Annotated in this window: 96 protein-coding genes (1 of these 96 cut by a window edge); 63 read left to right on the forward strand and 33 right to left on the reverse strand. The window is 59.9% G+C overall.

Annotated features, from left to right (window positions below):
• The first annotated feature begins 32 nt into the window (after window positions 1–32).
• The 5 genes from HU724_RS05770 to HU724_RS05790 all read left to right on the forward strand — a co-directional run bounded on the left by HU724_RS05770 (window position 33) and on the right by HU724_RS05790 (window position 4,010).
• Window positions 33–692, forward strand: coding sequence for a FadR/GntR family transcriptional regulator (locus tag HU724_RS05770; RefSeq protein WP_186569413.1), 660 nt, complete (start codon window positions 33–35; stop codon window positions 690–692).
• Window positions 682–1,986, forward strand: a complete 1,305-nt coding sequence (locus HU724_RS05775) for a CynX/NimT family MFS transporter (RefSeq protein WP_186569414.1) — start codon at window positions 682–684, stop codon at window positions 1,984–1,986. The genes HU724_RS05770 and HU724_RS05775 overlap by 11 nt, the downstream gene beginning before the upstream one ends.
• A gap of 189 nt (window positions 1,987–2,175) precedes the next feature.
• A complete protein-coding gene (locus HU724_RS05780; RefSeq protein ID WP_133334853.1) occupies window positions 2,176–2,646 on the forward strand; it encodes a nuclear transport factor 2 family protein in 471 nt (156 codons plus the stop codon).
• A 41-nt stretch (window positions 2,647–2,687) separates the two neighbouring features.
• Window positions 2,688–2,990 (forward strand): GIY-YIG nuclease family protein, encoded by a 303-nt coding sequence (locus HU724_RS05785; protein ID WP_186569415.1) that lies wholly within the window; start codon window positions 2,688–2,690, stop codon window positions 2,988–2,990.
• An 84-nt stretch (window positions 2,991–3,074) separates the two neighbouring features.
• Complete coding sequence (locus tag HU724_RS05790; protein ID WP_186569416.1) at window positions 3,075–4,010, forward strand: glutathione S-transferase family protein; 936 nt, start codon at window positions 3,075–3,077, stop codon at window positions 4,008–4,010.
• Window positions 4,011–4,127: 117 nt separating this feature from the next.
• Here the strand turns inward: HU724_RS05790 and HU724_RS05795 are convergent, their stop codons facing one another.
• Entirely contained in the window at window positions 4,128–4,478 is a 351-nt protein-coding gene (locus tag HU724_RS05795) for a glutaredoxin family protein (RefSeq protein ID WP_186569417.1), read from the reverse strand.
• Window positions 4,478–5,482, reverse strand: coding sequence for a nucleoid-associated protein YejK (yejK, locus tag HU724_RS05800; RefSeq protein ID WP_186569418.1), 1,005 nt, complete (start codon window positions 5,480–5,482; stop codon window positions 4,478–4,480). Before yejK ends, HU724_RS05795 begins: the two co-directional genes overlap by 1 nt.
• A 395-nt stretch (window positions 5,483–5,877) precedes the next feature.
• On the opposite strand from yejK, the gene HU724_RS05805 reads away from it, so the two are divergent.
• Window positions 5,878–6,159 carry an HU family DNA-binding protein gene (locus HU724_RS05805; protein WP_003221909.1) on the forward strand — a complete coding sequence of 94 codons (282 nt, stop codon included), beginning with the start codon at window positions 5,878–5,880 and terminating at the stop codon, window positions 6,157–6,159.
• Between the two features lie 195 nt (window positions 6,160–6,354).
• Here the strand turns inward: HU724_RS05805 and rlmF are convergent, their stop codons facing one another.
• The gene (rlmF, locus tag HU724_RS05810; protein ID WP_186569419.1) at window positions 6,355–7,374 is read right to left on the reverse strand and encodes a 23S rRNA (adenine(1618)-N(6))-methyltransferase RlmF; all 1,020 of its coding nucleotides are present in this window, start codon (window positions 7,372–7,374) and stop codon (window positions 6,355–6,357) included.
• A 202-nt stretch (window positions 7,375–7,576) separates the two neighbouring features.
• Between rlmF and HU724_RS05815 the strand changes: the two genes are divergently transcribed.
• Window positions 7,577–7,969: a hypothetical protein gene (locus HU724_RS05815; protein ID WP_186569420.1), complete on the forward strand. Its 393-nt coding sequence runs from the start codon at window positions 7,577–7,579 to the stop codon at window positions 7,967–7,969.
• A 66-nt stretch (window positions 7,970–8,035) separates the two neighbouring features.
• Here the strand turns inward: HU724_RS05815 and HU724_RS05820 are convergent, their stop codons facing one another.
• From HU724_RS05820 to HU724_RS05835, 4 genes are all read right to left on the reverse strand, one after another.
• Window positions 8,036–10,882 carry a valine--tRNA ligase gene (locus tag HU724_RS05820; protein WP_186569421.1) on the reverse strand — a complete coding sequence of 949 codons (2,847 nt, stop codon included), beginning with the start codon at window positions 10,880–10,882 and terminating at the stop codon, window positions 8,036–8,038.
• 194 nt (window positions 10,883–11,076) lie between these two features.
• The gene (locus HU724_RS05825; protein ID WP_186569422.1) at window positions 11,077–11,463 is read right to left on the reverse strand and encodes a DNA polymerase III subunit chi; all 387 of its coding nucleotides are present in this window, start codon (window positions 11,461–11,463) and stop codon (window positions 11,077–11,079) included.
• 8 nt (window positions 11,464–11,471) lie between these two features.
• Window positions 11,472–11,900, reverse strand: coding sequence for a DNA polymerase III subunit chi (locus HU724_RS05830; RefSeq protein ID WP_130901540.1), 429 nt, complete (start codon window positions 11,898–11,900; stop codon window positions 11,472–11,474).
• A 57-nt stretch (window positions 11,901–11,957) separates the two neighbouring features.
• Window positions 11,958–13,448, reverse strand: a complete 1,491-nt coding sequence (locus HU724_RS05835) for a leucyl aminopeptidase (protein ID WP_039759172.1) — start codon at window positions 13,446–13,448, stop codon at window positions 11,958–11,960.
• A 296-nt stretch (window positions 13,449–13,744) separates the two neighbouring features.
• On the opposite strand from HU724_RS05835, the gene lptF (HU724_RS05840) reads away from it, so the two are divergent.
• The 8 genes from lptF (HU724_RS05840) (at window position 13,745) to pdxJ (ending at window position 22,150) form a co-directional block, all read left to right on the forward strand.
• On the forward strand, window positions 13,745–14,866 hold the full coding sequence (lptF, locus tag HU724_RS05840) for an LPS export ABC transporter permease LptF (RefSeq protein ID WP_016771566.1): 1,122 nt from the start codon (window positions 13,745–13,747) through the stop codon (window positions 14,864–14,866).
• Entirely contained in the window at window positions 14,859–15,920 is a 1,062-nt protein-coding gene (gene lptG, locus HU724_RS05845) for an LPS export ABC transporter permease LptG (protein WP_016771565.1), read from the forward strand. The genes lptF (HU724_RS05840) and lptG overlap by 8 nt, the downstream gene beginning before the upstream one ends.
• 173 nt (window positions 15,921–16,093) lie before the next feature.
• Window positions 16,094–17,890 (forward strand): translation elongation factor 4, encoded by a 1,797-nt coding sequence (gene lepA, locus HU724_RS05850; protein ID WP_016771564.1) that lies wholly within the window; start codon window positions 16,094–16,096, stop codon window positions 17,888–17,890.
• Between the two features lie 9 nt (window positions 17,891–17,899).
• On the forward strand, window positions 17,900–18,754 hold the full coding sequence (lepB, locus tag HU724_RS05855; RefSeq protein WP_016771563.1) for a signal peptidase I: 855 nt from the start codon (window positions 17,900–17,902) through the stop codon (window positions 18,752–18,754).
• A 169-nt stretch (window positions 18,755–18,923) separates the two neighbouring features.
• Window positions 18,924–19,613, forward strand: coding sequence for a ribonuclease III (gene rnc / locus HU724_RS05860; protein WP_024011703.1), 690 nt, complete (start codon window positions 18,924–18,926; stop codon window positions 19,611–19,613).
• Entirely contained in the window at window positions 19,606–20,508 is a 903-nt protein-coding gene (gene era / locus HU724_RS05865; RefSeq protein ID WP_016771562.1) for a GTPase Era, read from the forward strand. The genes rnc and era overlap by 8 nt, the downstream gene beginning before the upstream one ends.
• Window positions 20,509–20,674: 166 nt before the next feature.
• On the forward strand, window positions 20,675–21,364 hold the full coding sequence (gene recO / locus HU724_RS05870; protein ID WP_041479514.1) for a DNA repair protein RecO: 690 nt from the start codon (window positions 20,675–20,677) through the stop codon (window positions 21,362–21,364).
• A gap of 39 nt (window positions 21,365–21,403) precedes the next feature.
• A complete protein-coding gene (pdxJ, locus tag HU724_RS05875; protein WP_122707172.1) occupies window positions 21,404–22,150 on the forward strand; it encodes a pyridoxine 5'-phosphate synthase in 747 nt (248 codons plus the stop codon).
• An 82-nt stretch (window positions 22,151–22,232) separates the two neighbouring features.
• On the opposite strand, the gene mltF is transcribed toward pdxJ, so the two are convergent.
• Window positions 22,233–23,693, reverse strand: coding sequence for a membrane-bound lytic murein transglycosylase MltF (gene mltF, locus HU724_RS05880; RefSeq protein WP_024011704.1), 1,461 nt, complete (start codon window positions 23,691–23,693; stop codon window positions 22,233–22,235).
• Between the two features lie 285 nt (window positions 23,694–23,978).
• On the opposite strand from mltF, the gene purL reads away from it, so the two are divergent.
• The 3 genes from purL (at window position 23,979) to HU724_RS05895 (ending at window position 29,534) form a co-directional block, all read left to right on the forward strand.
• Window positions 23,979–27,875, forward strand: a complete 3,897-nt coding sequence (gene purL, locus HU724_RS05885; protein WP_186569423.1) for a phosphoribosylformylglycinamidine synthase — start codon at window positions 23,979–23,981, stop codon at window positions 27,873–27,875.
• Window positions 27,876–27,880: 5 nt separating this feature from the next.
• Window positions 27,881–28,192 carry a YqfO family protein gene (locus tag HU724_RS05890; RefSeq protein ID WP_095050948.1) on the forward strand — a complete coding sequence of 104 codons (312 nt, stop codon included), beginning with the start codon at window positions 27,881–27,883 and terminating at the stop codon, window positions 28,190–28,192.
• Between the two features lie 982 nt (window positions 28,193–29,174).
• Complete coding sequence (locus tag HU724_RS05895) at window positions 29,175–29,534, forward strand: DUF6124 family protein (protein WP_186569424.1); 360 nt, start codon at window positions 29,175–29,177, stop codon at window positions 29,532–29,534.
• 83 nt (window positions 29,535–29,617) lie between these two features.
• On the opposite strand, the gene HU724_RS05900 is transcribed toward HU724_RS05895, so the two are convergent.
• The 8 genes from HU724_RS05900 to HU724_RS05935 all read right to left on the reverse strand — a co-directional run bounded on the left by HU724_RS05900 (window position 29,618) and on the right by HU724_RS05935 (window position 44,459).
• Window positions 29,618–35,338 carry a membrane-targeted effector domain-containing toxin gene (locus HU724_RS05900; protein WP_186569425.1) on the reverse strand — a complete coding sequence of 1,907 codons (5,721 nt, stop codon included), beginning with the start codon at window positions 35,336–35,338 and terminating at the stop codon, window positions 29,618–29,620.
• A gap of 543 nt (window positions 35,339–35,881) precedes the next feature.
• Entirely contained in the window at window positions 35,882–37,597 is a 1,716-nt protein-coding gene (nagE, locus tag HU724_RS05905; RefSeq protein ID WP_186569426.1) for an N-acetylglucosamine-specific PTS transporter subunit IIBC, read from the reverse strand.
• A gap of 23 nt (window positions 37,598–37,620) precedes the next feature.
• Window positions 37,621–40,134 (reverse strand): phosphoenolpyruvate--protein phosphotransferase, encoded by a 2,514-nt coding sequence (gene ptsP / locus HU724_RS05910; protein WP_186569427.1) that lies wholly within the window; start codon window positions 40,132–40,134, stop codon window positions 37,621–37,623.
• A gap of 34 nt (window positions 40,135–40,168) precedes the next feature.
• The gene (locus HU724_RS05915) at window positions 40,169–41,191 is read right to left on the reverse strand and encodes an SIS domain-containing protein (protein WP_125927636.1); all 1,023 of its coding nucleotides are present in this window, start codon (window positions 41,189–41,191) and stop codon (window positions 40,169–40,171) included.
• A complete protein-coding gene (gene nagA / locus HU724_RS05920; protein ID WP_130888429.1) occupies window positions 41,172–42,278 on the reverse strand; it encodes an N-acetylglucosamine-6-phosphate deacetylase in 1,107 nt (368 codons plus the stop codon). Before nagA ends, HU724_RS05915 begins: the two co-directional genes overlap by 20 nt.
• Window positions 42,279–42,302: 24 nt before the next feature.
• Window positions 42,303–43,034: a GntR family transcriptional regulator gene (locus HU724_RS05925; protein ID WP_122508289.1), complete on the reverse strand. Its 732-nt coding sequence runs from the start codon at window positions 43,032–43,034 to the stop codon at window positions 42,303–42,305.
• A gap of 281 nt (window positions 43,035–43,315) precedes the next feature.
• Window positions 43,316–43,831: a L,D-transpeptidase family protein gene (locus HU724_RS05930; RefSeq protein WP_024011712.1), complete on the reverse strand. Its 516-nt coding sequence runs from the start codon at window positions 43,829–43,831 to the stop codon at window positions 43,316–43,318.
• 76 nt (window positions 43,832–43,907) lie between these two features.
• Window positions 43,908–44,459 carry an NUDIX hydrolase gene (locus tag HU724_RS05935; protein ID WP_186569428.1) on the reverse strand — a complete coding sequence of 184 codons (552 nt, stop codon included), beginning with the start codon at window positions 44,457–44,459 and terminating at the stop codon, window positions 43,908–43,910.
• Window positions 44,460–44,606: 147 nt separating this feature from the next.
• On the opposite strand from HU724_RS05935, the gene HU724_RS05940 reads away from it, so the two are divergent.
• The 5 genes from HU724_RS05940 (at window position 44,607) to purT (ending at window position 47,886) form a co-directional block, all read left to right on the forward strand.
• Window positions 44,607–45,206, forward strand: a complete 600-nt coding sequence (locus HU724_RS05940; RefSeq protein ID WP_016771547.1) for a CoA pyrophosphatase — start codon at window positions 44,607–44,609, stop codon at window positions 45,204–45,206.
• Window positions 45,207–45,245: 39 nt separating this feature from the next.
• Window positions 45,246–45,770, forward strand: a complete 525-nt coding sequence (locus HU724_RS05945) for a gamma carbonic anhydrase family protein (protein WP_071174483.1) — start codon at window positions 45,246–45,248, stop codon at window positions 45,768–45,770.
• Window positions 45,767–45,982 (forward strand): DUF1289 domain-containing protein, encoded by a 216-nt coding sequence (locus HU724_RS05950; RefSeq protein WP_186569429.1) that lies wholly within the window; start codon window positions 45,767–45,769, stop codon window positions 45,980–45,982. The genes HU724_RS05945 and HU724_RS05950 overlap by 4 nt, the downstream gene beginning before the upstream one ends.
• Window positions 45,983–46,136: 154 nt before the next feature.
• Window positions 46,137–46,604 carry a VUT family protein gene (locus HU724_RS05955; protein ID WP_016771544.1) on the forward strand — a complete coding sequence of 156 codons (468 nt, stop codon included), beginning with the start codon at window positions 46,137–46,139 and terminating at the stop codon, window positions 46,602–46,604.
• Between the two features lie 100 nt (window positions 46,605–46,704).
• Window positions 46,705–47,886, forward strand: coding sequence for a formate-dependent phosphoribosylglycinamide formyltransferase (purT, locus tag HU724_RS05960; RefSeq protein WP_186569430.1), 1,182 nt, complete (start codon window positions 46,705–46,707; stop codon window positions 47,884–47,886).
• A 98-nt stretch (window positions 47,887–47,984) separates the two neighbouring features.
• Here purT and HU724_RS05965 read toward each other — a convergent pair whose 3' ends face one another.
• The 3 genes from HU724_RS05965 to HU724_RS05975 all read right to left on the reverse strand — a co-directional run bounded on the left by HU724_RS05965 (window position 47,985) and on the right by HU724_RS05975 (window position 51,670).
• Window positions 47,985–49,301 (reverse strand): MFS transporter, encoded by a 1,317-nt coding sequence (locus HU724_RS05965; protein WP_186569431.1) that lies wholly within the window; start codon window positions 49,299–49,301, stop codon window positions 47,985–47,987.
• A gap of 302 nt (window positions 49,302–49,603) precedes the next feature.
• Window positions 49,604–50,845 carry a CNNM domain-containing protein gene (locus tag HU724_RS05970; protein ID WP_186569432.1) on the reverse strand — a complete coding sequence of 414 codons (1,242 nt, stop codon included), beginning with the start codon at window positions 50,843–50,845 and terminating at the stop codon, window positions 49,604–49,606.
• 12 nt (window positions 50,846–50,857) lie between these two features.
• Window positions 50,858–51,670, reverse strand: a complete 813-nt coding sequence (locus HU724_RS05975) for a cytochrome C assembly family protein (RefSeq protein WP_016771539.1) — start codon at window positions 51,668–51,670, stop codon at window positions 50,858–50,860.
• A gap of 210 nt (window positions 51,671–51,880) precedes the next feature.
• On the opposite strand from HU724_RS05975, the gene ffh reads away from it, so the two are divergent.
• The 5 genes from ffh to rplS all read left to right on the forward strand — a co-directional run bounded on the left by ffh (window position 51,881) and on the right by rplS (window position 55,463).
• A complete protein-coding gene (ffh, locus tag HU724_RS05980) occupies window positions 51,881–53,257 on the forward strand; it encodes a signal recognition particle protein (protein WP_186569433.1) in 1,377 nt (458 codons plus the stop codon).
• A 261-nt stretch (window positions 53,258–53,518) separates the two neighbouring features.
• Window positions 53,519–53,770 carry a 30S ribosomal protein S16 gene (gene rpsP, locus HU724_RS05985; protein WP_003185073.1) on the forward strand — a complete coding sequence of 84 codons (252 nt, stop codon included), beginning with the start codon at window positions 53,519–53,521 and terminating at the stop codon, window positions 53,768–53,770.
• A 5-nt stretch (window positions 53,771–53,775) separates the two neighbouring features.
• Window positions 53,776–54,312 (forward strand): ribosome maturation factor RimM, encoded by a 537-nt coding sequence (rimM, locus tag HU724_RS05990; protein ID WP_016771538.1) that lies wholly within the window; start codon window positions 53,776–53,778, stop codon window positions 54,310–54,312.
• A 2-nt stretch (window positions 54,313–54,314) separates the two neighbouring features.
• Window positions 54,315–55,067 (forward strand): tRNA (guanosine(37)-N1)-methyltransferase TrmD, encoded by a 753-nt coding sequence (gene trmD, locus HU724_RS05995; RefSeq protein WP_038860625.1) that lies wholly within the window; start codon window positions 54,315–54,317, stop codon window positions 55,065–55,067.
• A gap of 45 nt (window positions 55,068–55,112) precedes the next feature.
• Complete coding sequence (gene rplS, locus HU724_RS06000) at window positions 55,113–55,463, forward strand: 50S ribosomal protein L19 (protein ID WP_003175895.1); 351 nt, start codon at window positions 55,113–55,115, stop codon at window positions 55,461–55,463.
• Between the two features lie 164 nt (window positions 55,464–55,627).
• Here the strand turns inward: rplS and HU724_RS06005 are convergent, their stop codons facing one another.
• On the reverse strand, window positions 55,628–57,436 hold the full coding sequence (locus HU724_RS06005; RefSeq protein WP_186569434.1) for a cation:proton antiporter: 1,809 nt from the start codon (window positions 57,434–57,436) through the stop codon (window positions 55,628–55,630).
• Between the two features lie 108 nt (window positions 57,437–57,544).
• On the opposite strand from HU724_RS06005, the gene xerD reads away from it, so the two are divergent.
• From xerD to HU724_RS06040, 7 genes are all read left to right on the forward strand, one after another.
• Window positions 57,545–58,441: a site-specific tyrosine recombinase XerD gene (gene xerD / locus HU724_RS06010; RefSeq protein ID WP_186569435.1), complete on the forward strand. Its 897-nt coding sequence runs from the start codon at window positions 57,545–57,547 to the stop codon at window positions 58,439–58,441.
• Between the two features lie 320 nt (window positions 58,442–58,761).
• A complete protein-coding gene (gene dsbC / locus HU724_RS06015) occupies window positions 58,762–59,493 on the forward strand; it encodes a bifunctional protein-disulfide isomerase/oxidoreductase DsbC (RefSeq protein WP_016771534.1) in 732 nt (243 codons plus the stop codon).
• Between the two features lie 131 nt (window positions 59,494–59,624).
• Window positions 59,625–60,929: a homoserine dehydrogenase gene (locus HU724_RS06020; RefSeq protein WP_024011722.1), complete on the forward strand. Its 1,305-nt coding sequence runs from the start codon at window positions 59,625–59,627 to the stop codon at window positions 60,927–60,929.
• 107 nt (window positions 60,930–61,036) lie between these two features.
• The gene (gene thrC, locus HU724_RS06025) at window positions 61,037–62,446 is read left to right on the forward strand and encodes a threonine synthase (RefSeq protein ID WP_133334902.1); all 1,410 of its coding nucleotides are present in this window, start codon (window positions 61,037–61,039) and stop codon (window positions 62,444–62,446) included.
• 120 nt (window positions 62,447–62,566) lie between these two features.
• Window positions 62,567–63,940, forward strand: a complete 1,374-nt coding sequence (locus HU724_RS06030) for a transporter substrate-binding domain-containing protein (protein ID WP_133334904.1) — start codon at window positions 62,567–62,569, stop codon at window positions 63,938–63,940.
• 116 nt (window positions 63,941–64,056) lie between these two features.
• Entirely contained in the window at window positions 64,057–64,464 is a 408-nt protein-coding gene (locus HU724_RS06035) for a response regulator (protein WP_133334906.1), read from the forward strand.
• Between the two features lie 162 nt (window positions 64,465–64,626).
• Window positions 64,627–64,908 (forward strand): DUF3509 domain-containing protein, encoded by a 282-nt coding sequence (locus HU724_RS06040; protein WP_016771530.1) that lies wholly within the window; start codon window positions 64,627–64,629, stop codon window positions 64,906–64,908.
• Window positions 64,909–65,130: 222 nt separating this feature from the next.
• Here HU724_RS06040 and HU724_RS06045 read toward each other — a convergent pair whose 3' ends face one another.
• Window positions 65,131–66,330 carry a CaiB/BaiF CoA transferase family protein gene (locus HU724_RS06045; protein ID WP_186569436.1) on the reverse strand — a complete coding sequence of 400 codons (1,200 nt, stop codon included), beginning with the start codon at window positions 66,328–66,330 and terminating at the stop codon, window positions 65,131–65,133.
• A 146-nt stretch (window positions 66,331–66,476) separates the two neighbouring features.
• Here HU724_RS06045 and HU724_RS06050 point away from each other — a divergent pair, with 146 nt between their 5' ends.
• The 3 genes from HU724_RS06050 to HU724_RS06060 all read left to right on the forward strand — a co-directional run bounded on the left by HU724_RS06050 (window position 66,477) and on the right by HU724_RS06060 (window position 70,157).
• A complete protein-coding gene (locus HU724_RS06050) occupies window positions 66,477–67,019 on the forward strand; it encodes a YaeQ family protein (protein ID WP_186569437.1) in 543 nt (180 codons plus the stop codon).
• Window positions 67,020–67,073: 54 nt separating this feature from the next.
• A complete protein-coding gene (gene recJ, locus HU724_RS06055) occupies window positions 67,074–68,783 on the forward strand; it encodes a single-stranded-DNA-specific exonuclease RecJ (protein ID WP_016771527.1) in 1,710 nt (569 codons plus the stop codon).
• A 267-nt stretch (window positions 68,784–69,050) separates the two neighbouring features.
• Window positions 69,051–70,157 (forward strand): NADH:flavin oxidoreductase/NADH oxidase, encoded by a 1,107-nt coding sequence (locus HU724_RS06060; RefSeq protein ID WP_039759093.1) that lies wholly within the window; start codon window positions 69,051–69,053, stop codon window positions 70,155–70,157.
• Window positions 70,158–70,335: 178 nt separating this feature from the next.
• Here HU724_RS06060 and HU724_RS06065 read toward each other — a convergent pair whose 3' ends face one another.
• Entirely contained in the window at window positions 70,336–71,964 is a 1,629-nt protein-coding gene (locus HU724_RS06065; protein ID WP_064364377.1) for a glucan biosynthesis protein D, read from the reverse strand.
• Window positions 71,965–72,367: 403 nt separating this feature from the next.
• On the opposite strand from HU724_RS06065, the gene HU724_RS06070 reads away from it, so the two are divergent.
• Together HU724_RS06070 and HU724_RS06075 are read left to right on the forward strand one after the other, a co-directional pair.
• Entirely contained in the window at window positions 72,368–72,553 is a 186-nt protein-coding gene (locus HU724_RS06070) for a hypothetical protein (RefSeq protein ID WP_016771524.1), read from the forward strand.
• Window positions 72,554–72,730: 177 nt separating this feature from the next.
• Entirely contained in the window at window positions 72,731–73,462 is a 732-nt protein-coding gene (locus tag HU724_RS06075; protein WP_073473601.1) for a tellurite resistance TerB family protein, read from the forward strand.
• A gap of 975 nt (window positions 73,463–74,437) precedes the next feature.
• On the opposite strand, the gene HU724_RS06080 is transcribed toward HU724_RS06075, so the two are convergent.
• The 6 genes from HU724_RS06080 to HU724_RS06105 form a co-directional block, all read right to left on the reverse strand.
• Window positions 74,438–74,743 (reverse strand): hypothetical protein, encoded by a 306-nt coding sequence (locus tag HU724_RS06080; protein WP_186569438.1) that lies wholly within the window; start codon window positions 74,741–74,743, stop codon window positions 74,438–74,440.
• 1,012 nt (window positions 74,744–75,755) lie between these two features.
• Complete coding sequence (locus HU724_RS06085; protein ID WP_186569439.1) at window positions 75,756–76,169, reverse strand: hypothetical protein; 414 nt, start codon at window positions 76,167–76,169, stop codon at window positions 75,756–75,758.
• Between the two features lie 608 nt (window positions 76,170–76,777).
• Entirely contained in the window at window positions 76,778–81,559 is a 4,782-nt protein-coding gene (locus HU724_RS06090; protein WP_186569440.1) for an RHS repeat-associated core domain-containing protein, read from the reverse strand.
• Window positions 81,556–82,299 carry a DUF4123 domain-containing protein gene (locus HU724_RS06095; protein WP_186569442.1) on the reverse strand — a complete coding sequence of 248 codons (744 nt, stop codon included), beginning with the start codon at window positions 82,297–82,299 and terminating at the stop codon, window positions 81,556–81,558. The genes HU724_RS06090 and HU724_RS06095 overlap by 4 nt, the downstream gene beginning before the upstream one ends.
• Entirely contained in the window at window positions 82,289–84,331 is a 2,043-nt protein-coding gene (locus HU724_RS06100; RefSeq protein ID WP_217847182.1) for a type VI secretion system Vgr family protein, read from the reverse strand. Before HU724_RS06100 ends, HU724_RS06095 begins: the two co-directional genes overlap by 11 nt.
• Window positions 84,332–84,464: 133 nt before the next feature.
• A complete protein-coding gene (locus tag HU724_RS06105; RefSeq protein WP_007949952.1) occupies window positions 84,465–84,980 on the reverse strand; it encodes an Hcp family type VI secretion system effector in 516 nt (171 codons plus the stop codon).
• 438 nt (window positions 84,981–85,418) lie between these two features.
• On the opposite strand from HU724_RS06105, the gene HU724_RS06110 reads away from it, so the two are divergent.
• From HU724_RS06110 to HU724_RS06170, 13 genes are all read left to right on the forward strand, one after another.
• Window positions 85,419–87,041: a methyl-accepting chemotaxis protein gene (locus HU724_RS06110; protein ID WP_056783144.1), complete on the forward strand. Its 1,623-nt coding sequence runs from the start codon at window positions 85,419–85,421 to the stop codon at window positions 87,039–87,041.
• Window positions 87,041–87,577 carry a chemotaxis protein CheW gene (locus tag HU724_RS06115; RefSeq protein ID WP_186569521.1) on the forward strand — a complete coding sequence of 179 codons (537 nt, stop codon included), beginning with the start codon at window positions 87,041–87,043 and terminating at the stop codon, window positions 87,575–87,577. The genes HU724_RS06110 and HU724_RS06115 overlap by 1 nt, the downstream gene beginning before the upstream one ends.
• Window positions 87,574–88,845: a CheR family methyltransferase gene (locus tag HU724_RS06120; protein ID WP_186569522.1), complete on the forward strand. Its 1,272-nt coding sequence runs from the start codon at window positions 87,574–87,576 to the stop codon at window positions 88,843–88,845. The genes HU724_RS06115 and HU724_RS06120 overlap by 4 nt, the downstream gene beginning before the upstream one ends.
• Entirely contained in the window at window positions 88,842–89,525 is a 684-nt protein-coding gene (locus HU724_RS06125; protein WP_122699373.1) for a chemotaxis protein CheW, read from the forward strand. The genes HU724_RS06120 and HU724_RS06125 overlap by 4 nt, the downstream gene beginning before the upstream one ends.
• The gene (locus tag HU724_RS06130) at window positions 89,522–91,792 is read left to right on the forward strand and encodes a hybrid sensor histidine kinase/response regulator (RefSeq protein WP_186569523.1); all 2,271 of its coding nucleotides are present in this window, start codon (window positions 89,522–89,524) and stop codon (window positions 91,790–91,792) included. The genes HU724_RS06125 and HU724_RS06130 overlap by 4 nt, the downstream gene beginning before the upstream one ends.
• Complete coding sequence (locus HU724_RS06135; RefSeq protein ID WP_186569524.1) at window positions 91,789–92,799, forward strand: chemotaxis response regulator protein-glutamate methylesterase; 1,011 nt, start codon at window positions 91,789–91,791, stop codon at window positions 92,797–92,799. Before HU724_RS06130 ends, HU724_RS06135 begins: the two co-directional genes overlap by 4 nt.
• Before the next feature lie 48 nt (window positions 92,800–92,847).
• The gene (locus HU724_RS06140) at window positions 92,848–93,849 is read left to right on the forward strand and encodes a response regulator (RefSeq protein WP_122699371.1); all 1,002 of its coding nucleotides are present in this window, start codon (window positions 92,848–92,850) and stop codon (window positions 93,847–93,849) included.
• Window positions 93,850–94,158: 309 nt separating this feature from the next.
• A protein-coding gene (gene prfB, locus HU724_RS06145; protein ID WP_099758102.1) for a peptide chain release factor 2 occupies window positions 94,159–95,254 on the forward strand; the annotation gives its coding sequence in 2 pieces (ribosomal slippage) (window positions 94,159–94,230 and window positions 94,232–95,254; 1,095 coding nt in all).
• 79 nt (window positions 95,255–95,333) lie between these two features.
• Entirely contained in the window at window positions 95,334–96,836 is a 1,503-nt protein-coding gene (lysS, locus tag HU724_RS06150) for a lysine--tRNA ligase (protein ID WP_024011743.1), read from the forward strand.
• Window positions 96,837–96,941: 105 nt separating this feature from the next.
• Entirely contained in the window at window positions 96,942–97,655 is a 714-nt protein-coding gene (locus HU724_RS06155; protein ID WP_016771505.1) for a TetR/AcrR family transcriptional regulator, read from the forward strand.
• A gap of 187 nt (window positions 97,656–97,842) precedes the next feature.
• Window positions 97,843–99,093 carry a flavohemoglobin expression-modulating QEGLA motif protein gene (locus HU724_RS06160; protein ID WP_166554750.1) on the forward strand — a complete coding sequence of 417 codons (1,251 nt, stop codon included), beginning with the start codon at window positions 97,843–97,845 and terminating at the stop codon, window positions 99,091–99,093.
• Between the two features lie 149 nt (window positions 99,094–99,242).
• A complete protein-coding gene (locus HU724_RS06165; protein WP_186569525.1) occupies window positions 99,243–100,148 on the forward strand; it encodes an alpha/beta hydrolase in 906 nt (301 codons plus the stop codon).
• Complete coding sequence (locus tag HU724_RS06170) at window positions 100,145–100,474, forward strand: PA3694 family proteiin (RefSeq protein ID WP_186569526.1); 330 nt, start codon at window positions 100,145–100,147, stop codon at window positions 100,472–100,474. Before HU724_RS06165 ends, HU724_RS06170 begins: the two co-directional genes overlap by 4 nt.
• Window positions 100,475–100,710: 236 nt before the next feature.
• Here the strand turns inward: HU724_RS06170 and lptF (HU724_RS06175) are convergent, their stop codons facing one another.
• The 3 genes from lptF (HU724_RS06175) to HU724_RS06185 all read right to left on the reverse strand — a co-directional run bounded on the left by lptF (HU724_RS06175) (window position 100,711) and on the right by HU724_RS06185 (window position 102,682).
• On the reverse strand, window positions 100,711–101,499 hold the full coding sequence (gene lptF, locus HU724_RS06175) for a lipotoxin F family OmpA-related lipoprotein LptF (RefSeq protein ID WP_024011746.1): 789 nt from the start codon (window positions 101,497–101,499) through the stop codon (window positions 100,711–100,713).
• A 55-nt stretch (window positions 101,500–101,554) separates the two neighbouring features.
• A complete protein-coding gene (locus HU724_RS06180) occupies window positions 101,555–101,959 on the reverse strand; it encodes a DUF4398 domain-containing protein (protein ID WP_024011747.1) in 405 nt (134 codons plus the stop codon).
• Window positions 101,960–102,337: 378 nt separating this feature from the next.
• Window positions 102,338–102,682, reverse strand: a complete 345-nt coding sequence (locus HU724_RS06185; protein ID WP_042606952.1) for a hypothetical protein — start codon at window positions 102,680–102,682, stop codon at window positions 102,338–102,340.
• 212 nt (window positions 102,683–102,894) lie between these two features.
• Here HU724_RS06185 and ppc point away from each other — a divergent pair, with 212 nt between their 5' ends.
• From ppc to HU724_RS06220, 7 genes are all read left to right on the forward strand, one after another.
• A complete protein-coding gene (gene ppc, locus HU724_RS06190; RefSeq protein WP_186569527.1) occupies window positions 102,895–105,525 on the forward strand; it encodes a phosphoenolpyruvate carboxylase in 2,631 nt (876 codons plus the stop codon).
• A 300-nt stretch (window positions 105,526–105,825) separates the two neighbouring features.
• Window positions 105,826–106,476 (forward strand): adenylate kinase, encoded by a 651-nt coding sequence (gene adk / locus HU724_RS06195; protein ID WP_024011750.1) that lies wholly within the window; start codon window positions 105,826–105,828, stop codon window positions 106,474–106,476.
• A 95-nt stretch (window positions 106,477–106,571) separates the two neighbouring features.
• Window positions 106,572–107,246 (forward strand): tRNA (adenosine(37)-N6)-threonylcarbamoyltransferase complex dimerization subunit type 1 TsaB, encoded by a 675-nt coding sequence (gene tsaB, locus HU724_RS06200; RefSeq protein WP_186569528.1) that lies wholly within the window; start codon window positions 106,572–106,574, stop codon window positions 107,244–107,246.
• A gap of 258 nt (window positions 107,247–107,504) precedes the next feature.
• Window positions 107,505–107,813, forward strand: a complete 309-nt coding sequence (locus tag HU724_RS06205; protein ID WP_042606956.1) for a hypothetical protein — start codon at window positions 107,505–107,507, stop codon at window positions 107,811–107,813.
• Window positions 107,813–108,673 carry a DUF72 domain-containing protein gene (locus HU724_RS06210; protein ID WP_024011753.1) on the forward strand — a complete coding sequence of 287 codons (861 nt, stop codon included), beginning with the start codon at window positions 107,813–107,815 and terminating at the stop codon, window positions 108,671–108,673. Before HU724_RS06205 ends, HU724_RS06210 begins: the two co-directional genes overlap by 1 nt.
• 30 nt (window positions 108,674–108,703) lie before the next feature.
• Window positions 108,704–109,540, forward strand: a complete 837-nt coding sequence (locus HU724_RS06215) for an isocitrate lyase/PEP mutase family protein (protein WP_186569529.1) — start codon at window positions 108,704–108,706, stop codon at window positions 109,538–109,540.
• Window positions 109,541–109,542: 2 nt separating this feature from the next.
• The gene (locus HU724_RS06220) at window positions 109,543–110,235 is read left to right on the forward strand and encodes an extensin-like domain-containing protein (RefSeq protein WP_186569530.1); all 693 of its coding nucleotides are present in this window, start codon (window positions 109,543–109,545) and stop codon (window positions 110,233–110,235) included.
• A 3-nt stretch (window positions 110,236–110,238) separates the two neighbouring features.
• On the opposite strand, the gene HU724_RS06225 is transcribed toward HU724_RS06220, so the two are convergent.
• Window positions 110,239–110,859 carry a hypothetical protein gene (locus tag HU724_RS06225; RefSeq protein ID WP_016770666.1) on the reverse strand — a complete coding sequence of 207 codons (621 nt, stop codon included), beginning with the start codon at window positions 110,857–110,859 and terminating at the stop codon, window positions 110,239–110,241.
• 92 nt (window positions 110,860–110,951) lie between these two features.
• Between HU724_RS06225 and HU724_RS06230 the strand changes: the two genes are divergently transcribed.
• A complete protein-coding gene (locus HU724_RS06230) occupies window positions 110,952–111,734 on the forward strand; it encodes a class I SAM-dependent methyltransferase (protein ID WP_123443106.1) in 783 nt (260 codons plus the stop codon).
• Between the two features lie 107 nt (window positions 111,735–111,841).
• Here the strand turns inward: HU724_RS06230 and HU724_RS06235 are convergent, their stop codons facing one another.
• Complete coding sequence (locus HU724_RS06235) at window positions 111,842–112,477, reverse strand: TetR/AcrR family transcriptional regulator (RefSeq protein WP_186569531.1); 636 nt, start codon at window positions 112,475–112,477, stop codon at window positions 111,842–111,844.
• 94 nt (window positions 112,478–112,571) lie between these two features.
• Here HU724_RS06235 and HU724_RS06240 point away from each other — a divergent pair, with 94 nt between their 5' ends.
• Both HU724_RS06240 and HU724_RS06245 read left to right on the forward strand, forming a co-directional pair.
• Entirely contained in the window at window positions 112,572–113,672 is a 1,101-nt protein-coding gene (locus tag HU724_RS06240; protein ID WP_024011758.1) for an efflux RND transporter periplasmic adaptor subunit, read from the forward strand.
• A 6-nt stretch (window positions 113,673–113,678) separates the two neighbouring features.
• Window positions 113,679–115,343: the 5' portion of an efflux RND transporter permease subunit gene (locus HU724_RS06245; RefSeq protein WP_186569532.1), read on the forward strand. 1,404 nt of this gene lie beyond the right edge of the window; only the first 1,665 of its 3,069 coding nucleotides appear in the window; the start codon lies at window positions 113,679–113,681; its stop codon lies beyond the right edge, outside the window.

Consider the following 115,343-nt stretch of genomic DNA (forward strand, 5'->3'; position numbering starts at 1 on the left):
TCATCCTATGATTGGATGAAAAGGCGAGGCTCATGTCCGAAATTTCCCCTTTGATCAAGCGATCCCTGGTCGATCAGGCTTTGGATCTACTGCGTCAGCGCATCAACAGCGGTGCGTGGCAGGTCGGCGAGCGTCTGCCGACCGAGCCTGAGCTGTGCGCCGAGCTGGGCATCAGCCGCAACACGGTGCGTGAGGCGATGCGTGTTCTGGCGTTCTCGGGGTTGATCGAAATTCGCCAAGGCGACGGCAGTTATCTTCGTGCGGTGGTCGACCCGCTCGACACACTTAAAGCGCTATCGCGTTGTTCGTTGGAGCAGGCCCGGGAGACCCGACACATCCTTGAAGTCGAGGCCATCGGCCTGGCGGCGTTGCGCCGTACCGATGAGGATCTGGCGGCGCTGCGTGAAGCGCTCGGCACCAGCGGCAGCCACTACCACGGCGATCTCGACACCTACATCGCCTGCGATCTGGTGTTCCATCGCCGACTGGTCGACGCCGCGCACAACCCGACCCTCAGCGAGTTGTATCGCTACTTCTCCAGCATCGTCGGCGCGCAATTGCGCCAGACCCTGAATATCTCCCCGCGCCGTCAGGAAGTGTTCGATCTGCACATCGACTTGCTCGATGCGGTCGAGCAACGCGACCCGGAACGGGCCAAAGCCTTGTCGAGGCAGTTGATCAATGAACCTTGAAACCGAGAAAGCCATGTCCCGCAGTGAGTTATCCACAGCGTCGAAACGCACCCCCGAACTTGAAGAGCTGCTGATCGATGCCGAGGCTGATGACGAGCAGGTGCAGCAAAGCCATCCGTTGGTGAAACGTCCCTGGTTGCTGCTGCTCGGGCTGATTCTGGTAGCGCTCAACCTGCGCCCGGCGTTGTCGAGCATGGCGCCATTGCTCAGCGAGGTCTCCAGAAGCCTCGGGCTGTCTGCGGCGCAGGCGGGATTGCTGACCACGTTGCCGGTGCTGTGCCTGGGCTTGTTCGCACCGCTGGCGCCGATTCTGGCGCGGCGTTTCGGTGCTGAGCGCGTGGTGCTGGGGATTCTGCTGACACTGGCCGGCGGCATCATCCTGCGCAGCAATTTCGGCGAGATCGGCCTGTTCGCCGGCAGCGTCCTTGGCGGCGCCAGCATCGGCATCGTCGGCGTGCTGTTGCCGGGCATCGTCAAGCGCGACTTCGCCAAACACGCCGGGACGATGACCGGCGTATACACCATGGCGCTGTGCCTGGGCGCAGCGATGGCGGCGGGTTCGACCGTGCCGCTGAGTGAACACTTCGGCAACAGCTGGGCGATGGGCCTGGGCTTCTGGGTGATTCCGGCATTGGTGGCGGCGGTTTTCTGGCTGCCACAAGTCGGCTCCAAACATGGCGCACACAACGTCGCCTATCGCGTGCGCGGGTTGCTGCGTGATCCGCTGGCCTGGCAGGTGACCTTGTACATGGGCCTGCAATCGTCGCTGGCCTACATTGTGTTTGGCTGGTTGCCGTCAATCCTCATCGGTCGCGGGCTGACACCGACTCAGGCCGGATTGGTGCTGTCCGGTTCGGTGATCATTCAACTGGCCAGTTCGCTGGCCGCGCCGTGGCTGGCGACCCGTGGCAAGGATCAGCGTCTGGCGATCGTCGTGGTGATGGCGCTGACCCTGGCCGGCCTGTTTGGCTGCCTGTACGCACCGATCGAAGGTCTATGGGGCTGGGCGATTCTGCTCGGGCTGGGGCAGGGCGGTACGTTCAGTCTGGCCCTGACCCTGATCGTCCTGCGCTCGCGTGATTCCCATGTCGCGGCGAATCTGTCGAGCATGTCCCAGGGTTTTGGCTACACCCTGGCGTCCATGGGGCCGTTTGCCGTGGGCGTGGTGCATGACTGGACCGGCGGCTGGAATGCTCTGGGCTGGATTTTCGGCATTATCGGCGCCGGTGCAATCCTCGCCGGGCTGGGTGCCGGGCGTGCGCTCTATGTGCAGGTGCAAAGCGAAAAGATCTGAATGCACTGGCTGCAAATGTGGGAGCGAGCCTGCTCGCGAAAGCGGTGTTCGGTCAACAAAGATGTTGAATGTTGAATTGCCTTCGCGAGCAGGCTCGCTCCCACAAGGGTTTTGCGTATTGCCGATAGTGTTTCCGCGCGCGGCAGATTATGGTGCTGGCAATCTGTACCTATTTCTTTGGAGACTGCCTTGAGCGAAGCCCATAGCGCCCTGATCACCCGCTTCTACCAAGCTTTTCAGCGCCTCGACGCCGATGCCATGGCCGCCTGCTACACCGATGACGTGGTCTTCAGCGATCCGGCCTTTGGTGAACTGCGCGGGCGCGATGCCGGCGACATGTGGCGCATGCTGACTACCCGCGCCAAGGATTTCTCCCTGACCTTCGACGACGTCCGCGCCGACGAACGTAGCGGCGGCGCACACTGGGTCGCGACCTACCTGTTCAGCCAGACCGGCAACATCGTCATCAACGATATCCAGGCGCGCTTCGTCTTCCGTGACGGCAAGATCTGCGAGCATCACGACCACTTCGATCTGTGGCGCTGGTCGCGGCAGGCGCTCGGTTTCAAAGGCCTGCTGCTGGGCTGGACGCCGCTGGTGCGCAACGCCGTACGTGCCCAGGCGCGCAAGGGACTGAAGGCATTTCAGGCCGGGCGCTGATAAGATCGCAGCCTGTTTTCCTACACGTTCAGATCACCCAAGTGACCAGCCTTAGCGAAAAAACCGTCGATGTTGCCGAACCAGTGAGCAAATCCTGGTTCGTCTACCTCGTGCGTGCCGCCAACGGCTCGTTGTACTGCGGAATCAGCGACGACCCGGTGCGGCGTTTCGCCAAGCATCAGAGCGGCAAGGGCGCGCGGTTCTTTCTTTCCAGCCCGGCGATGGCGCTGGTCTACACCGAACTGTGCCGCGACAAAAGTGATGCTTTGCGCCAGGAACGGCTGATCAAGAAGCTCAAGAAGAGCGCCAAGGAATGCCTGGTGGCGTCTTATCAATTTGACTGATTGGTTCCCATCAGGCAGATCTGTAGGCTGCTAAGCAAATGCACGCTAAGCTGCCAGCTCACTATCTGAGCGGCGGAGCCGAGCATGTCCGAGTTGATTCTGCACCATTACCCGACCTCTCCATTCGCCGAGAAGGCCCGCCTGCTGCTGGGTTTCAAAGGCCTGTCCTGGCGTTCGGTGCATATTTCCCCGGTGATGCCAAAGCCGGATCTGACGGCGTTGACCGGTGGCTATCGCAAGACTCCAGTGTTGCAGATCGGTGCTGACATCTATTGCGACACCGCACTGATCGCTCGACGCCTGGAACAGGAAAAAGCCCTGCCGGCGTTCTTCCCCGAAGGTCAGGAAATGACCAGCGCCAGTTTTGCGGCGTGGGCCGATTCGGTGGTGTTCCAGCACGCGGTGAGCCTGGTGTTCCAGCCGGAATCGGTGGCGGTGCGTTTCGGCAAATTGCCGCCGGAAGCGATCAAGGCATTCCTGGCCGACCGCGCCGGTTTGTTCAGCGGTGGCAGCGCCACGCGTCTGTCCGCCGAGCAGGCCAAACATCAGTGGCCGACGATCATGGCGCGACTGGAACAGCAGTTGCAGCGCGAGCAGGGCGACTTCCTCTTCGGCGAGCCATCGATTGCCGACTTCGCCCTGGCGCATCCGCTGTGGTTCCTCAAGGCGACCCACGTCACGGCGCCGCTGGTGGATGAATATCCGGCGGTCGCGGCGTGGCTGGGTCGGGTGCTGGGGTTCGGCCATGGCGCGGCGAGCGAGATGTCTTCCGCCGAGGCACTGGAGGTCGCGCACAACGCGACGCCAGCCGCATTGCCGGATGAGCGGTTCGTTGATCCGAACGGCTTCAAGGCGGGCCAGCAAGTGGCGATTGCCGCCATCGATTACGGCGTCGACCCGGTGGTCGGTGAGTTGCTGTTTGCCGGTAGCGAAGAGTTGATCATTCGTCGTGAAGACGAGCGTGGCGGCGTGGTGCACGTGCACTTCCCGCGCTTTGGTTTCCGCATCGAAGCACACTGATCGCTGGAATCGCCAGCTAAACCTGTGGGAGCGAGCCTGCTCGCGAAAGCGCTGTGTCAGTCGCTGAAAAGTTGACTGATCCGCCGCATTCGCGAGCAGGCTCGCTCCAACAGTTGATTATTTCAGGGCTGCGAGGATTTCTTCCGGATCGAACCCGCGAATCAAGGTGCCGTTCACATCAATCAGCGGAATCCCGCGTCCACCCAATGCCTCATACGCCTTGCGCGCATCGGCATCCTTCTCGATGTCGTACTCCTTGAACGGTATGCCCTTGCTGTCGAGAAAGCGTTTGGTCTGTTTGCAGTAGCCGCACCAGTCGGTGGCATAGAGCACGACATTGGCTTGCGCCCGGGTCTGCTGCGTGACCATCTGCGAGGGATTGAACACTCGCTCGATCTTGCCCCAGTTCTGATAGACCACGACCACCAGCAGTACCAGGGCGACCTTTTTCAGCACATTGCCAAGCATCAGTTACGCCGCTTCAGCTGATCGGTCAGCGAAGTCGGCAGGCCTTTGATGATCAGGGTGCCGTTCTCTTCGTCGTACTCGATCTTCGAACCCAGCAGGTGCGCTTCGAAGCTGATCGACAGGCCTTCGGCGCGGCCGGTGAAGCGGCGGAATTGGTTGAGGGTACGTTTGTCCGCCGGGATCTCCGGCGACAGGCCATAGTCCTTGTTGCGGATGTGATCGTAGAAGGCTTTCGGGCGTTCTTCGTCGATCAGCTCCGACAGCTCCTCAAGGCCCATCGGTTCGCCGAGCTTGGCCTGGCTGCTGGCATAGTCGACAAGAGTCTTGGTTTTCTCGCGGGCCGAGTCTTCCGGCAGGTCTTCGCTCTCGACAAAGTCACTGAAGGCTTTGAGCAGGGTGCGGGTCTCGCCGGGGCCGTCGACGCCTTCCTGGCAGCCGATGAAGTCGCGGAAATATTCCGAGACCTTCTTGCCATTCTTGCCCTTAATGAACGAAATGTACTGTTTGGACTGCTTGTTGTTCTGCCACTCGGAAACGTTGATCCGCGCTGCCAGATGCAACTGGCCAAGGTCGAGATGGCGCGAAGGCGTCACGTCGAGCTCATCGGTCACCGCCACACCTTCGCTGTGGTGCAGCAGGGCGATCGCCAGATAGTCGGTCATCCCTTGCTGATAGTGGGCGAACAACACGTGGCCGCCCACCGACAGGTTGGATTCTTCCATCAGCTTCTGCAGATGCTCGACCGCCACTTTACTGAACGCGGTGAAGTCACGGCTGCCGTCCATGTACTCCTTCAGCCAGCCGCTGAAGGGGAACGCGCCGGATTCCGGATGGAACAGGCCCCAGGCTTTGCCCTGTTTGGCGTTGTAGCTTTCGTTGAGGTCGGCGAGCATGTTTTCGATGGCTGCGGACTCGGCCAGTTCAGAGTCACGGGCGTGCAGAACTGCGGGCGTGCCGTCGGGTTTTTTGTCGATCAGGTGGACGATGCAATGGCGGATCGGCATGGGCTTCTCGGCTGTTGGAAGGGAGGAGGGCAGGCTCCCCCGAAAAAGCGCTCAGTGTACCGCAACCACTGGTTTTGGCGCGGGTTGCAGGGCAAAACCGGGGCGCGCGCCCGGCCTTAAGCGGTTTTTTACCGATTTAGCGCAATAAAGCTGACCAAATGGGTAGCTAGAGGCGGATATTTCCTTGTCGCTGTGCTAGTTTTGCCCGGTCTTACGCGAAGTCACTGCGTTAAGCGTGCATTCAGCATTTGTCAGGTCGAACCAAACCCTGATTTCGGCATCTATAACCCGACTCGTCGTGGTTATCGCCGAGGGTGCCAGATCCAGAAGATCGGGCTCGATGGCTGACACTGCACTCTGCAATCCATATGAATTTGATAGGGAAGGAACACTACATGGCTCTTACTAAAGACCAACTGATCGCCGACATCGCTGAAGCTATCGACGCGCCGAAAACCACCGCGCGTAACGCTCTGGACCAACTGGGCCAAATCGTTGCCGATCAGCTGGAAAACGGCGGCGAAATCACCTTGCCAGGTATCGGCAAGCTGAAAGTGACCGAGCGTCCTGCCCGCACCGGCCGTAACCCTTCGACTGGCGCTGCCATCGAAATCCCTGCAAAGAAAGTGATCAAGCTGGTTGTGGCCAAAGGCCTGACCGACGCTGTGAACAAGTAAGACGCAGCGATAAAAAAAACCGTGCTTCGGAGTGATCCGGGGCGCGGTTTTTTTGTGTCTGTGATTTGACGGTCAAGTCGCGGGCAAATGTGGGAGCGAGCCTGCTCGCGAAAGCGGTGGGTCAGTCGATATTGAAGCTGACTGACTCGCTGCCTTCGCGAGCAGGCTCGCTCCCACAGGGCGATCTACAGCGCCTTAGCGCACCCAGCGCTCGCGCCGCCAGATCTGCTGCTCGGACTTGGTCTGGAAGGTCCAGGCGACAAAGCGGCTCTGCTTCTGCCCCTGCGACATTTCCACGACCTGGCTTTCCAGCACGCCGGCCTTCTTCAGTGCCGTCTCGATGGCCGGCAGGTTCGAGGCCTTTGATACCAGCGTGCTGAACCACAACACCTTGTGCTGGAAGTTCGCGCTCTCGGCAATCAACTGCGTCACGAAGCGCGCTTCACCGCCTTCACACCACAGCTCCGCCGATTGCCCGCCGAAGTTCAGCACCGGCAGCTTGCGTTTCGGGTCGGCCTTGCCCAAGGCGCGCCACTTGCGCTCGCTGCCCTTGGTCGCTTCTTCCATCGAAGCGTGGAACGGCGGGTTGCACATGGTCAGGTCAAAACGCTCGCCCGGCTCCAGCAAGCCGATGAGGATGTGCTTGCGGTTTTCCTGCTGACGCAGCTGGATGACCTTGCTCAGATCGTTGGACTGCACGATGGCTCGGGCAGCCGCCACTGCCGTCGGGTCGATCTCCGAGCCGAGGAAGTGCCAGCGGTATTCGCTGTTGCCAATCAGCGGATAAACGCAGTTGGCGCCCATGCCGATGTCCAGCACATTGACGATCGCGCCGCGCGGCACCTTGCCGTCGTTCATATTCGCCAGCAGATCCGCGAGAAAATGCACGTAATCGGCACGACCCGGCACCGGAGGGCAGAGGTAGTCCGCCGGGATATCCCAATGCTGAATGCCGTAGAACGCCTTGAGCAGCGCCCGGTTGAACACGCGCACCGCATCGGGGCTGGCGAAATCGATGCTTTCCTTGCCGTACGGGTTGGTGATCACGAACCTGGCCAGTTCCGGCGTGGTCTTGATCAGCGCCGGGAAGTCATAACGACCCTGATGGCGATTGCGCGGATGCAGGCTGGCCTTTTCGCGCGGCTCGACGGCTTTGTTCGGGGACATGGCGTCAGGCTTCTTGCGCGCAGGTTTGGGTGTGCGGGGGGCGGTCATGGGCGTGGTCGATTCGGGTATGGCTGAAAGTGGCGGGTATTGTCCCACATGTTCAGCGATAGCGATTGCTTATGCCTAAATGGTCTAAAACACTGTCATATTTGACAGTGTGTATTGTCGTTTTATTCAAGTTTACTGTCAGGGCAATCCTAATCAACGCAGTCGTCCAAAACTTATCAATTTAAAGTTAAGGAAAACACTCATGACACAATCAATTACATTTCCCGGTGCAGATTTCGGGATGATCACTTGCAAATCGAATCCGCAAAAGGGAATCGAGGTCAAAGTCGCCTTGCCAGGAGCTCAGGTCGGCTCGCCGTGGGAGCTGGTATGGGAGGGATTTAGAGATGCAGAACTTACGCAACCGGTAGAGGGAACGCAGACACCACCGCTCAAAGACTTTGTCACGGAAACAGACACGACCGAAGGCTTAAAAAGAACGATTGGCGATTATTTTCTTCACATCAGACCCATTCGAATAGGATGGGGAAAAGTGACTTTCACGCTTAATCGCGGCAATCCACAGCACGAGAGCGTTCACGTGAAGTTAATCAATAATGCGGGGGAAGATTGCGAAGGAGTACCAGGAAAGTGAAGGGTTGAAAGCAGGATGAAACAAAGGGAGGCCATTGCGGCCTCCCTCTTTCAATGCGATCTGCCGTTAAAGGCTGGCAATCCGCGCATGCTGCTCGGCCAGTTTGCCCAGGGCCTGTTCGGCCTCGGCCAGTTTGGCGCGTTCCTTTTCGATGACTTCGGCCGGGGCCTTGTCGACGAAACCTGCGTTGGACAGTTTGCCGCCAACCCGCTGGACTTCACCCTGCAAACGCAGGATTTCCTTGTCCAGACGCGCCAGTTCGGCGCCCTTGTCGATCAGACCGGCCATTGGCACCAGCACTTCCATCTCGCCCACCAATGCGGTGGCGGACAGCGGTGCTTCTTCGCCAGCGGCGAGTACGGTGATCGATTCCAGGCGCGCCAGCTTCTTCAGCAGCGCTTCGTTCTCGGACAAGCGGCGCTGGTCTTCAGTGCTGACGTTCTTCAGGAAGATCGGCAGTGGCTTGCCCGGGCCGATGTTCATCTCGCCACGAATGTTGCGCGTGCCGAGCATCAGTTCCTTGAGCCATTCGATGTCGTTTTCCGCCGCCGGATCGATGCGCTCCTCGTTGGCCACCGGCCAAGGCTGCAGCATGATCGTTTTGCCCTGAATACCGGCCAGCGGCGCGATACGCTGCCAGATTTCCTCAGTGATAAACGGCATGAACGGATGCGCCAGACGCAGCGCCACTTCCAGCACGCGCACCAGCGTCCGGCGAGTACCGCGCTGACGTTCGACCGGCGCGTTCTCGTCCCACAGCACAGGCTTGGACAGTTCCAGATACCAGTCGCAGTATTGGTTCCAGATGAACTCGTACAGCGCTTGCGCGGCGAGGTCGAAACGGAACTGATCCAGTTGGCGGGTCACTTCGGCTTCGGTGCGTTGCAACTGCGAGATGATCCAGCGATCAGCCAACGACAGCTCGTAGGCTTCGCCGTTCTGGCCGCAATCTTCGCCCTTGTCCAGAACGTAACGCGCGGCGTTCCAGATCTTGTTGCAGAAGTTGCGATAGCCTTCGACGCGACCCATGTCGAACTTGATGTCGCGACCGGTCGAGGCCAGCGAGCAGAAGGTAAAGCGCAGGGCGTCGGTGCCGTAGCTTTCGATGCCATTGGCGAATTCTTCGCGGGTGGCTTTCTCGATCTTCTTCGCCAGTTTCGGTTGCATCAGGCCCGAAGTGCGCTTCTGCACCAGGGTTTCCAGGTCGATGCCGTCGATGATGTCCAGCGGGTCAAGGACGTTGCCCTTGGACTTGGACATCTTCTGGCCCTGGCCGTCGCGCACCAGACCGTGTACGTACACAGTTTTGAACGGAACCTGCGGCGTGCCGTCTTCGTTCTTCATCAGGTGCATGGTCATCATGATCATCCGGGCAACCCAGAAGAAAATGATGTCGAAACCGGTGACCAGCACGTCGGTGGAGTGGAATTTCTTCAGGAACTCGGTCTGCTCAGGCCAGCCCAGGGTCGAGAAGGTCCACAGCCCGGAGCTGAACCAGGTGTCGAGTACGTCGTTGTCCTGTTGCAGCGCAACGTCCGGGCCGAGGTTGTGCTTGGCACGCACTTCGGCTTCGTCGCGACCGACGTAGACTTTGCCCGACTCGTCGTACCAGGCCGGAATCCGGTGGCCCCACCACAGCTGACGGCTGATGCACCAGTCCTGGATGTCGCGCATCCACGAGAAGTACATGTTTTCGTACTGCTTGGGCACGAACTGGATGCGACCGTCTTCAACGGCAGCAATCGCCGGCTCGGCCAGAGGCTTGGTCGATACGTACCACTGGTCGGTCAGCCACGGTTCGATGACCGTGCCGGAGCGATCGCCTTTCGGCGTTTTCAGGTTGTGATCGTTGACGCTCACCAGCAGGCCGGCAGCGTCGAACGCGGCGACGATCTGCTTGCGCGCTTCGAAACGCTCAAGGCCGGCGAACTCCGCCGGAATCTTGCCGTCGATGCTCTCGTTCAGCGTGCCGTCGAGGTTGAACACCTGGGCGGCAGGCAGCACGTTGGCGTTCTTGTCGAAGACGTTCAGCAGCGGCAGGTTGTGGCGCTTGCCGACTTCGTAGTCGTTGAAATCGTGGGCCGGGGTGATTTTCACGCAGCCGGTGCCGAATTCAGGGTCGCAATAATCGTCGGCGATGATCGGGATGCGCCGGCCAACCAGTGGCAGCTCGACGAATTTGCCGATCAGCGCTTTGTAGCGCTCGTCGTTCGGGTTAACCGCGACGGCGGAGTCGCCGAGCATGGTTTCCGGACGGGTGGTGGCGACGATCAGGAAGTCATTGCCCTCGGCGGTTTTCACACCATCGGCCAATGGGTATTTCAGGTTCCACAGAAAGCCTTTCTCTTCGTGGTTTTCCACTTCGAGGTCGGAAATCGCCGTGTGCAGTTTGGTGTCCCAGTTGACCAGACGCTTGCCGCGATAGATCAGGCCGTCTTCATGCAGGCGCACGAAGGCTTCCTTGACCGCTTCCGAGAGGCCGTCGTCCATGGTGAAGCGCTCGCGGCTCCAGTCAACGGACGAGCCGAGGCGGCGGATCTGCCGGCTGATGTTGCCGCCGGACTGATCTTTCCACTCCCAGACTTTCTCGAGAAATTTTTCCCGGCCCAGATCGTGACGATTCTGGCCCTGGGCTTCGAGTTGGCGCTCAACCAGCATCTGCGTGGCGATACCGGCGTGGTCGGTGCCCGGCTGCCACAGGGTGTCGCGACCCTGCATGCGGCGGAAACGGATCAACGCGTCCATGATCGCGTTGTTGAAGCCGTGACCCATGTGCAGGCTGCCGGTGACGTTCGGCGGCGGGATCATGATGGTGTAGGACTCGCCCGCGCCTTGCGGGGCGAAGTAGTTCTCGGACTCCCAGGTCTTGTACCAGGAAGTTTCAATGGCGTGCGGCTGGTAGGTCTTATCCATGCGCGGCGGGACCCTATTGGCATTTATTCAGGAAAAGCCGGGAAGTATAGCGGGGCATGGTGCCGAGGGCGAGCGGGGGAGGTCTGGCGGAGATCTAAATGCAGGAGCTGACGAAGGCTGCGATCTTTTGATCTTGTTTTTTGTGAAAGCAAAGTCAAAAGATCGCAGCCTTCGGCAGCTCCTGCACCAGCGGCTTACTCGTACTGGCTGAGCAGCCGCTCCATCCGCGCATCGAGGCGGCGTTTGATTTCGGTTTCGATGTGCGGGGCGAAGTCGTCGATCACGTCTTGCATGATCAATTGCGCGGCGGCGCGCAGTTCGCTGTCCAGGTGCAGCAAAGCGTCCGGGCCTTTATCGACCGGTGCGGCAGCCGGGGCAGCCGGAGGCGCTGGTGGCGGCTCGACGGCCGCCGGCGGATTGCCGACGGAGTCGAACAGCATCGGAATCTGTTCCTGTTCACCGTCATCGACCGTATCGGTCAAGAGCGGCGGTTGCAGGTTGTCGTCGCCGAGCAACTGGCGGATCGATTCAAGATCGTCCAGCAGATGTGCGGACTTCTGTTGCGGTTTCGGAGTGTCCATTGGAGTGCTCAGAGTCGCTGTAAACGGTGGTCTTGCAGAGAATAGCCCTGTTCGCGGTAGAAACGGAAACTCTCCCGCGCCGCCGCTCGGATGGTCGGATCTTCCACCACCACTTCCGCCACGCGGGCGAATTTGCTGGCGAAGGCCGGGACTTTCAGGTCGAGATTGACCAGCAGATCCTGATGCTCACCGCAGTCTTGCCCGAGTCCCAGCACGATCAAACCGTCCGGTTCGCTGTCGGCCGGGCCGTGGGGCACGAAGCTTTCACCCTTGAATACCCACAGACGCGCATCGAGATCGTCGCGCTGGGCCGCATCGCTGCAATGCAGGTAGATGCGGTGGCCCATGCGCCAGGCTTTCTCGGTGAGCTTGCAGGCGAAATCCAGGCGCGCTGAAGGATCGGCGCTGGGCAGGATATAGAAGTCGACTTTGGTCATTGCGGTTCCAGAGCGGCAAGTGGCGTCACCCGAGAGTGACGCCACCTTTCAGCGGTTTCAGGCCTTGGCGCGATCGAGCAGGTACTGGGTCAGCAGTGGAACCGGACGGCCGGTGGCGCCTTTGTCCTTGCCGCCGCTGGTCCATGCCGTGCCGGCGATGTCCAGGTGCGCCCAGTTGAGGTTCTTGGTGAAGCGCGACAGGAAGCAGGCGGCAGTGATGGTGCCTGCCTTCGGCCCGCCAATGTTGGCGATGTCGGCGAACGGGCTGTCCAGCTGCTCTTGATACTCATCGAACAGCGGCAGTTGCCAGGCGCGGTCGTCGGCTGCCTTGCCGGCGCTGAGCAGTTGGTCGATCAGCTCGTCGTTGTTGCCCAGCAGGCCGGACGTGTGCGCGCCCAAGGCAACTACGCAAGCACCGGTCAGGGTGGCGATGTCGATCACCGCTTGTGGCTTGAAGCGCTCGGCGTAGGTCAGCGCATCGCACAGCACCAGACGGCCTTCAGCGTCGGTGTTGAGGATTTCCACGGTCTGGCCGCTCATGGTAGTGACGATATCGCCCGGCCGCGAAGCATTGCCGCTCGGCATGTTTTCGGCGCAGGCGAGGATGCACACCAGATTGATCGGCAGTTTCAGCTCAAGCACAGCACGCAAGGTACCGAACACGGAGGCAGCGCCGCCCATGTCGTATTTCATCTCGTCCATGCCGGCGCCCGGCTTCAGGCTGATGCCGCCGGTGTCGAAGGTGATGCCCTTGCCGACCAGCGCGTATGGCTTCTCGGATTTCTTGCCGCCGTTGTATTGCATGACGATCAGGCGCGGCGGCTGGGCGCTGCCCTGGCCCACAGCGTAGAACGAGCCCATGCCGAGGGATTTGATCTTCTTCTCGTCGAGCACTTCGACTTTCAGATCCTTGAACTCTTTGCCCAGATTCTTGGCTTGTTCGCCCATGAAGGTCGGGTGGCAGATGTTCGGTGGCAGGTTGCCCAGATCGCGGGTGAACGCCATGCCGTTGGCGATGGCGGTGGCGTGGTTCACGGCACGCTGCACTTCGGCTTGCGCAGCCTTGATGGTCAGCAGGGTGATTTTCTTCAGGGCGCGCGGTTCGGCTTTCTGGCTCTTGAACTGGTCGAAGGTGTAGCCGCCGTCGACCAGGGTTTCTGCCAGCAGGCGAGTCTTGCCGTAGCTGTCGCGACCTTTGACGATGACTTCATCCAGCGCCAGCACGGCGTCACCGCCGCCCAGGCCTTTGAGGGTGTTGAGGATGCCGGCAACGATTTTGCGGAACGGACGGTCGCCCAATTCTTCGTCCTTGCCCACACCGACCAGCAACACGCGCTCGGCTTTCAGGTTCGGCAGGCTGTGCAGCAGCAGGCTCTGACCGACCTTGCCGGCCAGGTCGCCACGCTTGAGCACGGCGCTGATCGCGCCACCGCTCGACTCGTCGACCAGTCTGGCGGCGACACCGAGTTTGCGGCCTTCGCCGACGGCAACCACCAGGGTGGCGGTTTTCAACGTTTCTGGGCTAACGCTTTTTACAACCAGTTCCATGTCCGGATCCCTGAATGAATGGTCAACACGCAGGCGCTCGACGTTGTCCGCAGTCGCCTGCTTATAGATAGAAGAGGCGCAGGCCAAAGCCTGCGACAAGGGCCGCAGTTTGAACCTCGCTCCCCGCGCCTGACAACCCTCAGTAAAGGATTACAGCGATGGATGAGTGTGCGCAGTGACAGGCGCACCCAATCACAGGATAATGCCGCATCTTTTTTCGACCGCTCTGCATGGCGGGCCGGTCGATGTGTTTGCTTGTTTGGCCGCCTTAGCCTGACAACCCTGGAGTGTCTGGTTTGATCGTCTTCCGTTATCTGTCCCGCGAAGTCCTGTTGACCCTCAGCGCCGTAAGTGCCGTGCTGCTGGTCATCATCATGAGCGGTCGCTTCATCAAATACCTGGCGCAGGCTGCGGCCGGTCAGCTCGATCCGGGCTCGCTGTTCCTGATCATGGGCTTTCGTCTGCCAGGTTTCCTGCAACTGATTCTGCCGCTGGGCCTGTTCCTCGGGATCCTGCTGGCCTACGGTCGCCTGTACCTCGAAAGCGAAATGACCGTGCTCTCGGCCACCGGCATGAGCCAGCAGAAGCTGTTTCGCATGACCCTGTTTCCGGCAACGCTGGTGGCACTGGTGGTGGCGTGGCTGAGCCTCGGCCTGGCTCCGCAGGGCGCCAACCAGTTTCAGTTGCTGCTGAACAAGCAGGACGCGCTGACCGAGTTCGATACCCTCGAACCGGGCCGCTTCCAGGCCTTGCGCGACGGCACCCGAGTGACTTACACCGAAACTCTGAGCGACGACCGCGTCAATCTCGGCAGCGTGTTCATCTCGCAGAAGAACCTCGGCGCCGATAAAAAGGACCGCGGGATTTCCGTGCTGGTGGCCGAGTCGGGCCGTCAGGAAATCCGCCCCGACGGCAATCGTTACCTGATTCTCGACAACGGCTACCGCTATGACGGCAGCCCGGGGCAAGCCGATTACCGCGCCATTCATTACGAAACCTACGGCGTGCTGCTGCCCAAGCCGGACGTCAGCGAAGAAGTCACCGATCGCGATGCAATGCCGACCTCGTCCCTGTGGGGCAGTGATGACATCCGTTCGAAAACCGAGCTGCAATGGCGCATGTCCCTGCCATTGCTGGTGTTCATCGTGACCCTGATGGCGGTGCCGCTGTCGCGGGTGAATCCGCGTCAGGGGCGTTTCCTCAAGCTGCTGCCGGCGATTCTTCTTTATATGGCTTACCTGACCATCCTGATTGCCGCTCGCGGCGCCCTTGAAAAAGGCAAGATTCCGCCGGCCCTCGGCCTGTGGTGGGTGCACGCGATCTTCCTGGTGATCGGCCTCGGCCTGCTGTATTGGGAGCCGCTGCGCCTGAAGCTGGCCAGCCGTCGCAGCGCCGCGCTGGAGGTGGCCCGTGGTTAAACTCGACCGCTACATCGGCAGCAGCGTATTCATGGCGATCATCGCCGTGCTGGCGATCATCCTCGGCCTGGCGACGCTGTTTGCCTTCATCGATGAAATGGGTGACGTCAGCGACACCTACACCCTGGTCGACGTGCTCGGTTTTGTATTGCTGACCGCACCGCGCCGGCTCTATGAAATGCTGCCGATGGCGGCATTGATCGGCTGCCTGATCGGTCTCGGCAGTCTGGCCAGCAGCAGTGAGCTGACGGTCATGCGCGCTGCTGGCGTGTCGATCGGCCGTATCGTCTGGGCCGTCATGAAACCGATGCTGGTGCTGATGCTCGCCGGCGTGCTGATTGGCGAATACGTCGCCCCGGCCACCGAAAGCATGGCACAGGCCAATCGCTCGCTGGCCCAGGGCAGCGGCGATGCGCAAAGCGCCAAACACGGTATGTGGCACCGTCAGGGTGAGGAATTCATCCACATCAACGCCGTTCAACCGAACGGTCTGTTGTACGGCGTGACGCGCTATCACTTCGACAAGGAACGCCATCTGCTCAGCTCCAGCTTCGCCAAAAAGGCCGAGTTTGACGGCAGCAAGTGGCAGCTCACCGACGTTGCCACCACGCTGTTCCACGAGCGCAGCACTGAGGTCGTCAATGCCCCGAGCGAGGAGTGGGACGTGGCGTTGAGCCCGCAACTGCTCAGCACCGTGGTCATGGCGCCGGAATCGCTGTCGATCAGCGGTCTGTGGGGCTACATCCACTATCTGGCTGAGCAGGGCCTGAGCAATGGCCGCTACTGGCTGGCATTTTGGGTCAAGGTGTTGCAGCCGCTGGTGACCGCCGCGCTGGTGCTGATGGCGATCTCGTTCATCTTCGGCCCGCTGCGTTCGGTGACCCTCGGTCAGCGTGTTTTCACCGGCGTGCTGGTGGGCTTCACCTTTCGCATCGTCCAGGATCTGCTGGGGCCATCGAGTCTGGTGTTCGGTTTCTCGCCGCTGTTTGCGGTGCTGGTGCCGGCCGGCGTGTGTGCGCTGGCGGGTGTCTGGCTGCTCAGACGCGCGGGCTGATGAACAAGCTTTCATTGAGCGCTTGAACCCGGAAAACGCCTCGGTCGCCAGACCGGGGCGTTTTTGCATGCGATCCGGGTGACAGGCGAACGTGACGCTTGCGCCGTGTATCAGGTACAATTCCCGGCTATTTTTCGGCGGGCCAAGCCTGCAGCCTTTTTGAGTGTTGATCCGTGAGTGATTTGAGTCATATCCGCAATTTCTCCATCATCGCCCACATTGACCATGGCAAGTCGACGCTGGCTGACCGTTTCATCCAGATGTGCGGCGGCCTGGCCGAGCGTGAAATGGAAGCCCAGGTACTGGATTCCATGGATCTTGAGCGTGAACGCGGGATCACCATCAAGGCCCACAGCGTTACCCTCTATTACAAAGCCAAAGACGGCATCACCTATCAACTGAACTTCATTGACACCCCGGGCCACGTCGACTTCACCTACGAAGTCAGCCGTTCCCTGGCCGCGTGCGAAGGTGCCTTGCTGGTGGTCGATGCGGGGCAGGGCGTCGAAGCCCAGTCCGTGGCCAACTGCTACACCGCCATCGAGCAGGGCCTGGAGGTCATGCCGGTCCTGAACAAGATCGACCTGCCACAGGCCGAGCCGGATCGCGTCAAGGACGAGATCGAGAAGATCATCGGCATCGACGCTACCGACGCCGTCACCTGCAGCGCCAAGACCGGTCTGGGTGTCGACGAAGTGCTCGAGCGTCTGGTGCACACCATCCCTGCGCCGACCGGCAATATCGAAGATCCGCTGCAAGCGTTGATCATCGACTCCTGGTTCGACAACTACCTGGGCGTTGTTTCCCTGGTACGCGTGCGCCACGGCCGTGTGAAGAAGGGCGACAAGATTCTGGTCAAGTCCACCGGCAAGGTGCACTTGGTCGACAGCGTCGGTGTGTTCAACCCGAAACACACCGCCACCGTTGATCTGAAGGCCGGCGAAGTGGGCTTCATCATCGCCAGCATCAAGGACATTCACGGTGCGCCGGTCGGTGACACCCTGACCTTGAGCTCCACGCCGGACGTGCCGGTGCTGCCGGGCTTCAAACGCATTCAGCCACAGGTTTACGCCGGTCTGTTCCCGGTCAGCTCCGACGACTTCGAGGATTTCCGCGAAGCGCTGCAGAAGCTGACCCTGAACGACTCGTCGCTGCAGTACACCCCGGAAAGCTCCGACGCCCTGGGCTTCGGCTTCCGTTGCGGCTTCCTCGGCATGCTGCACATGGAGATCATCCAGGAGCGCCTCGAGCGCGAGTACGACCTGGACCTGATCACCACTGCGCCGACGGTAATTTTCGAGCTGGTGCTGAAAACCGGTGAAACGATTTACGTCGACAACCCGTCGAAGCTTCCGGACGTGTCGGCGATCGAGGACATGCGCGAGCCAATCGTGCGCGCCAATATCCTCGTACCGCAGGAACACCTGGGCAACGTGATCACCCTATGCATCGAGAAACGCGGCGTTCAGGTCGACATGCTGTTCCTCGGCAATCAGGTGCAAGTGACCTACGACCTGCCGATGAACGAAGTGGTCCTGGACTTCTTCGACCGTCTCAAATCCACCAGCCGCGGCTATGCTTCGCTGGACTACCATTTCGATCGTTACCAATCGGCTAATCTGGTGAAACTGGACGTGCTGATCAACGGCGACAAGGTCGATGCCCTGGCATTGATCGTGCACCGTGACAATTCGCACTTCAAAGGTCGCCAGTTGACCGAGAAGATGAAAGAACTGATTCCTCGTCAGATGTTCGACGTGGCGATTCAGGCCGCCATTGGTGGTCAGATCGTGGCGCGGACAACCGTCAAGGCGCTCAGAAAGAACGTATTGGCCAAATGCTACGGCGGTGACGTCAGTCGTAAGAAGAAACTGCTCGAGAAGCAGAAGGCCGGTAAGAAACGCATGAAACAGGTCGGTAACGTGGAAATTCCACAGGAAGCCTTCCTCGCCGTGCTCAGGTTGGAATAATCAGGTCCTATGTCGCTAAATTTCCCGCTGTTGCTGGTCATCGCCGTGTTCGTCTGCGGCCTGTTGGCGTTGCTTGATCTGCTATTCCTGGCACCGCGTCGGCGTGCTGCCATTGCCTCTTATCAAGGCAGTGTCAGCCAGCCAGAGCCTGTGGTGGTCGAGAAGCTGAACAAAGAGCCGCTGCTGGTCGAATACGGCAAGTCGTTCTTTCCGGTGCTGTTCATCGTGCTGGTGCTGCGTTCGTTCCTGGTGGAGCCGTTCCAGATTCCGTCCGGCTCGATGAAACCGACCCTGGATGTCGGCGACTTCATTCTGGTGAACAAGTTTTCCTACGGCATCCGTCTGCCGGTGATCGACAAGAAGATCATCGAAGTCGGTGACCCGCAGCGCGGTGATGTGATGGTGTTCCGCTACCCGAGCGACCCGAACGTCAACTACATCAAGCGTGTGGTCGGCCTGCCGGGTGACACGGTGCGTTACACCGCCGACAAGCGTCTGTTCGTCAACGGCGAATCGATTGCCGAGAAGATGGTCGGCGCCGAGGCGGGTTCGCTGGGCAGCGCGGAGCTCTATCAGGAAAAACTCGGCGCAGCCGAACACCTGATCCGTAAGGAAATGAGCCGCTACCGCGCCACCCCGGACCGTTCGTGGACAGTGCCTGCCGGGCACTACTTCATGATGGGCGACAACCGCGACAATTCGAATGACAGCCGCTACTGGGATGATCCGAACATTCCCAAGGATCTGCTGGGCATGGTTCCCGACAAGAATATTGTCGGCAAGGCCTTCGCGGTCTGGATGAGCTGGCCAGAGCCGAAACTCAGCCACCTGCCGAATTTCTCGCGGGTTGGCCTGATCAAGTAATCAAACACGGCGCTGTTGACCACAGCGCCGAATGCATTTCTGGAGCCGGCACAATCGGCTTCGCAATCGCCAGGATTTATTTTTTGAACACAGCGTTAATTGTCCCAGGCCTGCGCCGTACCCCGGCGATGGCAGTGGAAACCAGCCACGAACTCAGCGTGGGTAAACCGTGAGCGTTTCTCTTAGCCGTCTCGAGCGCCAGCTCGGTTACACCTTCAAGGACCAGGAGCTGATGCTGCTGGCCCTCACGCACCGCAGTTTTGCCGGGCGCAACAACGAGCGTCTGGAATTCCTCGGTGATGCCATCCTCAACTTCGTCGCTGGCGAGGCGCTGTTCGATCGCTTCCCGCTGGCCCGCGAAGGCCAGTTGTCACGTTTGCGCGCACGGCTGGTAAAAGGTGAGACGCTGGCCGTACTCGCTCGCGGTTTCGACCTCGGCGATTATCTGCGCCTGGGTTCGGGTGAACTGAAGAGCGGTGGTTTCCGCCGTGAATCGATTCTGGCCGATGCCCTCGAAGCTCTGATCGGTGCGATCTACCTCGATGCCGGCATGGACGTCGCCCGCGAGCGCGTGCTGGCCTGGCTGGCCGGCGAATTCGAAGGGCTGACGCTGGTCGACACCAACAAGGATCCGAAAACCCGCTTGCAGGAACACCTGCAATCGCGCGGTTGCGAACTGCCACGCTACGAAGTGGTGGATATCCAGGGCGAACCGCACTGCCGAACCTTCTTCGTCGAATGCGAAGTGGTCTTACTGAATGAAAAAAGCCGAGGTCAGGGTGTGAGCCGTCGTATTGCCGAACAGGTAGCGGCCGCCGCAGCACTGATTGCCCTGGGCGTGGAGAATGGCAATGACTGATACAAACGCAACTCGCTGTGGCTACGTTGCCATCGTCGGCCGTCCCAACGTCGGCAAGTCGACGCTGCTCAACCACATCCTCGGGCAGAAGCTCGCGATCACCTCGCGCAAACCGCAGACCACCCGCCACAACATGCTCGGGATCAAGACCGAGGGCGACGTCCAGGCGATCTACGTCGACACTCCGGGCATGCACAAGGGTGGCGAAAAGGCCCTGAACCGTTACATGAACAAAACCGCTTCGGCGGCGTTGAAAGACGTCGACGTGGTGATCTTCGTCGTCGACCGCACCAAGTGGACCGACGAAGACCAGATGGTTCTGGAGCGTGTGCAATACGTGACCGGCCCGCTGATCGTCGCGCTGAACAAGACTGATCGCATCGAAGACAAAGCCGAGCTGATGCCGCACCTGAGCTGGTTGCAGGAACAGCTGCCAAACGCGCAGATCATTCCGATTTCAGCGCAGCACGGGCACAACCTCGAAGCGCTGGAAAAGGTCATCGCCGATCACTTGCCGGAGAATGATCACTTCTTCCCGGAAGACCAGATCACCGACCGCAGCAGCCGTTTCCTTGCCGCCGAACTGGTGCGCGAGAAAATCATGCGCCAGATGGGCGCCGAGCTGCCGTACCAGATCACCGTCGAAATCGAAGAATTCAAGCAGCAGGGCAAGACCTTGCACATCCACGCGCTGATTCTCGTCGAGCGTGACGGCCAGAAGAAAATCATCATTGGCGACAAGGGCGAGCGCATCAAGCGCATCGGCACCGAAGCGCGCAAGGACATGGAGCTGCTGTTCGACTCCAAGATCATGCTCAACCTGTGGGTCAAGGTGAAGGGCGGCTGGTCCGATGACGAGCGCGCGCTGCGTTCGCTGGGTTATGGCGACCTGTAAGTAGCGATCTCGAAAACACCGCTACTCACTGTGGGAGCGAGCCTGCTCGCGAAGAGGATGTAACATTCAGCATTGATGTTGACTGTCACTCCGCTTTCGCGAGCAGGCTCGCTCCCACAGTGGTTTTGGGTTGTATGTAAAACCGCGTTTCTTCATCGAGAACTCAATGTCGCAAAACCCGCCTCCCGCCCAACCCGCCTACGTCCTGCATTCGCGCGCCTATCGCGAAACCAGCGCATTGGTCGATTTCCTCACGCCGCAAGGTCGGCTGCGGGCGGTGTTGCGCAGTGCGCGGGGCAAGGCCGGGACTCTGGCACGGCCGTTCGTGGCGCTGGAGGTCGAGTTCCGTGGCAAGGGCGAGCTGAAGAATGTCGGGCGCATGGAGAGCTCCGGCACCTCGGCATGGCTCAACGGCGAGGCGCTGTTCAGCGGTCTCTACCTCAACGAATTGTTGATTCGCCTGTTGCCTGCCGAAGACCCGCATCCCGCAGTCTTCGATCACTATGCCGCTACCCTGCTGGCGCTGGCCGAAGGTCGGCCGCTGGAACCGTTGCTGCGCTCCTTCGAATGGCGTCTGCTGGATGATCTCGGCTACGGCTTCTCCATGAATACCGACATCCACGGCGAACCTGTCGCTGCTGACGGCCTCTATCGCTTGCAAGTGGACGCCGGACTCGAGCGCGTTTACCTGCTGCAACCCGGCTTGTTCAACGGCACTGAACTGCTGGCCATGGCCGAAGCCGACTGGTCGGCGCCTGGTGCGCTGTCGGCGGCCAAGCGTCTGATGCGCCAGGCCCTGGCGGTGCATTTGGGCGGGCGTCCGCTTGTCAGTCGCGAGCTGTTTCGCAAGCCCTGATATGCTGTGCGCCGAACCTCTCAATTCAGGAGCGCATCCGTGACCAGCAGCAATCGCATTCTTCTCGGCGTGAACATCGACCACGTCGCCACCCTGCGTCAGGCCCGTGGCACGCGCTACCCGGATCCGGTCAAGGCGGCGCTGGATGCAGAAGAGGCGGGCGCCGATGGCATCACCGTGCACCTGCGCGAAGATCGCCGTCACATCCAGGAGCGTGACGTGCTGCTGCTCAAGGATGTGCTGCAAACCCGCATGAACTTCGAAATGGGCGTCACCGAAGAAATGATGGCGTTCGCCGAGCGTATTCGCCCGGCGCACATCTGCCTGGTCCCGGAAACCCGTCAGGAACTGACTACCGAAGGTGGCCTGGATGTGGCGGGGCAGGAAGAGCGGATAAAGGCAGCGGTTGAGCGTCTGTCGAAGATCGGCAGCGAAGTGTCGCTGTTCATCGATGCTGACGAGCGGCAGATTGCGGCTTCCAAGCGCGTCGGTGCGCCGGCCATCGAACTGCACACCGGGCGCTACGCCGATGCCGAAACCCCGACTGAAGTGGCCGAGGAATTGAAGCGTGTGGCGGATGGCGTTGCGTTTGGTCTGGCCCAAGGCTTGATCGTTAACGCCGGTCACGGCTTGCATTACCACAACGTTGAAGCCGTGGCTGCGATCAAAGGCATCAACGAGCTGAACATCGGCCACGCGCTGGTGGCGCACGCGTTGTTCGTTGGCTTCAAGTCTGCCGTATCGGAAATGAAAGCGCTGATTCTGGCGGCTGCTCTCAAGGGCTAAGATCAAAAGATCGCAGCCTTCGGCAGCTCCTACAGGTTATGTGTACACCTGTAGGAGCTGCCGAAGGCTGCGATCTTTTGCTTTAGAGAGGGGCGGGCTCTTGCGCCGGTTTCGACTTGTCGATCGCCGGCACATGCAGGTTGCCCTCGGCCACCTGATCGCCCTCAAGCTGCGGCTGGGTCACCCAGGTCAGGATGTCGTAGTAGCGACGAATGTTCGCCACAAAATGCACCGGCTCGCCACCGCGGGCGTAACCGTAGCGGGTCTTGCTGTACCACTGTTTCTGCGACAGGCGCGGCAGGATCTTTTTCACGTCCAGCCACTTGTCCGGGTTCAAGCCTTCCTTCGCCGCCAGTTTGCGCGCGTCATCCAGATGGCCACTGCCGACGTTGTACGCCGCCAGGGCAAACCAGGTGCGATCCGGTTCCTGGATTGAATCGTCTAGCTGATCCTTCATATAAGCCAGGTACTTGGCGCCGCCCATGATGCTTTGCTTGGGATCGAGGCGGTTGGACACGCCCATCGCCTGCGCGGTGTTCTGGGTCAGCATCATCAGGCCGCGGACGCCGGTTTTTGACGTGACCGTCGGCTGCCACAGAGATTCCTGATAACCGATGGCCGCCAGCAGGCGCCAGTCGACTTTCTCTTTCTTCGCGTAGTTCTTGAAGTGCTGTTCGTATTTCGGCAGGCGCTGCTGCAAGTGCTGAGCGAAGGTGGTGGCGCCCATGTAGCCAAGCACATCGACGTGGCCGTAGTAGCGGTCCTTCAGGCGTTGCAGGGTGCCGTTCTTCTGCACCTTGTCCAGATAGGCGTTGATTTCATTGAGCAGGCTGTTGTCTTCGCCCGGGCCCACCGCCCAGCTCTGACTGCGCGCGTCACCGAGGTCGAAGGCCACGCGGATATTGGTGAAGTACACCTGATTCATCGCCACTTCGTTGGAGTCGACCAGTGTCAGATCAATCTGGCCCTCATCGACCATGCGCAGCAGATCGACCACTTCAACCGCGTCGGATTCTTCGTACTCGATGCCGGGATATTTCTGTTTCAGCGCGGCCAGTTGCTCGGCGTGGGTGCTGCCCTTGAGCACGGTGATCTTCTTGCCGACCAGATCCGCCGGATCGGTGGGGCGCGACTGGCCGTTGCGGTAGATGATCTGCGGGGTGACTTCGAGGTAGGAGTGGGAGAACCGCACCTGCTTCTTGCGTTCATCGCTGCTGACCAGACCGGCGGCCGCGAGTACCGGGCCGTTTGGCTTGCCGACCTGGTTGAACAGGTCATCGAGGTTGTCGGCGGTCTCGATCTTCAATTCGACGCCCAAATCGTCGGCGAAGCGCTTCACCAGCTCGTATTCAAAGCCGGTTTCACCGCTGCGATCCTGAAAGTAGGTGGCGGGGCTGTTGCGGGTAACCACGCGCAGCACACCATCCTCCTTTACGCGCTCGAGTGTGTTGGGTTTATCAACACAGCCACCGAGCACCAGGAAGAGTCCGGTTGCGATCAGCCATTTGGCGTATCGCGGACGCAAAGCCGTTGGGAAAAACATCTGCGCAGTATACGCAAACGGCCACGAGCGCCATATCTCGACAGCGTAGGACTAGTCTGCTAGCGATCACAAATCCGAGCGAAATCCCTTGAATACGGGCCTTCAGGGCATTTTGTTACAGTAAAAATAAGCCATGCTGAAACGCTCGATTTACCTGACCCCGAAGGCAGAAACACAGATTGCTACCCGAGTGCAACCGTGCGTAGCGTTTCGGGTGATGTTGAGGTCGGTTTAGGCTAGAATGCACGGCCTCAAAGCACACCCCTTCCCGAGGCTGTCCCGAAGATGTTGATCCTGCGCGGCGCTCCTGCCCTTTCTGCCTTTCGCCACAGCAAACTCCTTGAGCAACTGAGCCAGAAGGTTCCAGCTGTCAGTGGCCTGTATGCTGAATTCGCTCACTTCGCCGAAGTCACCGGCGTCCTGACCGGCGACGAACAGCAGGTGCTAGCGCGCCTTCTGAAGTACGGCCCAAGTGTTCCGGTTCAAGAGCCTACCGGCCGTCTGTTTCTGGTGTTGCCGCGTTTCGGCACCATCTCGCCGTGGTCGAGCAAGGCCAGCGACATCGCCCGCAACTGCGGCCTGAGCAAGATCCTGCGCCTGGAACGCGGTATCGCCTTCTATGTTGCAGGGCAGTTCAGCGAAGCCGAAGCCCAACTGATTTCGGACGCGCTGCATGACCGCATGACCCAGATCGTGCTGGCCAACCTCGAGCAGGCCGCCGGTCTGTTCAGCCATGCCGAGCCGAAGCCGCTGACCGCCATCGACATCCTCGGTGGCGGCCGCGGCGCGCTGGAAAAGGCCAACACCGAGCTGGGCCTGGCCCTGGCCGAAGACGAGATCGACTACCTGGTCAACGCCTTCAACGGTCTCAAGCGCAACCCGCACGACATCGAACTGATGATGTTTGCCCAGGCCAACTCCGAGCACTGCCGCCACAAGATCTTCAACGCCAGTTGGGACATTGACGGCCAGAGCCAGGAAAAAAGCCTGTTCGGCATGATCAAGAACACCTATCAGATGCACAGCGAAGGCGTGCTGTCCGCTTACAAGGACAACGCTTCGGTGATCGTCGGCAACGTTGCCGGCCGCTTCTTCCCGAATCCTGAAACCCGCCAGTACGGCGCGGTGCAGGAGCCGGTGCACATTCTGATGAAGGTTGAAACCCACAACCACCCGACCGCGATTGCCCCGTTCCCGGGCGCATCGACCGGTTCCGGCGGCGAGATCCGTGACGAAGGTGCAACCGGTCGCGGCGCCAAGCCAAAGGCCGGCCTGACCGGTTTCACCGTGTCGAACCTGCAGATCCCGGGCTTCGAGCAGCCTTGGGAAGTGCCGTACGGCAAGCCTGAGCGCATCGTCACCGCGCTGGACATCATGATCGAAGGCCCGCTCGGCGGCGCGGCGTTCAACAACGAATTCGGTCGTCCGGCGCTGACCGGCTACTTCCGTACCTTCGAACAGTCGATCACCACTCCGCACGGTGACGAAGTGCGTGGTTACCACAAGCCGATCATGCTCGCTGGCGGCATGGGCAACATCCGCGAAGAACACGTCAAGAAGGGCGAGATCGTCGTCGGCTCCAAGCTGATCGTGCTCGGCGGCCCGGCGATGTTGATCGGTCTCGGTGGCGGCGCGGCTTCGTCGATGGCCACCGGCACCAGCTCGGCGGATCTGGATTTTGCTTCCGTACAGCGTGAAAACCCTGAAATGGAGCGTCGTTGCCAGGAAGTCATCGACCGTTGCTGGCAACTCGGTGACAAGAACCCGATCAGCTTCATCCACGACGTCGGTGCGGGCGGTCTGTCCAACGCCTTCCCGGAACTGGTCAACGACGGCGATCGCGGTGGTCGTTTCGAACTGCGCAACATCCCGAATGACGAGCCGGGCATGGCCCCGCACGAAATCTGGTCGAACGAATCCCAGGAACGTTACGTGCTGGCAGTCGGCCCGGAAGACTTCGAGCGCTTCCAGGCGATCTGCGAACGCGAGCGTTGCCCGTTTGCCGTAGTCGGGGAAGCCACTGCCGAACCGCAACTGACCGTGACCGACAGCCACTTCGGCAACAACCCGGTGGACATGCCGCTGGAAGTGTTGCTGGGCAAGGCGCCGCGCATGCACCGTTCGGTGGTTCGCGAAGCCGAGCTGGGCGATGACTTCGATCCGTCGAATCTCGACATCAGCGAGTCCATCGAACGCGTTCTGCATCACCCGGCCGTAGCCAGCAAAAGCTTCCTGATCACCATCGGCGACCGCACCATCACCGGCCTCGTTGCCCGTGACCAGATGGTCGGCCCATGGCAAGTGCCGGTGGCCGACGTTGCCGTCACCGCCACCAGTTTCGACGTGTACACCGGTGAAGCCATGGCGATGGGCGAGCGTACTCCGCTGGCGCTGCTGGACGCGCCGGCCTCGGGCCGCATGGCCATCGGCGAAACCATCACCAACATTGCTGCCTCGCGCATCAACAAGCTCTCCGATATCAAACTGTCGGCGAACTGGATGTCCGCTGCCGGCCACCCGGGCGAAGACGCGCGTCTGTACGACACCGTGAAAGCGGTCGGCATGGAGCTGTGCCCTGAGCTGGGCATCACCATTCCGGTGGGCAAGGACTCGATGTCCATGGCCACGCGCTGGAACGACAACGGCGAAGACAAGACCGTCACTTCGCCGATGTCGCTGATCGTCACCGGTTTCGCGCCAGTGGCTGACATTCGTCAGACCCTGACGCCGGAACTGCGCATGGACAAGGGCACCACCGACCTGATCCTGATCGACCTCGGTCGCGGCCAGAACCGCATGGGTGCATCGATCCTCGCGCAAGTCCACGGCAAACTCGGCAAGCATGCGCCGGACGTCGATGATGCCGAAGACCTGAAGGCCTTCTTCGCGGTGATCCAGGGCCTCAACGCCGACGGTCATCTGCTGGCCTACCACGACCGTTCCGACGGTGGTCTGCTGACCTCCGTGGTGGAAATGGCCTTCGCCGGCCACTGCGGTCTGAGCCTGAACCTGGACAGCGTTGCCGAATCCGCTTCGGAAATCGCCGCGATCCTGTTCAACGAAGAACTCGGTGCGGTGATCCAGGTTCGTCAGGACGCCACCCCGGACATCCTCGCGCAATTCAGCGCCGCCGGTCTGGGCGACTGCGTGTCGGTGATCGGTCAGCCGATCAACAATGGCCAGATCAACATCACCTTCAACGGTGACACCGTGTTCGAAGGCCAGCGTCGTCTGCTGCAGCGTCAGTGGGCCGAGACCAGCTACCAGATCCAGCGTCTGCGCGACAACGCCGACTGCGCCGAGCAGGAATTCGACGCGCTGCTGGAAGAAGACAACCCGGGCCTGAGCGTCAAGCTCAGCTACGACGTCAATCAGGACATCGCCGCGCCTTACATCAAGAAAGGCATGCGCCCACAGGTTGCCGTGCTGCGTGAGCAGGGCGTCAACGGTCAGGTGGAAATGGCCGCCGCGTTCGACCGCGCCGGTTTCAGCGCGATCGACGTGCACATGAGCGACATCCTCGCCGGTCGTGTCGACCTCAACGAGTTCAAAGGCCTGGTGGCCTGCGGTGGTTTCTCCTACGGCGACGTGCTCGGCGCCGGTGAAGGCTGGGCCAAGTCGGCGCTGTTCAACAGCCGCGCCCGCGATGCGTTCCAGGGCTTCTTCGAGCGTAACGACAGCTTCACGCTGGGCGTGTGCAACGGTTGCCAGATGATGTCCAACCTGCACGAGCTGATCCCGGGCAGCGAGTTCTGGCCGCACTTCGTGCGCAACCGCTCCGAGCAGTTCGAAGCGCGCGTGGCCATGGTGCAGATCCAGGAATCGAACTCGATCTTCCTGCAGGGCATGGCCGGTTCGCGCATGCCGATCGCTATCGCCCACGGTGAAGGACACGCCGAATTCGCCAGCGAAGAAGCACTGCTGGAAGCCGATCTGTCCGGTTGCGTGGCGATGCGTTTTGTCGACAACCACGGCAAGGTCACCGAAGCCTATCCGGCCAACCCGAACGGCTCGCCGCGCGGGATCACCGGCCTCACCAGCCGTGACGGTCGCGTGACGATCATGATGCCGCACCCGGAGCGTGTGTTCCGCGCGGTGCAGAACTCGTGGCGTTCCGAAGACTGGAACGAGGACGCACCTTGGATGCGCATGTTCCGTAATGCTCGCGTCTGGGTGAATTGAGGCCTGTGTACAAGCTGGCGTTTTTTGTTCCTGACAGTCATGTCGAGGTGGTCAAAGGGGCTGTGTTCGCTGCCGGTGGTGGGCGGATCGGTGACTATGACCACTGCGCCTGGCAGGTGCTTGGCTCTGGTCAGTTTCGGCCTTTGGATGGCAGTCAGCCGTTTATTGGCGAGGCGGGGCAGGTTGAGCGTGTCGAGGAATGGAAGGTTGAGCTTGTCGTGGCGGATGAGTTGATTGTGGCTGTTGTGGCGGCGTTGAAGCTCAGTCATCCGTATGAGACGCCGGCTTATGAGGTGTGGCGGCTGGAGGATTTCTGATCTTCTTTGCTGCTTGAACGGGAGACCCGCAGATGAGTGATTGTCTGCGGGTTTTTTGTTGCCGCTGATTTTTAGGCGGGCGCATTTTCACTGTGGGAGCGAGCCTGCTCGCGAAGGCGCCCTTACAGGCGAGCATGCTGGCTGATTGGGTGAATATCCGTTGCTTCGGGTGCTGCGGCTGGCGGTTTCGCCCTTACGGCGAGTCACTTTTTCAGACGCCAAAAAGTAACCAAAACGCTTGCTCCTACGTTCGGCCCTCGCAGGCTCGGGTCCCTTCGCTCCGGGATCGATCCGGGCGCAGCGGCTCCGGTTTGCTTCGCTGCACCTCCTTCCGCTGTGTCTGGCTGCGCCAGACGGTCGCTGCGCTCCCACGCCCGGATCAATCCCTCCGCTCAGCCTTCCGACGTCGCCGGTGGATCAAGATCAAGAGCAGGCGAGCTGACACTCGGCCTATTGAGTGGTGAAGGGCGGGTGTTCGGCGTTATTTTTGTGGTGGATTTGCCCCTCACCCCAGCCCTCTCCCCGAGGAGAGGGAGCTGATTTGTGGGCTTTTCAAATCCTGAGTTCGACTCGGACTTTCACGTCGGCGTACCTCGCCTGAACAACTCGGTCAGTCCCCTCTCCCTCTGGGAGAGGGCTAGGGTGAGGGTGGCGATCTGGAGTGTGTTTAAAGCAGTGTCTGAGTTCGCAGAACCTTCCCACAAGGTTTTCAGGTTGCCCGTCGGACGTGCGATCTCTAGTCTTTTGATGTCGCCGAAACTTCGGCGATCGGGTGTGAGAACCCTTAGGAACTGTTAATCCACAATCAGTACCACCATAATCGCCGCCGGCATTTCTGCTGTGTATTGTTATGGCGGCTGTGTGCGGGCGGACTTCGGTCCGGCCGGGCTTGTTCCTACCGGTTTCTCACCCCGCACACTGCTGCCACCACTCCGCCGCGTGAGAAACGGCAAGTGATTGGCTATTGATTAGGAACGTATCAATGTCAAAACCTGTGCCCGATCCACCATACGAACCCACCCCCCTCGAACAAACCATCCGTGCCGACGACCTCGCGAAAAACCGCGAAGCGATCAAGCGCGCTCTCGATTTCTACCTTTGCCCGCAGCCTGGCAAGTCGCATCCGCCCAGCACTATGTTTCTGATTCAGCCCGACATCGACACTGAAAGCCTGCTCGCCCATGCCTGTGAATCACTGGCTTCAGCCAATACCCTGGCCAGTGATTTCGCCGATCAACTGGGCCGTCCGCAACGCAATACGGCTTTGGCGATACAGCAGATCATCATGCTCGCCGAGCTGGCGGTGAATCGGGCGCTGGATCGGGTTGACCCGCGTAGTTGAGTCAGGCGCGCAAATGTCGGCTCGGACATAAAAAAACCACTGGGCCGCCGGGCCCAGTGGTTCTTCTCGACGTGCAATCAGATTTACGTCACCTGCACCAGCTTGATGTCAGTTACCAGCATGCTGATCAACGTCCGCAGGTATTTGAAGCCCTCGTCTTTTTTGCCCCATCGATCAATGAACAACAAGCCTCGGTCGTTGACCTGAATCGGTGTGACCACTATTTCGCCAGCCTTGGATTTATGCACCAGACGCGTTCCGCTGGTGCCCTCGTTTTCGATCAGGAACAGCCCGGGGTGAGTCAGTTTACTGCGGCTGACCGGTGGCGCAGGGGCAATCTCCTTCTTGCCTGCGACTGCGAGGTTCATCGTGAAATCACTGCGCACAGCCCGTGCGCCGATGGCTTTTTCCGGGATTATTGTCGCCCACGCGCCTTGTTGGATCGAGCTGGCGAGATCAGGCGCACTGTCGCGAACATGAAGGCTGACCGCGCTCAGCGTTTCCCCCAGCCCCGGAACGCCGAGACTGTAGTTGGTCTGCGTGCTGTCGATGAGCGCGATCCATTTATGCGGTCCGTGGACCAATTGATCGGCTTTGATCGTTTCAGTGGCGAAGTAGCTGAACATCTCCTTCCTCGACAACTCGGGATCAGGCAATCCCTTGACGTTGTAACTGGCGACGCAATCAATGGCCCTGATGCGGATGTTGTATTTGGCCGCCGCCTCACATACCTCGTTGTAATTGTCGGTACCCACATAACCACTCGGCCGATCCGCGCTGAGCATGTGCAGATGAGTCTTGAGTCGCTCGGGCATCCGTTGGGTCAGGTGAAAGATGTCCAGATCCGCCTGATGCAGATCGGTGTATATACGCTCCAGGTACAACGTGTCATAACCCGCATCCTTGAATGCCTCCATGTGTTTCCTGAGCAGCGCCTTGCCTGATACTTCCGTTGGGTTTTCACCGATCAGGAGATTCAAGCGACCGTCTGCCAGTTTTTGCAAAAACGTGTCGAAGGTTTCCTCGGCGGTGATCGTCGGGAGCGCCGCTGTTGTCGCAGGTTTGAACTCGGCCAATGTATCTCTGGCCGCTTTGCCCAAGCGCTGGCGTGCGCCAACAAAAGCGCTGAATAACAGCCGGTCGCCTTTCGCGGGCTCGTAAAAACTGTTCAAGCCGTTACTGTCGCGCATCAGCCTGACAACATCCTCGTGAAACGACGGCGCCATATCGTAGTCGCCCAATTGACTGGAAGTCGTGGCAGTTGCCGCTGGCTTGGAGATCGGCCGAGGTGCTTTGTACGCGGTCGGCATCTGCACCAGATAATCGCCTTGGGCCGTCGCACTCCCGGCGGTTGCTGCGGGAGAGTCCAGGCCAATGCGAGCGGGTTGATACAGGTCGACATCTTCAACACGCACGGCTACAGCGTCGTGCAAATCGGCCAGCCCTGGGGTGTTATCGAAGGTACTCATGCGTGACTGCTCGGTCAGGACAATCCAGCGGTCTTCAGGGGCGTCGGCGATGTTGGCTGCAAGGGTCTGGTGCGAATAGAAGTTGCGGATGCTGTTGCTGCGTGGCGTCAGAGGCGAGATCGTCGACATCGCCATGAAGTGCTCCAGTTGGTAGCTGGTAGAGGCATCCAGTGCATGAATCTGGAGTCCCTTTTCTTGAGCTGCACGCACAAGTGCTCGATAAGAGTAGAGCGAACCCTCTGCGTGCCCCAGTGCCTTGTCGACGGCTTTGAGATGATCTTTGATGTGCTTCCAGCTTTCACCTTTGTTCAACTTTTGCAGCTTGGGATAAAAGACGTCTCCCGCGACATACTCCACATAAAGGCGCTTGAAACCCTTGGCCACGAGCGCGTCCATATTTTCAATCAGCACTTTTTTGCTGGCGATGGAGCCGGGCGCGGCGCCAATCACCAGATTTTTTCCTTTGCATGCGTCGCTGGCGATCAATTGTGCAAACGAGGCGTCGGCGGCCACGTCAGGGACCCGAGCGCGAACAGGCCGCGGGGCGAGTTCGGCGAAATGACGGTTCGCGTCTGCGGTGAGTTTGTCGACCTGTTTCAGGTAAGCGATTCGTGTTTTTGCGAGTCCATCGACTACGCCGATCACGGTCGCGAGGGGTGACGTACCCATGTAATCCTGCCCACTCGCCAGGACGCTGGCGCGGAACTGCGGATCCATGACCGCCTCGATGCGCTGCCGGTACTTTTGCGCCACGCCATAGTCTTTGTGCGGACCGGGTGTCTCGGGCACGGCGTCGTACTTCGGCGCGCCGCCGACCATGCCGCTGCGCCTCATTGTTCCGTCAAGATCGGGCACGACGAGAATACCGGTCGAGACGGGAGGGTCACTCATTTTCATCTGATAAAGCAAATAACGACCCAGTGCGTCGGGATCGTGCTTGGCGTAGTAAAAACGCCCTCTGAACTGGACCAGACGCAAACTGTGCCATTGCGGTGCTGGGGCTACCTGATCAATCAGTCTCACGACACCCTGCTGTTCGTTGCCAGCACTGGCGATCCCTTTACGCAACAGCCGACGCACGGGCTTGAGTGAGCGCAAGGCGGGACGCAGATCGGTCAACACTGCGCCGGTACTGTTGAACAAGTAACCGAGCAGGTGTTGGAAGGCTTCGCCGTGGTCCCCTTGGCGATAAGCGTGCAGCGCGAGCATGGCGTCCTTGAAGGCCAGCAGCAGACCGGTGCTCAGGCTTAGCAGCGGAAAGGGCGCGGTGGCGATGGCGGTGATCCATTCGACACTGGTCCAGATCAGCCCGGCGATCATTTCGGTCCGGCTGGTGGTGGTGGCGTGGACATTGTCGATTCGCCGTTGCAGCTTCATGTTGTATAGCGCCGTGCGCAGATCGCTGACGGCGTCGGTCGCTGGTGTCGAGTCGTAACGTGGCGGGCTGGGCGTGATTTTATTGAGGTCTTTGGGCAACTGAGTTTTGACGTTTTCGAGGAAAGTGCGAATCCGCGGCTGAGCGCTGACACTGACGCGCAGAACAAAGTATTCGGTCATTCCAGCCTGCTGTTGGAGCAAGTAGTTGAACAGCCGTGCTTCGCGAAAGCTGACACCGTCGGGCGCGTCGGGGGTGTAGAGCAGAACCGGGTTATCACCATGGCTGAACAGCCAGGCGTCGATCACCCATTCGCCGTCGATCATCAAGCGGTGGATGGGGTATTTCGTACGCGTCACTCCAGACGATTCATCCATGCTGGTGATGCTCTGCTCCAGCCATTGCCGATCGCTGCTGGCGATGTGACCCTGCAGCTGGCATTCCAGCGCAGCGCTTTTCATCTGGCGCTGAGTGATGGCCAGGGTTGCGTTACGGCGGAACTCGTAGCCCTCGCTTGTCGCACTCTGCAGTTCAGCCTTGACCTTGTCGGTGTAACGCTGGCCGATCCACATTCCGGTGACCGAGCGCGCGACGTTCTGCGCGGTGAGGCTGCTGATATCGATATCCGGCGGGCCTTTGAAGCGGGCCGAGCGGGAGAATTTGTCATCGAGAAAACCGATGCCGTCGGCATAGCCGTCGCGATACAGCTGGGTGTAGGTCAACGGCTTCGGGGTCGAGGAGCGCACGATGGAAGTCGGCGAGTAAGCCCATACGGTATCCGGGTCGACATCATTGGCCGGGCGCTTGAGCAAGCGGTTCAGACTGATTTTCGCCTGCTCGTGGACGTAGTCGTTGAAGGCTGGAAAGCGGCTGCCCGACAAGTGATGTTGATTGAAAGCGCGCAATGCGCCCTCGGCCTCCTCGGTGAAGGTCGACAATGCCCGGCGATTGGCTGCTGTTGTCGAGCGATACCAGGTGGGCGTGCTGAAGTCATAGTTGTCGATCCGCGTGGCCAGTACGTGTTCGGCCATGGCTTGCAGGCAATCGACATGGTTGCCGGTGTGACCGAACGTCACCTTCCGATGCTCCAGCGCATCAGGCTTGAAGCTCAGCCCTGCCAGCACTTTGCGTAGCGTCGGGCGAAAGCGTATCGGCGCACGGCTGATCAGGTAGCCCGCCATGCTGTCGGCGACATCACTGTGCCCGGCCCAGCCCAACAGATGGGTCTGGCATTCGCGTTCACTGGTGAAGGCCTGAAACTGCTGCTCTCGCGGTGCCTGCGGCGTGCACAGCAGTACACGTTTGATCGCGCCCTTGTCGTCGCTCTGACGCAATACCCACAAGTCCTGCAATTGCGCACCGTGCAGCGACAGGGTGGCGGCGCGCAAATGGGCATCGCTGCCGCTGCGCAGGCGCTGGATGAGCTGCAGATCACTGTCTTGCAGGTGCCCTTGCAGCACCGCCGTATAGGCGAGCGCGACGATTCGCAGGTCGAGCATTCGCTCAATGGCGGGTTTGATCGCAGGCCTGGCGTGCATTTCTTTTTGCAAGCGACTGAAGTCGATGCGCGGCTGCAGTTTCAGCGCTTGCCCGACCAGCCACGCGGGTGTCACGTCGACAAAGGTTTCCGGCAATGGCGCACCATCATAGGTCAGGGTGGTGTAGCTCAGAAACTCCGACCCCGGTAACTCATCGCCAGTGTGCGGGCCGCGCAAGGACAGATCGAGCAGGCTGAGCTGGTGCACGTAGACGCCATAGCCCGGCACCCGACGGTCGGTGCTGATCCGCAGTTTTTCCGGCTCCAGATCGTCGATTTCCAGCTCGTCGCTCAGGCGTTCCAGCCACTGCTGGCGGGCCAGCGCGATCAGGCTGCCTACCGGTTCCACCAGGTCGAGCAAGTGTTGTCGCGCCTGCTGATAGTTGCGCAAGTGCTCGGCCAGTTCGGTTTGCCGTGCAGTGCTGGCGCTGCGGTACCAGTCCGGTGCGCTGTAGCGCAGATGGCGTTCGAACAGGGTCTGTGCGCGCAGCTCCAGGCGTGGAGTGAGATCCGGCTGGGCGGTAGCAATGGCTTTTTCGAGCGCTTCGAGCAACAGCGTTGGGTCTCGTTGCGGGTTGTCGGCGAAGCCCAAGGCGCGCTCGATATCCTGCGTGCGTTTCTCGATCAGCGCGTCGTAGGTGTGTTCGAACAAGGGCTTGCTGTCGATCGGCGCGAGCGACAGCGGCCAGATCCCTGCGGCACCGACATCGTGATAACGGGTCGGCAGCATTTGCATGAAGTCCTCGCGGCCGCTGCGCGAGTTCAGCGACTCGCGCAGATGAGTGTCGAGATCGGCCAGCGAATTGAAGAACTCGATGCCGCGTGCAGGCGTGAACAGCAGGGCGTAACCGACGCTTTGGTCTTTCAACAGATCGGTGACTCGCGGGCTGTCCTTTTCCGTTACGACAAAGGCGCCGGCCAGTTCGACGGTGGCGGCCTGATAGCTGAACTGCATTGCGTACATGGCTGGACGCAGCATCGGGCCCAGGTCGAGTTTATTCAAAAGCTCGCCGGCTTGCGGGTGCAGCAGGCGATCGGTAACGGCTTGTCGTGCTTCGTGGCCGAAGGCGGCGAATCCGGCATCGTATTTGAGAAAGGTCTTTGCCGGCTTGCCGTCGATCTTGTCGCGCAGGTCCATGTTGATCAGTTGGGTGTTGAGTCTGATCTTCAGGTTTGCGATCAGCTTTTTGCCTGTGTCGCTTTGCAGGTCGCTGGTTTCGAGCTCTTGGTACAGCGCGCGGCTTCGCTGCTGGTAGCTGGTGCGGTAGGTTTTCAGCTGTTCATTGAGGGTTTTCAGGTAGGTCTGTTCGGTGGTCGGTTTGTGTTCGGGGAGAAGTGGGTCAGGGGTATTGAACAGGTAATCACCGATCTGGTTGAGGTCGCTTTTGATCTCATCGGGGGTGGGGGCGTTGGGGGTGCTCATGGGCACGTTCTCCAGGCTGGGAATGAGGGGCCAGCATGGCGAGGAGGGTGTTTTGTGGGGTGGTATATATGTATGGGTTTGGGGCTGGGTTTGGGTGAGTATCCGTTTCTTCGAGTGTTGCGGCTGGCAGTTTCGCCCTTGCGGCGAGGCACTTTTTCCACTGCGTCGTACGGTCGCTGCGCTCCCACCCCGGATCAATCCCTGCGCTCAGCCTTCCGACGGGCTCCAAAGTCAAAAGCGGACTCGAGCTTGGGCTCATTGTTTTGAGTGGTTAGAAGCGGGTGGTGTCTGGCTTTGGTTTTGTGGTGGATTCGCCACTCATCGGAACGCCGCTCGCCCAACCCTCTCCCCGAGGAGAGGGAGCTGATTTGTGGGGTGTTCAAAATATGCATTCAGCTCGGTATCGCACGTCGGCATACCTCATCCAACCAACTCGGTCGGTCCCCTCTCCCTCCGGGAGAGGGCTTGGGTGAGGGGCTGTTGATCTGCTCCAAAAGTGGGAGCGAGCCAGCTCGCGAAGCGGCCCGCCAAACCACGACAGATTCAAGCCTGCGCGCTGACCTCCCGGCGACTGACCAACCCCTCCAGCGCCCCACTCAAACTCGCGGCCTTTTCCCCGACCAGCAAATGCCAGACCCCGCCATCCAGCTGGCTGACACCCTGGCACCCGAGCTCCTTCAACTGCGCCTCGGACAATGCCTTGCCATCGGCCAGTTGCAGGCGAATGCGGGTCATGGCGATGCAGTCGAGCTGCAGCACATTGTCACTGCCGCCCAGCGCATTCAGCCATTGCTGCGCTTCACTGCTTGTAAGCGCAACTGTCTTGGGCTCATCGGTAGCAACAACGGTTTCAGCCAGAACCGCACGGCCCAGCGCCGGCATCGCCAAGCGAATTTCATCGGCGATGCTATCAGCAAGCGGCCCGACCACGACTTGCAAACTGCCGCCCTTGCCCGGACGCACCACGGCCATTGCGCCCAGCGCTTTCAGCTCGGCGTCCGAGGCCTTGTTGCGGTCGACCATCTCCAGGCGCAGTCGGGTCGTGCACGCACCGACGGTGAGCAGATTCTCGGCGCCGCCCAAGGCTTTGATATACGCACTGGCGCGTTCGGTTTCCGAGAGCACGGCTTTTTCGGCGCTGGCGACGTCTTCGCGCCCCGGCGTCTTCAGATTGAAGCGGCGGATACAGAAGTCGAAGACCAGGTAATAGATGACCGCATAAGCCAGCCCGACCGGCACCACCAGCCAGCCATTGGTCGACTTGCCCCAGCCGAGAATCATGTCGATGAAGCCACCGGAAAAGGTGAAGCCCAGATGAATATTCAAGCCGTTGGTGATCGCCATCGACAGCCCGGTCAGCAGCGCGTGCAGGAGGAACAGCAGCGGCGCGAGAAACATGAAGGCAAATTCGATCGGCTCGGTCACACCTGTCAGAAACGAGGTCAGCGCCATCGACAGGAAGATCCCGCCCATCACCTTGCGCCGCTCCGGCAGGGCGTTGCGGTACATCGCCAGGCAGGCGGCGGGCAGGCCGAAGATCATCATCGGGAACATGCCGGTCATGAACTGGCCGCCCTTCGGATCGCCGGCAAAATACCGCGACAGATCGCCCGTCACCAGCGCGCCGGTGGTCGGGTCGGTGAAATTGCCGAAGACGAACCACGCCATGTTGTTGAGGATGTGGTGCAGGCCGGTGACGATCAGCAGGCGGTTGAACACGCCGAAGACGAACGCGCCGAGGCTGCCGCTTTCCATCATCAGCGCGCCGAACGCGTTGATGCCCTGCTGGATCGGCGGCCAGATGTAGCCGAACAGCACGCCCAGACCCACCGCCGCGAACCCGGTGACGATCGGCACAAAACGCCGGCCACCGAAGAACGCCAGATACTCCGGCAGCTTGATGTCCTTGAAGCGGTTGTACAGCGCGCCGGCCATCAGGCCGCTGACGATCCCGGCGAGCATGCCCATGTTGATCGTCGAGTCGAGCACCTTGAGCGTGGAAATCATCACCAGATAACCGATCACTCCGGCGAGGCCGGCGGTGCCGTTGTTGTCTTTGGCGAAACCGACGGCGATGCCGATGGCAAAGATCATCGCCAGGTTGGCGAAGATCACTTGGCCGGCATCGTGAATGATCGCGATGTTCAACAGGTCCGTGTCGCCCAGGCGCAGCAGCAGGCCGGCAATCGGCAGGATCGCGATCGGCAGCATCAGCGCGCGGCCCAGGCGTTGCAGGCCTTCGATGAAGAGTTGGTACATGGCGTTTGTCCTTTTTGTTTTTGTTAGCGCAGAGGCCAATGTTGATGACAGGCGTGGCGAACGGCGGCGGCGCTGGACAGCTTGAGCAGGTCGCGGCTCAGGCGCTGACATTCGGCTTCATGCAACTGACGTACGCGGTCCTTGATTTCACCGATCTGCACCGGGCTCACCGACAGCTCGGTGACGCCCAGACCCACCAGCACCGGCGTGGCCAGCGGGTCGGAGGCGAGGGCGCCGCAGACACCGACCCAGCGTTTGTGCACCGCCGCGCCTTCGCAGGTCATGGCGATCAGACGCAGCAACGCGGGGTGCAGGGCATCGACCCGTGCCGCCAGCCCGGCGTGGTCGCGGTCCATGGCCAGGGTGTATTGCGACAGATCGTTGGTGCCGATCGAGAGAAAGTCGGCGTGTTCGGCCAGTTGTTCGGCTTGCAGCGCGGCGGCGGGGACTTCGATCATCACGCCGATTTCCGGGCGCTCGGCAATGCCCATTTCAAGCCGCAGTGCATCGACGCGCTGGCGGATGTGCAGCAGTTCGTCGACCTCGGTGACCATCGGCAACAGAATCCGGCAACGCGACAACGGCTTGACCTGCAGCAGCGCGCGCAGTTGCTGATCGAGAATTTCCGGGCGCGCCTGGGCCAGCCGAATGCCGCGCAGACCGAGCACCGGGTTGGCCTCGGCGGGCAGCGGCAGGTACTCGAGTTGCTTGTCGCCGCCGACGTCGATGGTGCGGATGATCACTGGCTTGTCGCCCATGGCATCGATCACCGCTTGATAGGCGCTGCGCTGTTCTTCGACGTCCGGTGCAGTCTGGCGATCGACGAAAAGAAACTCGGTGCGCAACAGGCCGACGCCATCGGCACCGTTGGCAAAAGCGTCTGTCGCTTCGTTGCTCGAGGCGACATTGGCAGCCACTTCGATGTGCACGCCATTGCGCGTTTCAGCGGGCAAATGGGCTTTGGCCTGTTGGCTGTCGCGACGCTGCTGACGCTCGATCTGCGCCTGTTGCACTTCGGCCAGGCGCTCGGCGTTTGGCGTCAATTCGAGACGACCGCCGTCAGCGTCGAGCACAACGGCCTGATTTTGTGATTGATCAAGCAATTGCGCGCCCAAAGCGACGATGCACGGCAGACCTTTGCCGCGCGCCAGAATCGCTACGTGGGAGGTCGCGCCGCCTTCGGCCATGCACAACCCGGCGACACCTTGCGCGCTGAGTTGCAGCAGATCCGATGGCGTCAGTTCGTGGGCGGCAACGATGGCGCCGGCCGGAACCTGGTATTGCCAGGCCTCGCCAAGCAGGGCGCGCAGGACGCGTTGTTTTAGATCACGCAAATCGTTGGCGCGTTCGGCCAGCAGCGGACTGCCGGTGCCTTGGAGCATGTCGCACTGCGTGTCGATCGACTGACTCCAGGCGTGCGTCGCAGCGGTGCCTTGCGCGATGAATTGCTGCGCGGCGTCGAGCAGGGCCGGGTCTTCGAGCAGCGCCATGTGTGCAGCGAAGATCGCTTCTTCGTCGGCGTTCTGGTGCTTTTTCGCCTGGGCGAGGGTGGCGGCGATTTCGCTGCGCACCGCGTTCAAGGCCGTTTCAAGAATCGGCTGCTGTTGCACTTGATCGTGATGGCCCGCATCCGCCGGCAAGGTGATCGCGTTCAAGCGAAACAACGGCCCGGCGACCAGCCCCGGCGCCGCGCAAACACCGTGCAACACGCCAGCCTCGGCCGGGCGTTTCAGCGCGGCTGTGGTGGTCGGCGCTTGCGCGTGGTGATCGTCCGGCAGCGCCGTGGCCAATGCGCTGAGCAGAGCTTGCAATGCGGCATCGGCGTCCGGCCCCTGACAACTGACCTGCACCTCATCCTGCTCACCAATCGCCAACCCCATCAAACCGATCAGACTGTTGCACGGCGCCGCTTTGCCGTTGAAGTGCAGCTGTGAGTGGCTGCTGAACCCCTGGGCGGTCTGGCGGATCAGCGCAGCGGGGCGCGCATGCAAGCCGCCGCGATGAGCGACCCGAACTTGGCCACGAACCTCTGGCCCGCCGCTTGTATCGGTATTCGCCGCCACCACATTGCGCGCGATGATGTGCAGCAACGGCTCGCCGACTTTCACCGCTTTGAGGGTGATCGGCCGCACCTGAAAATCCGCGCTGTTGGTCAGGATCAACAGGCTGACCAGGCTTTTGCAGTGCTGACCGACCTTGTCCAGGTCATAGCGCAGCAGCGGCTGACCGAGGCTGACGCGATCGCTTTCCTTGACCAGCATGGCGAAACCTTCACCGTTCAGCTCAACGGTGTCGAGGCCCAAGTGCAGGAGGATTTCCGCACCGTTGTCGGCGCGCACGGTCACCGCGTGGCTGCTGCGCGCAACGTGGATGACCACGCCGGCGCAGGGCGAATACAGCGTGTCGTTGAGCGGGTCGATGGCGATGCCGTCGCCCATCGCGCCACTGGCGAACACCGCGTCCGGGACGTTGGCGAGCGTCAGCACCGGGCCGCTGAGCGGGGCGCTGAGGGTCAGCTCTTTATTGTTGTCGGGCATGGCTGGGTCTCATCAGGTGTGCAGTCAGTCGGACTTAATGCGTGCGGGTCACTTTGCTCAAATGGCGCGGCTGATCCGGGTCCATGCCCCGCGCCACGGCCAGGCCTGCGGCCATCACGTAAAAGCTCTGGATCGCCAGAATCGGATCGAGGGCCGGGTGTTCGGCGCGAGTCAGGGTCAGGTCGCGTTCGCTGACGTCATCCGGCGCGGCGAGCAAGACCCGGGCGCCGCGCTGGCGCATTTCCGCTGCCAGACTCAGCAGGCCGGCCTGCTCGGCGCCGCGTGGGGCGAAAACCAGCAGCGGATAGTGTTCGTCGATCAGTGCCATCGGGCCGTGACGGACTTCGGCACTGCTGAACGCTTCGGCCTGAATCGCCGAGGTTTCCTTGAACTTCAGCGCCGCTTCCTGGGCAATCGCGAAACCGGCGCCACGGCCGATCACCATCAGGCGCTCGCAATCGCGCAGGGCTTCGATGGCCACGCTCCAGTTCTGTTTCGCCGCTTCGCGCAGGCCTTCTGGCAGCGCATCGTGGGCTTGCAGCAGTTCGCGGTCCTCTTTCCAGTGCGCGATCAAACGCGCGCTGGCGCTGAGGGTGGCGATAAAGCTTTTGGTCGCAGCGACGCTGCTTTCCGTCCCGGCAAGCAGCGGCAGGCTGAATTCACACGCTGCCTCCAGTGGCGAGTCGGCGGCATTGACCATCGACACACTTAGCGCGCCACGCTTGCGCAACAGGCGCAGGCTGTTGACCAGATCCGGGCTCTGCCCCGACTGCGAAAACGCAAAGGCGACCTGACCGCTGACTTTCAGTGGCGCCTGCTGCATGGTCACCACCGACATCGGCAACGAGGCCACCGGCACGCCCAGTTGCTGCATGGTCAGGTAGGCGAAGTAGCTCGCCGCGTGGTCGGAGCTGCCACGGGCGACGGTCATCGCCACTTGCGGCGGCTGCCGGCGCAGGCGCCCGGCGATCTCGATCATCGGCGCGTCGAGCTGTTGCAGTTGGGCTTGCACGGCCTCGAACGAGGACAGCGCCTCTTCAAGCATTTTTGAAGTCAATGTCTTCTCCTTCGACCATGACGGCGGTCAGTGTGAGTGAACGATCGAGCCGCACGCAGTCGGCCCAGGCGCCGGGGGCAAGGCGCCCGCGTTCGGTGATGCCGAGGTAGTCGGCGGGAAATTGCGACAGACGCTGCGAGGCTTCGGCGATCGGCAAACCGATCTTGACCAGATTGCGCAGGGCCTGATCCATGGTCAGGGTGCTGCCGGCCAGCGTGCCGTCGGGCAGACGCACGCCGCCCAGGCATTTGGTCACGGTGTGGCTGCCAAGCTTGTATTCACCGTCGGGCATGCCGGCGGCGGCGGTCGAATCGGTGACGCAATACAGGCACGGGATCGAACGCAGGGCTACGCGAATGGCGCCGGGGTGTACGTGCAGCAGATCGGGAATCAGCTCGGCGTATTTGGCGTGGGCCAGTGCTGCGCCGACGATGCCCGGCTCGCGGTGATGCAGCGGGCTCATGGCGTTGTAGAGGTGGGTGAAACTGCTGGCACCGGCAGCCAGCGCGGCGACGCCTTCCTCGTAGCTGCCGAGGGTGTGGCCGATCTGCATGCGGATGCCACGGCTGCTCAGCTCGCGAATCAATGCATCGTGACCGGCGATTTCCGGGGCAATGGTGATGACGCGGATCGGTGCCAGCGCCAGATATTCTTCGACTTCTGCCATCAACGCGGTGTGGGCGAAGTTCGGTTGAGCGCCGAGTTTTCCCGGGTTGATGTAAGGGCCTTCAAGGTGTACGCCAAGCACTCGCGCGGCGCCTTTCGGACGCTGTTTGCAGAATTCTCCTACCTCTTTCAAGACGCTGGAAATCTCCGCACTCGGCGCGGTCATGGTCGTGGCCAACAGCGAGGTGGTGCCAAAGCGCACGTGGGTTTTGCTGATGGTTTCGAAGGCTTCGGCGCCTTCCATAATGTCTTTGCCACCGCCGCCGTGCACATGCAGGTCGATGAAACCCGGCAGCAGATAGGGTAGATCGTTAGCCGCCGGATCGCAGGGCACGCCTTCGATCGACACGATCTTGCCGTGTTCGTGAATCAGCCGGCCGCGAACCCAGCCGCTGGCGGTGAGGATGTTGTCTTCGGACATTTTCGTTCTCGCTTGGGGTTGCGCTCAGCGGCGCAGCTCTGCAACAAAGTCGTAGTAGTCGTTGCGGCAATAGGTGTCGGTGACTTCGATCGGCGTGTTGTCTTCCAGATAGCCGACCCGGGTCATCAGCAGCATGGCGGTGCCGGGGGCGATGCCGACCAGTGCGGCGAATTCGTCCGAGGCGTTGATTGCCTGGATGTGCTGAAGGGCGCGGACGATCGGTTTGCCGATGCCGTCGAGGTATTCGTAAAGCGAATCGCCCACCGCTTGCGGCCTGGGCATGATCGACGCGGGCAGGGTGCTCATCTCGATCGCCATGACCGTGTCATCGGCTTTGCGCAGGCGCTTCATGCGCGCCACCTTGTCATTCGGCGACAGGCCGAGGCGGATCAGTTCTTCGTGGGTTGGCAGGGTGATCTCCCGCTCCAGCCATTTCGAGCTCGGCACGAAACCTTTCAGGCGCAGCATTTCGCTGAAGCCGGACAGACGCGACAGCGGTTGTTCCAGGCGTGGGGTGATGAACGTGCCCGAGCCTTGCAGGCGGCGGATCAGGCCTTGCTCGAGCAAGACTTCCAAAGCCTTGCGTGCGGTGACCCGGGAGATGCCGAGCTGGTCGCTGAGGTTGCGCTCGGACGGCATCGCCTGTTCGGCCTTCCACTGCCCGGCATGAATCGCCGCTTCCAGATTGCGCGCCAGTTGCAAGTACAGCGGCGTCGGCTGGGAGTCATCGGGACGTAGGGGCTGGAGGTCGTTCATGTAGGTCGTTTCCGTCGCGAGTATAGGATTGTTGTGGCTCGCTTGTGCGACGGAAGCTAATACCACTTGAATACCATGTCAACGCGATGAAATGGCGTCTAACCCAATGGATTGGCGGTTGTCAGGGGTCACTGTTTAAAGTGGTATTAGTGGTGGCCCATAAAAAGCAAAAGATCGCAGCCTGCGACAGCTTCTACAGTTGAGAGTGGTATCACCCCTGTAGGCGCTGTCGCAGGCTGCGATCTTTTGATTTATTTTTTTGCGGTGACCAGCGGTCGAGGTTACGGACGAATCTCGATCATCGTGCCGTCCGGTACCAGATTCCACACTTCACGCATGTCGACGTTGCGCATGGCGATGCAGCCGTCGGTCCAGTCGAGGGTATGGAACAACTGCTCCGGATTGTCTGCCGAATCCGGAGTGCCGTGGATCATGATCATCCCGCCGGGCTCGACACCTTCACGGCGAGCACGGGCGGCATCGCTGATGTTCGGGTAGGAGATGTGCATCGACAGGTTGAATTTGTCGCTGGTCTTGCGCCAGTCGATCCAATAGAAACCTTCGGGTGTGCGTTTGTCGCCCTCGATCAGTTTCGGGCCTTTCTTCGCACCCTTGCCCAAGGAGATGCGATAGGTCTTCAGCGGCTTGCCGTCGGCAATCAACTGCAGTTGGTGGGCCGATTTGAGTACCAGGACTTTTTCGATCAGTGGAGTGTTCGAGGGCGTCACGGTGGTCACGAATGACGCTTGCGAAACGCTGACGAACGACAGGCACAACAGGGCAAGCAACCAACGCATTGAAACGATTCCCCAAGAATGACGCAGACACATAGTGATAGATGCAGGTGTGGTTATCGGCAGGGTGCCGCGAAGCTCAAGTGATCGCCGGCTGCACCAGTGGCGGAATCGACTCCGAACGCACCGGGTAAACCTCGCTGCGCCGATCGGCAAAGAAACATTCCAGCGTGCGCCCGACCGTGCGGAAAGCCAGCTCGTCCCAGGGAATGTCGGCTTCTTCGAACAGCTGCACTTCAAGGCTTTCCGGCCCGGCCGCATACTGCAGATCGGCCAGTTCGGCGCGGAAGAACACATGCACCTGGCTGATGTGCGGCACGTCGATCAGCGTGTAGATGCTCAGGTTGCGCACCCGGGCGCAGGCTTCTTCGGCGGTTTCGCGGATGGCGGCCTGCTCGATGGTCTCGCCGTTTTCCATGAAACCGGCAGGTAGCGTCCAATAACCGAGACGCGGCTCGATGGCGCGGCGGCAGAGCAGCACTTTCTTCCCCCAGGTCGGCACGCAGCCGGCGACGATATTGGGGTTCTGGTAGTGAATGGTCTGACAGCTGTCGCAGACAAATCGCAGCCGCGAGTCGCCTTCGGGAATGCGCTGGGTGACCGGGTTACCGCAGTGGCTGCAAAATTTCATGCTCGGGTTCCTGAATGCTGCGCCTATCTTGGCGTGCAGCGGGGCCGGTCGGCAAGTTGTCGTTTCGCGACACGACGGGTTTCGGGGGCTTGGGCGCTCGCTTTGATTGGTGCATGATGCGGAGCAAGGCACCGATCGAGAACACTCATGCTGGACGAGCTACTGCATAGGGTAAGCAACCACACACCGCGCACGTTGGAGACCGACGCACGTTTCCCCGAGGCCGCCGTGCTGGTGCCGATCACCCGCAGTGACGAACCGGAACTGGTCCTGACCCTGCGCGCCAGCGGGCTTTCGACCCACGGCGGCGAGGTCGCTTTCCCCGGAGGGCGCCGCGACCCGGAAGATCCGGACCTCATATTCACCGCGCTGCGCGAAGCCGAAGAAGAGATCGGCCTGCCACCGGGTCTGGTCGAAGTCATCGGCCCGCTGAGTCCGCTGATCTCCCTGCACGGCATCAAGGTAACGCCGTATGTCGGCGTGATTCCTGACTTTGTCGAATACCAGCCCAATGATGCCGAGATCGCCGCCGTCTTCAGCGTCCCACTGGAGTTCTTCCGCAAGGACCCGCGTGAGCACACCCATCGCATCGACTATCAGGGCCGCAGTTGGTATGTGCCGAGCTATCGCTTCGGCGAGTACAAGATCTGGGGCCTGACGGCGATCATGATCGTCGAGTTGATCAACCTGCTCTATGACGCCAAAATCAGCCTGCACCGACCGCCGAAAAGCTTTATCGATACCTGAGCCGTCGTTCGAACGGCCGTGAGCCCCGAGGAAAACAAGATGAAATACCGCCTGGGCGACGCCCGTGTCGAAACCCATCCACAGAGCTGGGTCGCGCCCAATGCCGTGCTGGTGGGCAAGGTTCGCCTGGAAGAGGGCGCCAACGTCTGGTTCAACGCCGTATTGCGCGGCGACAACGAACTGATCCTCATCGGCAAGAACAGCAACGTGCAGGACGGCACGGTGATGCACACCGACATGGGCTATCCACTGACCATCGGTACCGGCGTGACCATCGGCCACAACGCGATGCTGCATGGCTGCACGGTCGGCGATTACAGCCTGATCGGCATCAACGCGGTGATCCTCAACGGCGCGAAGATCGGCAGGAACTGCATCATCGGCGCCAATTCGCTGATCGGCGAAGGCAAGGAAATTCCCGACGGTTCGCTGGTGATGGGCTCGCCGGGCAAAGTCGTACGTGAACTGACCGAGGCGCAAAAGAAGATGCTCGAAGCCAGCGCCGCGCACTATGTGCATAACTCGCAGCGTTACGCCCGCGATCTGGTCGAGCAGGAACAATGACGACTGTTGAACGACCAGTCGCCTCGCCTTGCGTGAATATCTGCGCGCTGGATGAAGATGACGTTTGTACCGGGTGCCAGCGCACGGTCGCAGAGATCACCCGCTGGGGCCGCATGAACAATGACGAGCGCCGCGTGGTGCTGGGGTTGTGTCATGAACGGGCGAAGGCGAGTGGATTGGTCTGGATGATTCCCGCGAAGTCAGGCGCCTGAACCACCGCTTTCGCGAGCAGGCTCGCTCCCACGTTGAAAATGCGTTCCACTGTGGGAGCGAGCCTGCTCGCGAAGACGTCGGGCCTGTCACAGCACCTATTGGCGCAATACCAGCGCTCAAGTAACCTGTGCGCCACATTTACAGGCCGCCCCCATGATCTTTCTCATCGCCTACATCAGCAGCGTCGTGCTGATCAACTTCGCCTTTTCCACCGCTCCGCACCTGGACATCATCTGGTCGGCCTGGGGCGGGCTGGTGTTCGTGCTGCGCGACATGGTGCAAACGCGCTTCGGTCATGGCGCGATCGTGGCGATGCTGGCGGCGCTGGTGCTTTCCTACATCACGTCCGACCCTTCCATCGCGCTGGCCAGCGCCACGGCGTTCGCGGTCTCCGAGTGCATCGACTGGCTGGTGTTCAGCATCACCAAGCGGCCGTTGCGTGATCGACTGTGGATCAGTTCGGCGCTGAGCATTCCGCTGGATACCTTCATCTTTTTCGGCATGATCGACGCCTTGACGCCGCCGGTGATCATCACTGCGCTGGCCTCCAAGTTTGCCGGCGTTACCGCGGTCTGGCTGATCATGGCCTGGCGTGATCGCAAACAGGCTGTCGCCAGCTGAAGCCAAACCCTCGGGTTCATGTAAAATGCCGCGCTTTCTCCCCATGGAAAGCGCACTCGCGTGGCTTTCCTCGATGATCCGCTTCCTTTGAGGACCTGAGATGACCCGTATCGGAACTCCATTGTCGCCAACCGCGACCCGCGTATTGCTGTGTGGCTGTGGTGAGTTGGGCAAGGAAGTGGTAATCGAACTGCAGCGCCTGGGCGTTGAAGTGATTGCCGTCGACCGCTACGCCAACGCGCCGGCCATGCAAGTCGCCCATCGCAGCCACGTGATCAACATGCTCGACGGTGCTGCTCTGCGTGCAGTGATCGAAGCCGAGAAGCCGCACTTCATCGTGCCGGAAATCGAAGCCATCGCTACCGCCACGCTGGTCGAGCTGGAAGCTGAAGGCTTCACCGTGATTCCGACCGCGCGTGCGGCGCAGCTGACCATGAACCGCGAAGGCATCCGTCGTCTGGCTGCCGAAGAGCTGGACCTGCCGACCTCGCCGTACCACTTCGCCGACACCTTCGAGGACTACAGCAAAGCCGTTCAGGACCTGGGTTTCCCTTGCGTGGTCAAGCCGGTGATGAGTTCGTCGGGCAAGGGGCAGAGCCTGCTGCGCAGCGCCGATGACGTACAGAAAGCCTGGGATTACGCGCAAGAGGGCGGTCGCGCCGGCAAAGGTCGGGTGATCATCGAAGGCTTCATCGACTTTGACTACGAAATCACCCTGCTGACCGTGCGCCACATTGGCGGCACCACGTTCTGCGCACCGGTCGGTCACCGTCAGGAGAAGGGCGACTATCAGGAATCCTGGCAGCCGCAGGCCATGAGCCCGATTGCTCTGGCTGAATCCGAGCGCGTTGCCAAAGCAGTCACTGAAGCACTGGGTGGCCGTGGTCTGTTCGGCGTCGAGCTGTTCATCAAAGATGATCAGGTGTGGTTCAGCGAAGTTTCGCCACGTCCGCATGACACCGGGCTGGTGACGCTGATCTCTCAGGACCTGTCGCAGTTCGCCCTGCATGCCCGCGCGATTCTCGGCCTGCCGGTGCCGCTGATCCGTCAGTTCGGCCCATCGGCGTCGGCAGTGATTCTGGTGGAAGGCCAGTCGACCCAGACCGCATTTGCCAACCTGGGCGCTGCGTTGAGCGAGCCGGACACGGCGCTGCGCTTGTTCGGCAAGCCAGAAGTGAATGGCCAGCGCCGCATGGGCGTGGCGCTGGCGCGGGATGAATCGATCGAGGCCGCGCGTGCCAAGGCGACCCGTGCGTCGCAGGCGGTTGTTGTCGAGCTGTAAACCGAGTTGCGGCATACATTCGCGAGCAGGCTCGCTCCCACATTTGGAATGCATTTCCCTGTGGGAGCGAGCCTGCTCGCGAAACTCTTGATCTTCTGTCAGGCAACCTGATTCAGATCGTTGTTGCGCGTCTCTTTCAAACAGAGCACCGCAATCAGACTCAACACCGCCGCCGCCGACACATACCCGCCGACATAGCTCAACCCACCCATCGCCACCAGTTTCTGCGCAAAGAACGGCGCCGCCGATGCTCCGACGATCCCTCCCAGGTTGTACGCCGCCGAAGCGCCGGTATAACGCACGTGGGTCGGAAACAGCTCAGGCAACAGCGTGCCCATCGGTGCGAATGTCACGCCCATCAAAAACAGCTCGATGCACAGAAACAGCGCCACGCCCCAGGTCGTGCCCTGCGTCAGCAACGGCTCCATCAGAAAACCGGACAGAATCGCCAGCACGCCACCGATGATCAGCACCGGTTTGCGCCCGTAACGGTCGCTGGCCCAGGCCGACAAAGGCGTCGCGGCGGCCATGAACAACACGGCAAAGCACAGCAGGCCAAGGAAAGTCTCGCGGCTGTAACCCAGCGTCGATACGCCGTAGCTCAGGGAAAACACCGTCGAGATATAGAACAGCGCATAGCAGACCACCATCGCCGCCGCCCCGAGCAGGGTCGGCGCCCAGTATTGGCTGAACAACTCGACCAGCGGCACTTTCACTCGCTCCTGACGGGCAATCGCATTGGCGAACACTGGCGTTTCATGCAATTTCAGGCGCACATACAGGCCGACCATCACCAGCGCCGCACTGAGCAGAAACGGAATGCGCCAGCCCCAACTGCGAAACTGTTCGTCATCCAGCGTCATCGCCAAGGTCAGGAACAGGCCGTTGGCCGCAAGAAAACCAATCGATGGCCCGAGCTGCGGGAACATGCCGAACCACGCGCGTTTGCCCTTCGGCGCGTTTTCCGTGGCCAGCAGCGCCGCACCACCCCATTCGCCGCCTAGGCCCAGGCCCTGACCGAAACGCAGCACGCACAGCAGAATCGGCGCCCAGGCACCAATGCTGTCGTAGCCCGGCAACACGCCAATCAAGGTGGTGCACACGCCCATCAACAGCAGCGAGGCGACCAGCGTCGATTTACGACCGATACGGTCGCCGAAGTGGCCAAACAGTGCCGAACCCAGTGGTCGGGCGAGGAAGGCGATGCCGAAAGTGAGAAAAGCGGAAAGCATCTGCGCCGTGCCGGAGGTCTGCGGAAAGAACACCGGCCCGATCACCAGTGCCGCAGCAGTGGCGTAAACGTAGAAGTCGTAGAACTCGATGGCGGTGCCGATGAAGCTTGCCGTGGCCACGCGGGTGGCGGAATTGGTCGGCTGGGCAGGCGCGGTTTCGCTGTAAGCGGTATGGGTCGTCATGCGGTGATCCCTGACAGTCATGAGCTCCAGTGGAGCGAATTATTATGGTCGAACACCCAGGGATATGGGGTAGGGCGCGAGCGCTGTTTCGAGTAGGAACAGTCGTCGGTTTGCAGCGGAAACAGTCAGGATCCGGGCAGTGCCGGGTAGGCACAGGGATCGACGGCGCTTGGGTAAGCGCCTCGATTATAGGAAGGGGGCTAACGATCAAACAAGCGCAAAAGATCGCAGCCTTCGGCAGCTCCTACATTTGGAACGAGTTCATCTGTAGGAGCTGCCGAAGGCTGCGATCTTTTGATCTTTTATCTGGCGGGCACCAAAGCAGGAGCAGAAGATGTATGCCAGATCAGCACCTTGCTCACCCGGTTCTCTTCGGTCTCGAGGATTTCCAGTCGATAACGCCCGATCTTCAGGCACACCGCGCTTTCCGGAATGGTTTCCAGCGCTTCGGTGACCAGGCCGTTGAGCGTCTTCGGCCCGTCGCTCGGCAGGTGCCAGCCCAGGCACTTGTTCAGGTCGCGGATCGATGCGGCGCCATCGATCACCATACGCCCGTCGACCTGGGGATGAATGTGCGGATTGTCGAGGCTGTGCTCGCTTTCGAATTCGCCGACGATCTCTTCGAGAATGTCTTCAAGGGTGACGATGCCCAGCACTTCGCCGTATTCATCGACGACCATGCCGAGGCGGCGTTGCTGCTTGTGGAAGTTCAGCAGTTGCAGTTGCAGCGGCGTGCTTTCCGGGACGAAGTAGGGCTCGTAGCTGGCGGCCAGCAGTGCCTCGCGGGTCAATCCACCGTTGCTGAGCAAATGGCCGATCTGGCGGGTGTTGAGCACCGCTTCGACCTGATTGATGTCACTGTGAAACACCGGCAGACGCGTGCGCTTGTTCTCGCGCAGTTGCTCGATGATCTCTTCGATCGAATCGTCGAGGTTGATGCCGTCGACGTCACTGCGCGGCACGAGAATGTCATTGACCGTGATGTTGTCCAGCGCATGAATGCCCGATACCGGATGGCTGCGGACCGGATGGTCATGATCCTCATCGTGATCGGCCGGCACCTCGTCCTCGCTCTGTTGCACCACCTGCGCCTTGCGCGTGAACGGCGTCATCAGCAAAGCGCTGACCCGGCTGAACAGCCACGCGAACGGGTAGACGATTTTCATCGGCACGGTCAGCAGGGCATCGCCGAACGCCAGCACGGCGTCCGGATAGCGCCGGGCCACGGTGCGCGGGAAATAATCGGCGAACACCAACAGGATGGCGCCGGCGCCCAGGCAGGCCGCCCACGGGCCGTTTTCTTCGCAGAGGAAAATCGCCAGCAGCGTCGCGATGATCACCGCGAGAGCGCGGCACAGGGTGTTGCAGAGGATCAGGCTGTCGAGCGGGAAGCTCAGCTTCGCCAGCGGTTTATCGCTGGCGCGCGAGGCGATACGTTGCGCAAGCAGGTGCTGCTGCGCAATTTCGACGGCGGTAAACAGCCCTGACCATAAAATCAGCAGGACAAATACCGCGAGCATCGGCCCTATGGGCAAACCGTCCATTTATGCCGCCCGTCAGATGTGCAGAATGTATTCACGAACCAGTTTGCTGCCGAAGTACGCCAGCATCAGCAGGCAGAAACCGGCGAGGGTCCAGCGAATCGCCTTGTGGCCGCGCCAGCCCAGACGGTTGCGGCCCCACAACAGCACGCTGAAGACGATCCATGCCAAGCAGGCCAGCAGGGTCTTGTGCACCAGATGCTGGGCGAACAGGTTCTCGACGAACAGCCAGCCGGAAATCAGCGACAGCGACAGCAGCGTCCAGCCGGCCCAGAGAAAGCCGAACAGCAGACTTTCCATGGTTTGCAGAGGCGGGAAGTTCTTGATCAGCCCGGACGGGTGCTTGTGCTTGAGCTGATGGTCCTGAACCAGCAGCAGCAACGCCTGGAACACGGCGATGGTGAACATGCCGTAGGCGAGGATCGACAATAGAATGTGCGCGAGGATGCCCGGCTCTTCATCGATGATCTGCACCGTGCCGGTCGGCGCGAACTGCGCCAGCAATACCGTGATCGCGCCCAGCGGGAACAGCAGCACCAGCAGGTTTTCCACCGGGATCCGTGAACAGGCGAGCAGGGTCAGGGCGATTACCGCAGCAGCGATCAGACTGGACGCACTGAAGAAGTCCAGGCCAAGACCGATCGGGGTCAATAGATGTGTAAGCAGACTGGCGCCGTGGGCGAGCACGGCGAAGACGCCGAGGCTGACCAGCAGGCGCTTGTTCGCCTTGGCGCCGGTGGCCAGGCGGGTGCTTTGATAGACGGTCGCAGCGGCATAGAGCAGGGCGGCGGCGAGGGTGGTCAGCAAACTGGGTGACAAGGGGAGCATAAATCCTGTTAGGCGAGCCCGAAAGGCGCTGAGTTTGGCATAGAACCGCCACGGCACGAAAGACTCCGCAAGCTGACGGCGAGGTGTCCGCCGGCCGCAGTCTTCGCTATAATCCGCGACCTGCCCACGCCGCAGGCTCGCCGAGCACATGTTGATTCCGGTCTGGGCCGCCATTATCCCGGTTCGTACAGGGCCTGAAAGGATCGCGCAATGTTTGAAAACTTAACCGACCGTCTCTCGCAGACGCTGCGCCATGTCACCGGCAAGGCGAAGCTGACCGAGGACAATATCAAAGACACCCTGCGTGAAGTGCGCATGGCGTTGCTCGAAGCTGACGTCGCATTGCCGGTGGTCAAGGACTTCGTCAATTCGGTCAAGGAGCGCGCTGTTGGCACCGAGGTGTCGCGCAGCCTGACGCCGGGCCAGGCGTTCGTGAAGATCGTCCAGGCCGAACTCGAAAGCCTGATGGGCGCGGCCAACGAAGACCTCAACCTGAGCGCCGTTCCGCCAGCCGTGATTCTGATGGCCGGTTTGCAGGGCGCGGGTAAAACCACCACCGCCGGCAAACTGGCGCGCTTCCTCAAAGAGCGCAAGAAGAAGTCGGTCATGGTTGTTTCGGCGGACATCTATCGTCCGGCGGCGATCAAACAGCTGGAAACCCTGGCCAACGACATCGGCGTGACGTTCTTCCCGTCCGACCTGAGCCAGAAGCCGGTCGACATCGCCAACGCGGCTATTAAAGAAGCAAAACTGAAATTCATCGACGTGGTCATCGTCGACACCGCCGGTCGTCTGCACATCGACGAAGAGATGATGGGCGAGATCAAGGTGCTGCACGCTGCGATCAACCCGGTCGAAACCCTGTTCGTGGTCGACGCCATGACCGGTCAGGACGCCGCCAACACGGCCAAGGCCTTCGGCGATGCGCTGCCGCTGACCGGTGTGATTCTGACCAAGGTCGACGGCGACGCCCGTGGCGGTGCCGCGCTGTCGGTGCGCGCCATCACCGGCAAGCCGATCAAGTTCATCGGTATGGGCGAGAAGAGCGAAGCGCTCGATCCGTTCCACCCTGAGCGTATCGCCTCGCGGATCCTCGGCATGGGCGACGTGCTCAGCCTGATCGAACAGGCCGAAGCGACGCTGGACAAGGACAAGGCCGACAAACTGGCCAAGAAGCTGAAAAAGGGCAAGGGCTTCGACCTCGAAGACTTCCGCGATCAGCTGCAACAGATGAAGAACATGGGCGGCCTCGGCGGGCTCATGGACAAGCTGCCGAGCATCGGCGGCGTCAACCTGTCGCAGATGGGCAATGCCCAGAACGCCGCAGAGAAGCAGTTCAAGCAGATGGAAGCCATCATCAATTCCATGACCCCGGCCGAGCGCCGCGACCCTGAGCTGATCAGCGGTTCGCGCAAGCGCCGGATCGCCATGGGTTCCGGCACGCAAGTGCAGGACATCGGCCGCTTGATCAAGCAGCACAAGCAGATGCAGAAGATGATGAAGAAGTTCACCGCCAAGGGCGGTATGGCAAAAATGATGCGCGGCATGGGCGGTATGTTGCCCGGCGGCGGCATGCCGAAAATGTGAGACAGGACACCAAGACTTCGCCGGTCGTCGCACCGGCGCAGACCCTGCAAGGACGCAGGATCAACAGCAAACCCGCACTCGGCGGGAGCTGACTGGCCGTTTTTATCGACGGCTCTCTATGCAAATCTGCACGGCATGCCATGGGCGCCGGAAAAAGTCATTTGCAAAAGTCCGGATATTCCTTAGAATATGCGGCCTTTCGGGCACCCATGCCCGCTGTGCATTTAGATTTGCAGCACCGACTACAGGAACGATGTTCACATGCTAACAATCCGTCTTGCCCTTGGCGGCTCCAAAAAGCGCCCGTTTTACCACCTGACCGTAACCGACTCGCGTAACCCGCGTGACGGCTCCCACAAAGAACAGGTTGGTTTCTTCAACCCTGTTGCCCGTGGTCAGGAAATCCGTCTGTCCGTGAACCAAGAGCGCGTTGCCTACTGGCTGAGCGTTGGTGCACAACCTTCTGAGCGCGTTGCTCAGTTGTTGAAGGAATCTGCCAAGGCTGCGGCCTGAGCAATATGAACGCGACGCCAGCCCCTGCCGATGATTTGATCGTTATTGGCAAAATTTATTCTGTTCATGGCGTTCGCGGCGAAGTGAAGGTTTATTCCTTTACTGATCCGACTGAAAACCTGTTGCAGTACAAAACCTGGACGCTCAAGCGCGAAGGCAATGTCAAACAGGTCGAGCTGGTCAGTGGACGCGGGAGCGACAAGTTCCTGGTCGCCAAGCTCAAGGGTCTCGATGATCGTGAAGAAGCTCGTCTTCTGGCCGGTTATGAGATCTGCGTGCCGCGCAACCTGTTCGCTGAATTGACCGAAGGCGAGTACTACTGGTACCAGCTGGAAGGTCTGAAGGTCATCGACACCCTTGGGCAACTGCTCGGGAAAATCGATCATCTTCTGGAAACCGGCGCCAATGATGTAATGGTCGTCAAGCCTTGCGCTGGCAGCCTGGATGATCGCGAACGCCTGTTGCCCTATACGGAGCAATGCGTGTTGGCCGTCGACCTGGAAGCGGGCGAGATGAAGGTGGATTGGGACGCGGACTTCTGAACGTGGCTAACTTGCGCGTAGAAGTGATCAGTCTGTTTCCCGAGATGTTTTCCGCCATTGGCGATTACGGCATCACCAGTCGTGCGGTCAAACAGGGGCTCTTGCAGCTGACCTGTTGGAATCCGCGAGATTACACGACGGATCGGCATCACACTGTGGACGATCGCCCGTTTGGCGGTGGTCCGGGCATGGTGATGAAGATCAAGCCCCTGGAAGATGCGCTGGCTCAGGCCAAGGCAGCAGCCGGGGAGGCGGCGAAGGTGATTTACCTGTCCCCCCAAGGCCGTCAACTGACTCAGTCGGCGGTACGCGAGCTGGCACAATCGGATGCATTGATCCTGATTGCCGGCCGCTACGAAGGCATTGACGAGCGCTTTATTGAGGCTCATGTCGATGAAGAGTGGTCGATTGGCGACTATGTACTGTCTGGCGGCGAGCTGCCGGCCATGGTCCTGATCGATGCGGTTACACGACTGCTGCCTGGAGCTTTAGGGCATGCGGATTCCGCTGAGGAAGATTCCTTTACGGATGGTCTGCTGGATTGCCCGCACTACACCCGACCGGAGGTGTATGCGGATCAGCGTGTTCCCGACGTGTTGCTGAGTGGCAATCACGCGCATATCCGGCGTTGGCGTTTACAGCAGTCCCTTGGTCGGACCTATGAACGACGCGCCGATCTTCTGGAAAGCCGCTCGCTTTCTGGAGAAGAGAAGAAGCTGCTCGAGGAATACATCCGCGAGCGGGACGATAGTTAACAACGTATCGATGGTAGATCGAACGATTTACCTTAGGAGCACAGCATGACCAACAAAATCATCCTTGCACTCGAAGCAGAGCAGATGACCAAAGAAATCCCTACCTTCGCCCCAGGCGACACTATTGTCGTTCAGGTGAAAGTGAAGGAAGGCGATCGTTCCCGTCTGCAAGCGTTCGAAGGCGTTGTAATCGCCAAGCGTAACCGCGGCGTGAACAGTGCGTTCACCGTTCGTAAAATCTCCAACGGTGTTGGCGTAGAACGTACTTTCCAGACCTACTCCCCGCAGATCGACAGCATGGCTGTCAAACGTCGCGGTGACGTACGTAAAGCCAAGCTGTACTACCTGCGCGACCTGTCGGGTAAAGCAGCACGCATCAAGGAAAAACTGGCTTAAGCCCAGCTTCCGATGCAGAAAAAAGCAGCCTGCGGGCTGCTTTTTTGTTGCCTGCGATTTGTGCCGCAAAGATCTTCAGTCTATCTGTGACCGAGTCGCGGCCTTCGCGAGCAGGCTCGCTCCCACAGAAGTCCGAATGTGGGGCCTGCTCGCGAATCGATCCGTCAGGCGCTGGAACCTTGCGGTTGAATCAACGCCTGCAACGTCCACCCAGCCCCCGGCTTCAACGCCGTTTCCGGTGTCACCACATGCACCCAGCCGCTGTCATCACGCATGAACAGTAGCGTCGCGCGATTGCCATGCAGCGCTTGGTAATCCTCCCAGCCAAACCCATCCGTCAAGGTTGTGCTGTACAGCTCGGCACCCTGGCCCATCTGGCCGGCCAGTTTCGAATAGGTCAGTGCCTCACTGCCCAATTGATTGCCCCGGTGTTCCAGGCTCGCCCGATGTTTATCGCTGCGGCGGCTTTCATGGCCGCTGGCCAGACCGAACAGGCGCTGATGACCGAAGTCATGACGAAAGCGCATCGCCGCCAATGTGTTCAGCTCGCCCGACGGTGACAGTGCCAGCAAATGCCCCAATCCCACCAGATCCAGATGCGCGTCGGCATGCTGCGACGCAGGATTGCCGAAATAGGTCGGCAAGCCTTCCATGCGTGCCGCGCGGATATTCTCCCAGCTCGAATCGGTCAGCAGCACGCGGCTGCCCAGCTGTTGCAGCGACTTGCCCAATTCACGGGCCGGGCCATTGGCACCAACGATAAGAAACCCGCTCGGCGCCGGTTCGGCGACCTTTAACAGCCGTGCCAGCGGTCGCGCCGTTGCGCTTTGCAAAACCACGGTGCCGATGATTACCGCAAAGGTCAGCGGCACCAGGAGCAGGGCGCCTTCATGTCCGGATTCATCCAGGCGAATCGCGAAAATCGCCGAGACAGCCGCAGCGACGATTCCGCGCGGGGCGATCCAGCACAGCAATGCTCGTTCGCGCCAGCTCAGACTGGAGCCGGCGGTGCTGAGCAAAACATTTAATGGACGGGCGATCAGCTGGATCACCAGCAGCAGAATCAACACCAGCGGTCCCAGACCGATCAACGCGTTCAGATCCAGGCGCGCCGCGAGCAGGATGAACAGTCCGGAAATCAGCAACACGCTGAGGTTTTCCTTGAAGTGCAGGATGTGCCGCACGTCCACGCCTTTCATGTTGGCCAGCCACATGCCCATCAGCGTCACCGCCAGCAGTCCGGATTCATGCATCACTTGGTTGGCACAGATGAAAATCGCCAGCACGGCTGCCAGCGAGGCCAGGTTATGCAAGTATTCCGGCAGCCACTGACGCCGGATCACTGTCCCCAGCAGCCAACCCCCGACGACACCAAACACGGCGCCGCAGAGAATCACCCCGCCGAAGGTGAGAAGACTTTGCTTGAGGCCATGGCCTTCAGCGCTGGCGATGATGAAGCTGTACACCACGACCGCGAGCAGAGCGCCGATCGGATCGATGACGATGCCTTCCCAGCGCAGGATGTTGGCAATCGACGCTTTTGGCCGCACCACCCGCAGCATCGGCACGATCACGGTCGGACCGGTGACCAGCGTCAGGCTGCCAAACAGAATTGCCAGCATCCAGTCGAAGCCGAGCAGGAAATGCGTGGCCACCGCGATGACGATCCAGGTCGAAATCGCACCGAGGGTCACCAGTCGATGGACGACGCTGCCGATCTCTTTCCATTCCGACAGGTGCAGGGTCAGGCTGCCTTCGAACAGGATCAGCGCCACTGCCAGCGACACCAGTGGCATCAGCAGCGGGCCGAACATTTCCTGCGGGTCGAGCCAACCCAGCAGCGGGCCGGCCAGAATGCCGGTCAGCAGCAGAAACAGAATGGCCGGCAGCTTCAGGCGCCATGCCAGCCACTGACAACCCAGCGCCGCCGCGCCGATCCCGCCAAATGCCAAAAGAATTTGCTGCTCGTTCATTGATGCTCCCTGTTCCTTGATCTGGCTGGCTATGAAAGACTAGCGGCCATTCCCGTCGTTCACTGTCTATTTGCGCGCAGTGTGAAAAACTGCCTCCCCCGAGCACCCATGCCTGCCATCGACCATCCGCTGATTGACCAATTCCTCGACGCTTTATGGTTGGAGAAAGGCCTGTCCGACAACACCCGCGACGCCTATCGCAGTGACCTCGCGCTGTTCAACGGCTGGTTGCAGGAGAAAAATCTCGAGCTGATCAATGCCGGTCGCGAGTTGATCCTCGATCATCTGGCGTGGCGGCTGGAGCAAAACTACAAGCCGCGCTCCACCGCGAGATTTCTCTCCGGGGTGCGTGGCTTTTATCGCTATCTGCTGCGGGAAAAACTGATCAGCGTCGACCCGACGTTACGCGTCGACATGCCGCAACTGGGTCGGCCGTTGCCCAAGTCGCTGTCGGAAGCCGATGTCGAAGCACTGCTCAAGGCGCCGGATCTGAGCGAAGCCATCGGCCAGCGCGACCGCGCGATGCTGGAAGTGCTGTACGCCTGTGGCCTGCGCGTAACCGAGCTGATCAGCCTGACGCTGGAGCAGGTCAACCTCCGCCAGGGCGTATTGCGGGTGATGGGCAAGGGCAGCAAGGAGCGTCTGGTGCCGATGGGCGAGGAGGCGATTGTCTGGGTCGAGCGCTATATGCGTGATGGTCGTGGCGAGTTGCTCGGTGGCCGCCCCAGCGATGTGCTGTTCCCCAGCCAGCGCGGCGAGCAGATGACCCGGCAGACGTTCTGGCATCGGATCAAGCATCAGGCCAAGGTCGCCGGGATCGGCAAGTCGCTGTCGCCGCACACCTTGCGCCACGCGTTTGCCACGCACCTGCTCAACCACGGCGCGGACTTGCGCGTGGTGCAGATGCTGCTCGGGCACAGCGACCTTTCCACCACCCAAATCTATACCCATGTCGCCCGCGCCCGATTGCAGGATCTGCACGCCAAGCACCACCCACGCGGCTGACACATCCCATAATGTTGAAACACTGACCTGTGGCGAGGGGATTTATCCCCGTTCGGCTGCGCAGCAGTCGCAAACCCGGCTGGCTCGATTTTGACTGAAAGATCGCGGTGGATGGTTCAGGGCTGCTTCGCAACCCATCGGGGATAAATCCCCTCGCCACAATAATGTATGTCAGTTGCACATGAGTGTGTGGCGACAGGCGCATTCGGCCCTCGTGGCCTTATGTGTTAGGCTTTGCCGGTTTGCACGATGGACGGTTATGACCCGGTGTTTCGCACGGGCGTTCTGATCGTTTCATTGGCCCGCCCTCAGGAGTACTCATGCGTCTGACCCAGATTTTCGCCGCCGCCGCCATTGCGTTGGTGAGCACCTTTGCCGTCGCCGACGACGCGGCTGACAAAGCCATTCGTCAAAGCCTGGAAAAACTCGAACTCGAGGTTCCGGTCGAAAGCATCAGTGCCAGCCCGTTGCCTGGCATGTACGAAGTCAAACTCAAAGGCAGCCGCGTGCTGTACGCCAGTGCCGATGGCCAGTACATCGTGCAGGGCAACCTGTATCAGCTCGCGAATGGCAAACCGGTCAACCTGACCGAGAAGACCGAACGCCTGGGCATTTCCAAATTGATCAACGCCATCCCGGTGGCCGAAACCGTGGTCTACCCGGCCGTGGGCGAGACCAAATCGCATATCACCGTGTTTACCGACACCACCTGCCCGTACTGCCACAAACTGCATGCCGAAGTGCCCGAGCTGAACAAGCGCGGCATCGAAGTGCGCTACGTGGCGTTCCCGCGCCAAGGCCTGAATTCTCCGGGTGACGAGCAGCTGCAAGCAGTGTGGTGCTCGAAAGACAAGAAAGCCGCGATGGACAAAATGGTCGATGGCAAGGAAATCAAGGCCGCCAAGTGCGATAACCCGGTTTCCAAACAATTCGCCCTCGGTCAGTCGATCGGCGTGAACGGTACACCGGCCATCGTTTTGGCCGACGGCCAAGTCATTCCGGGCTACCAGCCGGCGCCACAAGTCGCCAAACTGGCGCTGGGCGCGAAGTAATTCGCATCGTCACGGGCAACCGTTGACGATCGTGGTCCGGCGGCAACAGCGCCGGGCCATCAACAGAGAGCCGCGAGCACGCGGTTGTTTTCCGGCCGACCCTGTGTCGGCCGTTTCATGGGGAGTTCACAGTGAATCCGGTCAAAGTAGGCATCTGTGGGTTAGGGACCGTCGGTGGCGGTACCTTCAACGTACTTCAGCGCAACGCCGAGGAAATTGCTCGTCGTGCCGGGCGTGGAATCGAAGTGGCACAAATTGCCACGCGCACGCCAAAGCCTCAGTTCCAGACGACCGGTATTGCGATTACCAACGATGTCTTCGAAGTGGCCACGAACCCTGAGATCGACATCGTCATAGAGCTGATGGGCGGCTACACCGTTGCCCGCGAGCTGGTACTCAAGGCCATCGAGAATGGCAAGCATGTGGTCACCGCGAACAAGGCGCTGATAGCCGTTCACGGTAATGAGATTTTCGCCAAGGCACGCGAGAAAGGCGTGATCGTGGCATTCGAAGCAGCGGTGGCCGGTGGCATTCCGGTGATCAAGGCGATCCGCGAAGGCCTGTCCGCCAACCGCATCAACTGGGTTGCCGGGATCATCAACGGCACCGGCAACTTCATCCTCACCGAAATGCGCGAGAAGGGCCGTACGTTTGAAGACGTACTTGCCGAAGCGCAAGCGCTGGGTTACGCCGAAGCTGACCCGACCTTCGATGTCGAAGGCATCGATGCCGCGCACAAGCTGACCATTCTGGCGTCGATTGCCTTCGGCATTCCGCTGCAATTCGACAAGGCTTATACCGAAGGCATCACCAAACTGACCACTGCCGACGTCAACTACGCCGAAGCGCTGGGCTATCGCATCAAGCACCTCGGCGTGGCGCGCAGCACTGACGCCGGCATCGAGTTGCGCGTGCACCCGACGCTGATTCCGGCCGATCGCCTGATCGCGAACGTCAACGGCGTAATGAACGCGGTAATGGTCAACGGTGACGCCGCCGGTTCGACGCTGTTCTACGGCGCTGGCGCTGGCATGGAGCCGACCGCTTCGTCGGTGATCGCCGACCTGGTCGACGTGGTTCGCGCCATGACTTCCGACCCGGAAAACCGTGTGCCGCACCTGGCCTTCCAGCCGGACTCGCTGTCGGCGCATCCGATCCTGCCGATCGAAGCCTGCGAAAGCGCTTACTACCTGCGCATTCACGCCAAGGACCATCCGGGCGTACTGGCCCAGGTGGCGAGCATCCTGTCGGAGCGCGGCATCAATATCGAATCGATCATGCAGAAGGAAGTCGAAGAGCATGACGGTCTGGTGCCGATGATTCTGCTGACCCACCGCGTGGTCGAGCAGCGCATCAATGATGCGATCACCGCGCTGGAAGCACTGGCTGGCGTTGACGGCCCGGTTGTACGGATCCGTGTCGAACATTTGAACTAAAAAGCAGCGGCAAGCTTCGAGCGGCAAGTGGCAAGAGAGAAGCAGTCTGGCTTTTACTTGCGACTTGCAGCTTGCAGCTTGCAGCTCAAACCGAAGGTTTGAAAAAAATGCGATATATCAGTACTCGCGGGCAGGCCCCGGCCCTGAATTTCGAAGAGGTCCTGCTGGCCGGTCTGGCGACCGATGGCGGTCTGTACGTCCCGGAAAACCTGCCACGTTTCACTCAGGAAGAAATCGCTTCCTGGGCCGGCCTGCCGTATCACGAACTGGCCTTCCGGGTGATGCGTCCGTTCGTCACCGGCAGCATTCCGGATGCCGATTTCAAGAAGATTCTCGAAGAAACCTACGGCGTGTTCGCCCACAGCGCCGTGGCGCCACTGCGTCAGTTGAACGGTAATGAATGGGTGCTTGAGCTGTTCCACGGCCCGACCCTGGCGTTCAAGGACTTCGCCCTGCAACTGCTCGGTCGTCTGCTCGATTACGTGCTGGAAAAGCGCGGTGAGCGCGTGGTGATTGTCGGTGCCACCTCTGGTGACACCGGTTCTGCGGCCATCGAAGGCTGCAAACACTGCGAAAACGTCGACATCTTCATCCTGCACCCGCACCAGCGAGTATCTGAAGTACAGCGTCGGCAGATGACGACGATTTTCGGCGAGAACATCCACAACATCGCCATCGAAGGCAACTTCGATGACTGCCAGGAAATGGTCAAGAACAGCTTCGCCGACCAGAGCTTCCTCAAAGGCACGCGTCTGGTGGCGGTGAACTCGATCAACTGGGCGCGGATCATGGCCCAGATCGTTTACTACTTCCACGCCGCACTGCAGTTGGGCGGTCCGGCGCGTTCTGTATCGTTCTCGGTACCGACCGGCAACTTCGGCGATATCTTCGCCGGCTACCTGGCGCGCAACATGGGCCTGCCGATCAATCAGTTGATCGTCGCGACCAACCGCAACGACATCCTGCACCGCTTCATGAGCGGCAACCAGTACGTCAAGGAAACTCTGCACGCCACGTTGTCGCCGTCGATGGACATCATGGTGTCGTCGAACTTCGAGCGCCTGCTGTTCGACCTGCACGGTCGCAACGGTGCGGCGATTGCCGGCCTCATGGACTCGTTCAAAAAGGACGGCAGCTTCAGCGTCGAGCAAGAGCGCTGGACCGAAGCGCGCAAGCTGTTCGACTCGCTGGCGGTGGACGACGCACAGACCTGCGAAACTATTGCTGAAGTCTACGAGCAGAGCGGCGAAGTCCTTGATCCGCACACCGCAATCGGCGTCAAAGCCGCGCGCGAATGCCGTCGTAGCCTGGACATTCCGATGGTGATCCTGGGTACTGCCCATCCGGTCAAGTTTCCTGAGGCAGTAGAGAAAGCGGGTGTAGGAAAAGCGCTCGAACTACCTGCACATCTTTCTGATTTGTTTGAGCGAAACGAGCGCTGCACGGTTCTGCCAAACGACCTGAAAGCCGTGCAAGCCTTTGTCAGCCAGCATGGCAACCGCGGCAAGCCACTTTAAGCCAGTAAAAGCTGTCACATTTTGAAGCCCGTCTCCTGACGGGCTTTTTTGTTTCTGCTGCCACACTGCTCGGGTTTTCACCCACGAAGGACGGGTGAGTCGATCACGAAGGAAATGGCAATGCTGTTTTACAGAGGTTTGAAACCGGCACTGGGCTGGTTGTTTTTGTTGGCGGTGCTGGGGTGGACACACAGCGCCATGGCAGCGCAAATGGCACTCGATCAGGCGAATGTGCAGGTTCATGTGCAGCCTGTCGAACTGGACGCGCAGGAGCGGCAATGGATCCGCGACAACCCCAAGGTAACGGTGGCGTCGGTGCAATACCCGCTGTATCTGTTTCAGGACGAGCACGGGCAATGGAGCGGTCTGAACAATGATGTGCTCAAGCGCGTCAGTGCGATGACCGGGCTGCAATTCGAACATCAGGAATCATTTTCCACCGATCACATGCTCGAACGCCTGCAAAGCGGGGTTGCGGATATCAGCACGACGTTGGCGATGAGTGACGATCGAAGACTGTTTCTTGATTTCAGTCATGCATTCGGCGGGGCGGGCTGGGTGTTCGTCGGGCATGCCAGCGCGCCGAGCGTCGAGTCTTTCGAACAACTGGCGAAACGCGTGGTGGTGCTGCCAGCCCGCCATGCGCTGGAAGATGTAATCCGGCGCGATTATCCCTCGATTCAAATACGCTCGGTGAAAACCTACGCCGAAGCGCGGGCACTGGTCGAGAGCGGTGAGGCCTACGCCACGATCGAAAACGAAATCGGCGCGCAGTTGTATCCGTTGGGCATGCTCAAGGTCGGTGGTCTGGTGGAGGGCAAGTGGGAAGCCGATCACCTGGCTGTACGAAAAGGCATGCCGGAGCTGCTGAGTATTCTCAACAAGGCGCTGGAAGCTTTCCCTGCTGCGGAGTTGCGGGCGATTCGTCTCAAGTGGCTGGAGGGCATCTCGCCGACGCCCGTGCCGTCAATCTGGCAGCGATTGGTCGAGTGGGCATGCTGGGTGATGGGCGTGGTTGGTGTTTTCGGAATATTGTCGCTGGTCTGGAGCAGGCGTCTGGCGGCGGTGATCAAGTTGCGCTGCGAAGCGGAAAAGGAACTGGGCGATCAATTGGCCTTTCAGCACGCCCTGATCGATTCCATGCCGGATCCGGTGTTCGTGCGCGACCTGCAGGGACGCCTGATCATCTGCAATCGCAGCTACGAGGAGGCGCTGTCGGTGCGCCTGGACCAAATGCTGGGACGTATGCTGGTCGAGGTTGATGCATTGCCCGAAGCCACCGCGCGCATGCTTCACGACGAGTTCATGGCGCAATTGCAGACTCGCAAGTCGCGCTTCAGCAAGCGAGAGTTGCTGTTCAATGGCGGGCCTCGTGAGGTCTATCAGTGGACGGTGCCGTTTTACAGCGGTGACGGTAAATTGCGCGGTTTGTTGGGTGGCTGGACCGACATTACTCAGCGCCGGACCGAGAGCGGGTGCAGATGTCAGCAGTAAGAAAGGAAACGTCCTGCAAGACGCGACTACTTTTCTTATGGGAGGCTTAAGACGCCTGCCCTAGAGTGAACGACAACTGCGGTGAGAGTCCGCGATGATCGCTCCAGAGGTCGCCCATGCGCTCGCTTAAAGTCCTGATTCTTGAACCCAACCCGTTCCAGCTGATGGCATTGCATCAAATGCTCAATGCCATAGGCATCTACGATGTATTGACCGCGCCTTCGCTGGCGTCAGCCTTGAGTTCACTGGGGCATCGCGGCGCGGTCGATATCGCCATTTGCGATCCGCAGCTCAAAGGTGGCGATGGGCTGGCTTTGATTCATCATCTGGCGGCGCACCATGAGGCGCGTGCCCTGATTATGCTGGGCTCGGTCGCGCAGAGTTTGATGAGTGATCTGGAGCCGCTGCTCCGCCAGCAACGCCTGCGCCTGCTGGGACGGCTGCAAACGCCGGTTTCGGCGGTGTTGATGAGAGGTCTGCTGGACAGTTATCTGATCACCCCGCAGGAGCTCATCGAGGCCTGAAACCGGCGAATATTTTTCTGTCATCTTCGCCGTGCATGCTCTGTCAGACGCGGACCCGCAAGGTCGGGACGCGACAGGCAGAACTTTCTTCTCGGGCCGGTGGTCATTTAATGTGAACACGCCCCAGGCACTGTGTTTTCGGACTATTGAGTGGAGATCGAGATGGAAAGTATCAGTCTATTGCTCGGTGAGGCTCTGAGCCCGTATCAGGTGACGCTGACCCCTCGCGGCAGCCATGGTGAATGTCTGGTGACGCTGAAGAACAGCAGCGGCGCCATTGTGGTGGAACGCGAATTCAATCAGGCCCAGTTGAGCGACAAGCGCTTGCTGACCGATGTGGTGGACGGCCTGCACCGTGACGTGATGATCGCTGAAGGACGGCTGGAACCTTGCGTGATTGCTGCGTTGCGCAATGCAGCTCTGGACAAGCGTCCGGCCCTGTAAAGATGAAATATTTTTTGTGGGAACCTTCCTGCATCCCTGTCAGTCAGACCCCATAACAGCAGGATCAAGCATTGTGCTCCGGTGCTTGTCGCTTGCTGCTACGGGTCTCGAAGCAGACCCCGTTTAACCCCGAGTCGTCTCCCCACTTCTCGGGGTTTCTTTTGCCCGGCGTTTGCGCAGTGCGCGGTTTGTTGCTTGAAAAACCGAAGCGCCCGGTGGTGCTCAGATGGCCCCGTCTTCACGCAGCCGAGTGATTTGCGCCGCGTCGTAGCCCAGATCGCCAAGCACCTGCGCATTGTGTTCGCCCAACTGCGGCCCGACCCATTCGGATGAACCAGGGGTTTCGGAAAGTTTCGGCACGATGCCGGGCATCTTGAAGTCCTTGCCGTCCGGCAACTTGGCATGCAGGAACATCTCTCGCGCCAGATATTGCGGATCGTTGAACATGTCTTCGGCGCTGAAGATCCGGCTGACCGGTACGTCGGCCTGATTGAGCAAGTCGAGAACAGTCTGCAGCGGTAAGGAATTGACCCAGCGATCAATCACGCCATACAACTCGTCGCGGCGACCGTCGCGGCCATCGTTGCTCGCCAGCGCCGGATCATTTGCCAGATCTTCGCGACCGATCACCTGCATGAAGCGTTTGAAGATTGCATCGCCGTTGGCGCCGATCTGCACGTGCTTGCCATCGGCGCTGGTATGAATCGAAGAGGGCGTGATGCCCGGCATGATGTTGCCGCTGCGTTCGCGGATGAAACCGAACACGTCGAACTCCGGCACCATGCTTTCCATCATCGCGAAGATAGCTTCATACAGCGCAACGTCGACCACTTGGCCCAGCCCGCCGTTGACCTCGCGATGACGCAGCGCCATCAACGCACCGATCACGCCCCACAGCGCGGCAATCGAATCACCGATGGAAATCCCGGTACGCACCGGCGGCCGGTCTTCGAAGCCGGTGATGTACCGCAGACCGCCCATGGATTCTCCGACCGCACCGAAACCTGGCTGGTCTTTCATCGGCCCGGTCTGACCGAAACCGGACAGGCGCACCATCACCAGTTTCGGGTTCAGTGCGTGCAGGGTTTCCCAGCTCAGACCGAGTTTTTCCAAGACGCCGGGGCGGAAATTCTCGATGAGGATGTCGGCCTCGCCCAGCAGCTGTTTCAGGATCGCCAAACCGTCGGGGTGTTTCAGATTGAGGGTCAGCGACTTCTTGTTGCGCGCCTGGACGAACCACCACAACGAGGTGCCTTCGTACAATTTGCGCCACTTGCGCAGGGGATCGCCGCCGTCCGGCGATTCGATCTTGATCACCTCGGCGCCGAATTCGCCGCAAATGCGCGAGGCAAACGGCCCGGCGATCAGCGTACCCAATTCAATGATTTTCAGACCCGAGAGCGGTTTGCTGGTGAACGGCATGCGAAATCCTGTAGGACAAGGCTGAACGGATACAGGGTTTTAACATAGCCGGCTGTCAGACGCCGCAGCTGGATTGCCATCAATTCGATGATTGCCTGTGGCATCGGTTAGACTTGCCGACTTTCCTCGTATCAAGAAGCCCGTTCATGGCCCAGCCGTCCACTACCTACAAATTCGAACTGAACCTCACCGACCTCGACCGCAGCGTCTATGAGAGCGTCAAGCAGACCATCGCCCGTCATCCTTCGGAGACCGAAGAACGCATGACCGTGCGGCTGCTGGCCTACGCGCTCTGGTACAACGAGCAGCTGTCGTTCGGCCGTGGTCTGTCAGACGTGGATGAACCGGCCTTGTGGGAAAAGAGCCTGGACGACCGTGTCCTGCACTGGATCGAAGTGGGCCAGCCGGATGCCGATCGCCTGACCTGGTGCTCGCGCCGCACCGAACGCACCAGCCTGCTGGCCTACGGCAGCCTGCGTGTCTGGGAAACCAAGGTGATCCCGGCGATCAAGAACCTGAAAAACGTCAACATCGCAACCGTTCCGCAGGAAGTGCTGGAGACCCTGGCCAAGGACATGCCGCGTGTCATCAAGTGGGACGTGATGATCAGCGAAGGCACGATCTTCGTCACCGACGACCGCGGTCAGCACGAAGTCCAGTTGCAATGGCTGCAAGGTGAGCGCGGCTGAGGTCGCGACATCGCTGATATTTCCCACGAATCAAAGAGAAGCCTCCGTCGCCCCATGCGTATCGAACCTCGTCAACTGCCTGCCACGCTGCCTTTCCTCGGTGATCTGCCGCCACTGCTGACCCGCCTGTACGCGGCGCGGGGTGTGCAATCGGAAGCGGAGCTGGACAAAAGTCTGGCGCGCTTGATCCCGTTCCAGCAGCTCAAAGGCATTGATGCGGCGGTTGACCTGCTGGTGACGGCATTGGAGCAACGCCAGCGCATTTTGATCGTCGGCGACTTCGATGCGGACGGCGCCACCGCCAGCACTGTCGGTGTGCTCGGTCTGCGCCTGCTGGGCGCGGCGCATGTCGATTATCTGGTGCCGAACCGTTTTGAATACGGCTATGGCCTGACACCGGAAATCGTCGAAGTCGCACTGACCCGTGAACCGCAACTATTGATCACCGTCGATAACGGCATCTCCAGCGTCGAAGGCGTCGCGGCGGCCAAGCGCGCCGGACTGAAGGTGTTGATCACCGACCACCACTTGCCCGGCGATGAACTGCCGCAGGCCGATGCGCTGGTCAATCCGAACCAGCCGGGCTGCGAGTTTCCGAGCAAGGCGCTGGCCGGCGTCGGGGTGATTTTCTACGTGTTGATGGCTCTGCGCGCGCGACTGCGCAGCCTCGGCTGGTACGAGAGCAAACCGCAACCGAACATTGGCGAACTGCTCGATCTGGTGGCGCTGGGCAGCGTCGCCGATGTGGTGCCGCTGGATGCCAACAACCGCATTCTTGTGCATCAAGGGCTGGAGCGGATTCGCGCCGGCCGGGCACGGCCGGGGATCAAGGCGATCCTCGAAGTCGCCAAGCGAGAGGCTGCGCGGATCACTTCCACCGACTTGGGTTTTATTGTCGGCCCGCGCCTGAACGCCGCCGGGCGTCTGGACGACATGAGCCTGGGCATCGAATGCCTGCTCACCGCCGACGCCAATCTGGCGCGGGAAATGGCTGCGCAACTGGACGGCATGAACCAGGATCGCAAATCCATCGAGCAGGGCATGCAGCGTGAAGCGCTGGCGCAGCTCAAGGATCTGCCGGTCGAATCGATGCCGTTCGGTCTGTGCCTGTTCGATCCGGAGTGGCATCAGGGCGTGATCGGCATCCTCGCCTCGCGCATGAAAGAGCGCTATTTCCGCCCGACCATTGCTTTCGCCGATGCCGGTGATGGCTTGCTCAAGGGCTCCGGGCGTTCCGTGCAAGGCTTCCATATTCGTGATGCGCTGAGCGTGGTCGCAGCGCAGCATCCGAACCTGATCGCCAAGTACGGTGGCCACGCGATGGCGGCCGGTCTGACCTTGCCGCAGGAGAATTTTCCGCTGTTCGCCGAGGCATTCGACGCTGAGGTGCGTAGGCAACTTCGCGAAGAAGACCTCACCGGGCGCATGTTGTCCGATGGCACGCTGGCCGTCGAAGAATTCCACCTCGAACTGGCCCGCGCCTTGCGCCATGCCGGGCCATGGGGTCAGCACTTTCCGGAGCCGCTGTTTCACGGTGTGTTTCAACTGGTCGAGCAGCGCGTGGTTGGCGAACGGCATTTGAAAGTGGTGCTGAAAAGCGAATGTGGCTCGGTGAAGCTCGATGGCATCGCGTTTGGTATTGATCGCGATGTGTGGCCGAACCCGACGATTCAATGGGTTGAACTGGCTTACAAGCTCGACGTCAACGAGTTTCGTGGCAACGAGACTGTGCAGTTGATGATTGCTCATATCGAACCGCGTTAAGCCATTCGCGAGCAGGCTAGCTCCCACATTGAAATGCATTTTGCTGTGGGAGCGAGCCTGCTCGCGAAAGCGTCCTTTCACACACTGAATTACTCTGAACCCTCCGTCATCCCCCGTTGTCGACTAGGCTCTAAGCACTGCTTGATTGGCCTTGTGACGTCTTGTCGAATTCTTGCCCGCGGGGGCGGGCGCTGTACCCTTTTTCTGTCACTCGTCGACTTTTCAAACAGAACCCTGGAGCCTGCCCACTGATTCGAGAGGTGCCCCATGAGTCTGCTGCTTGAACCCTTTACCCTGCGCCAACTGACCCTGCCCAACCGCATCGCCGTGTCGCCGATGTGCCAGTACTCCAGCGTCGATGGCCTGGCCAACGACTGGCACCTGGTGCACCTGGGCAGCCGCGCGGTGGGCGGTGCCGGTCTGGTTTTCACCGAAGCCACGGCGGTTACCGCCGACGGGCGTATCACCGCCGAAGACCTTGGCCTGTGGAACGACGAACAGATCGAACCGCTGCAACGCATCACTCGCTTCATCACCGCCCAGGGCGCGGTCGCCGGCATTCAGCTGGCCCACGCCGGGCGCAAGGCCAGCACCCACCGGCCGTGGATCGGCAAGCATGGCAGTGTCAAACCCGAGGATGGCGGCTGGACCCCGGTCGGGCCATCGCCGATTGCTTTTGATCCGCAACACACTCAACCGAAGCAGCTGGATGAGGGGCAGATCGCCGAAGTGATCCAGGCCTTTGTCGACGCGGCCAAACGCGCGCTGACGGCGGGGTTCAGCGTGGTCGAGGTGCATGCCGCGCACGGCTATCTGCTGCATCAGTTTCTTTCGCCGCTGAGCAACCAACGCCGCGATCAGTACGGTGGTTCGTTCGAGAATCGTATCCGTCTGGTGCTGCAAGTCACTGAAGCGGTGAGGGCGGTATGGCCGGAGGAATTGCCAGTATTTGTCCGCGTCTCGGCGACTGATTGGGTCGAAGACGGCTGGAATCCGGATGAGACCGTGGAACTGGCGCGTCGCCTTCACACGCTGGGCGCCGATCTCATTGACGTGTCTTCAGGAGGGACAGCTGCCAACGCGGAAATTCCGGTCGGACCCGGATATCAGACGCGCTTTGCCGAGCGGGTCCGCAAAGAGTCAGGCATTGCCACCGGTACTGTCGGAATGATTACCGAGCCTGCCCAGGCCGAGCACATTCTGCGTACCTGTCAGGCCGATATCATTTTCCTTGCGCGCGAACTGCTGCGCGATCCGTACTGGCCGCTGCACGCCGACGATGATCTCGGCGGGCGCAAAGCAGTGTGGCCTGCACAGTATCAGCGCGCGACCCATCGGGATCAGCCGATTCATGAATCGGATTTGCGCGATTGATTGAAGGCTGGAAAGCAAAAGCCCCGAGCCAGTGATGGCCGGGGCTTTTCTATTCGGCAGAAGTTTGCGTTGTCCAGGCGGGCCTCTTCGCGAGCAGGCTCGCTCCCACAGTAGGAATGCGAACCCCTGTGGGAGCGAGCCTGCTCGCGAATGACGCCAGAACAGCCGCCTTAGAACCTCAAGGGTATTTACGCTTGTCCGGCGCCGGCGGGAAGTACTGGTACAACCAGGTCTCGCTCAACGTGCGGTCATTGGTGCGAATGAACAGGCGCAGTTCCACTGGCTCGACACTGTCATTGGTCGGATACCAGTCGAACAGGATCCGATAACCCTTGATGTCATCCAGCACCAGCACGCTGAAGTCCTGCACCTTGCCGTTGGAACAGGTAATCACTGGCTCGATCCCGGTGCCCTGTGGCAGGCGCTCAAGGCCGCCACCGGTGAAGTCCACGGCAAAACGGCGCGCCCAGACTGGCGGGTAGTGCTCACCCGGCGCCCAACCCTCGGTGAAGCCGCCCATGCCCGAACGCGTCGCGTGCACTCGCGCCAGTGGCGTGCCGACCGGTGGCAGCGCGCTCCAGTAGAGCTTGTACCCGTAGTTCAGCGAATCACCGGCAGCCACGGGTTTTTTCGGCGTCCAGAACGCGACGATGTTATCCAGCGTCTCGCCGGTCGTAGGAATTTCCAGCAGATCGATAGAGCCTTCGCCCCATGCGGTTGTCGGCTCTACCCACAGGCTCGGGCGCTTGCTGTACCAGTCGACAGTGTCTTGATAGTTGGCGAATTCGTGGTCGGTCTGCACCAGGCCGAAACCCTTCGGGTCCTTGTCGGCAAATGCGTTGAATTGCAGCGTCGCCGGGTTGTTCAACGGACGGCAGATCCACTCGCCATTGCCGCGCCACATCGCCAGGCGATCCGAGTCGTGGATTTGCGGGTGAATGGTGTCGCACATGCGCCGTTCGTGGGTGCCGCAGCTGAACATGCTGGTCATCGGCGCCACGCCCAGTTGTTCGATGGTGGTGCGAGCGTTGATGTGCGCGTCGATTTCCATGACCACGCGCTCGGCCTGGCAATCGATGTCGAAGCGATAGGCGCCGGTCGCGCTCGGCGAGTCGAGCAGGGCGTAGACCACAAAACGCGTGGCGTTCTTGTCAGGCGTCTCGAACCAGAACTTGGTGAAGTCGGGAAACTCTTCGCGCTTCTTCGCGTAGGTATCAATGGCCAGGCCGCGCGCGGAGAGGCCATATTGGCCAGTAGCATCGACCGCACGGAAATAGCTGGCGCCGAGAAACGACACCACGTCATGCCGATCCAGCTCCGGTGCCTTGAACAGTTTGAAGCCGGCAAAACCCAGGTCGCCCTTGAGCTGCTGGGTGTCGACCGAAGTGTTCTCGTAATTGAACAGCGCCGGGCGGAAATGCACCTCGCGCGCCATGCGCGTCTTCGGATCAACGCTGTACATGCGCACCGGTTGGCGGAAACCCATGCCGACGTGGAAAAACTGTACGTCCAGCTGGCCTTTGTTTTCCTTCCACAGGGAATGCTCGCCGTCGTAGCGGATTGCGTTGAAGTTCTGCGGAGTCATGGTCGCCAGGGTTGGCGGCAACACCTGTTTCGTATCCTGATAGGCATTGCCGGCGAGCTGCTTGGCCTGACGCTTCAACGACTCGAAATCGAAGGCCTGAGCCTCGCCATCGGCGGCGCCGCCATTGGCTGCCCAAGCGCGGGCGGCCAACAGGCCCGACGCGGAAAGACCGGTGTAGGCCGCAATGGCCATGGACGCTTTGAGCAAATTCCTGCGGTGCATAAATACAACCTGTCGTGTGCAATCCGGCGCCGTTCCTGGCACCTGTCGGATCGGAAATTACGGTTCGGTCATGCCTTCGGCCAAACGCAACGGACTATAAACAGATGCCCGCTAGCTTAATCGGTTCGATTGTCGGGCAAAAAGGCTTGTTTGCGCTGCGTCATCTGGCAATGAAACAAGACATGTCTGTAATTTTTCTGACAGGGTTCTCTGATTTAGAGGGCATATCTGCTTTTTTCGATTAATTACTCTAAAAACCACTTTTCAACGCCGATTTAATTCCTATTCTATGGGCAAGACCGGATACAAGCCTTCGTGCCGGCGGGGCACACGACGCTGCTCGAAGAGGCAGGGCGATGTGAGGTTCAGCAGTTTCTTGACTCAATAGAGAAGGACATCGTCCATGGCAAAAATACAGGGCATCACCGAAATGTTGGGCATCTTTCCTTGCTTGGGCGGCGGGCGCAGAAGACGCCGTCTCAATTCCGAGGAATTGAAACTGGTGGAACGTTATCGAGAGCTATCGGAAAGCGACCGGATCGCCATGCGCTATCTGGTGGATGCGATGCGGAGTGTTTCGCGGTTTTAAGGAGGAGGGGAGAAGGGGGCAGGTCGAAAGGCCTGCTCCTTTTCATTGGGTAACGCTCGGAACAAGCCCTTTTGAGTGGCGAGCAACATCTCGAAGCACACTCGCGGGGCGGGTCCGGGCACTTTCGAACTAGGCTGAGGGCCTTAGATCCGGATAACCCTTGTTTGGAGACGGAACATGAACACCCGTGGATTGCTCGATCAACTGCTCAAGTCCGGGCAGGAAATGCTGCAGAACAAGGCCGGCGGCGCTTCCAGCAAATCGGCTGCCAGCGGGCTTGGCGGCTTGCTCGGTGGCTCGTCAGGCTCCAGCGGCCTCGGCGGCCTGCTCTCCGGCGCGGGTGGCGGCGCATTGGCCGCAGGCGCGATGGGCCTGCTGCTCGGCAATAAAAAGGTCCGCAAGGTCGGCGGCAAAGTCGCGATCTACGGCGGCCTCGCCGCGCTGGGCGTACTGGCTTACAAGGCCTATGGCAACTACAACGCCCAAAAAGGCAGCGCACCACAACGCGAACCGCAAACCCTCGACCGCCTGCCCCCCGCGCAAGTCGAGCAGCACAGCCAGGCAATCCTCAAAGCCTTGGTCGCCGCCGCCAAAGCCGACGGCCACATCGATGAACGCGAGCGTGAACTGATCGAAGGCGAATTCACCAAACTCGACAACGACCAGGAACTGCAACACTGGCTCCACGCCGAACTCAACAAACCCCTCGACCCCACCGACGTCGCCCGCGCGGCGAGCACGCCGGAAATGGCGGCGGAGATGTACATCGCCAGTGTGATGCTGGTGGATGAGGAGAATTTTATGGAGAAGAGCTATCTGGATGAACTGGCACGGCAGTTGAAGCTGGAGCCGGGGTTGAAGGTGGAGTTGGAGAGGCAGGTGCGGTTGGCCGGGGCGGATAGCGTGTAATCGTAGTGGCGATCGCCGGGCATCAGCAGGCGGTTGCCCTTTTACGTTAGCTAGACTTTCTGCGTTTCAGTAGTTTCCGTAACGGCGTTGAATCGACCTTTGTCCCGATGGCGGACATTGCTCTTGCGGCTGGCTCTGCATATTTTTGGTACTAGCCGCGTAATAGAGCTGGCAAATAGATCACTAGCAATCGGTGATTAGCGCACTGACTTCGTCGCCAGATCGGTGTTATTCAACAGTCGACCGTTGAGGTATGAGTCGGCGGGCCTGCCGTCGAGCAAGTTTCCTTCTGCTAGAAGTATTTGAATGGGTATGTGTCTCCCGTGATTATTATTGAATCTTTTTCTGTATATACGCTGTTGATGTTATTGATAACCAATTGTGGGTTGGTTGGGTTTTGAAAAAGATGATAGAAGAGTTCGAAGTATAGATAATCTTCGATCAAATTTGCTGCTAGATTTGGATGGGTGTTGAGAAGTTCGTTAAAAGTCGGGTAATCAACTGTCGCAAGCTCTGGGATGTCCACATAGTCTTGCACGGTATCGTCAATCCTGCATTCCGAAATAAACGTGTCTGCAATGATTTTAAACTCTCTTGAAAAGTCGCCGAGTTTGATTTGCAGTATGTAGGGCTGAGTCTTGATCGTGACCGCCTCTCCGAATCCCAAGCTTCTATAAGATACGGTACTTGGATTGACTGCGTTGCCCGAGCACTTAAATATCATGGTTTTGCTTTCGCTGTTATCGGTTTGGTTGTCGAGATTTTTTTACCCGAAAGAAAACTCTTTTGTACTACAGGCCTGAGGCTTTTCCCAAGTTAATTGCATCCGCATCGGCAGCGACTGCGCACTGCTTTAGCGTAGTGGGTTGCTCTAACAAATTTTGTCATCGATTGGCAGCGCCGCTACACCCTATGGCTTAGCCAATGTCAGGTCCACTGCTTTCCCCCATATACTCCTAATATGTGAAGCCTGCATCAGATTTGTTTAACTTTATGCAGCGTGTGATCTAAGATTTTGTCAAGGTCGCTCCAGGTTTTGGCGGTGTCGGTGTATATCGGAGATTCCCAATCTCGATTTGCAATTAATGAAATTCTAAAGGCACCATTTTTGTCAAATTCTGGATACCATCCGATGTCTAATATTTGTTCGTTTGGGAATGCTGCCTGTAAGAGGTCCTCTTTCAGGCTCTCTGAGATGAGTGCTATGTCGTAATTGATTAGGTTGGATAGTTCGTCGAAAATTACTTTTCCGCCGAGATGTATTATTTTTTTTAATTTCATGGTTTTTTGCTTTTAATTGTGAGAGTAAGGAAAGGGGGTGTATTCGGTTTGTATAAAATAAATCTGTCCTCATTTCCCGCTCTTTTGCTCTTTTGCTTTTTTGCTCGGTTCCCTTTTGCTCGTTATTTTTCTACTAAAGGCTATAATGAAAGGCCACGTATTTTTGTGGTTGAATACCATGTTGTAAAAACTTTATTTTTAAGTACTCAATAATCTTATCTAATTCAGGGTTTCTGATATTGTCGTGATGGTTATACCAATTGGTGATGCATGCGATCGCATCTCTGAATGGTAAAGTGACGTGATTATCCATGAACTCGAATGCAATACCTGTAGTTAAATAGGTGGGTATGTTTTCTCGGTCGGCATCGGTGCTGATGTATATACCAGACATCTCTATTCCGAATTCTTGTGAATGAAGAAGGCTCTGGAGCGCTTTGAGTAGGAAGCTGGAGTGGTTGCTTGAAGAGGACTCTAAGAGATCTAACAGCAATTGTGAATTATGTTTTCTTGAGAGCTGCTAATATTTATATTCATAGTTATTTCATTGTTGGGTGGAAGTGGGTGACTGTGGTAAAAGTTTCATCAAGATAGATTCTGAAGGTTATTCCGTCATAAGAAGCACTGTAAGCTCGGTTGCCATCGGATCGGGCTTAGTGGTAGTCCTTGGCGGCCGCTTCTCTGCCTGTTTTGAACATTTTATCTGTAGAAGTTATATATGGATCGTACATAGTTTTGGGCTGCCAACCTCTTTTATGCCGACTGCTTGGCCTGTACGATCCAACGAGTCTCGTCCGTAAGTCATTTCAGATAGCCCGAGAATTTTTGGGTGTTGAGTTTCTGAAAGTAACGGTTCTCGGCGCTTTCCATGCTCAGTTGCGACTGACGTCGACTCCACGAAAGTTGCCATTGGCTTCTTAGCTGTAGCGACATTGAGAAGAACCTTTGTCATGCACCAAAGAATGACGGTTTTCTACTTGCGCACTGAAATACTAGGTGCGCTTTTTATGCTCTATTCAGCGTTCATAATTTTTCTATAGCTTTCAAATGCCTCGATGCATTTTTCATCTTCGTTAACCAGTTTTTCATAAAAGCTGTCGTCATCAGCCCATTCGCAAAAAACGAGCTGTGTTTTGATTTTGTTGTTATATGTGTGTTGTGACTTAAGGACCCAGTGAGACGAGATTTTTCTTTCAGTGATTTCAAAAAAATCTAATGCGAAAGGTTTAGGGTATTCATCATAGGACTCTGAGCATATATAAACCCAAGGGTAATTGTCCCAGAGCTCTATACCGTAAACTATATATTCTTTTCCAATTTCTATATCTAGTTCACTGTCGCCGACAGAGATATAGCGCTTCAGTCTTGCTGCAGTGTCTAGCGTAAACCTTTCGTCTATTCTATTTGTTATGCATTTGACTTTCATTTGATTTCAAAATACCCGGATGGTACGGATGGGGCGTTACCCTACGGTTTTATGTCGTCGATACTATGTTTTTGTGGCTGGTCAATGACCGATGGGGACAGATTTATTTCATTAGAAAATAAATCTGTCCCCATCGGTCGTCTCCATCTGTCCTGTCCCCATTTGTTCTATGGTTTCCGTGTATAAATTATGTCAGCTTGGGGTTTTGAAGCTCTAAACAGCTCCGTCATTGTGGTAGGCTTTGATATTAGTTATGAATATTGCGCTAGCACTGCAGGCAAAGTTGCATAGCGTGTTGATTGTTGTCTTTATCTCGTAATTGTTGTTGTGTTTTTTTATTTCTAGCTCTAGTGGTCCGTAGAAGCTGAAATTTATAATCTCCACCGTTGTTACACCGTTAATGATTAAGTCAAATGTGTATTCGTTATATCCGTTTTTTATCCATTTCTCTGGATAGCTGTTGCCTGTGAGATGGCTGAATAGCTTTAAGGTTATTGCGTTGTCGCTAAATATGGCATGAGAGATACTAAGGTTTGTTGGTGTATAACCATTTCCGAAGATGGCTAGCCATTGTTTCTTGTCTGAAATGAAATCTGTCCACATTTTAGTTACTCGAAAACATAATGGGTGGAGACACTTTTTAGGTGGAAGGTCCTGTTGCGGTCTGCATTTCCGGTTTTGGGGTCATACTCTCTTACATTGAAATGCGGTTTATGCGAAGCATGGTCGCTTGGGAAATCTTCATGCCCATACGAGTGTTCCTGAATTACAACGCGCTCATTGTCAATATTTTTATAATGATATTCCCTTGTATAAACAATATTGCCATCTGCATCGAGAACATTTTGCTTTCCTACTCCATGTTCACCTATTTTTGTAAGGGCAACATGGTTGACTTCCATTGGTTCAGCTGACATGGGTATTCTCGCATCACGTTTTGCGTCTTGAAATGCAGCTCTGCGCGAACCATAGAATTTGTCTTTTCTCGTAAATTTTGTTTGGCCTGGGCACCCGTTCAGCCCCAACGGATCCACCCACCCCGTAGGGTTAGGCACGTACTGGTAGCTATTCAACCCACCCGCAAGCTTGATCGGATCAGGCGTCAAGAACCGTCCAGTTCCCGGATTGTAGTAGCGGTGGCGGTTGTAATGTAACCCTGTCTCGGCGTCGAAATACTGCCCTTGAAAACGCAGCGGATTATCGATTTCGCTGACATCCAGCGCTGCGAGATTGCCGTAGGCGCGGTACTTCGCCGACCACATGATTTCGCCACTGTAGTCGGTGAGCTCTTGCGGAGTGCCAAGGTGGTCGAGTTGATAGTAGAACGGGGCAGCCTTTAGTGGGCCTTCGCCGTCGAGCATCGCCAACGGGCGGAAGCTGCCCGGCTCGTAGATGTAGCTGCGATAGCGATTTTCTGCGCTTTCGGCGATCAAGCGTTCGCCTTGCCAGAGAAATTCAGTGGTGTGGCCGTCGACGGTTTTCTCGATGCGGCGACCGAAGGCGTCGTATTTGTAGGTTGCAGTGCTGCCGGCTGGCAGACTCACGCCGATCAGGCGATGCTGGCAGTCGTAGCGGTATTCGGTGACGAGCTTTTGGCCGTTGCCGCGACGCTCTCGGATCAGGTTGCCGTAAGCGTCGTAGTCGTAGTGGCGGTCGCCTTGCATCAGTAGGCGGTTGCCTTTGACGTTTGCGAGGTTCGCAACGGGCAGGTCATTTTGTCCGAGGAGGTTGCCTGCCGGGTCGTGAGCGAAGCTCTCTGGCATGGCGCCGCGTACGCTGATCAGGCGATCCAGCGGGTCGTAGTGATAGCTGCGGTTGCCTTTGCGGCTGTCGTCGATGCCGGCAAGGTTGCCATTGGCGTCGTATTGGTAGCGGCGCTGGAACAGGTGTTCGTCCCGTTGGCTGACGCTGTGCGCTTGCAGGCGACCCTGTTCATCGTATTGGTATTGGCTGAGCAGCAAGCCTTGTTGACGTTGTAGTTCGCGACCAGCGCTGAATTGGTGACTGGTAAGGCGCGAACCGTTCAGGTCGATGCTGCTCAGCCGTCCACCGGACAAATGACGGTAATCGAGCGTGCAGCCATCGGGCAGACGGCAGTGGCTGAGCTGACCGACTTTGTCGTAAGCGTAACGCGTGGTGCCCCAGCCCTGATGTTCGGTGATCAAGCGATCTTGCACGTCGTATTCATAAGCGAGCGGCCAATGGCCGTCGTCGACATTTACCAGGCGACCGAGTGCGTCGTAGCTGTAGTGAATTTCTTCGCCATCGGGCAGCGTCTTGACCAGCAAACGGCCTGCGGCATCGCGCAGGTATTCGGTAACCAGTTCGCTACCGTCGTCACCGAACTCGGTTTTCTTCAGCAGTTGGCCGTTCAGGTCGTACTCGTACGCGGTGCGTCGACCATCGAAACCGGTTTCCTGCTGGATCAGGCCGTTCGGGTAATAATCGAGTTGATAGCGTTCGCCGCGCTCGTTTTCGATCTCGGTGAGGTTGAGTTGCGAGTTGTCGTAGCGATAGCGCAGTTGGCTGCCGTCGGGATTAATCCGGCGGCTGACGAGGTGCAGGTTGTCGGCGTATTCGTAGCGGGTGATCCGCCCGAGCTCGTCGCGTTCGGCGGTGACGCGGCCATACGGGTTGTAGGTAAACGCACGTGTGGCGCCGCCGGGAAGGGTGACCTGAGTGAGGCGGTCGGCGGCATCCCATTGGTATTGGGTGATCGCTCCGAATTCATCCTGGCGAGTGATTTGCCGGCCGAGCGCATCGTAGCGATACTTGCGTTGACCTCCATCCGGCAGGCGTTCTTCCAGCAATTGGCCGAGGTTGTTCCAGCCCAGTTGATGACGACTGCCGTCGGGGTGGCGGATCTCAAGCAAGCGTCCCTGACGGTCATAGCTGTAGAAGGTCTCGTTGCCGTCAGGATCGGTTTGTTGGGTAATATCGCCCTGGCGGTTGCGTTCGTATTTCCAGCGGGCCTTGCCGCGCTGGACATCAATAAGTTGACCGTTGAAGTAGTTGTAACGCGTCGGAACACCTTCCGGGGGGATCACCGCAATCAAGCGTCCGGCATCGCTGTACTGATACTCGGTGATCGCTCCCATCGGGTCTTTAACGGCGATCAATCGGCCGTTATCGTCATAAGCGTTCTGCGTCTCTCCACCGTCGGGTGCGGTCTCACTGACCAGGCGTGCATTTTCGTCATGCACATAGACCAGCTCACTGCCGTCAGCGTTATGAACAATGACCGAGCCTTTATCATCCCACTCGTAACGTGCTTCCATCTGCGCGTAATTGGCCCAATGACGTACGCATCGGGACAGCTTGCCTTCACGCTCCCACTCCCAGAAGAAGCTGGCCCCTCCGGCCATTTGTCGCTCAAGGATGACGTGCTGATCGTTGTAGCGGTAATGCTCGGTTTCGCCCATCGCATTGGTGGAAGAAACCAGTTGATTGAGTGCGTTGTATCGGTAGGTGACGAGGGTATGAATCGTCAGCCATGGGTCTTGGCGTTCGCCGCGTTCATCGTATTCGGGGCGTTGTTGCTGTTGGTCGACAGCAACGATGTGTCTGTCTTCGTAGCGCAGAAAAAGGGCGCGCCCTGCGCCGTTATCTATGCGCTGGATACGATCAACGAAGTCATAACTGATGTGCAGACGATTTTCGTACGCATCGCTGATCGCGGTCAGTCGACCGGCACGGAAATGGTAAAAGCGTGTTTTTGCCCCGGCTTGGGTCAAAATGAGTTCGCCGGGTTCATTGCCTAGATAAATTGCTGCCTGAGCCAGACTGTTAGTGATGGCCGGCCGCTGTTCCGTGGGCATCGGGAAACGGGTTTGCCGGTTCTCGTTGTCCGTCCACAGCACACCCTCATCGTCGATCTGCAAGCGATGAGACAGTGAATGACTCCAGCCATAGCCGAGGCGGCTATCAATTTCGACTGCACTGCTTCGGTATAGGCGTGTCCACTCAAAAGGCAGCAGGCCACCCAGCTCCCCATCGGTGAGCGTCAGTAGCTCTTCACCGGTCACCATCGATACTGGTTCGCCGTCTGAGCATGTGTCGTCGACGCATTGTGCTGGTTTTTTCGCTGGGTTCTTCGGCTGTTCGGGGGCGTTGTCGACGGCCTCTACCTGCTCGATCCGTGAGGCTGGCTCATCTTTTTTACGGGTTTGAATCTGCGCATCGGATTCCACTTTTCCATCAGTGACCGGTGGCTTGCTCTTCGGAGCTGTCGCGGTTTCGGCAGGTTTGGGAGCGGCAATCTGAGCATCCGCTTTGCGTGCCGGATTGAATTTCGAATCACCATTGAGTAGCAATGGCTTCGATGCTTCGGTATGCGGCGTCGCTTTGGACTTGCTGACTTTCATCAACATGCCGGTGAAGTCTTCAATCAGCTTTATGACTTTGCCGCTGCTTTGTACCCCTTTGACGGCTTTTGTACCCACGCGTACGGCCAAGCCAAGACCACCAGTCAAAACAACGCCGATCAAAATGTTGAGCAAGAACTCTGTCGACATTTGCGCCAGCACTTCGGTACAGGTCTGCGGCGGCAGCATCTTCACCCAGGCCACGATGGCCGCGACGTATATCCACATCAACGGCTCATCGCTCGCGATCAATAAAGCAGTGTGAATAGCGTCGGCAGAGGCGTCGTAGATCTTCTTGATCTGTTCTTCAGTGAAAAAGTTTTTCAGCTTCTCGTAGTTTTCGCGAGGATGGGCAATGAGGTCGTAGAGACTTTTGATATCGCCCCATAAGCCCATGATCGCTTTCATGAAGCCTTCCCAGGCCGCTTCCAGTTCCTGCAACGCGCGACCACCAAGTGAGGCATCGGTGTGCGCCTGCCATAGCGGCAAGAAGCTGGTGCTCCATTCGGTTTGTAGCCAGCCACCCAGTTCGCCGATCACACCTTGGTAGGAGTTGAATAAACTGTCGATCTGGGCACGCGTAGGATTCGGGAAGAAGGTGATTTTGTATTGCTGATTGGGAGTAAGGCCTGAAACTTCAAGAATCCCTGATGCATCAATGGTTTTATTGATGGTCGGGCCAACTTCGTTTTTGCCGATGAAGCGGCCATTGACGACCGGTGTCAGTTGAACTGGCGTATTGCCGATCGGCACAAAGCGCGCGGACTCAAAACTATGGATCAACACCAGCTTGCCGTTCGCAGGACAGTTGGCATAAAGGGTATTTTCCTTCTTGCTGTCCTTGTCAGCCGTGCCAACTTCGTCACCGACTTTGAATTGCTGCTCCGCATCCAGAATGCCGCCGTACCAGGCTTCGGCATGCTCGCGGTAATCCTTCAGGCACTTCTTGAAGTCGTTGATGATGGCCTGAGCATCGGGTTGTTTTGCTGTGAGACCACCAACGATCCCGCCCATTAAAACGCTCATACCACCACCTCTTTTTCCAGATAGGCCTTCAACAGCCCGGTAAAGTTTTCTTCCGTGAGTGGCGTGCGTTTAACAAAGCGCGCCACTTTTTGTTTCAGGTTCGATTCGGGAAAGGAGAAATACAGATCGGCGTGTTCCTCTTGCAACCACTGCATCATGTTGCCGATAACGGTCGATGGATTTTCTGCCATTAACCCCTCCAACAACCCCTTCGGCACCTCCCACCACGGCCAGTCCCGCACCTTCGGCACCACCCGCGTGCCCACTTCCAGCGCCTGCCCATTGATCAGATACCGCTCAAACACCGGCAGCACCTCTCCGGCCTTTTCCCCCAGCCCCTGCAGGATCGGATAAATATGCCGCCCATCCCAAAACCGGAAAAACACTTCAGTGCCGTCCGGCATCTTCACCTGCGTCAGGCTGCGCAGATGTTCGAACACTTCGTTCGGTTCTGAACGCGACACCCCCAGCCAGCCCCAGTCGAGGGCGTCGGTTTCGGCGATCCAGGGCAGGAAAGCGGAGTTGGCTTTGAGTTCGGTGAGGTAGGGCATCACCGGTTGCCAGGTGGAGTAGGGCGTGCCGCCCCAGATCGGGATGAGCTGGGCGGTGGGTTCGGTGAGGTACAGGGTTTTCAGGGCGTCCGCGTCGCTGGCGGCGCTGACGATCAGGTACAAGCGCTCGCCGCTTTGCAGCGGCTGTTGCGCGAGCCAGTCCTTGGGGGAGATTGGTTCAGATGGCACAGGCACCTGCCTTGCATTTTTCGCATTCTTCACAGAACGGCGCGTTACGTTTGAGGGTGTTGATTTGCGCCGGGGTCAGGACCTGGCCGGCCCTGTCAGCGTCGGCTTGTTTCAGCACGCCGGGCATCAATGGCGCGGCGCCCGTACCAACGCCCGGGCTACCACCAGAGTTCATGTTGATCACCGGCCCGCTCAGGGTCACGCCGCCAGCATCGATCTTGATAAAGCTGCCACCACCCACCAGCGTGAGTTCGGCACCCGCTTCCATCACCACTTTCATGCCGCTGCTCAGGTGGATCTCTTGCCCTGCGTCGATGAACTGCCCGGTGCCGATCTTGATGTGCTGGTTGACGCCGACGGTGAGATGGTCGTTGGCGCGGGTTTCGACTTTGCGGTCGGCGTAGACGGTGTGGTGTTCTTCGGCTTTGAATTCCGTGTAGCTGTTTTGCTCGACGGTGTCGTGGCGTTCGTTGCCGACGCGGATTTTCTGGTCGTGCTCGATGTTTTCGTCCCAGTCGCGCTGGGCGTGCAGGTAGATTTGTTCCTGGCCTTTTTTGTCTTCGATGCGCAGTTCGTTGTAGCCGCCACCGCCCATCGAACTCAGGGTTTTGAAGGTGCTGCGGGTCTTGTTCGCCGGCAGTTCATAGGGGACGGTGTTTTCCTTGTGGTACAGGCAGCCGCTGATCAGCGGTTGATCGGGGTCGCCTTCAAGGAACGTGACCAGCACTTCCATGCCGATGCGCGGGATGGCGATGCCGCCGTACTGGGCGCCGGCCCAGGCGCTGGAGACGCGCAGCCAGCAACTGGTCTTGTCGTCGGCCTGGCCTTCGCGGTCCCAGTGAAACTGGACTTTGACCCGGCCGTATTCGTCGCAGTGGATTTCTTCGCCTTTCGGGCCGGTGACTACTGCGCTCTGGCTGCCGAGGATGCGCGGTTTCGGATGGCGTAGCGGCGGGCGATTGGGCACGTCCCACGGCGTGGCCTGGAAGCGGTTGCGGTAACCCTGATGGAAATCGTCTTTCAGCGCGGTGGTGTCGCTGGTCACCGACTCCTCGAGCACTTGCGGTTGCTTGCCTTCATGCAGGACTTCAGTGAGCAGCCACAGGTCGTTCCATTTGGCTTTCGGGTGTTCGGTCAGGGCGAGGAAATGGCCGCTGACCAGCAGTGGCTGATCACTCTTGCCTTCGGCCAATTGGAAGTCGCTGCGATGGCGTTCGAGGGCGCGTTTGGCCAGGTGCTTGCCGCGCTCGCGGTCGATGAAACGGCCCGGGTAATCGTAGTCTTCGAGGTCGGGCAGGGCGTCGCCACGGTTTTCGCTTTCCAGGGTCAGGCGCGGTTTTTCGAAGTCGTAGTCGCGACGGGTGGTGCGGCTGGTGCGGGTTTCCAGGCGCAGGTCGAAGCGCTTGATCACCGGGTTGCTGGCGACCATGCCGGAGTCTTGCTGATAGGGCACAGGGGCCAGTTTCGGGAACACCGTCTGGTCGTCGCCGAACACCAATTTGTGCGCGTTGGCGCTGTGCTGGAAGTGGAAGTGAATGCCTTCTTCCTCGCACAGGCGCTGGATGAAATGCAGATCCGACTCGTCGTATTGCACGCAGTAGATGCGCTCGGGATAGATCGAGCCGATCTTGAATTCGTAGGCGTTGCTTTGAATGCCGTGCTCTTCGAGCACCATGCCGATGATTTTCGGCACGCTGAGGTTCTGGAAGATGCGCTGGTTGATGCGGTGCGCCAGGTACGCCAGTTGCGGGCGCAGGGTCACCGAATAACGGGTCAGGCGCTTGCCGGAATCGCCTTGCGCGGCGCGGTAGATCTGCCCGTGAATGCCGCTGCCGTCAGGCGACAGCTGCAGAAAGGCCGGTTTGTGCAGCAGGGTTTCGAGGTCCAGCGACGGCTGCTCACTGACCAGCTCCACCTCAAAGACAAAAGGCTGGCTGATGGCTTCCCGGCCGGTCAGGGTGAATACCTGAAAATCGGCGGAAAGCCCTTCGATGGTCAGGGCAAAGTGGGTTTCATTGGCCGGCGCGAACATCCCTTGTTCCTCGTGCTGTACAGCGGCGCCCGTCGACGGCCGCAAAAAGCGGCTCAACGTACGCGAAATTCTGGAGGGGCGTAAACAACATCGACCAGCAGAGCTGGCCGATGCGTGTAACGGTCAGCCGTAATTAAACGACTGGAGCACGCCAGTCATCGGAACCCGAAGTACCGGATACTTCGTGGGTCCAGGTGATTTTGCGGTAGGTGAACTGCACTTCTTCCAGGTGGGTGAAGTGCGCGTTGCCTGGATCCTGGCAGTTGTGCATTTTGTTGTTGATGGCGACGATGATCGCGTCTTCCAGTTTGGTGGTGTAGTAGTGCTCTTGGGTGCCTTGAGCCGAAGTGCGGTACCACTGGATAACGATTTCGCTCATGCGCTCGCCGGAAGTCAGTGCTGCTTGCAGCAGTGGCGAAGCCTTGTCGTAGACCTTGGTGATCACAACTGGCTTGTGTACGCGCTGACCGGTTGGCTGACCGGATTGCGGGTCACGCGGGATGATCACGTCGTGGGTGAAAGCCTGAACCATGACCTGGTCTTCGTGGCCTTCCTGGTAAGTGTTGCCAACGGAGTCGGCGGTGAAAGCGCCGGCAGTGATCAGGCCTTGTTTTTCGCCGGTAACCGACATGTACGCTGGTGTTGCCATGGGGTGCTCTCCTTGCGGATAAATTTAGGGTGCCCGGAGGCGAAATCGCCCGGTGGGTGGCTGAGAGTTATCAAGGAGCGTGCCAGGTTTTGCGCGGTGCCCGAATGGCGGGGGCGCCACGGTAGTTGGTGATCATTCGGGGCGATTCTCAGCGGGAAAATCGGAAGAAAGTGCGCAAGAAGTTGCGCAGTACTGCGCAACTTCTTGCGCACTTGGCTGCAGGCCTTGCGCCGCTTGAGCTGCAGAGGATTTAGGCCCTGAAATATTACGACCCACTGCGCAACTTCTTGCGCAGTTGGGTATTTGCTGGGACTGCGGTGTTGCCTTCGCGAGCAGGCTCGCTCCCACAGGGACAGTGCTGCCAGCGAAAGCGTCTTATAAATGAAACACCGCGCTCGGCTATACTCCCCGCATTTCGATCAGGCACGAGGATTCACTGTGAAGAACTGGACGTTGCGCCAACGCATTTTGGCGAGCTTTGCGGTGATTATCGCCATCATGCTGTTGATGGTGGTGCTGTCCTACTCGCGGTTGTTGAAAATCGAGGCCAGTGAAAACAGCGTGCGCGACGATGCCATCCCCGGCGTCTATTACAGCTCGATGATTCGCGGCGCTTGGGTCGACAGTTATTTGCAGACCCAGGAGCTGCTCGGCCTCAAGGAAGGCCAGGGCGTTTCCAGCGAAGACGCAGCGGACTACAAGGCGTTCGAGGCGCGTCTGCAAGAGCAGATGGCCAACTATCGCAAGACCATGGCCACCGATGAAGACCGTTCCGAATTCGCCCTGTTCGAGAAGTACCACGATACCTACATGCAGATTCAGGATGCCGTGCTGGACCTGCACAAGCGCAATTTGGAAGCCGATGCCATCAAGCTGTTCAACGAGAAACTGACCCCGGCGTGGTACACCGGACGGATGAAGCTCAACGACATCATTGGCGAGAACAAAGTCGTCGCTGATACCGCCATGGCCAATATCGACGACGCGGTGGCAACGGCCAAAGTCAGCATGGTCATTTCCCTGCTGGTTGCGGTGCTGGCTGCCGGACTCTGTGGTCTGCTGTTGATGCGCGCGATCATGGCGCCGATGAACCGCATCGTGACCATCCTCGACATCATGCGCACCGGCGATCTGAGTTCGCGCCTGAACCTCGATCGCAAGGACGAGTTCGGTGCGGTCGAAACCGGCTTCAACGACATGATGACCGAGCTGACATCGCTGGTGTCCCAGGCCCAGCGCTCCTCGGTGCAGGTGACCACCTCGGTGACCGAAATCGCTGCCACGTCCAAGCAGCAACAAGCCACCGCCACCGAAACCGCAGCGACCACCACCGAAATCGGCGCAACCTCTCGCGAAATCGCCGCGACCTCGCGGGATCTGGTGCGCACCATGACCGAAGTGTCCACCGCTGCCGATCAGGCCTCGGTACTCGCCGGCTCCGGCCAGCAAGGCCTGGCGCGCATGGAAGACACTATGCACTCGGTCATGGGCGCGGCGGATCTGGTCAACGCCAAACTGGCGATCCTCAACGAGAAGGCCGGCAACATCAATCAGGTGGTGGTGACCATCGTCAAGGTGGCCGACCAGACCAACCTGCTGTCGCTCAACGCAGCGATCGAAGCCGAGAAGGCCGGCGAGTACGGTCGCGGTTTTGCCGTGGTCGCCACCGAAGTCCGGCGTCTGGCTGATCAGACCGCCGTGGCCACCTACGACATCGAACAGATGGTTCGCGAGATCCAGTCGGCGGTGTCGGCCGGAGTGATGGGCATGGACAAGTTTTCCGAAGAAGTACGCCGCGGCATGTCGGAAGTGCAGCAGGTCGGCGAGCAGCTGTCGCAGATCATCCATCAGGTGCAGGCGCTGGCGCCGCGCGTGCTGATGGTCAACGAAGGCATGCAGGCCCAGGCCACTGGCGCCGAGCAGATCAACCATGCGCTGGTGCAGTTGGGCGATGCCAGCAGCCAGACCGTCGAATCGCTGCGTCAGGCCAGTTTCGCCATCGACGAACTGAGCCAGGTGGCCGTCGGCCTGCGCAGCGGCGTTTCGCGATTCAAAGTCTGATGAGCGAAATCATCGCCAAGCGTGGCGCCGCGCCAGTGGCGAAGCAGGCGCTGTTTCTGCTGTTTCGCATCGGCAGCGAGCGCTATGCCTTGCGAGCCACCGAAGTGGCCGAAGTGCTGCCGCGCCTGCCGTTGAAGCCGATTGCCCGGGCGCCGCACTGGGTGGCCGGGGTGTTCGCCTATCGCGGGGCGGTGGTGCCGGTGATCGACCTCAGCGCGCTGACTTTCGGCCGACCCGCCGAGGCGCGCACCAGCACGCGGCTGGTGCTGGTCAATTATCAGCCGGATCAAGCGCAAGCAGCGCAATGGCTCGGGCTGATTCTCGAGCAGGCCACCGACACGCTGCGCTGTCATCCGCAAGATTTCCAGCCCTACGGCCTCGACAACCGCGAGGCGCCGTACCTCGGCCCGGTGCGCGAGGATGCGCAGGGATTGCTGCAATGGGTGCGGGTCAATGACTTGCTCGATGACGCCGTGTGCAGCTTGCTGTTCCCCGATCCGCCGCGTGATCCGGCGCAGCTTGAGGCGCAGTCATGAGTGGTGAGCAGCGCTTTTTCGATTTCCTCAAGGAACGCATCGGCCTTGATGTCGCGTCGGTGGGCGCGGCGATCATCGAGCGTGCCGTGCGCCAGCGCACCACGCTGTCCCAGGCCGCCCACGCCGACGAATACTGGCAGCTGTTGCAAGGCTCGCGGGATGAACAGCAGGCGCTGATCGAAGCGGTGATCGTTCCGGAAACGTGGTTTTTCCGGTATCCGGAATCCTTCGCGACGCTGGGCAAACTGGCGCGAGGTCGGCTTAAAGAACTCAACAATATGCGCGCGTTGCGAATTCTGAGCCTGCCGTGCTCGACCGGCGAAGAACCCTACTCGATTGCCATGGCCTTGCTTGATGCCGGATTGCAGCCGCATCAGTTCAAGGTCGACGGCATGGACATCAGCCCGCTCTCGGTGGAAAAGGCGCGGCGTGCGGTGTATGGCAAGAACTCCTTTCGCGGTCAGGATCTGGAATACCGCGAGCGACATTTTTTTGCCGAGCAGGACGGCCACCGGGTCAACGAATACGTTCGCGAACAAGTGCGCTGGCAGGTCGGCAATGTCCTCGATCCGACGCTGTTTGCGAGCGAGCCAGCCTTCGATTTCGTGTTCTGCCGCAACCTGCTGATCTACTTCGACCAGCCGACGCAAAAGCAGGTGTTCGAAGTGCTCAAGCGCCTGACCCATGTTGACGGCGTGCTGTTTATCGGCCCGGCGGAGGGCAGTCTGCTCGGGCGTTTGGGCATGCGCTCGATCGGCATCCCGCAGTCGTTCGCTTTCAGCCGTCATAGCGAGCCGCACCCCGAACCACTGCCGACACCCAAACCGGTCGCCGTGCCGGTCAGCCAGCCATTGCGCAGCGCGCCGCCAGCGCCAGTGCGCAATCGGCCGTTCGCTGCCGTGACGGCTTTGCCGGTGACGAAAAAAACTGCCAACCCCGACGCCGCGACATTGCTGGCGCAAATCGCTGCACTGGCCAACGAAGGCAAAAGCGCCGAGGCCCGTGCCGCGTGCGAACACTATCTGCGCAGCCATGAACCGGTGGCGCAGGTGTTCTACTGGCTCGGGCTGCTCAGCGATGTCGCCGGCCTGAGCCTCGAGGCCCAGGGTTTTTATCGCAAGGCCTTGTACCTCGAACCGCAACACCCCGAAGCGCTGATGCACCTGGCCGCGTTGCTACAGGCTCAGGGCGACACGGCGGGTGCCCGACGATTGCAGGAGCGCGCCGCCCGCAGCGGGCGCACCGCCGACAGTGAGCGTAAACGATGAGCGCGTCCGACACCTTGAACGTTACCCACGAAGACGCCCGCGCCATCGACGATTGCTGGAACCGCATCGGCATTCATGGCGACAAGTCCTGCCCGTTGCTGGAAGAGCACATTCATTGCCGCAACTGCTCGGTGTATTCTGCCGCCGCCACGCGCCTGCTCGACCGTTATTCGTTGCAGCAGGACCAGCGCGAAGCAGTGGTCAGCAAAGTCGAAATCGACGTCAAGACCCGCTCGCTGCTGATGTTCCGCCTCGGCGAGGAATGGCTCGGACTGGCCACGCGCACGCTTGTCGAAGTTGCGCCGTTGCAGGCGATACATTCGCTGCCGCACCAGCGCTCGCGGGCCTTGCTCGGCGTGGCCAATGTCCGTGGCGCGCTGGTCGCGTGCCTGTCGCTGGTGGAACTGCTCGACCTCGGCGCCAGCGTCGCGCCGGCGGGCGGCGGGCGAGTCATGCCGCGCATGCTGATCATCGCCGCCCATGGCGGGCCGGTAGTGGTGCCGGTGGATGAAGTTGACGGTATTCATGCCATCGACGAACGCATCCTCGATGCCGCATCGCAGTCCGGTGCGCAAGCCAGTGCCAAATACACCCGTGGCGTTCTGCAATATCGCGGTCGCAGCCTGCGCTGGCTGGATGAAGAACAGCTGTTGTCCGCCGTGACCCGGAGCCTGACATGACCCCCGAGCAAATGCGCGACGCCTCCCTGCTCGAACTGTTCAGCCTCGAAGCCGAAGCCCAGACCCAAGTGCTCAGCGCCGGGCTGCTGGCGCTGGAGCGCAATCCGACTCAGGCCGATCAACTGGAGTCGTGCATGCGCGCGGCGCACTCGCTCAAAGGCGCAGCGCGGATCGTTGGTATCGACAGCGGGGTCAGCGTCGCCCACGTCATGGAAGATTGCCTGGTCAGCGCCCAGGAAGGGCGTTTGTTGCTGCGTCCCGAGCACATCGACGCGTTGTTGCAGGGCACCGACCTGCTGATGCGCATCGCCACGCCGGCCAACGCGCCGCGACCTGCGGACATTGAAGCCTACGTGACGCTGATGGGGCGTTTGCTCGATCCGTCGGCGCCAGCCGCTGTGGTTGCCACGCCGCCGATGGCCGAGTTGCAGATCGAGCCCGCGCCAACAGCGACAGCGCCGATCATGGACGAGCCCGCCGAGCCGACCCCGGGCAAAAACAAACGCACCACCGAAGGCGGCGAGCGCGTCTTGCGCGTCACCGCCGAGCGCCTGAACAGCCTGCTCGATCTATCGAGCAAATCGCTGGTGGAAACCCAGCGTCTCAAGCCGCATCTGGCGACCATGCAGCGTCTCAAGCGCATGCAGAACAACGGTCTGCGCGCGCTGGAAAATCTCAATGTGCACCTGAAGGAGCATGCGCTGAGCCTGGAAGCGCTCGAGTCGCTGGAAGATGCGCGACGTTTGCTCGCCGAGTCGCAGCAACTACTCAGCGAGAAAAACGCCGAACTCGACGAATTCGCCTGGCACGCCAGTCAGCGCGCGCAAGTGCTCTATGACACCGCGCTGGCCTGTCGCATGCGCCCGTTCGCCGATGTGTTGAGCGGGCAGGCGCGCATGGTTCGCGACCTCGGGCGCAGCCTTGGCAAACAAGTGCGCCTGGAGATCGAAGGCGAGAAAACCCAGGTCGATCGCGATGTGCTGGAAAAGCTCGAAGCGCCGCTGACTCACTTGCTGCGCAACGCTGTCGATCACGGCATCGAAACCCCGGAGCAACGCCTGCTCAAGGGCAAGCCGGAAGAGGGCCTGATTCGCCTGCGCGCCTCCCACCAAGCCGGTTTGCTGGTGCTGGAATTGAGCGATGACGGCAATGGCGTCGATCTTGAGAAAGTCCGCCGCAGCATCGTCGAACGGCAGTTATCCCCAGCCGAAACCGCAGCGCAATTGAGCGAAGAGGAACTGCTGACCTTCCTGTTTCTGCCGGGCTTCAGCCTGCGCGACAAAGTCACCGAAGTGTCCGGGCGTGGCGTCGGTCTCGACGCTGTTCAACACATGGTTCGCCAATTGCGCGGGGCCGTGGTGCTGGAGCAGACGGCGGGCGAGGGCAGCCGTTTCCATCTGGAGGTGCCGCTGACGCTTTCGGTGGTGCGCAGTCTGGTGGTGGAAGTCGGTGAAGAGGCCTATGCGTTCCCGCTGGCGCATATCGAGCGCATGTGCGATCTGGCGCCGGAAGACATCGTGCAGGTCGAGGGGCGTCAGCATTTCTGGCACGAAGGCCAGCACGTCGGGCTGGTCGCGGCCAGCCAGTTGCTCAATCGCCCAGCCAGTCAGAACGATGGCGCTACCCTGAAAGTCGTGGTGATCCGCGAGCGCGAGGCGATTTACGGGGTGGCGGTCGAGCGCTTCGTGGGTGAGCGCACGCTGGTGGTGTTGCCGCTGGACGAGCGTCTGGGCAAGGTTCAGGACATCTCCGCCGGGGCCTTGCTCGATGACGGCTCGGTGGTGCTGATCGTCGATGTCGAAGACATGCTGCGTTCGGTGGACAAACTGCTCAATACCGGGCGCCTGGAGCGCATTGCCCGCCACGGCAATCAAGCTGCCGAAGCGGCGCGCAAACGAGTCTTGGTGGTCGACGATTCGCTGACCGTGCGCGAGCTGCAACGCAAACTGCTGCTAAATCGTGGCTATGACGTCGCGGTGGCAGTGGACGGCATGGATGGCTGGAATGCGCTGCGTTCGGAGAACTTCGATCTGCTGATCACCGACATCGACATGCCGCGCATGGACGGCATCGAGCTGGTCACCCTGCTGCGCCGCGACAACCGTCTGCAATCGCTGCCGGTGATGGTCGTATCGTACAAGGATCGCGAAGAAGACCGCCGCCGTGGACTGGATGCCGGCGCCGACTATTATCTAGCCAAAGCCAGTTTTCATGACGACGCCCTGCTCGATGCAGTGGTCGAGCTCATCGGAGGAGCGCGGGCATGAGGATCGCAATCGTCAACGACATGCCCCTGGCGGTGGAGGCCCTGCGCCGAGCGCTGGCGTTCGAGCCGGCGCATCAGGTGATCTGGGTCGCCAGCAACGGCGCCGAGGCGGTGCAACGCTGCGCCGAGTGCACACCAGACCTGATTCTGATGGATCTGATCATGCCGATCATGGACGGCGTCGAAGCCACGCGGCGGATCATGGCCGAGACGCCGTGCGCGATTGTCATCGTCACCGTGGATCGTCAACAGAACGTGCACCGCGTGTTCGAGGCCATGGGTCACGGCGCACTGGACGTGGTCGACACGCCAGCGATCGGCGCCGGCAATGCCCAGGAAGCGGCGGCGCCGTTGTTGCGCAAGATCCTCAACATCGGCTGGCTGATCGGCGACAAGGCGCCACGTGCGCGCCCGGCGCCGAGTTCGCCGCGCAGTTCGCCGTCACGTCAGCGGCTGGTGGCGATCGGTTCGTCTGCAGGTGGGCCAGCGGCGCTGGAAGTGTTGCTCAAAGGCCTGCCGAAGGATTTTTCCGCCGCGATCGTGCTGGTGCAGCATGTCGATCAGGTGTTCGCCGCCGGCATGACCGAATGGCTGGCCAGTGCCAGCGGCCTCGATGTGCGTCTGGCCCGTGAAGGCGAGCCGCCGCAAAGTGGCGCGGTGCTGCTGGCCGGGACCAATCACCATATTCGCCTGTTGAAAAACGGCACGCTGGCCTACACCGCCGAACCGGTCAACGAGATCTATCGCCCCTCGATCGACGTGTTTTTCGAGAGCGTCGCCAGTTACTGGAACGGTGACGCCGTCGGGGTTTTATTGACCGGGATGGGGCGCGATGGCGCGCAAGGGCTTAAGCTCATGCGCCAGCAGGGTTATTTGACCATTGCGCAGGATCAGCACAGCAGTGCGGTGTACGGCATGCCCAAGGCTGCCGCGGCGATCGATGCCGCGGTGGAAATCCGCCCGCTGGAAAAGATAGCGCCACGATTGCTGGAGATTTTCCCCAAATGAACAGGTTGATCGGCAATCCAGGCTCCCGCAGTACTCAGGTGACCGCTCATGAATGATTTACAGATCGACGACATTAAAACCGACGAGAACGCCGCCATGGTGTTGTTGGTGGATGATCAGGCGATGATCGGCGAAGCGGTGCGCCGTGGGCTGTCGAATCAGGAAAACATCGACTTCCACTTCTGCTCCGACCCGCAGCAGGCCATCGCCCAGGCGGTGCGGATCAAGCCGACGGTGATCCTCCAGGACCTGGTGATGCCCGGCCTCGATGGCCTGAGCCTGGTGCGCGAATACCGCAATCACCCGGCGACCAAGGACATCCCGATCATCGTCCTCTCGACCAAGGAAGACCCGCTGATCAAGAGCGCGGCGTTTTCCGCGGGCGCCAACGATTATCTGGTGAAACTGCCGGATACCATCGAGCTGGTCGCGCGGATCCGCTACCACTCGCGTTCCTACATGACATTGCTGCAACGAGACGCCGCGTACCGTGCGTTGCGGGTCAGCCAGCAGCAATTGCTCGACACCAATCTGGTGCTGCAACGGCTGATGAACTCCGATGGCCTGACCGGGCTGTCTAACCGCCGTCACTTCGACGAGTACCTGGAACTGGAGTGGCGCCGTTCGCTGCGCGATCAGACGCAGCTGTCATTGCTGATGATCGACGTTGATTACTTCAAGTCGTACAACGACAGTTTTGGCCACGTTGAAGGCGACGAAGCGTTGCGCAAGGTCGCTACGGCGATCCGCGAGGCCAGCTCGCGGCCATCGGACCTGCCGGCGCGTTACGGCGGCGAGGAGTTTGTGCTGGTCCTGCCGAACACTTCGCCGGGCGGCGCGCGGCTGTTGGCCGAGAAACTGCGCCAGACCGTGGCGGCGCTGAAAATTCCGCACAACACGCCGGCCGAGGGCTCCAGTCTGACCATCAGCATTGGTCTGGCGACCATGGTGCCCCAGGCGGGGAGTGATTGCCGGCTGCTGATTTCGGCGGCGGATCGCGGCTTGTATCTGGCCAAGAACAATGGGCGCAATCAGGTCGGGATCGAGTAACGGCCGTTGCCCTCACCCCAGCCCTCTCCCCGGAGGGAGAGGGGGCCGACCGAGGTGTCTCGGGCCAGACATCGACCTGAGAGATCGCAGCGATTATGGATCTTCAGGCTTGGCGATCACGGATTCGGTGAAGCCATGTCTAGTCGGCGTATGTTTCAAATATCCCCCGATCGGTCCCCTCTCCCTCCGGGAGAGGGCTAGGGTGAGGGCAGCAATCTCGGCCCATTCACCGCCAGACGGGCTGCCGCGACAGCCTGTTTACGTTATACTCGCCGGCTTTCAAAAGTTCGCCAACGAGTGCTGCCCGTCATGGAAATCAACCCGATCCTGAACACCATCAAGGACCTGTCCGAGCGCTCCGAAACTATTCGGGGGTATCTTTGACTACGATCAAAAGCATGAGCGTCTGACCGAGGTCAATCGCGAGCTTGAAGATCCGAGTGTCTGGAACAAACCTGAATACGCCCAGGAGCTGGGCCGCGAGCGTGCCGCGCTGGCGCAGATCGTCGACACCCTCGACGAACTGAACGGCGGTCTGGCCGATTGCCGCGACCTGCTGGACATGGCCGTCGAAGAAAACGACGAAGGCGCAGTGGGCGATGTCGTCGCCGAGCTGGCCCGTCTCGAGGAAAATCTGGCCAAGCTGGAATTCCGCCGCATGTTCAGCCATGAAATGGACCCGAACAACGCCTACCTGGACATCCAGGCCGGTTCCGGCGGTACCGAAGCGCAGGACTGGGCCAACATCCTGCTGCGCATGTACCTGCGCTGGGCCGACAAACGCGGTTTCGACGCGACCATCATGGAACTGTCCGCCGGTGAAGTCGCCGGGATCAAGGGCGCGACCGTGCACATCAAGGGCGAATACGCCTTTGGCTGGCTGCGTACCGAGATCGGCGTGCACCGTCTGGTGCGCAAAAGCCCGTTCGACTCCGGCAACCGTCGCCACACTTCGTTCTCCGCTGTTTTCGTCTCGCCAGAGATCGATGACAAGGTGGAAATCGAAATCAACCCGGCAGACCTGCGGATCGACACCTATCGTTCCTCCGGTGCCGGTGGTCAGCACGTAAACACCACCGACTCGGCCGTACGTATCACCCACGTACCGACCAACACCGTGGTCAGCTGCCAGAACGAGCGTTCCCAGCACGCCAACAAGGACACCGCGATGAAAATGCTGCGGGCCAAGTTGTACGAGCAGGAAATGCAGAAGCGCAATGCGGCCTCGCAGGCGCTGGAAGACACCAAGTCCGATATCGGCTGGGGTCACCAGATCCGCTCTTACGTGCTCGATGCCTCGCGGATCAAGGATCTGCGGACCAACATCGAACGCAGCGATTGCGACAAGGTGCTCGACGGCGACATCGACGAGTACCTGGAAGCCAGCCTGAAATCCGGCCTGTAACACCCTCTGTGGGAGCGGGCTCGCCCGCGATCCCCAGCCGAAGGCTGGGGGCAACGAACCTGATGGAATACTTAAAGACATGAGCGACCTACAACTCGACCCGCAAGCCCTGCAACAGGAAGAAAACTCCCTGATCGCCCTGCGCAAGGAAAAGCTTGCTGCCGAGCGCGCCAAGGGCAATGCCTTCCCGAACGACTTCCGCCGCGACAACTACTGCGATGCCTTGCAGAAACAGTACGCGGACAAGACCAAGGAAGAGCTGGCAGAGGCTGCAATCCCGGTCAAGGTTGCCGGTCGCATCATGCTCAACCGTGGCTCGTTCATGGTGATCCAGGACATGACCGGGCGCATTCAGGTCTACGTCAACCGCAAGACGCTGTCCGAAGAAACCCTGGCTGCGGTGAAAACCTGGGACATGGGCGACATCATTGCCGCCGAAGGCACCCTGGCGCGTTCCGGCAAAGGCGACCTGTACGTTGAAATGACCAACGTGCGCCTGCTGACCAAGTCGCTGCGTCCGCTGCCGGACAAGCACCACGGCCTGACCGACACCGAGCAGCGCTACCGCCAGCGTTACGTCGACCTGATCGTCAACGAAGACGTGCGCCAGACCTTCCGCGTGCGTTCGCAAGTGATCGCGCACATCCGCAGCTTCCTGATGAAGCGCGACTTCCTCGAAGTCGAAACGCCGATGCTGCAGACCATTCCCGGTGGCGCCGCAGCCAAGCCGTTCGAAACTCACCACAACGCGCTGGACATGGAAATGTTCCTGCGTATCGCACCAGAGCTGTATCTGAAGCGTCTGGTGGTTGGCGGTTTTGAAAAGGTCTTCGAGATCAACCGCAACTTCCGTAACGAAGGCGTTTCGACTCGTCACAACCCTGAGTTCACCATGTTGGAGTTCTATCAGGCGTACGCCGATTACGAAGACAACATGGACCTGACCGAAGAACTGTTCCGCGAGCTGGCGCAGCTGGTACTGGGCAGCACCGACGTGCCGTACGGCGACAAAGTGTTCCACTTCGGCGAGCCGTTCGTGCGTCTGTCGGTGTTCGACTCGATCCTCAAGTACAACCCTGAGCTGACTGCCGATGATCTGAACGACATCGACAAGGCTCGCGCCATCGCCAAGAAGGCCGGCGCCAAGGTGCTGGGCTTCGAAGGTCTGGGCAAATTGCAGGTGATGATTTTCGAAGAGCTGGTCGAGCACAAGCTCGAGCAGCCGCACTTCATCACTCAGTACCCGTTCGAAGTGTCGCCGCTGGCCCGTCGTAACGACGAGAACCCGAACGTCACCGACCGCTTCGAGCTGTTCATCGGTGGTCGTGAAATCGCCAATGCCTACTCCGAGTTGAACGACGCCGAAGATCAGGCCGAGCGTTTCATGGCGCAGGTGGCCGACAAGGACGCCGGCGACGACGAAGCCATGCACTACGATGCCGACTTCGTCCGTGCGCTGGAGTACGGCATGCCGCCAACCGCCGGTGAAGGTATCGGCATCGATCGTCTGGTGATGTTGCTGACCAACTCGCCGTCGATCCGCGATGTGATCCTGTTCCCGCACATGCGACCGCAAGCGTAAACGTTTCAGTTAAAAAGCCGCCTAAAACAGGCGGCTTTTTATTGCCTGTCTGGTACAAATGTATCAATTGGTTAATTTGGCATTAGTAGAGGAAGTGCTGTCGTGATGGGTGCATTAGCTCAAGAAGGTGCAGCGGGTATCGCCACTGCGGTCGCTGAAAGTGTTCAGTACCAGGGCCGCAAGGCCAGCCGACAGGGCAGTGAGCAGCGTCGCCAGGACATTCTCGACGCCGCGATGCGCATTGTCGTGCGCGACGGCGTGCGTGCCGTGCGCCATCGTGCGGTCGCGGCGGAGGCCGGCGTGCCGCTGTCGGCGACCACGTATTACTTCAAGGACATCGATGACCTGCTCACCGATACCTTCGCCCAATACGTTGAACGCAGCGCGGCGTACATGGCCAAGTTGTGGATCAATAACGAGGGTCTGTTGCGCGAAATGGTGGTCAGCGCCGACGGCAGCCCGGAGTCGCGCTCCCAACTGGCCGATGACATCGCGCGGCTGATGGCCGATTACGTGCACCGGCAATTGATCAATCGGCGCGAGCATCTGATGGCCGAGCAGGCGTTCCGCCAGGAAGCGCTGCTAAACCCGCGTCTGGCCATTCTGGTGCGCTCGCATCAGCAGATTCTGTTGCAGGGCACCTGCCAGTTGTTCCAGGTACTGGGCTCGCGCGAACCGCAGCAGGATGCCAAGGTGTTGACGGCGATTATCGGCCGGATGGAATATCAGGGCCTGCTCAACGACGCTGAGCCATTGGCCGAAGAGGACATGCTCGGGATCCTGACGCGGTATATGCACCTGGTGCTGGCGTCCGTCTAGCGTTTCACGCTACACCCCGTGGGAGCGAGCCTGCTCGCGAAAGCACTCTGATATTCAACATCTCCGTTGTCTGACACAGTGCATTCGCGAGCAGGCTCGCTCCCACAAAAGGCCTCAGCGCCTATGATTGGCTACGTCACGTTTTCTACAGGAGTTTCGGGTGGACGATTACCAGCAGACGATACGCATGTTGTCCGATCGCATTGTGCTGGCGCAGACGCCGATCCGCGTGCTCGATGCGGTCAAGTGGGACGACAACGTGCGCAAGGGTTTCCTCAAGGCCAAAGGCAAGGAAATGCCGGCGGTGGATCGCGACTACTACCTCAACCGCCCGCTGTCGTTCGATTCGAGCCAGGTCAAACTGGAATTCCAGAACATCGAGCGCGACATCACCCGCCAGCTCGGCCAGTTCAACCCGGTCGGGCAGATCATGCGGCGCATGTGCAAGGAGTACCGCATGGTCGTGCGCATGCTCGAGGCGCGCGGAACCGAGGATTTCGGCCTGATCTCGCAAGAGCTGTACGGCGCGGCGTCCGATGCTTTCCACGCCGGTGATCCGACTTTGGCCGATCTTGGCCTGATGATGTCCGACTACCTGAACAACATCGACGGGCGCGGCGATCTGAAGGACGAGCCGAAAATCCTCACCGCCAAAGACGCGGTGCACCTGCTGCAAACCCGTTTGAACAAAGTGTTTGGCGAGGCCGAAGAGACCATTCGCGTGTTCGAGTCCGACGGCATCGTCGCCGACGCGGCGGCGGGCGCCGACTACATCAAGATTCGCACCGACGCACTGTTCAACGACCGCGACGTGCGCGCACTGGAAGTCCACGAGGGCCTGGTGCATGTCGGCACCACGCTCAACGGTTTGAACCAGCCGATCTGCACCTTCCTGTCGAAAGGCCCACCCTCGTCCACGGTGACCCAGGAAGGCCTGGCGATCCTGATGGAAATCATCACCTTCGCCTCTTACCCGAGTCGCCTGCGCAAATTGACCAACCGCACCCGTGCGATTCATATGGTGGAAGAGGGCGCCGACTTTTTGCAGATTTACGAATTCTTCCGCGAGCAGGGTTTCGAGATGGCCGAAAGCTACGGCAATGCCAGCCGGGTTTTCCGTGGCTCGACGCCGACCGGTCTGCCATTCACCAAAGACTTGTCCTACCTCAAGGGCTTCATCATGGTTTACAACTACATTCAGTTGGCCGTGCGCAAGGGCAAGCTTGAGCAGATTCCGTTGTTGTTCTGTGGCAAGACCACACTGGAAGACATGCGGACCCTGCGGCAACTGGTGGACGAAGGACTGGTGGTGCCGCCCAAGTATTTGCCTGACCAGTTCCGTGACTTGAATGCGTTGTCTGCGTGGATGTGTTTCTCCAACTTCCTCAACCATTTGAGCCTGGACCGGATTGAGGCGGATTACTCCAATATCCTCTGATAGCTGATCGTTCCCACGCTCCGCGTGGGAATGCATCCCATGACGCTCCGCGTCACGGTGGACGCAGAGCGTCCATGGCGGCATTCCCACGCCGAGCGTGGGAACGATCCAACCGTATTTCAACCTGAAATTTTGCGAGGTTTCACCGGATGAGAATCCTCGGCATTCTTTGCCTGCTCTTGACCCTCGGTGGTTGTAGTTCGCTGCTGTTCTACCCGGAACCGGGCCAGATCTTCACCCCGGACAAAGCCAAACTCGAATACCGCACCGTCACGCTGGTCACCGCGGATGGCTTGAAACTCAACGCCTGGTGGCTGCCGGCCAAACCTGGGGTCGAGGTCAAAGGCACGGTCCTGCATCTGCACGGTAACGGCGGTAATCTGCCGATGCACCTGGGCGGCAGTTGGTGGTTGCCGAAGAACGGCTATCAGGTTTTGTTGGTGGACTATCGCGGCTACGGTTTGTCCGAAGGCAAGCCGAGCCTGCCGGCTATCTATCAGGACATCGACGCCGCGTTCGCCTGGCTCGACAACGCGCCCGAGGTCAAAGGCAAACCGCTGGTGCTGCTCGGGCAGAGTCTGGGCGGCGCGATGTCGGTGCATTGGCTGGCGCAGCACCCGGAGCGGCAAAAACAACTCAAGGCCCTGGTGCTGGATGGCGTGCCGGCCAGTTATCGCAGTGTCGGCCAATTCGCCCTCAGCACTTCGTGGCTGACCTGGCCATTGCAAGTGCCGCTGTCGTGGCTGGTGCCGGACGGCGACAGCGCAATCAACTCGATGGCGCAGCTGACCGGCGTGCCGAAGCTGATCTTCCACAGCATCGACGACCCGCTGGTGCCAATGGCCAACGGCATTCGCCTGTATCAGGCCGCGCCGCCGCCGCGCGTGTTGCAGCTGACCCGGGGTGGTCATGTGCAAACCTTCGGCGACCCGGTGTGGCGTCAGGTCATGCTGCGCTACCTCGATGATCCCAAACACTTCGAAGGCCTGCGCCGCCTCGGCGAAATCCCCAACTATCCGCCGCCCCCGAATTCTGAAGATGAGACCCCGCAATGACTGAAGAACGTAATGCCATCCCGCTGATCATCACCGGTATCTGCAGCATCCTCGGCACCGTCGGGGCGCTGTGGTACTACGGCTACCTGCACTTTGCCAAGCCGGAGGATGCGTTGCTGCTCAGCGAATTCACCATGCTCAAGACCGTGCCGGGCGAGGACTACAAAGTCTCGCTGACACCTGCGCCGCAAGTGGCGCAGTGCATTGATGGCGTGCTGGTGCTGTTCGATACCGAACAGAAAGGCCTGACCGGGGTGTTGATCAACGCGCAGAAAAAAGCTGTGCGGTGTATGAGCGAAGATACTCCGCAGAAACTCGAGAAGTGATTCTGCAGGTTCAGCCCTCACCCTAACCCTCTCCCAGAGGGAGAGGGGACTGACCGAGGTGTTTGTTTAAGCTACGTCGACCTGATCCATTGCGCCGAACACAAGTTTTGAAAGCGGCACAAATCGCCTCCCTCTCCCTCGGGAGAGGGCTGGGGTGAGGGGCTACGATGTCTGATCCCACAAAAAAAGCCCCGCCTGATCAACTCAGGCGGGGCTTTTGCGTTACCGGGTGGAGCTTAGTTCGAGCTCACCGAAGAACGCGGTGCTACTGGCTGGTTGTCGTTGGAGATGGTCACTTCCACACGACGGTTCATCGCACGACCCGAAACGCTGCCGTTATCCGCTACCGGATATTCCTTGCCATAACCCTGAGCAACGATGCGCGAAGGATCGACGCCCATCTTGATCAGGGCCATCTGCACGGAAGTCGCGCGGCGCTCGGACAGCGACTGGTTGTAGCTCGCGGTGCCGGTGCTGTCGGTGTAACCCTCGACGATCACTTTGCGGTCCGGGTTTTCCTGAAGGAATTGCGCCAGTTTGTTGATGTTCACCAGGCCGCTGGATTTCAGATCAGCCTTGTTGGTGGCGAACAGCACGTCACCGAAAGTCACCAGCGTACCGCGATCGGTCTGCTTGGCGTTGAGGCTGTCCTGCAGTTGTTTGATCTGCTGGTCACGGGCATCCAGACGGGCCTGGGCACGTTGGGCTGCGGCGTTTTTCAGGTTGTTTTCAGCGGTGCGCAGAGCGATGGTCTGCTTGGCCACTTCGACGCGCTGGTTGGTCAGGTAAGCCAATTGGTCAACCTTGGCTGCATCTTCTTTGTCCAGATAAGCCTTGTCGGCCTTGTCCAGGTAATCGCTGGCGTCTTTGGTTTCCAGTGCCGCGACTTTGCTCGCCTGTGGGTTGGCCTGCAGGCCGGCGTAGTTGGTGCGCGCCTGTTCCAGGTTCGGGTTAGGCGGGGTGGAGCAGGCAGCCAGTGCAACGCTTGCGGCCAGAAGAGCGGGAATCATCAGTTGCTTACGCATAATTTGTCGTCCTTTCTATCGGTAAGAGTTTCAGCTTTGCGGTCGGGATGCGCGCTTACTGCACAGTGCGCTGGCTTTCCTGACGCAGTTCCTGAACACCTTTCTGGGAATCCTTCACAGCCTGTTCGGCCTTGGCGGCCTGAGCCTTGCGTTCAGCGACGCGAGCGTCCCATTCAGCCTGTTCGGACAGGCGACGGGCCTCGTCATACTTCTTGTCGTGCATGGCGATTTCAGCTTGTTTCAGTTTGTCCTGAGCCTGCTTCATCTCCACCGCAGCGAACTCGGTACCGCCAGCGCTGACGGCGCTGTTGACGGCCGATTGAGTGACGGCGTACTGCTCGGTCGGAGGATTACCGGCGCAACCGGCCAGTACGAAGCTGGTGCCGATGGCCAGAGCGGCCAGTTTCAGACCGCGCAGGTGGGAAAACGAGGTTTGGGTTTTCATGGTCTTCAACTCCATTAGGCATCTCCTGAAAATACAACTGAATCCATCCTGGCAGAGGAGCCGAAAGCATCGCTTGTAGACGCGAATTGAAACGCTCGTTCCAGGCGTGGTTACCTGTTCCGACCGGCGGCATTTTTGAAAAGTTCAGAAAAGATGGCCTATCGCCAAAAATTAAATTGACCGTTTGGACAAGGCTCTGGGACGGGAACTTTGGCGGTTTGAAGCGGTACGCGCGGGTGCAATCTGGCCGTTGATAAACCGATTTTCGATCTGGAATACGACCGATGTGGGAGCGAGCCTGCTCGCGAATGCGATGTGTCAGTCAGCGCAAATGCTGAATGAAAATCCGCATTCGCGAGCAGGCTCGCTCCCACGGTTTTGATGTGTGTCGGGTCAGTGCTTCTGCTTGTTCTCAGCCGAGGAGAGGTCATGCAAATGCCGTCGCGACAACGCCAGAAAACGCGGCGTCGGGCCTACATCTTCATACAACGGATCGCCTTCCTCATCCGTCGCCACCACCGTCGAACCCTTCACATACGGCAGGCTCGCTTCGAACTCCTCAAGCGCGGCGCCGATCAGTTCGCCGAGCAATTCCTCGGGGTGCCGCTTGGGATACATTTCGGCAATCGCCGCCAGGCGCGCGGCGGATTCCACATCCAGGTGAATCGTGTAGCCGGTGTCGGTCAGGCGACCTTTGGCGTTTTCTTCCCAATGCTGGGCGAGTTCACGAATTTTCATGATGACCTCATTTCGCGCCTGCTGATGGCAGGCCTGGGTGAGTGTCCGGCAGCGCCGGCGGCGGGCCGTCGTACGGCTTACTGTTGAGACTGGCTTTCGCGCGCAAGGTTTAAGTCGATTCGTCGCCTGCTTGTAAGAAGCGGCGCAGAGCGGCACTCTCTGGCAAAGCATTCGTTTCTGCGCTGTCCCCGATTACCGCTGGAGAACTGCTGATGACCGATATTGATGCACGCTTGCGCGAAGACGTTCACCTGCTCGGAGAGCTGTTGGGCAACACCATTCGAGACCAGTACGGCGAGGCGTTCCTCGACAAGATCGAGCAGATTCGCAAGGGCGCCAAGGCCGACCGGCGCGGCTCGATGGACGCAGAACTGAGCGCCAGCCTCAATCAATTGAGTGAAGACGAATTGCTTCCGGTCGCGCGGGCCTTCAACCAGTTTCTCAACCTGGCCAACATCGCCGAGCAATATCAGCTGATCCATCGCCGCGAGGAGTCGCAACCGGCGCCGTTCGAATCGCGGGTATTGCCGGAACTGCTCGCGCGCCTGCGCAGTGAAGGCCACAGCGCCGAATCTCTGGCCCGGCAACTGGCGCGGCTGGAAATCGAACTGGTGCTGACCGCGCACCCGACCGAAGTGGCGCGACGCACGTTGATCCAGAAGTACGACGCGATCGCCGCGCAACTCGCCGCGCAGGACCATCGCGACCTGACCAGCGCCGAGCGCGAGCAGATCCAGAGCAAACTGCAACGGCTGATCGCCGAAGCCTGGCACACCGAAGAAATCCGCCGCACCCGCCCGACCCCGGTCGATGAAGCCAAGTGGGGCTTCGCGGTGATCGAGCATTCGTTGTGGCAGGCAATCCCCAACCATATGCGCAAGGCCGATCAGGCGCTGTTCGCCGCCACGGGTCTGCGCTTGCCGCTGGAAGCCGCGCCGATCCGCTTCGCCTCATGGATGGGCGGCGACCGTGACGGCAACCCCAATGTCACCGCCGCCGTCACTCGCGAAGTCTTGCTGCTGGCGCGCTGGATGGCCGCTGACTTGTACCTGCGCGACGTCGATCATCTGGCTGCCGAACTGTCGATGCAGCAGGCCAGCGATGCGCTGAAGGCCAAGGCCGGCGACAGCGCCGAACCTTATCGCGCAGTGCTCAAACAATTGCGCGAACGCCTGCGCGCGACGCGCAATTGGGCGCACGCTGCATTGACCGCGCCGACCCCGGCCACCGCCGATGTGCTGCACGACAATCGCGATCTGCTCGATCCTTTGCAGTTGTGTTTCAACTCTCTGCACGAGTGCGGCATGGGCGTCATCGCCGACGGGCCGTTGCTCGATTGCCTGCGTCGGGCGGTGACGTTCGGCCTGTTTCTGGTGCGCCTCGATGTGCGTCAGGATTCGACGCGGCACAGCTCGGCGATGACCGAAATCACCGATTACCTCGGCCTCGGCCGCTATGAGGATTGGGACGAAGAGCAGCGCATCAACTTCCTCACCGAGGAGCTGATCAACCGTCGACCGTTGCTGCCCGCGCATTTCAAACCATCGGCGGACACCGCCGAAGTGCTCAACACCTGCAAGGAAATCGCCGCCGCGCCCGCTGCGTCGCTGGGCTCCTACGTGATCTCCATGGCCGGCGCCGCTTCCGACGTGCTCGCGGTGCAACTGCTGCTCAAGGAATCCGGCGTACTGCGGCCGATGCGCGTGGTGCCGCTGTTCGAAACCCTCGCCGACCTCGACAACGCCGGGCCGGTGATGGAGCGTCTGCTGCTGTTGCCGGGCTATCGCGCGCGTTTGCATGGCCCGCAGGAAGTGATGATCGGCTATTCCGACTCGGCCAAGGATGCCGGCACCACTGCTGCGGCTTGGGCGCAATATCGCGCGCAGGAACGCCTGGTGGAAATCTGCCGTGAGCAGCAAGTTGAACTGCTGCTGTTCCACGGTCGCGGCGGCACCGTTGGTCGTGGCGGCGGTCCGGCACACGCGGCAATTCTGTCGCAGCCGCCGGGGTCGGTGGCCGGGCGTTTTCGAACCACCGAACAGGGCGAAATGATTCGTTTCAAATTCGGCCTACCGGACATCGCCGAGCAGAACCTCAATCTGTATCTGGCCGCCGTGCTCGAGGCCACGTTGTTGCCACCACCGCCGCCGACGCCTGAATGGCGGCATCTGATGGACGAGTTGGCGGCGGACGGTGTCAGCGCTTACCGCCAGGTAGTGCGGGAAAATCCGCAATTCGTTGAGTACTTCCGTCAGTCGACCCCGGAACAAGAGTTGGGGCGTCTACCGCTCGGCAGTCGTCCGGCCAAGCGCCGCGCCGGCGGTATCGAAAGCCTGCGGGCGATCCCGTGGATCTTTGGCTGGACCCAGACGCGATTGATGCTGCCGGCCTGGCTGGGCTGGGAGACTGCTCTGAGCAAGGCCCTGGAACGCGGCGAGGGCGAGCTGCTCGGGCAGATGCGCGAACAATGGCCATTCTTCCGCACCCGCATCGATATGCTGGAGATGGTTCTGGCCAAGGCCGACGCCGATATCGCACAGTCCTACGATGAGCGTCTGGTCGAGGCCGATCTGCTGCCATTGGGCGCGCAGTTACGCGACCTATTGTCGCAGGCGTGCTCCGTAGTGCTGGGCCTGACCGGGCAGTCGCAGCTGCTGGCGCACAGCCCCGACACCCTCGAATTCATCCGCCTGCGCAACACCTACCTCGACCCGCTGCATCTATTGCAGGCCGAACTGTTGGCGCGTTCGCGGCAGCAGGATGTCGAGCAGGGCAGCCCGGTGGAACAGGCGCTGCTGGTGTCTGTAGCGGGGATTGCCGCTGGATTGCGCAATACCGGCTAAGGTTGCTGAGCACCTCAGGCGGCATGCGCGACAAGGGTCGGATGCCGCTTCTCCTGCTGTAGGAAAGTGCCGCGAGGCGACAGTTAATGTAGGGGTTGCGACTTGGGTTACCGCGTCGCAAGGTCACAGCGGGCGTCGGTTTCTCCGACTTTTGGCGTCTTGTGTGGGCGCAGCCTGCTGTGTATCTTGATCAGCCTTTGGCCGTTTGTGCGGCCACGACCCGTATTTTCAGGATCCGCCGGTTACGAGCGAATCCTTTGTTTTGTAAAGCTTTTATATAAAAAATTGAGGAGCACATCGATGCGCGTCATTCTGCTGGGAGCTCCCGGGGCCGGTAAAGGTACTCAGGCAAAGTTCATCACCGAGAAATTCGGCATTCCGCAAATCTCCACCGGCGACATGCTACGTGCTGCGGTCAAGGCTGGCACTCCACTGGGCGTGCAAGCCAAGAGCATCATGGATGCCGGCGGCCTGGTGTCGGATGACCTGATCATCGCGCTGGTCAAGGACCGCATCGCTCAACCTGATTGCGCCAACGGTTTCCTGTTCGACGGCTTCCCGCGCACCATTCCGCAGGCTGAAGCACTGGTCACTGCCGGCGTCGAGCTGGATGCCGTGGTCGAGATCGCTGTAGAAGACGAAGAAATCGTCCAGCGCATCGCCGGTCGCCGTGTTCACGAAGCCAGCGGCCGCGTTTACCACATCGTCTACAACCCGCCGAAACTGGCTGGCAAGGACGACATCACCGGCGAAGAGCTGGTGCAGCGCAAGGACGACACTGAGGAAACCGTGCGTCATCGCCTGTCGGTCTACCATTCGCAGACCAAACCGCTGGTGGATTTCTATAAGAACCTTTCCGCCAACAACGGCGGTAAGCCAAAGTACAGCCACATCGAAGGCGTGGGTTCGGTCGATGCAATCACCGCCAAGGTGTTGGCCGCGCTGAGCTGAAAAGTCTGATCGGCTGCATCATCCACGGCCCGCTTGCGGGCCGTAGTTGTTTATACTGACGCACTTTTTTCCCCACCCCTGTTTTGGAAACATCGATGAGCACCTTGCTGGCCCTGGACACCGCGACTGAAGCTTGCTCCGTTGCCTTGCTGCATGACGGCAAGGTCACGAGCCATTACGAGGTGATCCCGCGTCTGCATGCGCAGAAGCTGCTGCCGATGATCCAGCAATTGCTCGCCGATGCGGGCACCACATTGCAAGCGGTCGACGCGATTGCCTTTGGCCGTGGCCCGGGCGCGTTCACCGGTGTGCGCATTGCCATCGGTGTGGTGCAGGGTTTGGCCTTTGCTCTGGATCGTCCGGTATTGCCGGTATCCAACCTTGCCGTGCTCGCCCAGCGTGCCTTTAGTGAGCAGGGTGTAAGTCAGGTCGCGGCTGCGATCGATGCGCGGATGGACGAAGTGTATTGGGGCTGCTACCGCGAGACGGCGGGGGAGATGCGTCTGGTTGGCGCCGAAGCGGTGCTGCCGCCGGAGGTGGCTGCGCTACCGGCCGATGCCACAGGTGACTGGTTCGGTGCCGGTACCGGTTGGGGTTATGGTGGGCGCATTGCGGTCAATCTGAGCGGCTCGGACGCCGGCATGCTGCCCCACGCCGAAGACCTGTTGACCCTGGCGCGTTTCGCCTGGGAGCGCGGTGAGGCGATCCCGGCAGATGATGCGCAACCGGTCTACCTGCGCGATAAAGTTGCCACCCCGAAAGCCCGCTGATTCGACACTTTCTCCTGTGGGAGCGAGCCTGCTCGCGAAGGCTTCTGGTCAGTCAATGCATGTGTTGAATGTGCTGGACCCTTCGCGAGCAAGCTCGCTCCCACAGGTTTGCTGGTCACATACAAATATCGCCAATCGTCAGTTTCTGCCCCCTCGCTTAAAACCTTTTGCGCTTTATGTGTTCTAGTTATCACTCGGCGGTTTGCTAAGTCGGTCAAGTGCCGCTAAATTGCCATCATTGATACCGAGCATGACATTATGCGTATAGACGGCGTTTCCACTCAGTCCTACCCCATCAAGCGCAAGCCGCGTAAAGGCAATGCGGCGCTGGATGAATCCGTCGACATCATCGACGGCGAGCTGGAATTCCCGAGCGAAGAGCAGATGGCCGCTCGTGCCGCTCAAGCCACCGCGCAACGCCTGAGCAACCTGCCTGCCCGTCAACAAGACATGATCTACCACCGCGCGATGAAGAAAAGCGTAGCCATGGCCCTGGCCAGCTACCTGAGCACCGCCGGTTTTGTCGATTGGGACGCAGACGTGCTGGGCCTCGATCTGTATATCTGATGGATCTGCCTTACTACCTCGGTTGCCCGTCCTGGAGCGAAAATGCCTGGCGCGAGTATCTGTATCCGGTAGACGCAAAAACCTCCGACTTTCTCGCTCTCTACTGCCAGGTGTTCAACGCCGTCGAAGGCAACACCACCTTCTACGCCAGTCCGTCGCCAGCCACTGTGCAGCGCTGGGCCGAGATCATGCCGGCGCACTTTCGCTTCACTGCCAAATTCCCCGGCGACATCAGCCACAGCGGCGACCTGCGCGAGCAACTGACCGCTGCCGAAACCTTCCTGCAATTACTCAAGCCGTTAGGCGAACGTGTTTCGCCGCTGTGGCTGCAACTGTCGAAAAGCTTCACGCCGCAGCGCCTGCCGGAGCTCGCGGCGTTTATAGATGCGCTGGATTGCCCGCTTGCGGTCGAGGTGCGCAATGAACAGTTCTTCGCCAAGGGCGAGAGCGAGCGTCTGCTCAATCGTCTGTTGCTGGATCGCGGTGTCGAGCGCATCTGTCTCGACCCGCGCGCGCTGTTCAGCTGCTTGTCGACCGAGTCCTCGGTGATCCACGCGCAGTCGAAAAAGCCGCGTGTACCGACCCGTCCGGCGGCGTTCACGCAGTTTCCACAGGTGCGCTTCATCGGACATCCCGAGCTTGAGGCCAACGATGCGTTTCTTGTGCCGTGGGTGGCGAAAGTCGCTGAATGGATCGAAGAGGGCCGCACGCCCTACGTCTTTCTGCATACCGCCGACAACCTGTTGGCAGCGAAACTGGCGCAACGTTTTCACGCACAACTGATGCAACGTTTGCCTGGCTTGCCCGCGCTGCCTGAGCTATACAGAGAACCCGCCGCCGAGCAGCTTGGCTTGCTCTGAGGCGGGTTTTTTCTGCCCGGGAGCCCGTCGATGAACGTCCAAGTCAGTCAACAGCAACTCCTCAAAGCCAAAGCCTTCAAGGCCCTGCATGATCGCCAGGGGAGCTTCGTGATTCCCAATCCGTGGGATGCCGGCTCGGCGAAGATGCTCGCCAGTCTCGGCTATCAGGCCTTGGCCACCACCAGTGCCGGTTACGCGTTTTCCCAGGGCAAGGCTGATGGCGCACTGAGTCTCGACGAGACCCTGGCCAATGTCCGCGCGATTGTCGCAGCGACGGATCTGCCGGTGTCGGTGGACCTGGAAAACGGCTTTGCCGATGACCCGGTCGAGGCTGCGCAGAGTCTTCTCCGTGCCGCCGAGGCGGGCGCGGTGGGCGGGTCGATCGAGGACGCTACGGGACGTCCGGACGCGCCGATCTATTGCTTCGAACACGCCGTCGCACGGATTGAAGCCGCCGTCGCGGCGGTGCGCACCCTGCCGTTTCCCTTCATTCTCACGGCTCGCGCCGAAAATTACCTGCACGATAATCCCGACCTCGACGACACCATTCGCCGTTTGCAGGCATTTGCCGCGGCGGGTGCCGACGTGCTCTATGCACCAGGTTTGCGCAGCGCCGAAGAAGTGCGTGCAGTGGTGCAAGCGGTGGCGCCGAAACCGGTCAATGTGCTGATGTCTGGCGGTTTGAAACTGACCGTGCAACAGCTCGAGGAACTGGGCGTACGCCGCATCAGCACCGGCTCGGCACTGGCGCTGGCGGCGTTCGGCGAGTTCTTCCGCGCAGCTGAAGAAATCCAGCAATCCGGCACCTTTGGCTTCACGTCACAGTCGATGCCGTATGCCACGGCCAATCAATTTTTCAAGGACTGAGCATGGGACGTTGGCTGTTCTGGGTGGTGTTGCTCGCGATGGGTGGTGCAGCGGTAAGTGTCTGGCGCGGCTGGCTGGAGGTGCCGCCGCAGTGGAACCCGTGGGCGCCATTGGACATAAAAGCCGCGCCCAACTGGCTGACCGGTTACAAACTCATGCGCCTGCGCAGTGATCCCGAGCTTTGCGCACAGGCATTGAGCAGCTCGGATCTGCGCGTCAGCCCCCAGGCCGACAGCCCGGGCGCCAAGTGTCCGCTGATCGGTGCTCTGCGGGTGCAGGGCGGTGAAGTGGCGCTGAGCAGCAGTTTCATCGCCAGTTGCCCGCTGGCGGTGGCCTACGCAATGTTTGAACACCACACCCTGCAACCTGCTGCGCAATCGCTTTATGGACAGAAAGTGGCGCGGGTCGATCACCTCGGCAGCTTCGCCTGTCGCAATGTCTACAACCGTGAGAGCGGTGCACTTAGCCGACATGCGAGTGCCGACGCGCTGGACATCGCCGGTTTCCGCCTCGCTGACGGGCGCACGATCAGCGTGCTCAAGGATTGGCCCAAGCAGAATCAGGACGCAGAGTTTCTGCGCCAGCTGCGTGACGGCGCCTGTGAATCATTCAGTGTGGTGTTGAGTCCGGACTACAACGCCGCTCATCGCAATCACTTTCATGTCGATGTCGGGCGCTGGAGCGTGTGTCGCTGAGGATCAGGCGGCGAGGCGCAGGTTCTGCAGAACGATTGGGCGAGCCCAGCCATTATCGAAGTCCAGAGCTTTCTGTTGCTCGACGATTTCTTCCGGCGGGAACGGCGGGTAAGGCTTCTGCAGCAAGTCCAGGTCGAACTCGGCAATCGGCAGGTACAGCGGACGTTTCTGCGGAGCAGGGCCTGGCTCCGGCAGTGGCTGGCCATTGTTGATCACAATCGGGCGTACCCAACTGCTGTCGAAATCCTGTTGCTCTTGCTGAGCCTTGAGTTCTTCTGGCGGGAACGGTGGGAACGGCTTGTCCAGCAGCTCCATTTCGAACTCGGCGATCGGCAGGAACAGTGGCTCTGGCGGTCGAACCTGGGTTTCGACCACGTCGCACTCACGCTGGCTGACGATGTGCGCGTGCAACTCGCTGCCAACGGTCGGTTCTTCCGGGCTGTTCAGGTCAACCGGAGGAAACGTGCCACAGGCAGGCACCACTTCACTCGTCTGTTCGGCCAGGGCCTGGGCAAAGAAATCCTGCCACAGGTGACTGACGCCGCTCAGTGCCTGAGTGTTATGACGGCTGAAGTCGCCATGGGGCGAAACGTAGCCAATCGATGTGGGAAGAATGCCTGACATTTTTTTCGGTTGACGCTCAGCTCTGGCAAAATGCGCGTTGAATGGTTTATCGGCGGTTTTTGTCGATCCTTAACTTTTTTGAGCGTTTTTTCATGATCGAGTCACCCGCGGCCTGCCGCATCCATGTCCAGGCCCTCGCCCCAGCGTTTCAAACGCAAGCCGCACACTGGGCCGAACGTCTCGGCCTGCCGCTCGGCGAGGCGGACGGCGAGTTCGCCTTGCAGGTCGGCGAGCAGGGTTTGCAGTTGCAGCAACTCGGCCCGGATGCCCCGGGACCTGTGCGGGTCGACTTCGTCGAGGGCGGCGCGGCGCATCGTCGTTTGTATGGCGGCGGCAGCGGACAGATGATTGCCAAGGCTGTCGGCATCGCCCAAGGCGTGCGCCCGCGGGTGCTGGATGCCACGGCGGGCTTGGGCAAGGATGCGTTTGTGCTGGCCAGTCTCGGTTGTGAAATGAGCCTGATCGAGCGTCAGCCGCTGATCGGCGCACTGCTTGAGGACGGCCTGGCCCGGGCGGCAGAAGATTTCGATGTAGCGCCGATCGTGGCGCGGATGAAATTGCTCAAGGGCAACTCCATCGAAGTGATGCGCAGTTGGGAAGGGGAGGCGCCGCAGGTGATCTATCTCGACCCGATGTTCCCGCATCGTGAGAAAACCGCGCTGGTGAAAAAGGAAATGCGCCTTTTCCGCCCGCTGGTGGGCGATGACCCGGATGCCCCGGCCCTGCTCGAAGCCGCACTGGCGCTGGCCACGCACCGGGTGGTGGTCAAGCGCCCGCGCAAGGCACCGTGCATCGAGGGACCGAAACCGAGCCATGCGCTGGATGGCAAATCGAGCCGGTATGACATTTATCCCAAGAAAGCGCTCAAACCCTGAGAGCGCGTCGCCCCGTTCGCGAGCAGGCTCGCTCCCACAGTTGAAATGCATTCCAGTGTGGGAGCGAGCCTGCTCGCGAAGCGGTCTGCACAAGCACCGCAAAACTGTCAGGGTTTGTACGCCCGCATAAACAACCCCACCACCTCCCGCACATGCCGCTCCGCTGCCTCTCCGGTCAGCGGCTCGCCGCAGCCGTACAACAAACGGAAATTCCCCGCGCCTTTGATCAGGCAGAAGAAATGCTCGGCGGCGTTGCGTGGCTGGTCGATGCTCAGCGCGCCGGTTGCATGGATTTTCGCCAGCAGACCTTCCATGCCGTTGACCACGCGCTCTGGGCCGGCCTCGAAGAAGATCAGTGACAGCTTCGGGTCCTGACTGCCCAGCGCCATGATCAGGCGGTGCAGGTTCACCGATTCATCGCTGTTGATCAGTTGGTGGAAGCCTCGGGCAATGTTCAGCAATACATTTTCCACCGCGATGCCGTCCGGCAATTCGAAGAACAGCGGTGGCAATTGTTCCTCGCATTTCGCGACGACGGCAGCGGAGAACAGCGTCTCCTTGTCGTTGAAATGGCTGTAGACCGTCAGCTTCGACACGCCGGCCTCGCTGGCAACCGCATCCATGCTGGTGTTGGCGTAGCCATGGCTGAGAAACAGGGTTTTCGCCGCATCGAGGATCGCCTGGCGTTTGGCCAGATCCTTGGGGCGGCCCGGGCCGTTTGGAGCTGAAAGATTGTTCGACATTCTTCGCTTTTAATACTGGACTGGTGAGTTTGCTATTAATACCATACCCGCCAGTATAAATATTCCAAGCCTCATTCGCGAAAGGTCCGTCACCATGTTCCGCCATGCGTTGTCCTTTGCCGTGCCAGTCAGTCTGGCGTTCCTGTTATCGGCGTGCGGTCAGGAAGAGGTGACCAAAGTCACCGTACGCCCGGCCATGGTGGTACAGCCCGAGCCTTCGGCGCAGGCGATGGAAAGTTATCCGGGCGAGGTGCGAGCCCGTTATGAGCCTGATCTGGCGTTCCGCATCGGCGGCAAAGTCAGCCGACGACTGGTCGACGAAGGCCAGCGCGTCAAAGCCGATCAGCCCTTGGCCGAACTCGATCCGCAGGATGTGCGCCTGCAGCTGGAAGCCACCCGCGCGCAGGTTGCCGCCGCCGAGGCCAATCTGAACCTGGTGCGCGCCGAGCGCGATCGCTACAAAACCCTGATGGATCGGCAGATGGTCAGCCGCTCGGCTTACGACAACGCCGAAAATCTATATCGCTCTGGCGAAGCCCGCCTTAAACAAATCAAAGCCGAATTCAACGTTTCGACCAACCAGGCCAGTTACGCGGTGCTGCGTGCGCCACAGGACGGTGTGGTGGCCAAGCGTTCGGTGGAAGTCGGTCAGGTGGTCGCTGCCGGGCAAACCGTGTTTACACTCGCCACCGATGGTGAGCGCGAAGTACTGATCAGCCTGCCGGAGCAAAGCTTCGGCCGCTTCAAGGTCGGTCAGCCGGTTACCGTGGAATTGTGGGCACAGCAGAATCAGCGCTTCGCCGGACAGATCCGCGAGTTGTCGCCCTCCGCCGATCCGCGCTCACGCACTTTTGCTGCGCGTATCTCGTTCACCAGCGGCAAAGTTCCGGCCGAACTGGGGCAGAGCGCACGGGTGTTCGTGCAAGCGGCTGACAGTGTCTCGCTGTCGATACCGCTTTCCGCGCTGACCGCTGAAAACGGCGCGACCTACGTCTGGGTGGTCAACGGCAACAACACGTTGAAGAAAACTCCGGTACGGGTCGGTCCGTTCGGCGAGAAAAGCGTGGCGGTGCTCGAAGGCTTGAATGCCAGCGACTGGGTGGTGGCTGCCGGCGTTCACGTATTGCTCGACGGCCAGCAGGTGCGACCAGTGGATCGCTCCAACCGTGTGGTCAATCTGGCGAACAAGGAGTAAGCCCCGATGCGCTTCAACCTCTCCGAATGGGCGTTGCGTAATCGCCAGATCGTACTGTTCCTGATGCTTTTGCTCGCCGTTGTCGGCGCGTTGTCCTACACCAAACTCGGCCAGAGTGAAGACCCGCCGTTCACTTTCAAGGCGATGGTCATTCAGACCCGCTGGCCCGGTGCGACCGCGCAGGAAGTCTCGCGCCAGGTTACTGAACGGATCGAAAAGAAACTGATGGAAACCGGCGAGTACGAACGCATCATGTCGTTCTCCCGCCCCGGTGAGTCCCAGGTCACTTTCATTGCCCGCGATTCGATGCACTCCAAGGACATCCCCGACCTCTGGTACCAATTGCGCAAGAAGGTCGGCGACATTCGCCAGACCCTGCCGCCGGGAATTCAGGGGCCGTTCTTCAACGATGAGTTCGGCACCACCTTCGGCAATATCTATGCGTTGACCGGCGACGGTTTCGACTACGCCGTGCTCAAGGATTACGCCGACCGCATCCAGATCCAGCTGCAACGGGTCAAGGATGTCGGCAAGGTCGAACTGCTTGGGTTGCAGGACGAGAAAATCTGGGTCGAGCTGTCCAACGTCAAACTCGCCACGCTTGGCCTGCCGCTGGAGGCGGTGCAGCAGGCGCTGGAGGAACAGAACGCGGTGTCCACTGCGGGGTTCTTCGAAACCGGCAGCGAGCGCTTGCAGCTGCGCGTCTCGGGGAATTTTCAAACAGTCGATGAGATAAAGAACTTTCCGATCCGCGTCGCCGATCGTACGTTCCGTATCTCCGATATCGCCGATGTGCGTCGCGGTTTCAGCGATCCACCGGCGCCGCGCATGCGTTTCATGGGCGACGATGCGATCGGTCTGGCCGTGGCGATGAAGGATGGCGGCGACATTCTGGTGCTGGGCAAGGCGCTGGAAGGCGAGTTCTCGCGGATCCAGAAAAACCTCCCGGCCGGCATGCAGTTGCGCAAGGTGTCCGATCAGCCGGCAGCGGTAAAAACCGGCGTCGGCGAGTTCGTTCAGGTGTTGGTCGAAGCGCTGGCGATCGTCTTGCTGGTGAGTTTCTTCTCCCTCGGCGTGCGCACTGGCATGGTCGTCGCACTGACCATTCCGCTGGTGCTGGCGATGACCTTCGCCTGCATGTATTACCTCGGCATCGGCCTGCACAAGATTTCCCTCGGTGCGCTGGTGCTGGCGCTGGGGCTTCTGGTGGATGACGCGATCATTGCCGTGGAAATGATGGCGATCAAAATGGAGCAGGGCTTCGACCGCATTCGCGCGGCGAGTTATGCCTGGACCAGCACCGCTTTCCCGATGCTCACCGGCACGTTGATCACCGCCGCCGGCTTCCTGCCGATTGCCACTGCGCAGTCCGGCACCGGCGAATACACCCGTTCGATTTTCCAGGTGGTGACCATTGCCTTGCTCGCCTCATGGGTCGCGGCGGTGATGTTCGTGCCGTATCTGGGGGAAAAACTCCTGCCGGATCTGGCGAAAATTCACGCGGCAAAACACGGTACTGGCGATGGTCAGCCGGATCCGTATGCCACGCCGTTTTATCAGCGCGTGCGGCGTCTGGTGGAGTGGTGCGTGGCCCATCGCAAGACGGTGATCGTGCTCACCGTGGGCCTGTTTATCGCCTCGGTGATGTTGTTCCGTTTCGTCCCGCAGCAG

The sequence above is a fragment of the Pseudomonas iranensis genome (genome assembly GCF_014268585.2).
Classification (GTDB): Bacteria; Pseudomonadota; Gammaproteobacteria; order Pseudomonadales; family Pseudomonadaceae; genus Aquipseudomonas; species Aquipseudomonas iranensis.

What these genes read in the sequence shown, in the direction of transcription:
- HU724_RS05770 (WP_186569413.1), top strand. Translation starts at nt 33, where the DNA reads ATGTCCGAAATTTCCCCTTTGATCAAGCGATCCCTGGTCGATCAGGCT.
- HU724_RS05775 (WP_186569414.1), top strand. Translation starts at nt 682, where the DNA reads ATGAACCTTGAAACCGAGAAAGCCATGTCCCGCAGTGAGTTATCCACA.
- HU724_RS05790 (WP_186569416.1), top strand. Translation starts at nt 3,075, where the DNA reads ATGTCCGAGTTGATTCTGCACCATTACCCGACCTCTCCATTCGCCGAG.
- HU724_RS05795 (WP_186569417.1), bottom strand. Translation starts at nt 4,478, where the DNA reads ATGCTTGGCAATGTGCTGAAAAAGGTCGCCCTGGTACTGCTGGTGGTC.
- yejK (WP_186569418.1), bottom strand. Translation starts at nt 5,482, where the DNA reads ATGCCGATCCGCCATTGCATCGTCCACCTGATCGACAAAAAACCCGAC.
- HU724_RS05805 (WP_003221909.1), top strand. Translation starts at nt 5,878, where the DNA reads ATGGCTCTTACTAAAGACCAACTGATCGCCGACATCGCTGAAGCTATC.
- rlmF (WP_186569419.1), bottom strand. Translation starts at nt 7,374, where the DNA reads ATGACCGCCCCCCGCACACCCAAACCTGCGCGCAAGAAGCCTGACGCC.
- HU724_RS05815 (WP_186569420.1), top strand. Translation starts at nt 7,577, where the DNA reads ATGACACAATCAATTACATTTCCCGGTGCAGATTTCGGGATGATCACT.
- HU724_RS05820 (WP_186569421.1), bottom strand. Translation starts at nt 10,882, where the DNA reads ATGGATAAGACCTACCAGCCGCACGCCATTGAAACTTCCTGGTACAAG.
- HU724_RS05825 (WP_186569422.1), bottom strand. Translation starts at nt 11,463, where the DNA reads ATGGACACTCCGAAACCGCAACAGAAGTCCGCACATCTGCTGGACGAT.
- HU724_RS05830 (WP_130901540.1), bottom strand. Translation starts at nt 11,900, where the DNA reads ATGACCAAAGTCGACTTCTATATCCTGCCCAGCGCCGATCCTTCAGCG.
- HU724_RS05835 (WP_039759172.1), bottom strand. Translation starts at nt 13,448, where the DNA reads ATGGAACTGGTTGTAAAAAGCGTTAGCCCAGAAACGTTGAAAACCGCC.
- lepB (WP_016771563.1), top strand. Translation starts at nt 17,900, where the DNA reads ATGTCGCTAAATTTCCCGCTGTTGCTGGTCATCGCCGTGTTCGTCTGC.
- era (WP_016771562.1), top strand. Translation starts at nt 19,606, where the DNA reads ATGACTGATACAAACGCAACTCGCTGTGGCTACGTTGCCATCGTCGGC.
- recO (WP_041479514.1), top strand. Translation starts at nt 20,675, where the DNA reads ATGTCGCAAAACCCGCCTCCCGCCCAACCCGCCTACGTCCTGCATTCG.
- mltF (WP_024011704.1), bottom strand. Translation starts at nt 23,693, where the DNA reads ATGTTTTTCCCAACGGCTTTGCGTCCGCGATACGCCAAATGGCTGATC.
- purL (WP_186569423.1), top strand. Translation starts at nt 23,979, where the DNA reads ATGTTGATCCTGCGCGGCGCTCCTGCCCTTTCTGCCTTTCGCCACAGC.
- HU724_RS05895 (WP_186569424.1), top strand. Translation starts at nt 29,175, where the DNA reads ATGTCAAAACCTGTGCCCGATCCACCATACGAACCCACCCCCCTCGAA.
- HU724_RS05900 (WP_186569425.1), bottom strand. Translation starts at nt 35,338, where the DNA reads ATGAGCACCCCCAACGCCCCCACCCCCGATGAGATCAAAAGCGACCTC.
- nagE (WP_186569426.1), bottom strand. Translation starts at nt 37,597, where the DNA reads ATGTACCAACTCTTCATCGAAGGCCTGCAACGCCTGGGCCGCGCGCTG.
- ptsP (WP_186569427.1), bottom strand. Translation starts at nt 40,134, where the DNA reads ATGCCCGACAACAATAAAGAGCTGACCCTCAGCGCCCCGCTCAGCGGC.
- nagA (WP_130888429.1), bottom strand. Translation starts at nt 42,278, where the DNA reads ATGTCCGAAGACAACATCCTCACCGCCAGCGGCTGGGTTCGCGGCCGG.
- HU724_RS05925 (WP_122508289.1), bottom strand. Translation starts at nt 43,034, where the DNA reads ATGAACGACCTCCAGCCCCTACGTCCCGATGACTCCCAGCCGACGCCG.
- HU724_RS05930 (WP_024011712.1), bottom strand. Translation starts at nt 43,831, where the DNA reads ATGCGTTGGTTGCTTGCCCTGTTGTGCCTGTCGTTCGTCAGCGTTTCG.
- HU724_RS05935 (WP_186569428.1), bottom strand. Translation starts at nt 44,459, where the DNA reads ATGAAATTTTGCAGCCACTGCGGTAACCCGGTCACCCAGCGCATTCCC.
- HU724_RS05940 (WP_016771547.1), top strand. Translation starts at nt 44,607, where the DNA reads ATGCTGGACGAGCTACTGCATAGGGTAAGCAACCACACACCGCGCACG.
- HU724_RS05945 (WP_071174483.1), top strand. Translation starts at nt 45,246, where the DNA reads ATGAAATACCGCCTGGGCGACGCCCGTGTCGAAACCCATCCACAGAGC.
- HU724_RS05950 (WP_186569429.1), top strand. Translation starts at nt 45,767, where the DNA reads ATGACGACTGTTGAACGACCAGTCGCCTCGCCTTGCGTGAATATCTGC.
- HU724_RS05955 (WP_016771544.1), top strand. Translation starts at nt 46,137, where the DNA reads ATGATCTTTCTCATCGCCTACATCAGCAGCGTCGTGCTGATCAACTTC.
- purT (WP_186569430.1), top strand. Translation starts at nt 46,705, where the DNA reads ATGACCCGTATCGGAACTCCATTGTCGCCAACCGCGACCCGCGTATTG.
- HU724_RS05965 (WP_186569431.1), bottom strand. Translation starts at nt 49,301, where the DNA reads ATGACGACCCATACCGCTTACAGCGAAACCGCGCCTGCCCAGCCGACC.
- HU724_RS05970 (WP_186569432.1), bottom strand. Translation starts at nt 50,845, where the DNA reads ATGGACGGTTTGCCCATAGGGCCGATGCTCGCGGTATTTGTCCTGCTG.
- HU724_RS05975 (WP_016771539.1), bottom strand. Translation starts at nt 51,670, where the DNA reads ATGCTCCCCTTGTCACCCAGTTTGCTGACCACCCTCGCCGCCGCCCTG.
- ffh (WP_186569433.1), top strand. Translation starts at nt 51,881, where the DNA reads ATGTTTGAAAACTTAACCGACCGTCTCTCGCAGACGCTGCGCCATGTC.
- rpsP (WP_003185073.1), top strand. Translation starts at nt 53,519, where the DNA reads ATGCTAACAATCCGTCTTGCCCTTGGCGGCTCCAAAAAGCGCCCGTTT.
- rimM (WP_016771538.1), top strand. Translation starts at nt 53,776, where the DNA reads ATGAACGCGACGCCAGCCCCTGCCGATGATTTGATCGTTATTGGCAAA.
- rplS (WP_003175895.1), top strand. Translation starts at nt 55,113, where the DNA reads ATGACCAACAAAATCATCCTTGCACTCGAAGCAGAGCAGATGACCAAA.
- HU724_RS06005 (WP_186569434.1), bottom strand. Translation starts at nt 57,436, where the DNA reads ATGAACGAGCAGCAAATTCTTTTGGCATTTGGCGGGATCGGCGCGGCG.
- xerD (WP_186569435.1), top strand. Translation starts at nt 57,545, where the DNA reads ATGCCTGCCATCGACCATCCGCTGATTGACCAATTCCTCGACGCTTTA.
- dsbC (WP_016771534.1), top strand. Translation starts at nt 58,762, where the DNA reads ATGCGTCTGACCCAGATTTTCGCCGCCGCCGCCATTGCGTTGGTGAGC.
- thrC (WP_133334902.1), top strand. Translation starts at nt 61,037, where the DNA reads ATGCGATATATCAGTACTCGCGGGCAGGCCCCGGCCCTGAATTTCGAA.
- HU724_RS06030 (WP_133334904.1), top strand. Translation starts at nt 62,567, where the DNA reads ATGCTGTTTTACAGAGGTTTGAAACCGGCACTGGGCTGGTTGTTTTTG.
- HU724_RS06035 (WP_133334906.1), top strand. Translation starts at nt 64,057, where the DNA reads ATGCGCTCGCTTAAAGTCCTGATTCTTGAACCCAACCCGTTCCAGCTG.
- HU724_RS06040 (WP_016771530.1), top strand. Translation starts at nt 64,627, where the DNA reads ATGGAAAGTATCAGTCTATTGCTCGGTGAGGCTCTGAGCCCGTATCAG.
- HU724_RS06045 (WP_186569436.1), bottom strand. Translation starts at nt 66,330, where the DNA reads ATGCCGTTCACCAGCAAACCGCTCTCGGGTCTGAAAATCATTGAATTG.
- HU724_RS06050 (WP_186569437.1), top strand. Translation starts at nt 66,477, where the DNA reads ATGGCCCAGCCGTCCACTACCTACAAATTCGAACTGAACCTCACCGAC.
- recJ (WP_016771527.1), top strand. Translation starts at nt 67,074, where the DNA reads ATGCGTATCGAACCTCGTCAACTGCCTGCCACGCTGCCTTTCCTCGGT.
- HU724_RS06060 (WP_039759093.1), top strand. Translation starts at nt 69,051, where the DNA reads ATGAGTCTGCTGCTTGAACCCTTTACCCTGCGCCAACTGACCCTGCCC.
- HU724_RS06065 (WP_064364377.1), bottom strand. Translation starts at nt 71,964, where the DNA reads ATGCACCGCAGGAATTTGCTCAAAGCGTCCATGGCCATTGCGGCCTAC.
- HU724_RS06070 (WP_016771524.1), top strand. Translation starts at nt 72,368, where the DNA reads ATGGCAAAAATACAGGGCATCACCGAAATGTTGGGCATCTTTCCTTGC.
- HU724_RS06075 (WP_073473601.1), top strand. Translation starts at nt 72,731, where the DNA reads ATGAACACCCGTGGATTGCTCGATCAACTGCTCAAGTCCGGGCAGGAA.
- HU724_RS06080 (WP_186569438.1), bottom strand. Translation starts at nt 74,743, where the DNA reads ATGAAATTAAAAAAAATAATACATCTCGGCGGAAAAGTAATTTTCGAC.
- HU724_RS06085 (WP_186569439.1), bottom strand. Translation starts at nt 76,169, where the DNA reads ATGAAAGTCAAATGCATAACAAATAGAATAGACGAAAGGTTTACGCTA.
- HU724_RS06090 (WP_186569440.1), bottom strand. Translation starts at nt 81,559, where the DNA reads ATGAGCGTTTTAATGGGCGGGATCGTTGGTGGTCTCACAGCAAAACAA.
- HU724_RS06100 (WP_217847182.1), bottom strand. Translation starts at nt 84,331, where the DNA reads ATGTTCGCGCCGGCCAATGAAACCCACTTTGCCCTGACCATCGAAGGG.
- HU724_RS06105 (WP_007949952.1), bottom strand. Translation starts at nt 84,980, where the DNA reads ATGGCAACACCAGCGTACATGTCGGTTACCGGCGAAAAACAAGGCCTG.
- HU724_RS06115 (WP_186569521.1), top strand. Translation starts at nt 87,041, where the DNA reads ATGAGCGAAATCATCGCCAAGCGTGGCGCCGCGCCAGTGGCGAAGCAG.
- HU724_RS06120 (WP_186569522.1), top strand. Translation starts at nt 87,574, where the DNA reads ATGAGTGGTGAGCAGCGCTTTTTCGATTTCCTCAAGGAACGCATCGGC.
- HU724_RS06125 (WP_122699373.1), top strand. Translation starts at nt 88,842, where the DNA reads ATGAGCGCGTCCGACACCTTGAACGTTACCCACGAAGACGCCCGCGCC.
- HU724_RS06130 (WP_186569523.1), top strand. Translation starts at nt 89,522, where the DNA reads ATGACCCCCGAGCAAATGCGCGACGCCTCCCTGCTCGAACTGTTCAGC.
- HU724_RS06135 (WP_186569524.1), top strand. Translation starts at nt 91,789, where the DNA reads ATGAGGATCGCAATCGTCAACGACATGCCCCTGGCGGTGGAGGCCCTG.
- HU724_RS06140 (WP_122699371.1), top strand. Translation starts at nt 92,848, where the DNA reads ATGAATGATTTACAGATCGACGACATTAAAACCGACGAGAACGCCGCC.
- lysS (WP_024011743.1), top strand. Translation starts at nt 95,334, where the DNA reads ATGAGCGACCTACAACTCGACCCGCAAGCCCTGCAACAGGAAGAAAAC.
- HU724_RS06155 (WP_016771505.1), top strand. Translation starts at nt 96,942, where the DNA reads ATGGGTGCATTAGCTCAAGAAGGTGCAGCGGGTATCGCCACTGCGGTC.
- HU724_RS06160 (WP_166554750.1), top strand. Translation starts at nt 97,843, where the DNA reads ATGTTGTCCGATCGCATTGTGCTGGCGCAGACGCCGATCCGCGTGCTC.
- HU724_RS06165 (WP_186569525.1), top strand. Translation starts at nt 99,243, where the DNA reads ATGAGAATCCTCGGCATTCTTTGCCTGCTCTTGACCCTCGGTGGTTGT.
- HU724_RS06170 (WP_186569526.1), top strand. Translation starts at nt 100,145, where the DNA reads ATGACTGAAGAACGTAATGCCATCCCGCTGATCATCACCGGTATCTGC.
- lptF (WP_024011746.1), bottom strand. Translation starts at nt 101,499, where the DNA reads ATGCGTAAGCAACTGATGATTCCCGCTCTTCTGGCCGCAAGCGTTGCA.
- HU724_RS06180 (WP_024011747.1), bottom strand. Translation starts at nt 101,959, where the DNA reads ATGGAGTTGAAGACCATGAAAACCCAAACCTCGTTTTCCCACCTGCGC.
- HU724_RS06185 (WP_042606952.1), bottom strand. Translation starts at nt 102,682, where the DNA reads ATGAAAATTCGTGAACTCGCCCAGCATTGGGAAGAAAACGCCAAAGGT.
- ppc (WP_186569527.1), top strand. Translation starts at nt 102,895, where the DNA reads ATGACCGATATTGATGCACGCTTGCGCGAAGACGTTCACCTGCTCGGA.
- adk (WP_024011750.1), top strand. Translation starts at nt 105,826, where the DNA reads ATGCGCGTCATTCTGCTGGGAGCTCCCGGGGCCGGTAAAGGTACTCAG.
- tsaB (WP_186569528.1), top strand. Translation starts at nt 106,572, where the DNA reads ATGAGCACCTTGCTGGCCCTGGACACCGCGACTGAAGCTTGCTCCGTT.
- HU724_RS06205 (WP_042606956.1), top strand. Translation starts at nt 107,505, where the DNA reads ATGCGTATAGACGGCGTTTCCACTCAGTCCTACCCCATCAAGCGCAAG.
- HU724_RS06210 (WP_024011753.1), top strand. Translation starts at nt 107,813, where the DNA reads ATGGATCTGCCTTACTACCTCGGTTGCCCGTCCTGGAGCGAAAATGCC.
- HU724_RS06215 (WP_186569529.1), top strand. Translation starts at nt 108,704, where the DNA reads ATGAACGTCCAAGTCAGTCAACAGCAACTCCTCAAAGCCAAAGCCTTC.
- HU724_RS06220 (WP_186569530.1), top strand. Translation starts at nt 109,543, where the DNA reads ATGGGACGTTGGCTGTTCTGGGTGGTGTTGCTCGCGATGGGTGGTGCA.
- HU724_RS06225 (WP_016770666.1), bottom strand. Translation starts at nt 110,859, where the DNA reads ATGTCAGGCATTCTTCCCACATCGATTGGCTACGTTTCGCCCCATGGC.
- HU724_RS06230 (WP_123443106.1), top strand. Translation starts at nt 110,952, where the DNA reads ATGATCGAGTCACCCGCGGCCTGCCGCATCCATGTCCAGGCCCTCGCC.
- HU724_RS06235 (WP_186569531.1), bottom strand. Translation starts at nt 112,477, where the DNA reads ATGTCGAACAATCTTTCAGCTCCAAACGGCCCGGGCCGCCCCAAGGAT.
- HU724_RS06240 (WP_024011758.1), top strand. Translation starts at nt 112,572, where the DNA reads ATGTTCCGCCATGCGTTGTCCTTTGCCGTGCCAGTCAGTCTGGCGTTC.